Annotated in this window: 91 protein-coding genes and 2 tRNA genes (2 of these 93 only partly in view); 58 read left to right on the forward strand and 35 right to left on the reverse strand. The window is 59.3% G+C overall.

Translation table 11 applies throughout. The annotated features are described in order from the left end of the window. From ACA074_RS02550 to ACA074_RS02575, 6 genes are all read left to right on the forward strand, one after another. On the forward strand, window position 1 holds a 1-nt sliver of the coding sequence (locus tag ACA074_RS02550; protein WP_489880364.1) for a YqiA/YcfP family alpha/beta fold hydrolase. It extends 608 nt beyond the left edge of the window; just 1 of its 609 coding nucleotides falls inside the window; its start codon lies beyond the left edge, outside the window; its stop codon straddles the left edge of the window (only 1 of its three bases is visible, at window position 1). A gap of 41 nt (window positions 2-42) precedes the next feature. Then, window positions 43-1950 carry a DNA topoisomerase IV subunit B gene (gene parE, locus ACA074_RS02555; RefSeq protein ID WP_034151667.1) on the forward strand — a complete coding sequence of 636 codons (1908 nt, stop codon included), beginning with the start codon at window positions 43-45 and terminating at the stop codon, window positions 1948-1950. Next, window positions 1950-2939 carry an esterase-like activity of phytase family protein gene (locus tag ACA074_RS02560; protein ID WP_497678384.1) on the forward strand — a complete coding sequence of 330 codons (990 nt, stop codon included), beginning with the start codon at window positions 1950-1952 and terminating at the stop codon, window positions 2937-2939. The genes parE and ACA074_RS02560 overlap by 1 nt, the downstream gene beginning before the upstream one ends. Next, window positions 2936-3460: a retropepsin-like aspartic protease family protein gene (locus ACA074_RS02565; RefSeq protein WP_497678385.1), complete on the forward strand. Its 525-nt coding sequence runs from the start codon at window positions 2936-2938 to the stop codon at window positions 3458-3460. The genes ACA074_RS02560 and ACA074_RS02565 overlap by 4 nt, the downstream gene beginning before the upstream one ends. Before the next feature lie 7 nt (window positions 3461-3467). Continuing rightward, window positions 3468-5732, forward strand: a complete 2265-nt coding sequence (gene parC / locus ACA074_RS02570; RefSeq protein ID WP_187677902.1) for a DNA topoisomerase IV subunit A — start codon at window positions 3468-3470, stop codon at window positions 5730-5732. A 186-nt stretch (window positions 5733-5918) separates the two neighbouring features. Beyond that, window positions 5919-6629 carry a PqiC family protein gene (locus ACA074_RS02575; RefSeq protein ID WP_187677901.1) on the forward strand — a complete coding sequence of 237 codons (711 nt, stop codon included), beginning with the start codon at window positions 5919-5921 and terminating at the stop codon, window positions 6627-6629. A gap of 250 nt (window positions 6630-6879) precedes the next feature. Here the strand turns inward: ACA074_RS02575 and ACA074_RS02580 are convergent, their stop codons facing one another. Continuing rightward, window positions 6880-8385, reverse strand: a complete 1506-nt coding sequence (locus ACA074_RS02580; protein ID WP_497678386.1) for an AhpA/YtjB family protein — start codon at window positions 8383-8385, stop codon at window positions 6880-6882. Window positions 8386-8519: 134 nt separating this feature from the next. On the opposite strand from ACA074_RS02580, the gene serB reads away from it, so the two are divergent. Next, window positions 8520-9734 (forward strand): phosphoserine phosphatase SerB, encoded by a 1215-nt coding sequence (serB, locus tag ACA074_RS02585; RefSeq protein ID WP_007967407.1) that lies wholly within the window; start codon window positions 8520-8522, stop codon window positions 9732-9734. A 104-nt stretch (window positions 9735-9838) separates the two neighbouring features. Here serB and ACA074_RS02590 read toward each other — a convergent pair whose 3' ends face one another. The 4 genes from ACA074_RS02590 to ACA074_RS02605 form a co-directional block, all read right to left on the reverse strand. After that, on the reverse strand, window positions 9839-11593 hold the full coding sequence (locus tag ACA074_RS02590; protein ID WP_497678387.1) for a cyclic-di-GMP receptor FimW-related protein: 1755 nt from the start codon (window positions 11591-11593) through the stop codon (window positions 9839-9841). 65 nt (window positions 11594-11658) lie between these two features. After that, a complete protein-coding gene (gene asd, locus ACA074_RS02595; protein WP_401271247.1) occupies window positions 11659-12519 on the reverse strand; it encodes an archaetidylserine decarboxylase in 861 nt (286 codons plus the stop codon). An 18-nt stretch (window positions 12520-12537) separates the two neighbouring features. Continuing rightward, window positions 12538-13353, reverse strand: coding sequence for a thiosulfate sulfurtransferase (rhdA, locus tag ACA074_RS02600; protein WP_497678388.1), 816 nt, complete (start codon window positions 13351-13353; stop codon window positions 12538-12540). Window positions 13354-13395: 42 nt separating this feature from the next. Continuing rightward, window positions 13396-14934: an HDOD domain-containing protein gene (locus ACA074_RS02605; protein WP_497678389.1), complete on the reverse strand. Its 1539-nt coding sequence runs from the start codon at window positions 14932-14934 to the stop codon at window positions 13396-13398. Window positions 14935-15100: 166 nt separating this feature from the next. On the opposite strand from ACA074_RS02605, the gene motA reads away from it, so the two are divergent. The 3 genes from motA (at window position 15101) to ACA074_RS02620 (ending at window position 18271) form a co-directional block, all read left to right on the forward strand. Then, the gene (gene motA, locus ACA074_RS02610) at window positions 15101-15952 is read left to right on the forward strand and encodes a flagellar motor stator protein MotA (RefSeq protein WP_187677895.1); all 852 of its coding nucleotides are present in this window, start codon (window positions 15101-15103) and stop codon (window positions 15950-15952) included. 3 nt (window positions 15953-15955) lie between these two features. Beyond that, the gene (gene motB / locus ACA074_RS02615; RefSeq protein ID WP_497678390.1) at window positions 15956-17047 is read left to right on the forward strand and encodes a flagellar motor protein MotB; all 1092 of its coding nucleotides are present in this window, start codon (window positions 15956-15958) and stop codon (window positions 17045-17047) included. A 90-nt stretch (window positions 17048-17137) separates the two neighbouring features. Next, window positions 17138-18271 (forward strand): sterol desaturase family protein, encoded by a 1134-nt coding sequence (locus ACA074_RS02620; protein WP_187677893.1) that lies wholly within the window; start codon window positions 17138-17140, stop codon window positions 18269-18271. A gap of 65 nt (window positions 18272-18336) precedes the next feature. Here the strand turns inward: ACA074_RS02620 and rsgA are convergent, their stop codons facing one another. Then, window positions 18337-19368: a small ribosomal subunit biogenesis GTPase RsgA gene (gene rsgA, locus ACA074_RS02625; RefSeq protein ID WP_187677885.1), complete on the reverse strand. Its 1032-nt coding sequence runs from the start codon at window positions 19366-19368 to the stop codon at window positions 18337-18339. A gap of 107 nt (window positions 19369-19475) precedes the next feature. Here rsgA and orn point away from each other — a divergent pair, with 107 nt between their 5' ends. From orn to ACA074_RS02655, 6 genes are all read left to right on the forward strand, one after another. Continuing rightward, complete coding sequence (orn, locus tag ACA074_RS02630; RefSeq protein ID WP_187677884.1) at window positions 19476-20018, forward strand: oligoribonuclease; 543 nt, start codon at window positions 19476-19478, stop codon at window positions 20016-20018. A 96-nt stretch (window positions 20019-20114) separates the two neighbouring features. Beyond that, window positions 20115-20726, forward strand: coding sequence for a trimeric intracellular cation channel family protein (locus tag ACA074_RS02635; protein ID WP_137217697.1), 612 nt, complete (start codon window positions 20115-20117; stop codon window positions 20724-20726). Window positions 20727-20906: 180 nt separating this feature from the next. Next, the gene (locus ACA074_RS02640; protein ID WP_497678391.1) at window positions 20907-21935 is read left to right on the forward strand and encodes a hypothetical protein; all 1029 of its coding nucleotides are present in this window, start codon (window positions 20907-20909) and stop codon (window positions 21933-21935) included. 195 nt (window positions 21936-22130) lie between these two features. Then, window positions 22131-24662, forward strand: coding sequence for a leucine-rich repeat domain-containing protein (locus ACA074_RS02645; RefSeq protein ID WP_497678392.1), 2532 nt, complete (start codon window positions 22131-22133; stop codon window positions 24660-24662). 356 nt (window positions 24663-25018) lie between these two features. Continuing rightward, window positions 25019-26005 (forward strand): hypothetical protein, encoded by a 987-nt coding sequence (locus tag ACA074_RS02650; protein ID WP_401271262.1) that lies wholly within the window; start codon window positions 25019-25021, stop codon window positions 26003-26005. A gap of 7 nt (window positions 26006-26012) precedes the next feature. Then, window positions 26013-30806 (forward strand): RHS repeat domain-containing protein, encoded by a 4794-nt coding sequence (locus ACA074_RS02655; protein WP_497678393.1) that lies wholly within the window; start codon window positions 26013-26015, stop codon window positions 30804-30806. 60 nt (window positions 30807-30866) lie between these two features. Here the strand turns inward: ACA074_RS02655 and queG are convergent, their stop codons facing one another. Beyond that, window positions 30867-31967 carry a tRNA epoxyqueuosine(34) reductase QueG gene (queG, locus tag ACA074_RS02660; RefSeq protein ID WP_489880354.1) on the reverse strand — a complete coding sequence of 367 codons (1101 nt, stop codon included), beginning with the start codon at window positions 31965-31967 and terminating at the stop codon, window positions 30867-30869. 63 nt (window positions 31968-32030) lie between these two features. Here queG and ACA074_RS02665 point away from each other — a divergent pair, with 63 nt between their 5' ends. The 12 genes from ACA074_RS02665 (at window position 32031) to ACA074_RS02720 (ending at window position 47031) form a co-directional block, all read left to right on the forward strand. Further along, window positions 32031-33530, forward strand: coding sequence for an NAD(P)H-hydrate dehydratase (locus ACA074_RS02665; RefSeq protein ID WP_497678394.1), 1500 nt, complete (start codon window positions 32031-32033; stop codon window positions 33528-33530). Next, on the forward strand, window positions 33518-33988 hold the full coding sequence (gene tsaE, locus ACA074_RS02670) for a tRNA (adenosine(37)-N6)-threonylcarbamoyltransferase complex ATPase subunit type 1 TsaE (protein WP_016985707.1): 471 nt from the start codon (window positions 33518-33520) through the stop codon (window positions 33986-33988). The genes ACA074_RS02665 and tsaE overlap by 13 nt, the downstream gene beginning before the upstream one ends. Then, window positions 33989-35419 (forward strand): N-acetylmuramoyl-L-alanine amidase, encoded by a 1431-nt coding sequence (locus tag ACA074_RS02675; protein ID WP_497678395.1) that lies wholly within the window; start codon window positions 33989-33991, stop codon window positions 35417-35419. 5 nt (window positions 35420-35424) lie between these two features. Next, the gene (mutL, locus tag ACA074_RS02680; RefSeq protein WP_187677953.1) at window positions 35425-37326 is read left to right on the forward strand and encodes a DNA mismatch repair endonuclease MutL; all 1902 of its coding nucleotides are present in this window, start codon (window positions 35425-35427) and stop codon (window positions 37324-37326) included. After that, the gene (gene miaA, locus ACA074_RS02685) at window positions 37326-38297 is read left to right on the forward strand and encodes a tRNA (adenosine(37)-N6)-dimethylallyltransferase MiaA (RefSeq protein ID WP_497678396.1); all 972 of its coding nucleotides are present in this window, start codon (window positions 37326-37328) and stop codon (window positions 38295-38297) included. The genes mutL and miaA overlap by 1 nt, the downstream gene beginning before the upstream one ends. Before the next feature lie 95 nt (window positions 38298-38392). Beyond that, entirely contained in the window at window positions 38393-38659 is a 267-nt protein-coding gene (hfq, locus tag ACA074_RS02690) for an RNA chaperone Hfq (RefSeq protein ID WP_095109354.1), read from the forward strand. A gap of 12 nt (window positions 38660-38671) precedes the next feature. Then, window positions 38672-39973: a ribosome rescue GTPase HflX gene (gene hflX / locus ACA074_RS02695; protein ID WP_095187332.1), complete on the forward strand. Its 1302-nt coding sequence runs from the start codon at window positions 38672-38674 to the stop codon at window positions 39971-39973. Between the two features lie 96 nt (window positions 39974-40069). Continuing rightward, window positions 40070-41242 carry an FtsH protease activity modulator HflK gene (hflK, locus tag ACA074_RS02700; RefSeq protein WP_401271280.1) on the forward strand — a complete coding sequence of 391 codons (1173 nt, stop codon included), beginning with the start codon at window positions 40070-40072 and terminating at the stop codon, window positions 41240-41242. Next, window positions 41242-42111 (forward strand): protease modulator HflC, encoded by an 870-nt coding sequence (gene hflC, locus ACA074_RS02705; protein WP_123448397.1) that lies wholly within the window; start codon window positions 41242-41244, stop codon window positions 42109-42111. The genes hflK and hflC overlap by 1 nt, the downstream gene beginning before the upstream one ends. A gap of 314 nt (window positions 42112-42425) precedes the next feature. Next, the gene (locus ACA074_RS02710) at window positions 42426-43613 is read left to right on the forward strand and encodes an ATP phosphoribosyltransferase regulatory subunit (RefSeq protein WP_187677878.1); all 1188 of its coding nucleotides are present in this window, start codon (window positions 42426-42428) and stop codon (window positions 43611-43613) included. A 54-nt stretch (window positions 43614-43667) separates the two neighbouring features. Beyond that, the gene (locus ACA074_RS02715) at window positions 43668-44957 is read left to right on the forward strand and encodes an adenylosuccinate synthase (RefSeq protein WP_489880351.1); all 1290 of its coding nucleotides are present in this window, start codon (window positions 43668-43670) and stop codon (window positions 44955-44957) included. A 139-nt stretch (window positions 44958-45096) separates the two neighbouring features. After that, window positions 45097-47031, forward strand: a complete 1935-nt coding sequence (locus ACA074_RS02720) for a methyl-accepting chemotaxis protein (protein ID WP_187677876.1) — start codon at window positions 45097-45099, stop codon at window positions 47029-47031. Between the two features lie 88 nt (window positions 47032-47119). Here the strand turns inward: ACA074_RS02720 and ACA074_RS02725 are convergent, their stop codons facing one another. From ACA074_RS02725 to ACA074_RS02740, 4 genes are all read right to left on the reverse strand, one after another. Beyond that, entirely contained in the window at window positions 47120-48685 is a 1566-nt protein-coding gene (locus ACA074_RS02725) for an ABC transporter permease (protein WP_497678397.1), read from the reverse strand. Beyond that, entirely contained in the window at window positions 48685-49695 is a 1011-nt protein-coding gene (locus ACA074_RS02730) for an iron ABC transporter substrate-binding protein (protein WP_401272077.1), read from the reverse strand. Before ACA074_RS02730 ends, ACA074_RS02725 begins: the two co-directional genes overlap by 1 nt. 194 nt (window positions 49696-49889) lie before the next feature. Beyond that, a tRNA-Leu gene (locus ACA074_RS02735) sits at window positions 49890-49976 on the reverse strand. 181 nt (window positions 49977-50157) lie between these two features. Beyond that, window positions 50158-50244, reverse strand: a tRNA-Leu gene (locus ACA074_RS02740). Between the two features lie 225 nt (window positions 50245-50469). Between ACA074_RS02740 and rnr the strand changes: the two genes are divergently transcribed. From rnr to dnaB, 7 genes are all read left to right on the forward strand, one after another. Next, window positions 50470-53100 carry a ribonuclease R gene (gene rnr / locus ACA074_RS02745; RefSeq protein WP_497678398.1) on the forward strand — a complete coding sequence of 877 codons (2631 nt, stop codon included), beginning with the start codon at window positions 50470-50472 and terminating at the stop codon, window positions 53098-53100. Continuing rightward, entirely contained in the window at window positions 53097-53864 is a 768-nt protein-coding gene (rlmB, locus tag ACA074_RS02750) for a 23S rRNA (guanosine(2251)-2'-O)-methyltransferase RlmB (RefSeq protein ID WP_042557396.1), read from the forward strand. The genes rnr and rlmB overlap by 4 nt, the downstream gene beginning before the upstream one ends. Window positions 53865-54171: 307 nt before the next feature. After that, a complete protein-coding gene (gene rpsF / locus ACA074_RS02755; protein WP_095187325.1) occupies window positions 54172-54594 on the forward strand; it encodes a 30S ribosomal protein S6 in 423 nt (140 codons plus the stop codon). 28 nt (window positions 54595-54622) lie between these two features. Further along, the gene (gene rpsR / locus ACA074_RS02760) at window positions 54623-54853 is read left to right on the forward strand and encodes a 30S ribosomal protein S18 (protein WP_002551829.1); all 231 of its coding nucleotides are present in this window, start codon (window positions 54623-54625) and stop codon (window positions 54851-54853) included. A gap of 36 nt (window positions 54854-54889) precedes the next feature. Beyond that, on the forward strand, window positions 54890-55783 hold the full coding sequence (locus tag ACA074_RS02765) for a hypothetical protein (RefSeq protein WP_187677872.1): 894 nt from the start codon (window positions 54890-54892) through the stop codon (window positions 55781-55783). A gap of 19 nt (window positions 55784-55802) precedes the next feature. Next, window positions 55803-56249 (forward strand): 50S ribosomal protein L9, encoded by a 447-nt coding sequence (gene rplI / locus ACA074_RS02770; RefSeq protein ID WP_187677871.1) that lies wholly within the window; start codon window positions 55803-55805, stop codon window positions 56247-56249. 121 nt (window positions 56250-56370) lie between these two features. Next, window positions 56371-57768 (forward strand): replicative DNA helicase, encoded by a 1398-nt coding sequence (dnaB, locus tag ACA074_RS02775; RefSeq protein ID WP_187677870.1) that lies wholly within the window; start codon window positions 56371-56373, stop codon window positions 57766-57768. Between the two features lie 34 nt (window positions 57769-57802). On the opposite strand, the gene ACA074_RS02780 is transcribed toward dnaB, so the two are convergent. From ACA074_RS02780 to ACA074_RS02790, 3 genes are read right to left on the reverse strand one after another with little or no spacing between them, the layout of a single operon-like run. Further along, window positions 57803-62272, reverse strand: a complete 4470-nt coding sequence (locus ACA074_RS02780) for an NEL-type E3 ubiquitin ligase domain-containing protein (RefSeq protein ID WP_497678399.1) — start codon at window positions 62270-62272, stop codon at window positions 57803-57805. A gap of 17 nt (window positions 62273-62289) precedes the next feature. Continuing rightward, window positions 62290-64872: a hypothetical protein gene (locus tag ACA074_RS02785; protein WP_497678400.1), complete on the reverse strand. Its 2583-nt coding sequence runs from the start codon at window positions 64870-64872 to the stop codon at window positions 62290-62292. A gap of 35 nt (window positions 64873-64907) precedes the next feature. Continuing rightward, on the reverse strand, window positions 64908-67163 hold the full coding sequence (locus ACA074_RS02790; protein WP_497678401.1) for a hypothetical protein: 2256 nt from the start codon (window positions 67161-67163) through the stop codon (window positions 64908-64910). A gap of 233 nt (window positions 67164-67396) precedes the next feature. Between ACA074_RS02790 and ACA074_RS02795 the strand changes: the two genes are divergently transcribed. From ACA074_RS02795 to ACA074_RS02810, 4 genes are all read left to right on the forward strand, one after another. Next, on the forward strand, window positions 67397-69709 hold the full coding sequence (locus ACA074_RS02795; protein ID WP_187677868.1) for a YgiQ family radical SAM protein: 2313 nt from the start codon (window positions 67397-67399) through the stop codon (window positions 69707-69709). Window positions 69710-70033: 324 nt separating this feature from the next. Continuing rightward, complete coding sequence (locus tag ACA074_RS02800) at window positions 70034-73309, forward strand: transglutaminase family protein (RefSeq protein WP_497678402.1); 3276 nt, start codon at window positions 70034-70036, stop codon at window positions 73307-73309. 88 nt (window positions 73310-73397) lie between these two features. Beyond that, window positions 73398-75884 carry a circularly permuted type 2 ATP-grasp protein gene (locus ACA074_RS02805; protein ID WP_497616232.1) on the forward strand — a complete coding sequence of 829 codons (2487 nt, stop codon included), beginning with the start codon at window positions 73398-73400 and terminating at the stop codon, window positions 75882-75884. Beyond that, a complete protein-coding gene (locus ACA074_RS02810; protein ID WP_187677865.1) occupies window positions 75884-76774 on the forward strand; it encodes a transglutaminase family protein in 891 nt (296 codons plus the stop codon). Before ACA074_RS02805 ends, ACA074_RS02810 begins: the two co-directional genes overlap by 1 nt. 177 nt (window positions 76775-76951) lie before the next feature. Here ACA074_RS02810 and ACA074_RS02815 read toward each other — a convergent pair whose 3' ends face one another. Both ACA074_RS02815 and ACA074_RS02820 read right to left on the reverse strand, forming a co-directional pair. Next, window positions 76952-77143 carry a hypothetical protein gene (locus tag ACA074_RS02815; protein WP_187677864.1) on the reverse strand — a complete coding sequence of 64 codons (192 nt, stop codon included), beginning with the start codon at window positions 77141-77143 and terminating at the stop codon, window positions 76952-76954. A gap of 68 nt (window positions 77144-77211) precedes the next feature. Next, window positions 77212-77799, reverse strand: a complete 588-nt coding sequence (locus ACA074_RS02820) for a cytokinin riboside 5'-monophosphate phosphoribohydrolase (protein ID WP_187677863.1) — start codon at window positions 77797-77799, stop codon at window positions 77212-77214. A 340-nt stretch (window positions 77800-78139) separates the two neighbouring features. On the opposite strand from ACA074_RS02820, the gene azu reads away from it, so the two are divergent. Beyond that, on the forward strand, window positions 78140-78586 hold the full coding sequence (gene azu, locus ACA074_RS02825) for an azurin (RefSeq protein ID WP_401265884.1): 447 nt from the start codon (window positions 78140-78142) through the stop codon (window positions 78584-78586). A 69-nt stretch (window positions 78587-78655) separates the two neighbouring features. On the opposite strand, the gene nadE is transcribed toward azu, so the two are convergent. The 3 genes from nadE to ACA074_RS02840 form a co-directional block, all read right to left on the reverse strand. Further along, the gene (gene nadE, locus ACA074_RS02830; RefSeq protein WP_401265886.1) at window positions 78656-79483 is read right to left on the reverse strand and encodes an NAD(+) synthase; all 828 of its coding nucleotides are present in this window, start codon (window positions 79481-79483) and stop codon (window positions 78656-78658) included. A 4-nt stretch (window positions 79484-79487) separates the two neighbouring features. Continuing rightward, a complete protein-coding gene (pncB, locus tag ACA074_RS02835; RefSeq protein WP_401265889.1) occupies window positions 79488-80711 on the reverse strand; it encodes a nicotinate phosphoribosyltransferase in 1224 nt (407 codons plus the stop codon). Between the two features lie 221 nt (window positions 80712-80932). Beyond that, entirely contained in the window at window positions 80933-81832 is a 900-nt protein-coding gene (locus ACA074_RS02840; RefSeq protein WP_401265890.1) for a LysR family transcriptional regulator, read from the reverse strand. Between the two features lie 163 nt (window positions 81833-81995). Between ACA074_RS02840 and amaB the strand changes: the two genes are divergently transcribed. The 9 genes from amaB (at window position 81996) to ACA074_RS02885 (ending at window position 93157) form a co-directional block, all read left to right on the forward strand. Further along, entirely contained in the window at window positions 81996-83486 is a 1491-nt protein-coding gene (amaB, locus tag ACA074_RS02845) for an L-piperidine-6-carboxylate dehydrogenase (protein WP_401265892.1), read from the forward strand. A 155-nt stretch (window positions 83487-83641) separates the two neighbouring features. Next, the gene (gene amaA / locus ACA074_RS02850; RefSeq protein WP_497678403.1) at window positions 83642-84925 is read left to right on the forward strand and encodes an L-pipecolate oxidase; all 1284 of its coding nucleotides are present in this window, start codon (window positions 83642-83644) and stop codon (window positions 84923-84925) included. 369 nt (window positions 84926-85294) lie between these two features. Beyond that, complete coding sequence (locus tag ACA074_RS02855; RefSeq protein WP_007915892.1) at window positions 85295-86428, forward strand: ABC transporter substrate-binding protein; 1134 nt, start codon at window positions 85295-85297, stop codon at window positions 86426-86428. Between the two features lie 242 nt (window positions 86429-86670). Further along, window positions 86671-87585, forward strand: coding sequence for an ABC transporter permease subunit (locus tag ACA074_RS02860; RefSeq protein WP_187681241.1), 915 nt, complete (start codon window positions 86671-86673; stop codon window positions 87583-87585). A 3-nt stretch (window positions 87586-87588) separates the two neighbouring features. Continuing rightward, entirely contained in the window at window positions 87589-88890 is a 1302-nt protein-coding gene (gene livM, locus ACA074_RS02865) for a high-affinity branched-chain amino acid ABC transporter permease LivM (protein ID WP_497678404.1), read from the forward strand. Further along, a complete protein-coding gene (locus ACA074_RS02870; protein ID WP_007967487.1) occupies window positions 88887-89759 on the forward strand; it encodes an ABC transporter ATP-binding protein in 873 nt (290 codons plus the stop codon). The genes livM and ACA074_RS02870 overlap by 4 nt, the downstream gene beginning before the upstream one ends. Further along, on the forward strand, window positions 89756-90472 hold the full coding sequence (locus tag ACA074_RS02875) for an ABC transporter ATP-binding protein (RefSeq protein ID WP_187681243.1): 717 nt from the start codon (window positions 89756-89758) through the stop codon (window positions 90470-90472). Before ACA074_RS02870 ends, ACA074_RS02875 begins: the two co-directional genes overlap by 4 nt. Window positions 90473-91311: 839 nt before the next feature. Next, complete coding sequence (locus tag ACA074_RS02880) at window positions 91312-92076, forward strand: SDR family oxidoreductase (RefSeq protein ID WP_100846416.1); 765 nt, start codon at window positions 91312-91314, stop codon at window positions 92074-92076. Window positions 92077-92251: 175 nt separating this feature from the next. Continuing rightward, window positions 92252-93157 (forward strand): cation diffusion facilitator family transporter, encoded by a 906-nt coding sequence (locus ACA074_RS02885; protein WP_489881501.1) that lies wholly within the window; start codon window positions 92252-92254, stop codon window positions 93155-93157. Window positions 93158-93305: 148 nt separating this feature from the next. Here the strand turns inward: ACA074_RS02885 and ACA074_RS02890 are convergent, their stop codons facing one another. From ACA074_RS02890 to ACA074_RS02920, 7 genes are all read right to left on the reverse strand, one after another. Beyond that, window positions 93306-94439, reverse strand: a complete 1134-nt coding sequence (locus ACA074_RS02890) for an AGE family epimerase/isomerase (RefSeq protein ID WP_489881502.1) — start codon at window positions 94437-94439, stop codon at window positions 93306-93308. Window positions 94440-94607: 168 nt separating this feature from the next. Beyond that, window positions 94608-95180, reverse strand: a complete 573-nt coding sequence (locus tag ACA074_RS02895; RefSeq protein ID WP_187678572.1) for a HupE/UreJ family protein — start codon at window positions 95178-95180, stop codon at window positions 94608-94610. Window positions 95181-95207: 27 nt separating this feature from the next. Beyond that, on the reverse strand, window positions 95208-95822 hold the full coding sequence (gene ureG, locus ACA074_RS02900) for an urease accessory protein UreG (RefSeq protein ID WP_187678571.1): 615 nt from the start codon (window positions 95820-95822) through the stop codon (window positions 95208-95210). A 23-nt stretch (window positions 95823-95845) separates the two neighbouring features. Then, the gene (locus tag ACA074_RS02905; RefSeq protein WP_187678570.1) at window positions 95846-96520 is read right to left on the reverse strand and encodes an urease accessory protein UreF; all 675 of its coding nucleotides are present in this window, start codon (window positions 96518-96520) and stop codon (window positions 95846-95848) included. Next, window positions 96517-97017 carry an urease accessory protein UreE gene (ureE, locus tag ACA074_RS02910; protein WP_187678569.1) on the reverse strand — a complete coding sequence of 167 codons (501 nt, stop codon included), beginning with the start codon at window positions 97015-97017 and terminating at the stop codon, window positions 96517-96519. The genes ACA074_RS02905 and ureE overlap by 4 nt, the downstream gene beginning before the upstream one ends. 242 nt (window positions 97018-97259) lie before the next feature. Further along, entirely contained in the window at window positions 97260-97892 is a 633-nt protein-coding gene (locus ACA074_RS02915) for a TetR family transcriptional regulator (protein ID WP_123530830.1), read from the reverse strand. A 172-nt stretch (window positions 97893-98064) separates the two neighbouring features. After that, window positions 98065-98487, reverse strand: a complete 423-nt coding sequence (locus tag ACA074_RS02920; RefSeq protein ID WP_401265913.1) for a hypothetical protein — start codon at window positions 98485-98487, stop codon at window positions 98065-98067. Between the two features lie 384 nt (window positions 98488-98871). Here ACA074_RS02920 and ACA074_RS02925 point away from each other — a divergent pair, with 384 nt between their 5' ends. Next, window positions 98872-100947: an AsmA family protein gene (locus tag ACA074_RS02925; protein ID WP_497658580.1), complete on the forward strand. Its 2076-nt coding sequence runs from the start codon at window positions 98872-98874 to the stop codon at window positions 100945-100947. A gap of 88 nt (window positions 100948-101035) precedes the next feature. Here ACA074_RS02925 and ACA074_RS02930 read toward each other — a convergent pair whose 3' ends face one another. Both ACA074_RS02930 and ACA074_RS02935 read right to left on the reverse strand, forming a co-directional pair. Continuing rightward, on the reverse strand, window positions 101036-101566 hold the full coding sequence (locus tag ACA074_RS02930) for a ferritin-like domain-containing protein (protein ID WP_401265918.1): 531 nt from the start codon (window positions 101564-101566) through the stop codon (window positions 101036-101038). A 91-nt stretch (window positions 101567-101657) separates the two neighbouring features. Next, window positions 101658-102575 (reverse strand): LysR substrate-binding domain-containing protein, encoded by a 918-nt coding sequence (locus ACA074_RS02935; RefSeq protein WP_497616253.1) that lies wholly within the window; start codon window positions 102573-102575, stop codon window positions 101658-101660. 121 nt (window positions 102576-102696) lie between these two features. Between ACA074_RS02935 and ACA074_RS02940 the strand changes: the two genes are divergently transcribed. The 3 genes from ACA074_RS02940 to ACA074_RS02950 all read left to right on the forward strand — a co-directional run bounded on the left by ACA074_RS02940 (window position 102697) and on the right by ACA074_RS02950 (window position 104623). Beyond that, window positions 102697-103335, forward strand: a complete 639-nt coding sequence (locus ACA074_RS02940) for an FMN-dependent NADH-azoreductase (RefSeq protein WP_401265923.1) — start codon at window positions 102697-102699, stop codon at window positions 103333-103335. Then, window positions 103336-103641, forward strand: a complete 306-nt coding sequence (locus ACA074_RS02945; RefSeq protein WP_401265926.1) for a DMT family transporter — start codon at window positions 103336-103338, stop codon at window positions 103639-103641. A 91-nt stretch (window positions 103642-103732) separates the two neighbouring features. Beyond that, window positions 103733-104623, forward strand: coding sequence for an esterase/lipase family protein (locus ACA074_RS02950; protein WP_187678561.1), 891 nt, complete (start codon window positions 103733-103735; stop codon window positions 104621-104623). A 120-nt stretch (window positions 104624-104743) separates the two neighbouring features. Here ACA074_RS02950 and ACA074_RS02955 read toward each other — a convergent pair whose 3' ends face one another. Further along, window positions 104744-105631, reverse strand: a complete 888-nt coding sequence (locus ACA074_RS02955) for a DMT family transporter (protein WP_187678560.1) — start codon at window positions 105629-105631, stop codon at window positions 104744-104746. Window positions 105632-105727: 96 nt separating this feature from the next. Here ACA074_RS02955 and ACA074_RS02960 point away from each other — a divergent pair, with 96 nt between their 5' ends. From ACA074_RS02960 to ACA074_RS02970, 3 genes are all read left to right on the forward strand, one after another. Further along, the gene (locus ACA074_RS02960; protein WP_497658584.1) at window positions 105728-106522 is read left to right on the forward strand and encodes an AraC family transcriptional regulator; all 795 of its coding nucleotides are present in this window, start codon (window positions 105728-105730) and stop codon (window positions 106520-106522) included. Window positions 106523-106585: 63 nt separating this feature from the next. Beyond that, the gene (locus ACA074_RS02965) at window positions 106586-106891 is read left to right on the forward strand and encodes a PsiF family protein (protein WP_187678558.1); all 306 of its coding nucleotides are present in this window, start codon (window positions 106586-106588) and stop codon (window positions 106889-106891) included. Between the two features lie 169 nt (window positions 106892-107060). Beyond that, complete coding sequence (locus tag ACA074_RS02970; RefSeq protein ID WP_489880675.1) at window positions 107061-108074, forward strand: AI-2E family transporter; 1014 nt, start codon at window positions 107061-107063, stop codon at window positions 108072-108074. 70 nt (window positions 108075-108144) lie between these two features. Here ACA074_RS02970 and ACA074_RS02975 read toward each other — a convergent pair whose 3' ends face one another. Then, complete coding sequence (locus ACA074_RS02975) at window positions 108145-109419, reverse strand: Hsp70 family protein (protein WP_187678557.1); 1275 nt, start codon at window positions 109417-109419, stop codon at window positions 108145-108147. A gap of 292 nt (window positions 109420-109711) precedes the next feature. Here ACA074_RS02975 and ACA074_RS02980 point away from each other — a divergent pair, with 292 nt between their 5' ends. Together ACA074_RS02980 and ACA074_RS02985 are read left to right on the forward strand one after the other, a co-directional pair. Continuing rightward, window positions 109712-110662 (forward strand): DnaJ C-terminal domain-containing protein, encoded by a 951-nt coding sequence (locus ACA074_RS02980; protein WP_187678556.1) that lies wholly within the window; start codon window positions 109712-109714, stop codon window positions 110660-110662. A 23-nt stretch (window positions 110663-110685) separates the two neighbouring features. Next, window positions 110686-110991: a chaperone modulator CbpM gene (locus tag ACA074_RS02985; protein WP_401265935.1), complete on the forward strand. Its 306-nt coding sequence runs from the start codon at window positions 110686-110688 to the stop codon at window positions 110989-110991. 148 nt (window positions 110992-111139) lie between these two features. Here the strand turns inward: ACA074_RS02985 and ACA074_RS02990 are convergent, their stop codons facing one another. From ACA074_RS02990 to ACA074_RS03010, 5 genes are all read right to left on the reverse strand, one after another. Beyond that, window positions 111140-112267, reverse strand: coding sequence for an ATP-binding protein (locus tag ACA074_RS02990; protein WP_497616265.1), 1128 nt, complete (start codon window positions 112265-112267; stop codon window positions 111140-111142). Between the two features lie 153 nt (window positions 112268-112420). Continuing rightward, window positions 112421-114121: an urease subunit alpha gene (gene ureC / locus ACA074_RS02995; RefSeq protein ID WP_401265940.1), complete on the reverse strand. Its 1701-nt coding sequence runs from the start codon at window positions 114119-114121 to the stop codon at window positions 112421-112423. Window positions 114122-114277: 156 nt separating this feature from the next. After that, window positions 114278-114583 carry an urease subunit beta gene (locus tag ACA074_RS03000; protein ID WP_007915947.1) on the reverse strand — a complete coding sequence of 102 codons (306 nt, stop codon included), beginning with the start codon at window positions 114581-114583 and terminating at the stop codon, window positions 114278-114280. Continuing rightward, window positions 114583-115116: a GNAT family N-acetyltransferase gene (locus ACA074_RS03005; protein ID WP_187678551.1), complete on the reverse strand. Its 534-nt coding sequence runs from the start codon at window positions 115114-115116 to the stop codon at window positions 114583-114585. The genes ACA074_RS03000 and ACA074_RS03005 overlap by 1 nt, the downstream gene beginning before the upstream one ends. A gap of 5 nt (window positions 115117-115121) precedes the next feature. Beyond that, window positions 115122-115343, reverse strand: the final stretch of a protein-coding gene (locus tag ACA074_RS03010; protein WP_401265945.1) for a GNAT family N-acetyltransferase. The gene runs 312 nt beyond the window's last position; 222 of the gene's 534 nt are visible here — the last part of the coding sequence; its start codon lies beyond the right edge, outside the window; its stop codon occupies window positions 115122-115124.

The following is a 115343-nucleotide window of genomic DNA, read 5'->3' on the forward strand; positions in this document are numbered from 1 at the left end:
ATGTCTTGCCCCTATTTCATGAATGACTGACGACGAGACCCTATGGCCACTCCCAGCGCTAGCTCTTATAACGCCGACGCCATCGAAGTCCTCTCGGGCCTCGACCCGGTGCGCAAACGCCCCGGCATGTACACCGACACCAGTCGGCCAAACCACCTCGCCCAGGAAGTCATCGACAACAGCGTCGACGAAGCCCTGGCCGGCCACGCCAGATCGGTGCAGGTCATCCTGCACGCCGACCACTCGCTGGAAGTCAGCGACGACGGCCGTGGCATGCCGGTCGACATCCACCCGGAAGAGGGCGTGTCGGGCGTCGAACTGATCCTCACCAAGCTCCATGCGGGTGGCAAGTTTTCCAACAAGAACTACCAGTTCTCCGGCGGTCTGCACGGGGTAGGTATTTCCGTGGTCAACGCCTTGTCGACCGAAGTCCGGGTGCGTGTAAAACGTGACGGCAACGAATACCAGATGACCTTCAACGACGGCTTCAAGGCCTCGGAGCTGGAAATCGTCGGCACGGTCGGCAAGCGCAACACTGGCACCAGCGTGTACTTCGCGCCGGATCCGAAGTATTTCGATTCACCGAAATTCTCCATCAGCCGCCTCAAGCACGTGCTCAAGGCCAAGGCTGTGCTGTGCCCGGGGCTGCTGGTCAGCTTCGAAGACAAAGGCACTGGCGAGAAAGTCGAGTGGCATTACGAAGACGGCTTGCGTTCCTATCTGGTCGACGCAGTCAGTGAGTTCGAACGTCTGCCAGATGAACCGTTCTGCGGCGCTTTCGCCGGCAATAAAGAAGCGGTCGACTGGGCGCTGCTGTGGCTGCCGGAAGGTGGCGACGCGGTGCAGGAAAGCTACGTCAACCTGATTCCGACGGCTCAGGGTGGTACCCACGTCAACGGCTTGCGTCAGGGTTTGCTGGATGCGATGCGCGAGTTCTGCGAATTCCGCAGCCTGCTGCCGCGCGGCGTGAAGCTGGCGCCGGAAGACGTCTGGGAGCGCATCGCCTTCGTCCTGTCGATGAAGATGCAGGAGCCGCAATTCTCCGGCCAGACCAAAGAGCGCTTGTCGTCCCGCGAAGCGGCGGCGTTCGTTTCCGGCGTGGTCAAGGACGCGTTCAGCCTGTGGCTCAACGCCAACCCGGAAACCGGTCTGGCGCTGGCGGAACTGGCGATCAACAACGCCGGCCGTCGTCTCAAGGCGAGCAAGAAAGTCGAGCGCAAGCGTGTCACCCAGGGGCCGGCACTGCCGGGCAAACTGGCCGACTGCGCCGGGCAGGACCCGATGCGCTCCGAGCTGTTCCTGGTCGAAGGTGATTCCGCCGGCGGTTCCGCCAAGCAAGCGCGGGACAAAGAGTTCCAGGCGATCCTGCCGTTGCGCGGCAAGATCCTCAATACCTGGGAAGTCGACGGCAGCGAAGTGCTCGCCAGCCAGGAAGTGCACAACATTGCCGTAGCCATTGGTGTCGATCCGGGCGCGGCAGACATGAGCCAACTGCGCTACGGCAAGATCTGCATCCTCGCCGACGCCGACTCCGACGGTCTGCACATCGCCACGCTGCTCTGCGCTTTGTTCGTCCAGCATTTCCGCCCGCTGGTGGATGCCGGCCACGTTTATGTCGCAATGCCGCCGCTGTACCGCATCGACCTTGGCAAAGAGATTTACTACGCCCTCGACGAAGCCGAACGCGACGGGATTCTTGACCGTCTGGTGGCCGAGAAGAAGCGCGGCAAGCCGCAGGTCACCCGATTCAAAGGCCTGGGTGAAATGAACCCACCGCAGTTGCGTGAAACCACCATGGACCCGAACACCCGGCGTCTGGTGCAACTGACGCTGGGTGAAGATTTCGCCGAAACCTCGGAAATGATGGACATGCTGCTGGCGAAGAAACGCGCCGGTGACCGCAAGACCTGGCTCGAATCCAAAGGCAACCTCGCCGAGGTGCTGGCCTGATGCGGTTTGGCTGGGCCTTGGCGGGTGTGTTGCTGCTGAGTTCGATGACCGTGTTGGCAGAGCCTGCGCCGGAACTGCGGGTGCTGTCCGAGCATCCGGTCGACGGCATGCGCGGCGGCAACCTGTCGGGGCTGGCCTTGTGCGGCACCGAACTGTGGACGGTGTCGGATCGCGATGACGATCAGATCTACCGGCTCAACACTGCTGATCAGGTCTGGCAGGCCGAAACCGTGCACATTGATGTGCCGAAAGTACCCGACAGCGGCTTGCCCTGGGGCCTGAGTTCGCGCACATGGGCGGCATCGTTCATCCGTGGCGGCGATCTGGATTTCGAAGGCATCAGCTGCGACAGCGCTGGCAATCGCTATATCGTCAGCGAAGCCCATGCAGCCGTTTTGCAGGTGCCGGTCAGCGGCCCGGCCAACTGGCTGAAGATCTCGCCGATGTTGGTTCGCGAAGCGCGGGCCAGCGGCATGCTCCTGCATTTCAACGCGATTTTGGAAGGCCTGGCGATCAACCCGGCAGGCGATCAGATGTGGCTGGCCGCCGAACGGCAAAGCCGTGGCCTGCTGAAGATCAAGCGCCAGCAGACGGTGTGGGATTGCGACGGTCGCTGCGTGCTGCTCAGTGAGGGCGGCAAGGAGATGCAGCCGTCGCAGTTCCCCAGGGCCAAAGCGGTTCATCGGGACTTTTCCGACCTTTCGTTGTTCAACGGAAAACTGTTTACCCTGGAACGCAACGCTTTCCAGATTTGTCGCCGTGATACGCAGACAGCCAAGGTCGAGCGTTGCTGGTCGTATGCCGCCGAACTGTTGCAGGCAAATCGCCGTTACGCACAGAACTACGGATTGGAAGAGGCGCTGATCGTTGACGCTGAAGGTGCGTGGATCGGCGTCGACAACAATTTTGGTCCGCGTGCCGACGGTGAAGTCCGGCCGGTCATCTGGCGCTTCGCTGCCCCTGAAGGTGGCTGGAGCGCCAAGCCATGAGCCAGCAACCACCGGGTAAACGCACCGGTCGGGTGCTGATGATTCTGGCGTGGTGTGCTGCACTTTTTCTGGCCACACGGTTTTTCGGCCAGTGGGAACAACGCCAGCAGAATCCGAACGTCGTCGTGAGTTCGGAGCAGGGCGAAGGCTTTATTGAAGTGAAGCTGGCGAGCAATGCCCAAGGGCATTTTGTCGCCAGCGGCCAGATCAACGGTGAGCCGGTGGAGTTCATGCTCGACACCGGCGCGACCGATGTGGCGATCCCGGCGGATCTGGCCAAACGCTTGAAGCTGGAAGAAGGTTTCGGTGTGACCCTGAGCACGGCCAATGGCCTGAGCCAGGGCTATCGGACAAAAATTGCCCGCCTGCAACTGGGCGACATCGTGCTGCGGGATGTTCGCGCACTGGTGGCGCCGGGGCTGCATGGTGATCAGGTGCTGCTCGGCATGAGCGCCCTGAACAAACTTGAATTTACTCAGCGCGGTGGCACCATGCTGCTGCGCCAGACAACGAACCGATGAGGCCTGCATGAGCAACCCCCTTGATCTCAGCCTGGACGGTGTAGAACGCCGATCGTTGGCCGACTTCACCGAAAGTGCCTACCTCAACTACTCCATGTACGTGATCATGGACCGTGCTCTGCCGCATATCGGCGACGGCCTGAAACCGGTACAGCGGCGTATCGTCTACGCCATGAGCGAGCTGGGGCTGGACGCTGATTCCAAGCACAAGAAATCGGCGCGTACCGTCGGTGACGTGCTCGGCAAGTTCCACCCGCACGGCGACTCGGCGTGCTACGAAGCGATGGTGCTGATGGCCCAGCCATTCAGCTACCGCTACACGCTGGTCGACGGCCAGGGTAACTGGGGTGCGCCGGATGATCCCAAGTCCTTCGCCGCCATGCGTTACACCGAAGCGCGGCTGTCGCGTTATTCCGAAGTGCTGCTCAGTGAACTGGGCCAGGGCACTGCAGATTGGGGCCCTAACTTCGACGGCACCCTGCAGGAGCCGCTGGTATTGCCGGCGCGCTTGCCGAACATCCTGCTCAACGGCACTACCGGTATCGCCGTGGGCATGGCCACCGACGTACCGCCGCACAACCTGCGCGAAGTCGCGACTGCGTGCGTGCGCCTGCTCGATGAGCCGAAAGCCACGGTCGAGCAACTCTGCGAACACATTCAGGGCCCGGACTACCCGACCGAAGCGGAAATCATCACGCCGCGCGCCGACCTGCTGAAAATGTACGAAACCGGCAAGGGCTCGGTGCGCATGCGCGCCGTTTACCACGTCGAGGACGGCGACATCATCGTCACCGCGCTGCCGCATCAGGTCTCCGGAGCCAAAGTGCTGGAGCAGATTGCCGCGCTGATGCAGGCAAAACCCTCGAAAGCCCCGCAGATCGCTGACCTGCGTGACGAATCCGACCACGAAAACCCGTGCCGCATCGTTATCATCCCGGTCAACAGCCGCGTCGATCACGAAGCGCTGATGCAGCACCTGTTCGCCAGTACCGAGCTGGAGTCGACCTACCGGGTCAACGTCAACATCATCGGGCTGGACGGCAAACCACAGCTGAAAAACCTGCGCGCGTTGCTCGTCGAATGGCTGGAATTCCGGGTGCTGACCGTGCGTCGCCGCCTGCAATTCCGCCTCGACAAGGTTGAGCGTCGCCTGCACCTGTTGGACGGTTTGTTGATCGCCTACCTCAACCTGGATGAAGTGATCCACATCATCCGTACCGAGGAACACCCGAAAGCCAAACTGATCGAGCGTTTCGCTCTCAGCGAGATCCAGGCCGACTACATTCTCGACACCCGTCTGCGTCAATTGGCGCGACTGGAAGAAATGAAGCTGCGCGACGAGCAGGACGAACTGCTCAAGGAACAAGCCAAGCTGCAAGCCCTGCTGGGCAGCGAAGCCAAGCTGAAGAAACTGGTGCGCACCGAGTTGATCAAGGACGCCGAAACCTATGGCGACGACCGTCGCTCGCCAATCGTCGAGCGCGCCGAAGCCAAAGCGTTGACCGAGCACGATCTGCTGCCAAACGAGAAAGTGACTGTCGTACTGTCGGAAAAAGGCTGGATCCGTTCGGCCAAGGGCCACGATATCGACGCCACCGGCCTGTCGTACAAGGCCGGCGACGGCTTCAAGACCTCGGCAGCGGGGCGCTCGAACCAGTTTGCGGTGTTTATCGACTCCACCGGCCGCAGTTATTCGGTGGCCGCGCACACCTTGCCATCGGCCCGTGGCCAGGGTGAGCCGTTGACTGGCCGTCTGACGCCGCCACCGGGCGCATCCTTCGAATGCGTGCTGATGCCGGAAGACGACGCGCTTTACGTGATCGCCTCTGACGCCGGTTACGGTTTTGTGGTCAAGGGTGAGGACCTGCAAGCCAAGAACAAGGCCGGTAAAGCCCTGTTGAGCCTGCCAAACAACGCCAAGGTGATCGCGCCGCGTCCGGTGGCCGATCGTGAGCAGAACTGGCTGGCCTCGGTCACGACCGAAGGTCGCCTGCTGATCTTCAAAATCAGCGATCTGCCACAATTAGGTAAGGGCAAAGGCAACAAGATCATCGGTATTTCCGGTGAACGTGTGGCCAGTCGCGAAGAATATGTCACGGACATCGCTGTGCTTCCGGAAGGCGCGACCTTGGTGTTGCAGGCCGGAAAACGGACTCTGTCGCTGAAAGCCGACGACCTCGAACACTACAAAGGTGAGCGTGGACGTCGCGGCAATAAACTGCCAAGGGGCTTCCAGCGAGTGGATGCGCTGCTCGTCGAAAACCTCAATTAGGTGATAACACGCCCCCTAGAGCGCTCGATCTACGATTTAACGCGTAGATCGACGCTTTGGCGCTGGAGTCGGAACGCATATTCACGGATGATATGGCCTTTCAAGCGCCGGCGTGGCTGAGCGTTCTTCATATTTATTGAGTATTTTCACTGTGGTCAGCCTTGTGGCGGCCACCTGGACGGGATGATGACTGCTCTGCGCCCCCTTATTTTCCTGCTCGCCGGCGTTTTGGGCCTGGCGGGTTGCAGCGTTCACCAGCCGGTGTCGCTGTATCAACTGGACAGCGGAAGTCCGGTTCAGCCTGCGCAAAGCGCCGGCATGGCGGTTTTGTTGGGCCCGGTTGTGCTGGCCGATTACCTGCAACGTGAAACTCTGCTGCAACGTCAACCGGATGGCAGCCTGCAGGCGGCGACCGATGGTCGTTGGGCTGGCAGCCTTTCGTCGGATATCGATCAGTTGTTGCTGCGTCAGGTTGCCGGTCATCTGGATAGCCAGCGTGTCGTGCTGGCACCGGCGACTCAGGGCTTCACCCCGGACGTGCAGGTATTGATGACCATCACGCGTCTGGACTCCGGCGAGAAGCAACCGGCGATTCTCGATGCGCAATGGCGCCTGATCGACCGTCGTGGCCAGGTGCGCGATAACCGCATCATCCACCTGCAAGAGCTGCACGCCGGCAGTACGGCATCGCAGGTGCAGGCGCAGGGGATATTGTTGCAGCGTCTGTCCGAGCAGCTGTCGGTGGCGCTCAAGCCGTTGGCTAATCAGCCACCAGTGGCTGAAGCTCCGCGCAAAGCAGCGCCGAAACCGGCAGCGCCGGCGGCGGAAGCCGAGAAGCAGCCGAAGATTCCGATGGCATCGCCGATTCGGACTGATATGGAAGTGTTCCGCTTCTGAGTCTGTTTGAGTCAGGACAGAGCCCGCCTTGTGCGGGCTTTGTTGTGTCTGGGGGCTGGAAATCCTTACCGTCAGTGCGGGCCTCTTCGCGAGCAAGCTCGCTACCACAGGTATTGCAGGTGTTCACAAGATCTGTGGCAGCCACCGTCCACTGTGGGAGCGAGCTTGCTCGCCAAAGGGCCGTTACAGGCAACAAAAAAGCCCGCAGACAATCGCTTGTCTGCGGGCTTCTGTGCATCTGGGCTAAGGCTTACGCCCGACGCTCATGCATCCGCGCCAGTTGCCGTTCCAGCATCGACGGATAAGGCTCCATCAACCGCTCCACGCAGCACGCCCCCTCAGGGCTGGCAATCGGCCGGATACGCGCACGCTGACGGATCAGCGCATCATCGCTGATCTTGCGCTCCACCAGCAGCAGGTTGCGACTGTGCTGCGACAGGGCCAGCGCATCCTGGGCTGAATCGGTCAGCAGCAGATCAATCTGGCTCAGACCGAACAACTCATCGCCAAGGGTCAGGCCCAGCTGCAATTGCAGGGTGATGCCGCTGTCGGCGACTTCGATCTGCAACTGATGGCCCAGCGCCCGCAACAACTCGCCGCAGCAAATCGCGTTGGTCAGGTAGTCGTCGCCAATGTCTTCGGTGTGGAACAGCATCAGCGTGCTGCCGTCGTTCAGGGTTTCGATTTCGCCCTGATACAGCGAGGCGGCCTGATCGAGGCAGTCGCGATAGCGCTCCTGCAACTCTTCCAGACGCGCACGTGGCAGACGACGCAGTTGCTCCTGAGAACCCAGTTGAACCGCCAGCACCGCCGTGTGTTGCGGCACGCTCGGGGTGGCTTTGCGAATCTGCGGTTGTGCGGCACCGTTCAAGGACTCGTCGCGCAGATCGGCGAACGCGTCATCGTCATCATCGTCTTCGACGGTGCTGACCAAGTGGCGTGGTGCAGGCTTCTGCGCGCCCATCGGACGGGTTTCGTCAAAGCTCGGGTCACGCAGATTGCGCACCTCGAACTCGGTCTCGTTTTCCTCGTCTTCGAACTCGGGTTCCGGCTCAGGCGCGGGCTCCGGCGCATAGTTGGCGTGCAACTGACGGGCGAGATCGCCGATTTCGTCCTGGCGCTCCATGCCCGGCGTGTGCTCGTCAATCCGGCGCAGCCATACACGCAATTGCAGCAGCGGGGTCGACAGGTAGCGGCCCATGCGCAAGCTCAAGGCCAGCGACAGCGCCAACAGAATCGCACTCAAAATGCCCATGCTTTGCAGGCTGATGGTCATCGGCTGCTGGAACTGATCCATGTCCAGACTGATGCGCAGTTGCCCGGCGGTCACGTCCTGGAAAGTGATCTTGCTCTCGTACATGCCCTCGGCTTCGCCCAACAGGCTGTGCTTGGGGCGCTGACCGGATTCGGCGAGGATGCGGTTATCCACGCTATAGATTGCCGCGTGGGCCACCAGTTTGTTCTTGGTCAGGTTATTGAGCAGCACGTTGAGGCTGAGGATGTCGTTGGACACCAACAGCTCCGTGGCGGAAGTGGCCGTTTGCGTGGTCAGGCTTTCGCCCAGCGCATCGGCCTGCTCGTGCATGGCCTGCTTGAACTGCAAGCCCATCACGCAGGCATAAATCACCAGCGCCAGAGCGACGAGGATCACGTTATGGCTGGCAATGCGCAATGCAATCGGTACACGGCGGTGGCGCAGTGCACGGAAGATCAGCAGGAAGAAGTTATCGGTTTTAACTGGCGTGGGCCGGTTCACTGAGCTCGGCTCTTTTGTCCGTGAAGTTGACGCGCAGTATAGCGACAGGCCCTAGACCGGCAAAGCGCTCGCGGTGCCCGATGGTCACTGAAAGTGGGTAGAATGCGGTTTTTTTCCAGTTGCGGGGGTGCGCGTTGCGCGAAATCGTCCTGATTAACATCACGGGAGTCGACCGTCCGGGTCTGACTGCGGCCATTACCGGCGTTCTGGCACAAGGTGGTGTGAACATTCTCGACATCGGGCAAGCGGTGATCCACGACACCCTGTCGTTCGGCATCCTTGTTGAAATTCCCGATTCCGAGCAAGGCAAAGCCGTGCTCAAGGACATCCTGTTCAAGGGCTACGAGCTCGACCAACAGGTGCGCTTCACCCCGGTCTCCGAAGAGGATTACCAGCAATGGGTGGGCAATCAGGGCAAGAAGCGCCATATCGTCACCCTGCTGACCCGCAAAGTGACCGCCGGGCAATTGCAGGCTGTCAGTTCGATTACTGCCAAATATGGTCTGAACATCGACCATATCGACCGTCTGTCGGGTCGTATGCCGCTGGACACCCCGGCGGACAAGGGCAAGGGCTGTATCGAGTTCTCCGTGCGTGGCGAAGCGGCTGATCCGCAGGCGCTGCGTGCAGAATTCCTGAGCGTGGCGCAGGAGCTGAACGTCGACATCGCCTTCCAGGAAGATTCACTTTTCCGCCGCAACCGTCGTCTGGCGGTGTTTGACATGGACTCCACGCTGATCGAAGCCGAAGTCATCGACGAACTGGCGAAGGCTGCCGGTGTTGGCGAGCAAGTGTCGGCGATCACCGAGCGGGCGATGGCCGGCGAACTGGATTTTCGCGCCAGCTTCAAAGAGCGCCTGGCGTTGCTTAAAGGCCTGGACGTCAGCGTGCTGGACTCGATAGGCGCTTCGCTGCGCCTGACGGAGGGTGCAGAAACCCTGTTCGCCGAACTCAAGCGTCTGGGCTACAAGACCGCGATCCTGTCCGGCGGCTTCACCTATTTCGCCAAGCAATTGCAGGCCAAACTCGGCATTGACTACGTGTTCGCCAACGAGCTGGAAGTCGTCGACGGCAAGTGCACCGGCGTGGCGATCGAGCCGATCGTCGATGCGCAGCGCAAGGCTGACCTGTTGAAAGAGTTGGCACACAAGGAAGGTTTGCGTCTGGAGCAGACCATCGCGGTCGGCGACGGTGCGAATGACCTGCCGATGCTGGCGATTGCCGGTTTGGGTGTGGCGTTCCGCGCCAAGCCATTGGTCAAGCAGTCGGCGAAGCAGGCGATCTCGACTTTGGGTCTGGATGGCGTGCTGTATCTGCTGGGTTTCCGCGATCGCGACGGGCAGCTCTAAGATCTCGATAAGCTGATCTGGCCTCTGCGCGAGCAAGCTCGCTCCCACATTTGAAATGCATTCCAATGTGGGAGCGAGCTTGCTCGCGAAGGGCGCAACTGGGTCTAAAGCGACTTCCACAACGAATCAAAATCCTCCTCGCTCCCGCCATTCTGCGCGGCCTCCAGCGAGCGATAGGCAAACTGATTGAAACTATGCGTACTCGCCACCCGCCGATCCAGTCCGGCGCGGTGCTCGTCTCCATGGGTATTGATCAGCACTTTACTGCCTTCCTGAAAAGGCAATCGTGGCGCCAGCAAGGTTGCCGGCAAGTCGATCGCGCTGATCTGCGGCAACAGCAATCCGCGCAGATAGTGACTGTGATCATCCCGCGAGCGCACCAGCTGCAGGCCGCACGGCTGCGCATGCGGTGCCACCAGCTCAATGCCCATCTGTGTGCCACCGCCACGCACCTGACGAATCCAGCGAATCACCGCAATGCTCCAGCCCAGACTTTCGCTGTCCTGAATCCCGAGCATTTCCCCGGCCTGTAATTCGGCGGGCACCTCTGCAGGCCAGCCCAGGCAATAACCGCCGGGGCTGTGATTGATCACCGGCAGCGCGTAAGTGGGGTAGTGCGGTGTGTTGTCGGTGCTGCTTTCGTCTTCGATCAGATGGTCGTACTGGATTTCTTCGTATGGCAGAAACTCATCCGCCTTGCTCTGCGGCGCGGCGTCGAATGCCTGGCTCCAACTGTCTTTTTCGCCCTTGGCGACGACGCTGCTGAAGTTCGCCGCGGGGGCGCCGGGGTGCTTGAGCAGTTCGCTGAAACTGCGTTCGCCGCCGAGGTAAAAGTGCAGGGCGCTCATGCCCACGCACACGGTCAGGGTGCCTTGGCCAACGGTGCGCTGAAAGCTGCGTTCGGCGGCCTGACCCCAGGTCGCGTGCAAGTGTTGCAGAGTGTCGAAGCTGAGCCCCGCCGGGACAGGCAGCGGCGTCGAAGTGTCCTGACGCTGCAGATGCGCTTCGATGGCATTGACCAGTGGCTGCGGATCGAATCCGAGCAATCCGGCTTTTTGCTCGCTGCGGAACATGTTGCGATAACGCGGGCCGGCGTCGATTTCGGCGCTGATCGCAAACAAGCCATCGTCCGGACTGCCGGGATGCAGTTTGAGCAAGGTACTCCACGGTTCAAGGACTTCCGCGAGTCGAGCGATCTGGTTCTGCCGCAGTTGATTGCAACGTGCGCAGCCCAATAACAGGGTGGCGATGTACGTCTGTTCCAGGCTCAGCTCGGTAGTCAGGCTGGCGAGATCGTCACGTACCCGACGTTGTTGCAGCTGCAATTCACAGCCGATGCGATACAGCTGATGCAGTTCGAACCACAGGTGTTCCGGCGGTGAACTGTACAACTGCGTGGCGCGCAACAACTGGCCCTTGAGTGCGTGTGCCGTTCGTTGCAGGGCCTGGCTGACCAGCGCCGCGCGATCCTTGCTGTACTTGGGTGCGATACGCAACACGATCTGTTTGTAGCCGATGGCCAGATGACTTTGCAGCGCCTGGCACAGGTTGCTGACCTTGCGCGAACGCTCGTCGAGCATGATCGCCTGATGCAGAAAGTGCCGCTCCAGATGCTGGCAGACGAAATACACCTCTGGCCGCATCAGCTCCAAGAGTTGCAGGCGATTATCGCTGGGGGTGAGCAACTGGTTGAGTTCACCCAGGCCTTGGTACAACTGGCGGGCGGTTTCGCCGATGTTCGCCTTGGGCAGGCCGGCGATCCAGCGTTTGAGGTCACGCGGGGTGGCTTCGCAGAACGACAGACGCGTTTGCGTTGGAGTGGGAGCGCGTAGCTGCGGAGGGGCGATGGTCTGGCTCATGCCAAAAACCATAGCAGCAAATGCTGCAATCTGCGGGAGCCGAACTGGCTCCCGCAGCACGGACATCAGGCTTTTGGCAGTGCCAGACCCTGGCCCATCTGCACTGGCGAACCCGCCACCAGTTCTTCAGCCCACTTCACTTGATCCGGGCCAAACAGCACGATCGCGGTGGAACCCAGCTTGAAACGGCCCAGTTCGGCGCCTTTTTCCAGATGGATCGGCGCGCGAGCGGCTTCGTCGTAGCGGAAGGTTTTCAGCTCACGCTTCGGCGGCGTGACCAGACCGGCCCACACGGTTTCGATCGAAGCGACGATCATTGCGCCCACGAGAACAACAGCCATCGGCCCACGCTCGGTGTCGAAGATGCATGCCACACGCTCGTTGCGGGCGAACAGCTCCGGGACGTTTTCGGCAGTGGTCTGGTTGACCGAGAAGATCCGGCCCGGGATGTAGACCATTTCACGCAGGGTGCCGGCCAGTGGCATGTGTACGCGGTGGTAGTCCTTCGGCGACAGGTAAATAGTCGCAAAGTCGCCGCCCATGAACGGCGCAGCATTGGCTGCATCACCGCCAAGCAGTTCCAGCACGCTGAAGCTGTGACCCTTGGCCTGGAACACGCGACCGTGTTCGATCGGGCCGAGTTGGCTGACCGCGCCGTCAGCCGGGCTGAGGATCGCGCCCGGGGTCTCGTCCAGCGGGCGCGCGCCATCTTTCAGGGCGCGGGTGAAGAAGGCGTTGAAGTGCTCGTAAGCGGTCACGTCTTCAACCAGCGCTTGCGACATGTCGACTTGATAGCGCTTGGCGAACCAGGTGGTGAAGGCATTCTTGAACCAGCGCACGCGGCACTCGGCAATGCAGCCGGCCAGGCGCGACAGCAGGTGGTGAGGCAGCAGGTACTGGCTGAGGATAAACAGACGCTCTTTCATGGGTTGTCCTTAAAAACCTTAAATCTCGACGGGCGTGTCAGGGTGGTTGCCCCATTCGCCCCAGGAACCGGCGTAGCCCTTGACCCGCAGATAACCGAGGGATTTGGCCACCAGATAAGTGAAGCCCGACCGGTGATGGGTCTGGCAGTGGGTAATGATTTCTTTGTCCTTGGTGATCCCCAGGTCTTCGAGGATCTGTGGCATGTCCGTGCGGATGCGCAGGTTACGCGCCTTGTCCATGCCCGCGGTCCATTCGAAATTGACCGCGCCGGGAATATGGCCGCCCTTGGCCGCCAGCACTTTCTCGCCGGAATACTCCAGCGGCCCGCGCGCATCCCAGATCGCCAGATCGGCGGCGCCGAGACGGCTTTGCAGGTATTCGCGCGTAGCGGTCGGTTCATCATGCAGGGTCAGCGATACCGGGCCACCAACAGCCCGTGGCACCTGGATCGACATCGGCATGCCATCCGCCAGCCACGCCGGAAGACCGCCATCGACGTAGTGATACTTGTCGTGACCGATCACGTCGAGCAACCAGATAAACCGCCCGGCCCAGCCGCCGCCCTCGTCGTCGTAAACCACGTAGACCGCGTCTTTGCGATGGCCGAGTTCACCGAACAACGCTTCCAGATCGGCTTTGGCCGGCAGCAGTCCCGGTGCCGGCGGTTGGCCGAGCTGGGTGCGTTTGGGGTCGACAAACCGCGCGCCGGGAAGATGACCTTCGGCATAGCGGGCGGGGCTGGTCAGGTCCACCAGAATCAGTTCGCTGGACTCGAGCCGAGGGAGCAGGTCGCTCGGTTCGATAACGAGCGGCAAGCCAGAGAAGTCAGACATGTGAGGTCTCCAGAGCACAAAGGGGGGGATTGTAGCGCAGCCTCATCGGCCACGGCTGCTAAAGCTGTGCAGGGCTTTTTCGATGCACTGCGCGGTTTTACCGAAGGCTTGCACGGTGATGTCGGCGAATGGCCCGCCGCCCTGATCAGCCACAACGATCATGATCACCCGGCCATTGTTGACCAGTGATCGCAGGAACAGATGCTCGCCACGGAACAGCGTGCGCAGGCTCGGCGGCAGCAGCGCGGAGAATTGCGTGTTGTTCTCCGGGTTGATCCGCACCTGAGCTTGTTGTGCGAGCAGCCGTTGCAGAACTTTGCTCTGGCTGACAACAAAGTTCAGCGCAGAGGCTTCTTTGGGCAGGCCGAAAATTTGATTCACGCGCAGATTGGATTGCGTGCGATCGGCCATCAGGATCATCACCCGGCGCATGCCACTGGCGACCAGCGCGTCGCGGGCGGCGACGGTCAGGCTCATGGCATTGGTGAAACGGCTCGGCTCGGCCAGCAATTCGGCGCACTGCCGGCGCCATTGAGTCAGATCTTCGGCATTCGGTGCGGCAGCAGGCAACATCCCGGCCGGCAGGCGAAGGGTGCCCCACGGCCACAGCAGCGAAACCGCCGGGTGCCACAAGTCACGCATCGCATGCTGGCGCGCACTGTTGGCGGCTTGCTGGTGCAACTGTTGCTGCACCTCGTCCATCGAAATCTGTAGATAAAGGCTGGTCAGATACTGCCAGCGCTCACTGTGCGGACTGTCCCATGCCTGTTGGGCCGACAGCGCCAGACCGTTGGCCAGCAGTACGGTATTGGCGGGTTGATTGAGCCAGCGCCGCAGTGTTGGGTCGTCATCGAGACGATTTTGCTGACGCAACGGATGTTCGCTGTCACGGGCAATGCGCAATACTTTCACCAATTCGCGTTGCTCGCTGAGCAGCAACTTATAGCCCTGCTGCACCCAGATCGGCAGGTGCCAGGCTTGCACCAGCGCCTCGGCGATTTTAAGCAGGCGCACGCCAAACAATTGCTGCTCGACGGTGCGCGCCGATTCGCCCTTGTGGATAACCCGCAGTTCCCACTCTTCAAGCAATTGTGGATAGGTCAGTGCCAGCGGCCACAGCGGCGACAGAAACAGCAGGCTGCCCCAATGAATGTCCTGCCACAGCCGCGCCAGGCGACTGGCAAAAAAACCGTTGGCCTGTTGCGTGGCGTGCTGGCTGATCATTTGCAGTTGGCGCAAGGCCTTGGGGATTTGCATCTGCGGTTGAGCAGGCAGGCGCGCCAGCAGTTCTTCGGTGCGGGCCAGACCCAGACGGTTGATCGCAACTTCAAGATTTTCGGCCGGTGTGGCCATGGTGCCGTGGGTGTGACGATTCGCCTCACGGATGATGCTCAAGGCCAGCGCAGGGCTGTCCTGCATCAGGTCGGCGATGTCGCGCAGCGAGCTGCGATTGTCACGGATCGCCCGGCAAACCTTGTCGTGAGCCTCTTGCGGCACGGGCAGGCGCACGCTATCGAGCAGCTTGACCCAGCCGTCGAGGGTGGTCGGTTTTGCGTGTGGGACGTTCGTTTCATTAGCCATGTCTGGACGAGATCTTCACTGACTGTAGACGCGCCCGGCATGGGCTAAATTGGCTTTTCGCCTGAACTGGCTATAGTCTGGCGCAGTTTTGCCGATAAGTAGAAGAAGAGATTTTTTAACTTCCGAATATGACCTTGAACCCGACTTAAATAAGTACTTTCTACCTATGGCTAAAATTATCGGCATCATCGTCGTATTCGCGAGCGTGCTCGGCGGATACGTGCTCTCCCACGGCAAGATTGCCGCCCTGGTCCAGCCCTTCGAGGTGTTGATCATCGGTGGTGCGGCGCTGGGTGCATTCCTCCAGGCCAACCCCAGCTACATGACGATGCACGTGCTCAAGAAATCCCTGAGCATGTTCAGTTCGCGTTTCAGCCACACTTTTTATCTGGAAGTGTTGGGCCTGATCTACGAGATCCTCAACAAGAGCCGCCGCGAAGGCATGATGGCCATCGAAGGCGACATCGAAGACGCCGCCGCGAGTCCGATCTTCGCCAAGTACCCGGCAGTGCTCAAAGACGAACGCATGACCGCGTTCATCTGCGATTACCTGCGCATCATGTCCTCCGGCAACATGGCTCCGCACGAGCTGGAAGGCCTGTTCGACATGGAGCTTTACAGCCTTAAAGAAGACCTTGAGCACCCATCCCACGCAGTGAACGGCATTGCCGACGCCATGCCGGGTTTCGGTATCGTCGCGGCGGTACTGGGTATCGTGGTGACCATGGCGTCCTTGGGCGAAGGCGATCAGAAGTCGATTGGTCTGCACGTGGGTGCGGCACTGGTGGGTACCTTCTTCGGTATTCTCGCGGCCTACGGTTTCTTCGGCCCGTTGGCGCACTCGTTGGCTCACGATGCCAAGGAAGAACTGAATGTCTACGAAGCCATCAAAGCCTCGCTCGTGGCTTCGGCATCCGGCATGCCGCCATCGCTGGCGGTGGAGTTCGGTCGCAAGGTTCTGTACCCGGCTCACCGTCCAAGCTTTGCCGAGCTGGAACAAGCCGTTCGCGGTCGCTAAGTCATGGAAAATAATCAGCCGATTATCATCAAGCGCGTCAAGCGCATAGCCGGCGGGCATCACGGCGGGGCGTGGAAAATCGCCTTCGCCGACTTCGCCACGGCGATGATGGCGTTCTTCCTGGTGTTGTGGCTGCTGTCCACCGCAACGCCTGAGCAGAAGATCGCCATCGCCGGCTATTTCAAAGACCCGGTCGGCTTCTCCGAAAGCGGCACGCCGTACATCATCGATCTGGGCGGTACGCCGACCCTGGCGCCGGAAAACACTCTTAACCCTGAAGTGAAATCCCAGCCGCAACCGGACAAAGTCACGGTCGATGCCGAGCAAGTCGAAGGCATGGCCGAGATGGTCGAGAAGGAACGCCTGGAACTGCTCCTGCAAGAATTGCAGAACAAGGTCGACGAGAACCCGCAACTGCAGAAGTTCAAGGACCAGATCCTCTTCGAGATTACGCCGAACGGCTTGCGCATCCAGATCATGGACGCTGAGAACCGGCCGATGTTCGACTCGGGTTCTGCACGTTTGAAGCCGTACTTCGAAGACATCCTGCTGGCCATGGCCGACACCATCAAAGCGGTGCCGAACAAGATCAGCATCAGCGGTCACACCGATGCCAAGCCTTATATCGGCAGCGGCGATTACGGCAACTGGGAGCTTTCGGCCAACCGTGCCAACGCCGCCCGCCGTGCATTGATTGCCGGTAGCTATCCGGATGCGCAAGTGGCGCGGGTTGTGGGTTACGCCTCGTCGGCACTGTTCGACCGGGAAAACCCGTTCAACCCGGTCAACCGTCGCATCGACATCGTGGTGCTGACCAAGAAGGCCCAGGCCGCCATCGAAGGCGCGCAGGGCGCCGATCCGGCGAAACCGGCTGAGCAAGGACCGAGCGGTGCTGCTCCGGCAACACCGGTCGATCCGAACGCGCTGCCGGCAGATCAGCAACCGGTGCCTGCGCACGAGTTGCGCGAGCGCCTGAACCTGTTCGACGACGCGGCACCCAAACCGGCCCAGCCGGGAAGTGCGCCGCCAGCGCCACCGGCCACTGCACCGGCCACTGCACCGGCCACTGCACCGGCCACCGCGCCGAAGCAGTGACCTACAAAAAGCCACGGTTACCGTGGCTTTTTTGTATCTGCCTGCGTCGCATTGACCAGTCGCAGTTTTCGCAATCACGGAAGATCAGTTATGGAAAGACTCAAAGCCTATTTTCAGCGGCACGGCAACGCACCTTTCAAGTTTGGTGAAGGGCGGGTCAGTGGCTATATCTCGGCCACGCTCGGGCTGTTGAGCCTGCTGGCGGTGTTCTGCTTCCTGTTCCCTGAATGGCTGACCACCGCTGAACTGCGCAAGGTCTACGACGAGCAATTCGCCCGCACCACACTGTTGCTCGGGCTGGTGCTGTCGTTCAGCCTCGGCACCCTGAATATCCTGCTCAACAAACGCAAACGTCTGGGGATCACCGGGCTGGTCGCTTCAGGCCTGGCGGTATTTCTCGGTGGCACCAATGTGCAAGTCAGCGAAATCGGGCAGACCCCATACTCGCTGGGGTTGGACTGGTTTGTCCTGGCGCTGCTGGTGTCGGCCATCGTGTTTATTCCGCTGGAAAAGCTCTACTCCAAAGACCCCGAGCAAAACATCCTGCGGCCTCACTGGCGCACCGACCTGACCTACTTTTTCGTCAGCCACATGCTGGTGCAGTTCATCCTGATCTTCATCACCGCCTCGTCGAGTTACATCGCCGGTTGGGCCGTGTCGCCGGGCTTTCAGGCCAGCGTACAAAGCCTGCCGCTGGTGGTGCAGTTCCTGCTCGCGGTGCTGGTGGCGGATCTCGGTCAGTATTGGCTGCATCGGCTGTACCACGTGGTGCCTTTTCTCTGGCGCCTTCACGCCGTGCATCACTCCAGCACACACATGGACTGGCTCGCCGGTTCGCGCGTGCACTTCATCGAAATCCTGCTGACCCGCACCGGCGTACTGGTACCGCTGATGCTGCTGGGCTTCGCGCCGCAGGCGTTGAATGCCTATGTGATTCTGGTCGGTGTCCAGGCCGTACTGGCTCACGCCAACGTGCGAATCAATGGCGGCTGGCTGAATTACCTGATCGTCCTGCCGCGTTACCACCATTGGCACCACGCGCGGCACAAGGACTACATCTACAAGAACTACGCGATTCACACGCCGTTGGTGGACATGCTGTTCGGCACCTTCAAGCTGCCGCCGAAAGAGTGGCCGGTGCGTTATGGCGTGTTTGGCAAGGAATTGCCGGGCGGGATTGTGCAGCAGCATCTTTATGCGTTTAAGAAGCCTGAGCCGAAGTAAGGCCTGGCGGATATGAAAAGCCCCGAATCGTCGGGGCTTTTTTTCGTCTTTGGTTTGCCGGGTGGTCAGTAACCGTTTTCCGGCAAGCTGGCGATGATCGAGCGGTAGCTGTTCATTCGTTGCTGCTGCACGCGGCCATCTTCAAGGGCCTTGAGCAGTGCGCAACCCGGTTCGCGATCATGCTTGCAGTCGCGGAAGCGGCAGGTGCCCAGCAGGTCGTTGAACTCGATGAAACCGGCTTCGACGTCGGCGCGGCTGACGTGGCCGAGGCCGAACTCGCGGATGCCCGGGGAGTCGATCAGTTCGCCGCCGCCCGGGAAGTGGAACAGCCGTGCGGTGGTCGTCGTGTGCGTGCCCTGACCGGACAGTTCGGACAACGGCCCGACGCGGGTTTCCACCTCAGGCAACAAGCTGTTGACCAGCGACGACTTGCCGACACCGGACTGGCCAACGAACACGCTGATGCGTCCGTCGAGCTGCTGTTGCAGCTGTTCCATGCCATTGCCGTGGTGCGCCGAGACCTCCAGCACCGGATAGCCCAGCGTGCGGTAAACGGCCAGCAGGGCGTTGAGTGCCGGGGCGTTCTGCTCGTCGATCAGATCGAATTTGTTCAGCAGCAACAGCGGACGGATGCCGGCGTGTTCGGCGGCTACGAGGTAGCGGTCGATCAGGTTGGCGTGCGGCTCTGGCAGCGGGGCGAAGACGATGACGATCATGTCGACGTTTGCGGCCACTGGCTTGAGCTGACCACGACTGTCCGGGCGGCACAGTTCGGTGGTGCGCGGCAATTGCGCGACGATCACACCGATACCCTGGTTGCCGGCACGCCAGACCACCTGGTCGCCGGTCACCAGCGCTGGCAGGTTGGCACGCAAGTGGCAACGGAACACTTGGCCGGCGAGTTCGCCGTCCTTGGCCTCGACCTCGACCTGCACACCGAAGTGGGCGATCACCAGGCCGTGTTGCTCAGGGCCAAGGTCGCCGCCCTCCAATGCTTCGACAGCAGAGGACTCGCGTTTGGCGGCGCGTGCGGCGCGCTCGCCTTGAATCTTTTCGATGCGCCAGTTTTGACGACGATTGAGTTGGCGTTTGGCCATGGGTGTTCCGTCTGAAGAATGCAGCGATTAGGTAAAACGGCCGCGAGTTTAGCACGCCCGGCCACCGGCCTAGGCTAAACTGCGCAGCATTGCCTAGGAGCCGAAATATGCAAAACCCGCAGAACTTGATCTGGATCGACCTGGAAATGACCGGTCTTGATCCGGATAACGACGTCATCATCGAAATGGCCACCATTGTCACCGACAGTGATCTCAATACCCTGGCCGAAGGCCCGGTGATCGCCATTCATCACAGCGACGAAGTGCTTGCGCGCATGGATGAGTGGAACACTCGCACCCACGGCAACTCCGGCCTGACCCAACGCGTGCGCGACAGCCGCATCACAATGGCCGAAGCCGAAGCCGAAACCATCGCGTTTCTGGAAAAGTGGGTGCCGAAGGGCAAGTCGCCGATCTGTGGCAACAGCATCTGCCAGGATCGCCGCTTCCTCTATACCCATATGAAGGCGCTGGAAAGCTACTTCCACTACCGCAACCTCGATGTGTCGACGCTCAAAGAGTTGGCCGCGCGCTGGGCACCGGACGTACGCGACAGCTTCAAGAAGGGCAGCACGCATCTGGCACTGGACGACATTCGCGAATCGATTGCCGAACTGCAGCACTACCGTAAGCACTTCATCAAGTTCTGATTTCGCTTGGCGGGTTTTTGTAGCGCGTTTTCTCGCCCTCTTTTGGTGCCGTACCGAAATGGCTAGACTGCGCGCCTTCCTGCCAGGATCGCCACCATGCTGCTGATGCTCTATCTGATCGCCATTACCGCTGAAGCCATGACTGGCGCACTGTCCGCAGGCCGGCGCGGCATGGACTGGTTCGGGGTGGTGCTGATTGCCTGCGTCACGGCACTGGGCGGCGGTTCGGTGCGTGACGTGCTGCTCGGGCATTACCCGCTGACCTGGGTCAAACACCCGGAATACCTGGTGCTGACTTCCGTCGCGGCGATGTTCACGGTATTCACCGCACGCTGGATGCGGCATCTGCGCTCGCTGTTCCTGGTGCTCGACGCCGTAGGTCTGGTGGCGTTTACCCTGATCGGCTGCATGACTGCCCTGGAAATGGGCCACGGCATGTTGGTGGCGTCTGTCAGTGGCGTGATCACCGGGGTGTTTGGCGGCATCCTTCGCGACATCTTCTGCAACGACATCCCGCTGATCTTCCGTCGTGAACTGTACGCGAGCGTTTCGTTCGCCGCCGCATGGTGCTACATGCTGTGCCTGTATCTGAACGTGCCGGGCGAACAGGCGATTCTGATCACGCTGTTTGGCGGCTTCTTGTTACGTTTATTGGCAATCCGTTTCCATTGGGAAATGCCCAAGTTTGTTTATAACGACGAGCATTGAAATTTAATTCGCACAGTATGTTCGCTGTGCGAAGTTGGCTTGCGTGTCGCCAGCGACTTATATGTGCATGTTTCTTACATTTTTCGCTTTGCTGCTGATTTGATTGGCGTGTTATTTATTTTTCGGCATTTGGTTTAATGCTGGTCTTCTGAATTATCACGAAATCAAAGGAGTTGATTCATGAGTGAAAACATGGGCGATGCACAGGGTCAGTCTAATCATTCGCAAACATTCGATAGTGTGACCCGTTTCAATGTGAAGTTTGATGCTGGCGACACCTCACGAAGTAAAGTGCTATACGGCAATGGCCGGATGCAGGTCAAGGTCCAAGTGCTGGTCTCCGGGGCGGATATAAATGGTAATGCCGTGCACGTGCCGTCTGAAGTAATGAACAGTATTGAGCTTATTCATTACGGTACTGGCAAGCGCCTGCGCGATGGTTGGAGCGCAAATACTGAACAAGGGCGATTTACGCTTGAGGCGCAAACGTCATTCGCCCCGATGGTGGCCTCCGACGATGACTTAGACGAGGATGCCGTTCATCCTCAGGTGCGTTCCTTCTGGGTTTCGTCGGCCACCCCAGGAACTACTCAGATCGCTGCACGCCTTACGCTGGGCGGAATTACGATTCGCAGCAACGGGAGCAGTCTTTCCAGTGTTCATGACAGCAGCGTGACCCTGGAAGCGCAGCAGCCACTGGCTTACTCCATTGAGCAATTCCGATGGATCCCGGTCAGGCGAGGCAATGAAGAGCCGGGGAATCGCATTTGGAACCATTACTTGGGCTTGTATCCGCAAGGGCAGCAAACCAGGCTGGTCGACTGGATTGCCGATGGTGTTGCAGATGACGGTTACTTTGTCTCAGGCAACAAGCTCCGAGAAAAACAAACCAATTATCTTGAAGGTATTTTGATTCGCCCCGAAAAAAGCGAGGTCGCCGTGTCTTTGCCATACAACGGCAGCGTTCTTGCTTATCGCCATTATGCTGATGCGATAACATCCGACTCAAAGTATTACAAGGTAAGGGTCAATGATCGGGACGGAGAACTGACCGTGGTGCAAGCGATGTCTGAGTATTCGACTCTTTCGCCAGCTTCAAGGCAGGGCGGTGTTTTTCATTTTCGCGCCATTGATCAATATGGCACTGAACATAAGCTGGCTATTCACACGGATTTTTCCAGGCTTACCCTTACCGTGGAGCGAGGTTGAATGCGCGGTCTCTCTGCGTGTGCGCAATGTAATGTGGTAGCTATATATATCCTCATGTAAAACACAGCGCTGTAAGCTGTAACTTCATCAAGCGATGATGTTATCGCTGTTCCTGCCGTTACACCTGTTTAACACGTTGGCTGGCCCTTGGGTGCTGCGGGGCCAGCATCAGCTCACACTCAAGGATGAGAATATATGGCTGGCAAGCCGCCAAAGGTCAAACCTGCTCCTGCCCCAAACAAAACCCCCGATTTCAGCGCGGATGGCTCACATCGGCCACTGTCCTCTTTTCCAGAAATGCCGCATCTACTGCCACTGCAACGCCTGGAATCGTTGCCCTCTTCCTACCGGCCAGATTTGGTCGCAGAGAGGCCGCCGGTCAGTGTGAACGCGAGCCCGATGTCTTCCGCGAGCGATAAACTTGCGATGCTTGCCGCGGCCTCCTCGCTGGAAGATTACTGGATACCCACACCCAAAAGCCTCGGCGAGGCTGATGCGCAGGGCATCCAGATGTTCAAGCACCGTCAGTATGTGGCCGTATCCGACGAGCATTTCGTGCAAGTGGTCCTGGACGCCGAGAGTGGTCTGTTTCGCGCCACGCTGGCCAGAGAGCTGAAGCCTTCTGGCCCGCTACTGAAGCAGGACATCGGGAGCGAGTTCTGGCTCCCGCTGCACAGCAACTATTCACGTGATCACCTTGCAATATTCAGTTCGCTACGGGGACGAACGGCAGAACTGTTTCACCGCATGGGGCATTCGGTGGACGTTTTTCCCGAAGTAACGATTACCCGCATTCTTGCGGTGAGTGGCATGGATGAAATGCTGGCGAGCGATTCCCCTATTAGCTCGCGATCCCTCGCCTTGCTGCAGGACGCCCTCAGGCGCTTCAGCCTCGATCAGAAAATCCAGACGTCCATCACACAACTGCAACATCCCGACCCGTTGGTGCGCGCCCAGGTCGATCCCCATTTGCAGGCTCTGCTGCAGGTGCGCGAAGGCGATCCTGCGGGACGCCGTGTTCAACGGGCTCGCACCGTGCTCTTTCAGAATCATGAGCGCGCGTTCGAACTCGACTGTGATGCATACACGTTGCAGATGCGGCGGATCTTTCCTGACCTGCCCAAAATGGTGGCCCAGGCGTTGTGGCGCGATGCAAGCGCCGCTGATCGTCTGCATATGCACAATCAACCGGGAATGCCACGGCGAATGGCAGAAGAGGCGCTGCTGTCTCTGCGCGATGTTCGTCTGGCGAGAGCTTGCGAAGGGATATATCTGGATTCGATCTCCAGCCCGGACAGTGACCGACTGGCGTTGCATATGATCGGGCGCCTTGCAGGGTGGTCGCCAAAAGTTCATATCGAGATTCGTCAGGGCGGGGCGGACGGGGAAGCCTTGACCGCCATAGGCGATGTTCGGACTCCGTTCCATCACATACTGGTACGGCAGGACGCAGGCTACGTCATCAACAGCCCCGAAGGTTCATCGTATAAAGGTGTGAGCGATCTGTATTCGGCGGTCTGGTTCCTGTTGCTGCCCGTACAGCGTCAGGCGCTCGGTATATCGGAGGGAGGAGGGCAAGCACTCCAGCAATTGATTCGTGCACAGCCGTTACCGTCGCGCCAGGTCGTGAGCGAAATGCTGGGGTTGGTGCCGCTTCCGGTTACTGTCGATCCTGTCGCCGCTCAATACAGCCAAGCGGGACAGTTGCGAGGCGGAGCCGATAACAACCCGACATCGGCCAAGTCCGTTGTTGACCGCGTAGGTGATCTTTATCCGCAGCTTTCGGGTGAGGAGGTATCGACGTTTATCAACGAGCGTTTGAAAGGTGATCCATCCGGTGTAATGACTCGCTTGGAAAAAGAGTTCGCGACGTTGCGTAATGAATTGGCGATATGGAGTGCCGATGAACCGTCATCTCGTTCGGAATCGTCGGGACAGGGCAGTGCGCCAACACCCGCCGAGCGACGCCAGGCTCGCGAGCAATTCAGCGCAAAGCTGCAAGATATCTGGCAGCGCAAGTCGGTGTCGAGATGGGGGTACGGTGACTATCATTTTTCTTACGACGTCGATTTTTCTGGTGAGTTACCAAGGCTATCCGCCAGATTCGAGTATGTGACAGAGTTAATACTAACCGCACAGAAACCGGGCACACGGATAGGCGCGTTCCTTGACAGTTTTCCCAATGTTCAATATTTGATGGTGACCGGTTTAAAAATGGAGGAGTTCCCGTTAGGGGTCTTTCAAATGCGCGAGTTGCGTCAACTCACGCTGGATAAGTGCTCGCTCAGACTTTCTGAGATAACGGCTGAAGGGCTGTCAAGAATGGAAACCCTTACATTGTTGAACCTGGCACACAATCCTCTGACAGTTTCTCCGCATGTAGGCTTCATGCCGGATTTAACGGAATTGATGCTCTATGACGCCAATCTGTCCAGCGTTCCTTCAGGAATAGATATGCTGAAAGAGCTACAGGTGTTGGCGTTACAGAACAATGATATTAAAGATGTGGGGGATGAGTTGTTCGATATCCCGGATACACAGGATCTGTTCGTTGGTCTGGTGAATAATCCCTTGAGTAACGCGTCGAGGCAGCGGATTACCGAGTATCTGGAGTATTCCAGCATGGATCGGAAAATAGAAATTCAAATGGATGAGCCAGTTTCAGACGTAGAGTACGAGAGTGAATCCTCGGAAAGCGGTTTCTCCACAGGTTCAGACAGTGACTGAATGTTGATGGACGTAACGGGTTTATTGTTTGTCTAACATAAATTGATAAGTATAAATAACGCGGCGGCTCCCCTTCTGCTTTCCGCTCCATGGCGATCAGGGGGGGAGGAGCATCATGTGATGCCGGAATCAAAGGCCCAAAGCGAGCGGTTTTGCGTTTTGTAACATGAATTCAGCAGTTTTTGATTGTTTGATGATTTGTGTAGGTTGTCGGTTTTGATGTTCAAGTATTTCCTCGGCTTTGCCTCTTAATAATTTGTCGAATGTCCCGGCTTTTATTGTTTTTTTAGTCGTGCGTCAATACTTCGACGTGCCCTGAGAGGGGCGAGAATTATTAATTGGTCAGGGGTTATTTTATGTTTGATGAGCAGCTTAGTGTGTCCCGTATCGAGGTTAAACTCGACTCTGCAAGGTCTGGTCAACATAAGGTTCTTTACGCCAACGGTAGAATGCAAGTGCGCGTGTTGGTGCTTTTGCACGGAGTCGATAACAGTGGAGACGGCGCGTCACTGTATGGACATCCCGCCTTGCAGTCACTGCGGTTGATTGCCTATAACGGCGCTCGGCCTCTGGAAGGAGACTGGGGTGTATCGGTGCATGAAAATCGGTATGCCCACGAAATGTCGGGTGGGGCGCCGCGGGTTACAGAAATATCGCGTGTTAAGGACAATCGGATAAGTGACGATGCTGATCCGGTGCAGGTTTTTGAGTTTTGGGTTTCCGCCTCCAGGCCTGGAGTCATGGAAGTGGCTGCCGAAATCATCATGGCCGAGGAGGTATTGCGAAGTAACGGAGTTGGCTTTGACAGCAGTGTTACGCTAGAAGCGATTCCACCGAGAGAGTATCCGCTGAGCAGTTTCTCGTTGAGCAAGTACGATGAGAAACAGCAGAGAGCCACGTATGACTGGGTCCAGCATTATCATATTGGTCTACACGCAGAGGGCCGGCAGATTCACCTCCTCGACTGGTACAGCAGTGAAGTAAAACTTGACCCTTATGATTCGGAAAATTCGGTGCAGGTGTATGTGTCCGGAAATATCCCTGGCACACGGGATGGTCGCAGAAATTTTTATGGGTATATGGCGCCGATTTATGGGCTGAAAACAACCTTTCGCAGCCCTCTCGGCTACATAACTGTACCTATTAATAAAGTGCCTGGGCAGTTGACACTTGTGCAGTATATTTCCGCTGATCTGCAAGTGGCGCCGGCCAATGAAAGCGCATTCGAGTTTGCAGTGATTGATGAATTCGGTTCGGAGCACAGGCTTTGTATCGATGGTGATAAAGAACAGCGCACGTTTATTCTGGATGAATCCAGGCGATCAATGAAAAAACTTATCTGATTTTGACATGTGGTTAGCGGTTTTTTTTGCTCGCCAGCCTGATCTGCCAATATCTGAATTTGGAAATAAAGGACGCTTTTCAATGGTAAGTAATTCATCTTCCGCTGTTCATTCAAATGCTTTCAACTTCGGTGAGTTCGTTTCCGGAGGCGTTGATCCTCGCACGGGCATATATACATGTGCCTTTTCGTTGGGGAAGTTGTACTCGGCGGATCTCAATGGTCCTGAATTTGCACTCTCAATGGGGTTTAATCCGCTCAATCAGGTGGATGCCGGTTTCGGCCTTGGATGGTCTTTGACCATGACGCATTACAACTTGCGCAGCAAAGTCATGACGCTGTCCAACGGTGAGCGATACAAGGCTGTCGAGACGTCTACCGGCCTGAAGTTCAAGGAAATGAAACTGCAAACCGCCAAGGTATTGGTGATCGGGACAGGCCGCTATGAGGTCCAATACAAGGATGGGCGCCGTGAGTTACTGAAAGTTCAGGCGGGCACTCAGATTGCCGTAGCGGAAACAATTTTCGCGGCGAACGGTGTGAGCATCACGCTGAAGCATAAATTGTTCAATCAGTTTCCCATGTTGACGGAAGTCTCTGACGCCAAGAGCTGCCTGTTGAAAATTACACGCAATGCAGGTCAAGTGACATTGACCCGGCATCCCGATACGCCGTCCAGTTCCGACTACAAGTTGATCTTGAAAAACAGTCGGGTGACGGCAATCGAGCTTCCGCTCGGCAAGGGCTGGGAGCTGGAATATGAAGTCATTGATGAGGCCAGCTATTTGCGCCGCGTCGTCAACCCCTTGCGCGGCGTAGAAATCATTCGCTACAAGCGGCAAGGTCACCGCTTCGTAAACGGCGTGGAACAGACGCTGCCGTTTGTCATCGCTCACGATGTTTACCCGGGGCGTCGCCAGGCCAGGCTCTGCAAGATATACACGTATTCCGACCATAACTTTCTCGGGCAGGGTCTCATCCCGGCCAAGGACGAAGACGGAGATCCTCTTTACCTGGCGCCCAGTCACTACGTCTATACCTCGGACGAGAAATTGGTGGTCAACGGTAAGGTTCACACCCGGATTAATCGCACCTACAACAAATTCCATTTGCTGGTCGCAGAAGTTACAACATGCGGCGATGCCCAGACCACAACCACCACCGAATATCATTGTTCCGTCGTAAGGCCATTCAATGAACAGCCGGCTCAGTTCCGCATGCCCAAGGTTCAGAAGGTGACGTATCTCGATCGGGGCACCCAAAAGTCGCGCGAGGAAACCACCGTCACTGAGTTCGACGGCGAAGGCAACTTGCTCAAGTATGTCGAGCCGAGTGGGGTGACGACCGTGTCGGAATTTTATCCGGCAAGCGGTGGGGACAACTGCCCAAAGGATCCGCTGGGTTTTATCAGGTTCCAGAAAAAGAGGACCGTTACCGCTGCTGCAGCAGGTGGAAACTCGACTGTCACGTATTACGACTATGCGCTGCATCCCGCGTTGAAAGGTGCGGAACTGGCATCCGTGTTACCGGTTGAGGAGCGTTATTTCGAGCTCGTGGAGGGGGTTGAGGTCCTGCGCTCGAGAACCGCAAGGCATTACTTGAATACGCCAATGGACCCGCTCAAGCACGGGGCCATGAAAGAGCAAAGCATCACCCGTAACGATAAAAAGACTTGTACGGAATTTTCCTATGAGCTTGAGGACGCCGGGCTGCGAGTGAAGTCCAGCACACGTGGGTTTGATGGCTCGTTGCAGGCCAGCGAGAAAGTGCTCTCGACGCTGAGCGGATTACCGTTGTCAGAAGTCGATGTCGATGGCGAGCAGATCGAATATGAATACGACGCGATCGGCCGGGCAGTGTGCAAAACGGTTGCCCGCGGTACTCCTTACGCAGCCTCTACCAGGTGGGCCTATATCGCAGCCACCATTCAGCAGCCGGCCACGATGGTGACCATTGACCCCGCCGGCTGTGAACAAAGAGTGACCTATGACGGCCTGGAACGGGTGGTTACCGTTCAGGAACAGGACTGTGACTATCCGGATGAGGATGGGCTCATTCAGTTTCGCACCCTCTATTCCGCCATTCATGATTCGGCGGGTCACAAGGTAAACGTAACGCTGACCGATTGGCGCGATGGCAAGCCTTATCCGGTCATCACTCGCTACGAATTCGATAACTGGGGGCAGGTCAGCAAGACGCTCCATGCCGATGGGCGTATCGAACACAGCGAGGCCGATCCGGTCGCTCGCCAGCAAACGAGTTGGCTTCAGGGAATGGGCAAAACAGTTACCCTCGCCAACGAATTTGGTAAACCACTGAGTGTCGAGAGCTTCAATCTGAAGAATAAGAGTCTCGGCAAAACCGTTTACACCTATGACGGATTGGGGCGCACAACCAGCCAGACCGATCCGGTCGGCAATACCACTCGATATGGGTACGACGTTTTTGACCGGATGATCCGTAGTGTCCTGCCCGGCGCCAGCGAAGTGGTAACCGACTACGCCGATCACAGTGATGAAGCGCTGCCGGTCTGCACCCGGGTTAATGGCAGAGTGTTGGGCCGGCAGGTGTATGACGGTTTGAATCGCCTGACGAAAAGTACCGTGGGTGGACGCGAGTCCGAGGCCGGATATGAAGCGGGGTTCAGTCAGCCGCAGTGGTACAAGAGCGCCGATGGCAAGAAAACCGAATTTACTTATGTACGAGCTCTGGGCGGTTTACTGACTGAACGCAAGGTGGGGGCATTGCTCACGACCATGACTTACGACCCCGTCAACGGGCATCCCTTGACCTGCACCGAAAACAGCAGAGAGCGTCGTTTTACGTATTACCCTTCCGGGCGCATCAAATCCGAAACGACTACCTACGGCGATGTCAGCAAAGCAACTTCTTTTACCTATTCTTTAGAGGGGCGACCGCTCATCTATGTCGATGTACTCGGATCCGAGCATAGATCCGAATACGATGACCACGGCCGCTTGTTATCGACTTTGCAGGGTTCGCTGAAAACCGAATTCCACTACAACATCCAAACAGGGATGCTGGAATGGACGAAGACCGAAGAGACTTCGATCAAGCGTCAAATGATCACTCGGTTTGCCTATGATGATATCGGTCGTGAAACCCTCCGTACTTTCGAGGTCAAGGGCCAGCCCGACCAGACGCTGGCGTCGACTTATACGCTCGCTGGCAAACTGTCGCGCAAAGTGTCCATGCGCGGCACACAAGTGTTGCGCGATGAACAATTTGTTTACGACGTGCGTGGGCGTCTGATCCAGTACGACTGTGCCGGACCCCAAAAACCCTTGGATCCTTACGGCAAAGAGATAGTCCAGCAGACGTTTACATTCGATGCACTGGACAACCTTCTCACCGTACAAACCCGGTTCCCGCTGGGTGTGAATCTGACCACCTTCAGTTATGAAAATCCGGACCCCGCGCAGCTCAGCGCAGTCAAGCATTCCCATGTCGACTATCCACCGGCAGTGACCCTGGAATACGACGCCAACGGCAGGATGATCAAGGATGACCAGGCGCGAACCCTGACCTATGACGCGTTCGGACGTCTCGAGCAACTGGCTGGCGCAGGAGGTTCAGTCATCCGCGGCTATCATTACGACGGTTTCGATCACCTGGTTGAACTGTCGCAACCGGATACGGCAACGGCGCAGCGTTATTACTACGAAGGCCGGGTCACCAATGAGGTTCGTGGTAAAGATTCATCCAGCATCGTGCGGCACGGTGGATTGCTTGTGGGGCAGCAGCAGCTCGGATTGAACGCCGGCGCGCAACTGTTCGGCACCGATCAGCAGCAAAGTGTATTGGCAGAGCTGGGTGAGGGGCAGCTGACCGATTGCGCTTACAGCCCTTACGGGCATCGTCCTGCCGAGGGTGGTTTGTTCAGTCTGGCGGGGTTCAACGGCGAGCAACTGGACCGGGCGACCGGCCTTTATCTGCTGGGCAACGGTTACCGAGCCTATAGCCCGACACTGATGCGTTTTCTCAGCCCCGATAGCATGAGTCCATTTGGTGGGGGCGGATTGAATGCCTACGCTTATTGCCTGGGCGATCCTGTCAATCGTGTTGACCCTACGGGGCATATATCCTGGCAATTGATCCTGGGAGTCGGACTCAGTGTCCTGGGGATTGTTGCCAGCGTGCTCTCGGCGGGCGCCACAACGCCATGGGCGGTGGCGGCGTTGGGCCTGACCGTTGCTTCAGGTTTGACGGGAATCGCCAGCGAATTGGTCAGTCACTATGCACCGGATTCTTCAGCAGGAGAGCTATTGGGGTGGATCAGTGTCGGTCTTGGCCTGGCTTCGCTCGGTACAGGTCTGGCGGCCGGCGCCAAAGCTGCTGTGAATGGAGCCAGAAAGCTGGCTTCAGCCTTTCAACCAGGGCTCAGTGGACGGGGGGCGGGCAAAGCTTTTGCCAAAGGACGAGGAGCCAAGGCTGCGGCCAAAAAAGCCAGCGCGCCGGTTCAGGAGCAGATCGATACGAAATGGACACTCGTCAAGACCTACGAAAAAAATGGTCGGAACTACATCGAGGTAGCGGGTAAAGAAGACTTGAAGAAAAAAGCTGAGTTCTTCATGAAGGAAATTTCAGAGGGAAAACCTCCGAGCATGGCCGCCCAGCTAGCGGAAGGCCGTTACGAGCCAATGCACGGTTCATCCAGCTCGACGATGAAGGGAATGCATTTTTACTTGGGCGGGGGAGATCGCGTGTATCTGGTGGAGAACTCCAAGGACAGGATTGCAGACATCATCCAGTTGGGCGGCCACCTTAAAAAATCCAAGTGACAGGTATAAACACACGACCAGGCAGCACCAAGCCAGAACCAAGAGTACTCAAGGGCAAGATCATGATTTGAGCTCTTTGCTGGCCAGTTTCGCGTGCGCAGGTCGGGAGTGCTGTTCCAGTGCCCACTCCACATGCTCTCTAACCAACGCTGACGGATAATCCCGTCGCGCCTTCAACGCTTCCAGCACCGGGATCGTTGAAGGCGCATTGCCCAGCCCCACCGCCAGATTCCTCAACCAGCGCTCATACCCCGCTCGCCGCAACGGTGAACCTTCGGTGCTGCTCAAGAATTTCTCTTCATCCCACAAAAACAGCTCGGCCAGTTCGGCGTTGTCGAGGTTGTGCCGTGGCTTGAAGTCGGTTTCGCCAGACGGCCGCGCGAAGCGGTTCCACGGGCAGACTATCTGGCAGTCATCGCAGCCGAAGACTCGATTACCGATCAGCGGACGCAGGTCTTCAGGGATGGCATTTTTGAGCTCGATGGTCAGATAGGAAATGCAGCGCCGGGCGTCGAGCACATAAGGACCGACGAAGGCGTTGGTCGGGCAGATATCCAGGCACGCCGTGCAGCGACCGCAATGTTCGGTGCTGTGCGGTTCATCCACCGGCAGCGGCAGGTCGACGAACAGTTCGCTCAGAAAGAAGTAACTGCCGGCTTTGCGGTTCAACACCAGGGTGTTTTTGCCGATCCAGCCCAGCCCGGCCTGCTCGGCGATGGCTTTTTCCAGCACCGGAGCGCTGTCGACGAAGGCGCGGAAGCCAAACGGGCCAATCTCGGCTTGAATCTTGTCCGCTAATTGTTGAACGCGTTTACGGATCAATTTGTGGTAATCGCGGCCCAAGGCATAACGCGACACGTACGCTTTTTCCGGTTGGGCCAGACGTTTGGCCATCTCGGTGTCGCCCGGCAGGTAGTCCATGCGCAGGGAAACCACGCGCAAAGTACCGGGCACCAGCTCTTCCGGATGCGAACGTTTGCTGCCGTGGGCACCCATGTAGTCCATTTCGCCGTGGTAGCCAGCTTCGAGCCAGCGCGCCAAGTGCTGCTCATGCTCTGCCAAATCCAGGCCACTGATGCCGACTTGCTGAAAGCCCAGCTCGCGGCCCCAATCCTTGATCGATTGGGCGAGGGCGGGCAGGTCTGTAGTGATGGCGGACATGAGGCGAGAGAAACCGGAGCTGAGGTGCGTATAATTCTGCCAGACATCGGAGCCCGAATACGCATGCCGCACACGAAAGATGAATTACCCGACGCGCTGTACTGCGCCGCTCAGGTGCGCGAACTCGACGCACGGCTGATTGCTGCCGGCACGCCGGGCTTCGAATTGATGCAGCGCGCCGCACATGCGACCTGGCGGGCGCTGGTCCGACAATGGCCTTCAGCGACCGAACTGACGGTGCTCGCCGGCCATGGCAACAATGCCGGTGACGGTTATCTGGTAGCGGTTCTCGCTCAACGCGCGGGCTGGCAAGTTCAGGTGTTGGCTGTCGGTGATCCGCAGCGCTTGCAGGGCGACGCAGCATTGGCCCATGCCGAGGCGGTGACCGAAGGCGTGGCAATACAGGGCTGGAACCCCCTGAGCCCATTACGCGGGATCATCGTCGATGCCTTGCTTGGCACCGGCCTCACCGGTGAGGTTCGCGAGCCATATGCCAGTGCCATCAGGGCGATCAATGCCAGCGGTTTGCCGGTAACGGCGGTGGATATTCCTTCCGGACTGTCCGCTGATACCGGGCATGTGCTCGGTGCCGCAGTTCGCGCCGACCTCACCGTCACCTTCATTGGGCTGAAAATCGGTCTGTTCACCGGCGATGCTGCGGATCACATCGGCTATCTGGCATTTAATGATTTGCAGGCCACGACCGAAATCTATCGTGACATTCCTGTCAGCGCTCGACGCCTCAATGCGGCTAATCTGCCGCGTCTGGCCGCACGTGCGCAGGCCGCGCACAAAGGGCGATTCGGGCATTTGTTGTTGATCGGTGGCGATCACGGTTTCGGCGGGGCGATTCTGCTCAGCACCGAAAGCGCACTGCGCAGCGGGGCGGGCATGGTTTCGCTGGCAACGCGACCGGAGCACGTGTCGGCGGCGCTGACGCGGGTTCCGGAAGTGATGGCGCTAGGGGTTTCATCGGCCAATCAATTGATGAGTCTGCTCGAAAAAGTGTCACTGCTGGTCGTCGGGCCGGGGCTTGGACAGGCGAGTTGGGGGCGGGCGCTGTTGTCTGCCGCCGTCAACGCGCCGTTGCCACAAGTGTGGGACGCCGATGCATTGAATCTGCTGGCCAGCGGATTCGTCAGCCTGCCCAAGGATTGCGTGATCACTCCGCATCCGGGCGAAGCGGCGCGTTTGCTGGGGATCAGTACTGCTGAAGTACAGGCGGATCGCCCGGCGGCCGCTTTGGCTTTGAGCAAAAAACATACAGCAGTGGTAGTGCTGAAAGGCGCCGGCAGTTTGATTGCGCATCCCGATGGGCGTCTGGCGTTGTGTCACCAGGGCCATCCGGCCATGGCCACCGCTGGGCTCGGCGATGTACTGGCAGGCTTGACCGGCGCACTGTTGGCGCAAGGCATGGACGGTTTCGATGCCGCCTGTCTGGCGGTCTGGCTGCACGCCAATGCCGGGATGCAACAAGGGAAATTCGGCCGTGGGCTGGCGGCCAGTGATTTGATTCCAGTCATTCGTCAGTTGTTGGAGGAGCATGCACCGTGTCTGAAGTAACCCTGTACCTGGCCGATGAACAGGCCATGAGCGACTTTGGCGCACGGATCGCCCGGGTGACCCAGGGCCACGGCCTTATTTTCCTCGAGGGCAACCTGGGGATGGGCAAAACCACGCTGTCCCGAGGGATCATTCGTGGGTTGGGGCACGTCGGGGCGGTGAAAAGTCCGACCTTCACCTTGGTCGAACCCTACGAGATTGGCGATATCCGCGCCTTCCACTTTGACCTGTATCGCCTGGTCGATCCGGAAGAGCTGGAGTTTCTCGGCATCCGCGACTATTTCGAAGACGACGCACTGTGCCTGATCGAATGGCCCGATAAAGGTGCAGGCTTTTTGCCAAAGCCGGACCTGACCATTACCATTAGCCCGCAAGACAGCGGGCGTTCGCTGAAAATTTTATCCCAGGGCTCGCGTGGCGAGGCCTGGTGTGCCGCTTTGGCGTTGGAATCCAATTAGATGATGGGGTTAGGTATGCGCTTTCGCGCGTTGGTGGCTGCCGCTGGACTGATATTGATGGCAGTAACCGTCAACGCTGTGGCCGACTCAAAGGTCAACAGCGTGCGCCTGTGGCGGGCACCGGACAACACGCGACTGGTCTTCGACCTGAGCGGCCCGGTGCAACACAGTGTTTTCACCCTGACCTCACCGGATCGGCTGGTGATCGACATCAACGGCGCCACCCTTGGCGCGCCGCTGAATGTGCAGACCGCCAACACGCCGATCACCGCGATGCGCTCGGCCCAGCGCACGCCGACCGACCTGCGGGTGGTCATCGATCTGAAAAAAGCCGTCACCCCGAAAAGCTTCTCGCTGGCGCCTAACGCACAGTATGGCAACCGTCTGGTGGTCGATCTGTTCGACAACGCGGCCGACGCGGCGCCGCCGCCTGCTCCAACGCCGCGGGTTGCGACTGTACCGGCCGTGCCGGTCACCCCGACCGAGCCAGCAATCAAGCTGCCGCCAGCCCCTGCCGGCAAGCGCGACATTATTGTGGTGATTGACGCCGGCCACGGTGGCGAAGACCCGGGTGCGTCCGGTTCGCGTGGTCAGCGTGAAAAAGACGTGGTGCTGCAGATCGCTCGCGAACTGCAACGTCAGGTCAACGGCATGAAAGGCTTCCGCGCCGAATTGACTCGCACCGGCGACTACTTCATTCCGTTGCGCGGGCGTACCGAAATTGCCCGCAAAAAGGGCGCCGACCTGTTCGTGTCGATCCACGCCGACGCCGCGCCTTCTGCGGCGGCCTTTGGTGCGTCGGTGTTTGCCCTGTCTGATCGCGGCGCCACATCTGAAACTGCGCGTTGGCTGGCCGACAGCGAAAACCGTTCCGACTTGATCGGTGGTGCCGGCAACGTCAGCCTCGATGACAAGGACCGCATGCTCGCCGGCGTGTTGCTCGACCTGTCGATGACGGCTTCGCTCACCTCCAGCCTCAACGTCGGTCAGAAAGTTCTGACCAACATCGGTCGCGTCACACCGCTGCACAAACAGCGCGTTGAACAGGCCGGGTTCATGGTGTTGAAGTCGCCGGATATTCCGTCGATCCTGGTTGAAACCGGCTTCATCTCCAATGCCAACGAAGCGAACAAACTCTCGGCGTCGAGCCATCAGCAAGCGCTGGCACGTTCGATCAGCAGCGGCGTGCGCCAGTTCTTCCAGCAGAATCCGCCACCGGGCACCTACATTGCCTGGCTGCGTGATTCCGGCAAGATCGCCCAGGGCCCGCGTGACCACCGTGTCGGCCCGGGTGAAACGCTGGCAATGATCGGCGTGCGCTATCAGGTATCGCCGGCCACATTGCGCAGCGCGAACAACCTGAAAAGCGATGAGCTGAAAGTCGGCCAACACCTGACCATTCCTGGCAACGAACTGGCGTCCAAAGAATGAACGAAGTGCTGAACGCAGCCCGCATCGAACTGCTCAGCCCCCGGCTGGCGAACCAGATCGCCGCCGGTGAGGTGGTCGAGCGCCCCGCGTCGGTGATTAAGGAGCTGCTGGAAAACAGCCTCGACTCCGGCGCCAAGCGCATTGATGTCGATGTCGAGCAGGGCGGCGTCAAGCTGTTGCGAGTCCGCGACGACGGCAGCGGCATCTCCGCCGACGACCTGCCGCTGGCGCTGGCCCGTCACGCCACCAGCAAGATTCGTAATCTGGAAGACCTCGAACAGGTGATGAGCCTGGGCTTTCGCGGTGAGGCACTGGCGTCGATCAGTTCCGTCGCGCGTCTGACCCTGACCTCGCGCACCCGTGACGCCGATCAGGCCTGGCAGGTCGAAACCGAAGGTCGCGACATGGCGCCGCGCGTGCAACCGGCCGCGCACCCGGTCGGCACCTCGGTTGAAGTCCGCGACCTGTTCTTCAACACCCCGGCGCGGCGCAAATTCCTCAAGACCGAAAAAACCGAATTCGATCACTTGCAAGAAGTGATCAAGCGTCTTGCACTGGCGCGTTTCGACGTGGCGTTTCATCTGCGCCACAACGGCAAGACCATTCTCAGCCTGCACGAAGCCCACGATGACGCGGCGCGTGCGCGGCGTGTGGCGGCGATCTGTGGTTCGGGTTTCCTGGAGCAAGCCTTGCCGATCGAGATCGAGCGTAACGGCTTGCACCTGTGGGGCTGGGTCGGTTTGCCGACCTTCAACCGCAGCCAGGCGGACTTGCAGTACTTCTTTGTCAATGGCCGGGCGGTGCGCGACAAGCTCGTGGCCCATGCGGTGCGTCAGGCCTATCGCGACGTATTGTTCAACGGTCGGCACCCGACGTTTGCGCTGTTTTTCGAGGTCGACCCGGCGGCGGTGGACGTCAACGTGCACCCGACCAAGCACGAAGTGCGCTTTCGCGATGGGCGCATGGTGCATGACTTCCTTTACGGCACGCTGCACCGCGCGCTGGGCGATGTGCGTCCGGAAGATCAGCTTGCCGGTTCAGTCACCACCGCCGTTGTCCGGCCAACCGGCCTTGATGCCGGTGAATTCGGCCCGCAGGGTGAAATGCGTCTGGCGGCCAATGCGTTGCTTGAGCAACCGCAGGCGCAACCGGCGTTCAATACGTCGGCGGGCGCCAGCGCTGGTGGCGCTTATCAGTATCAATACACGCCGCGTCCGCAATCGGCGATGCCGCCTGCCGCTGAGGCTCAGGCTGCGTATCGCGAGTTTTTCGCGCCGTTGCCTGAAGCCAACGCCAATGCGCTGCCGGCCGGTCAGGAAGATATTCCACCACTCGGGTACGCGCTGGCGCAGCTCAAGGGCATCTACATTCTGTCCGAGAATGCCCAAGGGCTGGTTTTGGTGGACATGCACGCTGCACACGAGCGGATCATGTACGAGCGCCTGAAGATTGCCATGGCCAGCGAAGGCCTTAGCGGCCAGCCGTTGCTGGTGCCTGAGTCTCTGGCGGTGAGTCAGCGCGAGGCCGATTGCGCCGAAGAGCATGCGGCGTGGTTTCAGCGTCTTGGCTTCGAGTTGCAACGCCTTGGCCCGGAAACATTGGCTATTCGACAGATTCCGGCTTTGCTTAAGCAGGCTGAGGCTAATCGTCTGGTGGGTGATGTGCTGTCGGATTTGATGGAATACGGCACCAGCGACCGGATTCAGGCGCACCTCAACGAACTGCTGGGCACCATGGCCTGCCACGGCGCGATCCGCGCCAACCGGCGCCTGGCCCTGCCGGAAATGAACGGCCTGCTGCGTGACATGGAAAACACCGAGCGCAGCGGTCAATGCAATCATGGCCGACCGACCTGGACCCAACTGGGCCTGGACGATCTGGACAAACTGTTCTTGCGCGGTCGTTGATGAGCCAGCTCCCTCCAGCGATTTTTCTTATGGGCCCGACCGCTGCGGGCAAGACCGACCTGGCCATCGAGCTGTCCAAGGTATTGCCTTGCGAGTTGATCAGCGTCGATTCTGCGCTGGTTTATCGCGGCATGGACATCGGCACCGCCAAGCCTTCAAAAGAGCTGTTGGCTGAGCATCCGCACCGTTTGATCGACATTCTTGATCCGGCTGAAGCGTATTCGGCTGCTGATTTTCGGCGTGATGCCCTGCAAGCGATGGCCGAAATCACTTCGCGCGGAAAAATCCCGCTGCTGGTCGGCGGCACGATGCTCTATTACAAGGCTTTGGTCGACGGCCTGGCAGACATGCCGGCAGCCGACCCCGGGGTGCGCGCGCAGATCGAAGAAGAGGCTGCACGCCATGGCTGGCAAGCCTTGCACGAGCAATTGGCAGCCATCGACCCGGAGTCAGCGGCGCGGATACATCCGAACGATCCACAGCGCCTGAGTCGGGCGCTGGAGGTTTATCGGGTCAGCGGTCAGAGCATGACTGCCCTGCGCCAGCAACAATCTGCGCAAAGTACTGAAGCAGCCGCTTCGGGACTGCAACAATTGCCCTATACTGTCGCGAACTTGGCCATTGCCCCGGCGAATCGTCAGGTATTGCACGAGCGTATTAAACAAAGATTCACAAATATGTTGGAACAGGGATTCATCGACGAGGTCGTAGCCCTGCGTAAAAGAAGTGACCTGCATGCCGGGTTGCCGTCTATACGTGCAGTAGGTTACCGCCAAGTCTGGGATTACCTGGATGGCAAACTGAGCTTGGCCGAAATGCAGGAGCGCGGAATCATCGCCACGCGCCAATTGGCCAAACGCCAGTTCACCTGGCTGCGCAGCTGGGAAGATTTACACTGGCTGGACAGTCTTGATTGCGACAATCTGCCACGCGCCTTGAAATACCTTGGGACCATCTCCATATTGAGCTGAGTCCTTGCAATTGCCGTCTATCCTTGGGGGTGTGGCGGCCAAAGCCATCTGAATTACCTATTTTTTATTATTGAATCCTTAAAGGAGTGCGGCACATGTCAAAAGGGCATTCGCTACAAGACCCTTACTTGAATACTTTACGTAAAGAGAAAGTTGGGGTTTCCATCTACCTGGTCAACGGTATCAAACTGCAAGGCACGATCGAGTCCTTCGACCAGTTCGTGATCCTGCTGAAAAACACCGTCAGCCAGATGGTTTACAAACACGCTATCTCTACCGTCGTGCCAGTTCGTCCAATTCGTCTGCCTAGCGCAACCGAAAATGAACAGGGCGACGCAGATCCAGCTCCGGGTAACGCCTGATAGGAGTCTCCTTTGTTCTTTGAGCGCCACGGTGGTGGTGAACGGGTCATCCTCGTTCACTTGGATGGACAGGACCCTGAGGCGCGCGAAGATCCGCAGGAGTTTCAGGAACTGGCTAATTCGGCGGGCGCCGAGACCGTTGCGTTTTTTAACGTGCCGCGTCATCGGCCAACCGCCAAATTCCTGATTGGCAGTGGCAAGGTCGAGGAACTACGCGACCTGGTTCATGCCGAAAAGGCCGATCTGGTTATCTTCAATCACATCCTCACGCCCAGTCAGGAACGTAACCTCGAACGTGTTTTCGAGTGTCGCGTGATCGACCGCACCGGTCTGATTCTCGATATTTTCGCCCAGCGCGCCCGCACCCATGAAGGCAAGCTCCAGGTCGAACTGGCCCAGCTTGACCACATGAGTACCCGTCTGGTTCGTGGCTGGACTCACCTTGAGCGTCAAGGTGGTGGCATCGGCATGCGTGGTCCGGGTGAAACCCAGCTGGAAACCGACCGTCGTCTGTTGCGGGTTCGCCTGCGTCAGATCAAGGGCCGGCTGGAAAAAGTGCGCAGCCAGCGCGAACAGTCGCGACGCGGCCGCTCGCGTGCGGATATTCCTACCGTGTCTCTGGTGGGGTATACCAACGCCGGTAAATCCACACTCTTCAATAACGTGACGAAATCCGACGTGTACGCGGCGGATCAGTTGTTCGCCACGCTGGACCCGACCCTGCGCCGTCTCGAACTGGACGACCTCGGGCCGATTGTTTTGGCCGACACCGTGGGGTTCATCCGTCACTTGCCCCACAAGCTGGTCGAAGCATTTCGGTCTACGCTCGAAGAGTCGAGCAACTCCGATCTGCTGTTGCACGTGATCGATGCGGCCGAGCCGGATCGCATGTTGCAGATCGAGCAGGTGATGGTGGTGCTGGGTGAGATTGGAGCCCAGGACTTGCCGATCCTCGAGGTATACAACAAACTCGATTTGCTTGAAGGCGTTGAGCCACAAATCCAGCGCGATGCCGATGGCAAGCCGCAACGGGTCTGGCTGTCCGCGCGTGATGGCAGTGGTCTGGAATTGCTTGAGCAAGCCATTGCCGAGTTGCTGGGCAGCGATTTGTTTGTGGGCACATTGCGTTTGCCGCAACGATTCGCTCGACTGCGTGCGCAGTTCTTCGAACTCGGTGCGGTGCAGAAAGAAGAACACGACGAAGAAGGCATCAGCTTGCTGGCCGTTCGTTTGCCCCGGGTCGAGTTGAATCGACTGGTAAGCCGCGAAGGATTGCAGCCGATGGAATTCATCGAGCAACACACTTTGCAATAAAAGCCTGACAAAGCGGTTGTGCCGCAACGGCAGGCATTCTGTAGCATTGGTCGGCGCGCCGTGGGTGCGTCTTTGCTTTATCAGATGGAGAGCGCTATGGCTTGGAATGAGCCGGGTGGCAACTCGAACAATCAGGATCCTTGGGGTGGCAAGCGCCGCAATAACGGCGACCGCAAGGGGCCACCGGATCTCGACGAGGCCTTCCGAAAGCTGCAGGAAAGCCTGAACGGGTTGTTCGGTGGTGGTAAGAAACGCGGTGGTGATGACGGCGGTGGTTCGGGCAGGAGTAGTGGCGGCTTCGGCGCTCTGCTCGGTATCGGCCTCGTTGTGCTGGCGGCCGTCTGGCTGTACAGCGCGGTCTATGTGGTCGACGAGCAGGAGCAAGCCGTGGTGCTGCGCTTCGGCAAGTACTATGAAACCGTCGGCCCCGGCCTGAACATCTACTTCCCGCCGATCGATAAAAAGTACATGGAAAACGTCACGCGTGAGCGTGCCTACACCAAGCAGGGCCAGATGCTGACCGAAGACGAGAACATCGTCGAAGTGCCGCTGACCGTGCAGTACAAGATCAGCAACCTGCAGGATTTCGTGCTGAACGTCGATCAGCCGGAAATCAGCCTGCAGCATGCGACCGACAGCGCCTTGCGCCACGTGGTGGGTTCGACCGCCATGGATCAGGTGCTGACCGAAGGTCGTGAATTGATGGCCAGCGAAATCAAGGAGCGTCTGCAACGCTTCCTCGATACCTATCGCACCGGTATCACCGTTACTCAGGTGAACGTACAGAGCGCAGCGGCACCGCGTGAAGTGCAGGAAGCCTTTGATGACGTGATCCGCGCCCGTGAAGACGAGCAGCGTTCGCGCAACCAGGCTGAAACCTACGCCAACGGCGTGGTGCCGGAAGCCCGTGGTCAGGCCCAGCGCATCCTTGAAGATGCCAACGGTTACCGCGACGAAACGGTTTCGCGCGCCAAGGGTGAGGCCGATCGCTTTACCAAACTGGTCGCCGAGTATCGCAAGGCCCCTGAAGTCACCCGCCAGCGTCTGTATCTGGACACCATGCAGGAAGTCTTCAGCAATACCAGCAAGGTACTCGTGACCGGTAATAAAGACGGCCAGAGCAACCTGCTTTACCTGCCGTTGGACAAAATGATTCAGAACAGTTCGGGCAGCAATGCACCGGTCACCGGTTCGGCTGCCTCCAGCAACACGGATGTCACGCCGCATGTCACTGACGTGCCGCAGTCGCGTACAAGGGAGACCCGCTGATGAGCAATAAATCGCTGATCGCCCTGATCGTTGGCGTTGTCGTGGTACTGGTTGGCTGGAACTGCTTCTACATCGTCGCTCAGACCGAGCGCGCGGTGTTGCTGCAATTCGGTCGTGTGGTGCAGGCGGATGTTCAGCCGGGTCTGCATGTGAAAGTGCCTTACGTTAACCAGGTGCGTAAATTCGACGCACGTCTGATGACGCTGGATGCACCGACGCAGCGTTTCCTGACTCTGGAAAAGAAAGCCGTGATGGTTGATGCCTACGCCAAGTGGCGCGTGAAAGATGCCGAGCGCTTCTACACCGCAACTTCCGGCCTCAAGCAAATCGCCGACGAGCGTCTGTCCCGTCGTCTGGAATCCGGTCTGCGTGACCAGTTCGGTAAGCGCACCCTGCACGAAGTTGTGTCTGGTGAGCGTGATGCGCTGATGGCTGACATCACTGCTTCACTGAACAAGATGGCGGAAAAGGAGCTGGGTATCGAAGTTGTCGATGTCCGGGTCAAGACCATCGATCTGCCGAAAGAAGTGAACCGCAGTGTGTTCGAACGTATGAGCACCGAGCGTGAGCGTGAAGCTCGCGAGCACCGCGCCAAGGGTAACGAGCTGGCAGAAGGCATCCGTGCCGACGCCGATCGCCAACGCCGTGTGCTGCTGGCTGAAGCCTATCGTGAATCCGAAGAGATTCGCGGTGACGGTGACGCCCAGGCCGCTGCGATCTACTCCAAGGCCTACGGCCAGGATCAGGAGTTCTACGGTTTCTACCGTAGCCTGCGCGCCTACCGTGAAAGCTTCGCGAACAAATCCGACGTCCTGGTCCTCGACCCAAGCAGCGACTTCTTCCGCTATCTGGAAAAGTCCAAGCCTTGATACGACGTTGACCTGAATCGTTCCGCCCGGCGGCTAAAACCTCGGGCGGGGTGATCCTTTGGGAAAACGTGTGTATGATGCGGCAGCCGGGAAATTCCCGGCTTTTTTGCGTCTGCACGTTTGATTGCTGTTTTTGCTGCAGAACATCGGGTTGAACAGCCCGAACAGTTTTTCGAGGAAAGTGATGGGCGAGGCCGGTATCAGGCCTTTCGCTGCGTCGTTCATGCGCGTGCGTTTTGAACGGACCGGTCATTTTCTGCTTCACTCAAGGCTCGCCCTAGTGCTGGCCGCCCGGATCAAAGGGGAATGGCGTAATGGCAACGGTAGACCGCTGGCTGCTGCCAGATGGCATCGAAGAAGTACTGCCACCGGAAGCGGCGCGCATTGAAGTTGCGCGTCGTCAGGTGTTGGATCTGTTCCAGAGCTGGGGTTACGAGTTTGTCGTGACCCCTCATATCGAGTACCTGGAATCCCTGCTGACCGGCGCGGGCCAGGACCTGGATCTGCGTACCTTCAAGGTCATCGACCCGCAGTCGGGCCGGCAGATGGGTTTCCGCGCTGACATCACGCCGCAAGTGGCACGCATCGATGCGCACACCCTGCGTCGTGAAGGACCGAGCCGTCTGTGCTACGCCGGCAGCGTACTGCACGCCCAACCGCGTGCACTGTCGTCCTCGCGCAGCCCGATTCAATTGGGCGCCGAGTTGTACGGCGATGCCAGCCCGAGCAGCGACGTCGAAGTCATCAGCCTGATGCTGGCCATGCTGCAACTGGCCGATGTGCCGGATGTGCACATGGATCTCGGTCACGTCGGCATCTACCGTGGTCTGGCGCGCGCTGCCGGTCTGTCCGGTGAAGTCGAGCAGCAGTTGTTCGATGCGTTGCAACGCAAGGCCATCGACGAGGTCATTACCTTGACCGAAGGCCTGCCGGCCGATCTGTCCGGCATGCTGCGCGCGCTGGTCGATCTGTGTGGTGGCCGTGAAGTGCTGGCTGCTGCCCGCGAGCGTCTGGCCGATGCGCCGGCGCCGGTGCTGGCAGCACTGGAAGATTTGCTGGCGATCGCCGAGCGTCTGTCGGCGCGCTTCCCGGAGCTGCCGCTGTATTTTGATCTGGGCGAGCTGCGCGGCTACCACTACCACACCGGTGTGGTGTTCGCGGTGTTCGTGCCGGGCGTTGGCCAGTCCATCGCTCAGGGCGGTCGCTACGACGACATCGGCGCCGACTTCGGTCGCGCCCGTCCGGCAACCGGCTTCTCCACCGATTTGAAAACCCTGGTGACCCTGGGGCGTGCTGAGATCGAGTTACCGTCTGGCGGTATCTGGATGCCTGACAGTACGGATGCGGCACTCTGGCAGCAGGTTTGCCAGTTGCGCAGTGAGGGTCAGCGTGTCGTTCAGGCATTGCCTGGACAACCTTTGGCCGCCGCCCGTGATGCGGACTGCGACCGGCAATTGATTCAGCAGAACGGGCTTTGGCAAGTATCGCCACTGGCTTCTTGAGTTTTCCTGCCGGCCATCGCCGGCACCAAGTTTGCGCGAATGAGGACAAGTGTTATGGGTAAGAATGTCGTAGTCCTGGGCACCCAGTGGGGTGATGAGGGCAAAGGCAAGATCGTTGATCTGCTGACCGAACATGCTGCCGCCGTAGTGCGCTACCAAGGTGGCCACAACGCTGGTCACACCCTGGTGATCGACGGCGAGAAAACCGTCTTGCACCTGATTCCGTCGGGCGTGCTGCGCGAAGGCGTGCAGTGCCTGATCGGCAACGGCGTGGTGGTTGCACCTGACGCCCTGCTGCGCGAGATCACCAAGCTGGAAGAGAAAGGCGTACCGGTGCGCGAGCGTCTGCGTATCAGCCCGTCCTGCCCGCTGATCCTGTCCTTCCACGTGGCGCTGGACCAGGCCCGTGAAAAGGCCCGTGGCGAGCTGAAGATCGGTACTACCGGTCGCGGCATTGGCCCGGCTTATGAAGACAAGGTTGCACGTCGTGGCTTGCGTGTTGGCGATCTGCTCAACATGCCGCGCTTTGAAGACAAGCTGCGTGAACTGGTGGACTACCACAACTTCATGCTGGTGGGTTACTACAAAGAGCCTGCCATCGACTACGACAAGACCCTTGCCGAGTGCAAAGAGTACGCTGAGCTGCTCAAGCCGCTGATGCTGGACGTGACGGCCGAGCTGCACGACCTGCGTCGTGCCGGCAAAGACATCATGTTCGAAGGCGCCCAGGGTTCGTTGCTCGACATCGACCACGGTACCTACCCGTACGTGACCAGCTCCAACACTACCGCGGGTGGCGTAGCGACCGGTTCGGGTGTTGGCCCGATGTTCCTGGACTACATCCTGGGCATCACCAAGGCTTACACCACTCGCGTGGGCTCGGGTCCATTCCCGACTGAGCTGTTCGACGAAGTGGGTGCGCACCTGGCCAAACAAGGTCACGAGTTCGGCGCAACCACCGGCCGTGCCCGTCGTTGCGGCTGGTTCGACGCCGTTATCCTGCGTCGCGCTATCGACGTGAACAGCATCTCGGGCATCTGCCTGACCAAGCTGGACGTCCTCGATGGCCTGGAAACCATCAACATCTGCACCGGCTACAAAGACGCGCAAGGCAATGCCGTTGCGCCGACCGACGCCGACAGCTACGTGGGCCTTCAGCCTGTGTACGAAGAAGTGCCGGGCTGGACTGAATCGACCGTGGGCGCCAAGACCCTGGAAGAGCTGCCAGCTAACGCTCGTGCCTACATCAAACGCGTTGAAGAGTTGATCGGCGCGCCGATCGACATTATTTCGACGGGCCCGGATCGCAACGAAACCATCGTTCTGCGTCACCCGTTTGCTTGATAAGTCGTTGATGTAAAAAACAAAAGCCCCTTAATCGGGGCCTTTGTCGTTTATGCCTGTTGGACGGCATGACCTTTGCTGTGAATCTGTCTACAAGAGTGCCATCAAATTAATGGCGTCAGAAGTAGAGGGATTCATAGTGTCAGCCGTTCTCTCACTGTTACAAAGCCGTTTGTTGCGGCCCGTGTTCGTTACCCTTGGTATCGCCCTTTTGGTGCAGGTGCTGGTGGCCGTTGCCCTGACGCGGAGCACGGTCACGGCGCTGGAAGCCGATCTGGCGGTGCGCCTCGGTGCCGATAGCCAGAAGCTCTCCGGTGAACTGGAGCAGGCCGGGCGTGAAGTCACGTCGAGCCTCGACGCCTTGTCCGCCAGTACCCGCCAGCGCCTGACGGCCGGTTTGTCCACGCGACTGAAGGACGAACAGGCACAGTTGCGCGCGACATTGGAAAAGGATCTGAAGGACTCGGCCAACGACATGGCCCAGTTGCTCGCCTCCGTTGCGCCCCGCGCCATGTGGGACAGCGATGTGCCAACCCTGTCGGAATTTGCCCGTCGCGCCCAGCGCAATCCCAACGTGTTGTTCGTGGTCTACGACGACGCCACCGGCCAGCACCTGACCCGCTACCTCAACCGCGAAAACCCGATTAACAAGGCCTTGCTGGAAAAGGGCCAGGGCGAGCGTGCGCTGGATAAAGTGCTGGATGCGGCGAAGAACGATCCGTCGGTCTACTACCTCGAGGCTTCGATCAATCCGAATGGCGTGGAAATCGGCAAGGTGCTGATGGGGGTTTCCACGGCTTCGGTGGAAACCGATCTGGCCGCCCTCGACAAGCGTTTCACCGCGCTGATTGCCAGCAGCGATCAATTGGTCGGCGACAGCCTAAAAGGTGCCGCAGCCGACAGCGCGACGGCGATGCGCGCGCGATTGCAATCAGCGCAATCCACCGCCACCGAGATGAAAGCTAACACCGCCAGCACCGTGCAGGACGCCGCAGCGACTTTGCGCTGGCGGATCGGCATGGGCCTGGCGCTGGTCGGCTGCGGCGTGCTGCTGTTGCTGGCCGTGGTGCTCGGCCATCGCGTGGTCAATCGCTTGAAGATGCTCAATGCCGCCATGGACGATCTGGCGGCGGGCGAAGGCGACCTGACCAAGCGGGTGCAGATCAACAGCAAGGACGAGATCGGCGACATGGCCTCGGCGGTCAATCGCTTTGTCGATAAGTTGCAGCCGATCGTGCGCGAGGCGGGCGATGTGGCGCAGCGTACCGGCGTGGAAATCGGTGCCATGACCCTGCGCAATGCCGGCGCCGATGCGGCGGCCGGGATGCAGCGTGACGAAGTGGCGGAAAGTCTGCGGGCACTGTCGCAAATGGCCGACGAGGCGCAGTCGGAAAGCCATGCCATGCAGGCTGCGTTGAAGCAGGTTGTGGATATTCGTCAGGCGACTGATGAGAACACTCGCACCTCGGCCAAGGTCGGCAGCTTGATCGAGGCGCTGGCCGGGCAGGTCGATACCGGGGCGAAAGTTATTGAGCGTCTGGCGCAGCAGAGTGAACAGATTGAAGTTGTTTTGACGGTGATTCACGGCATTGCTGAGCAGACCAACCTGCTGGCATTGAACGCGGCGATTGAAGCGGCGCGGGCCGGCGAGACCGGGCGCGGGTTCGCCGTAGTGGCGGATGAGGTCCGGGCGTTGGCGAGCAAGACGCAAAGCTCGACCGGTGACATTCAGGCGCATATCGTCGCCTTGCAGCAGGGCGCGCGTGAGGCGGTGGAGGCAATTGGTCAGGCCGGGCGTCAGGCCAGCGAAGGTTTGCTGGTGCTGCGTGACAGTGCGCGGTTGCAGCAGTCGGTGCAGGCTTCGGTTGAGCAGGTGCATGCGGCGATTGGCCTGGCGACTCAGGCGGCGGCGCATCAGGCGCAAGGTGCGCAGGCGGTGCGTGGGCGGGTCGAGACGATACATGCTCAGGCCGAGAAAGCAGCGCAGGCGGTGGTGGAAACCACGGCCAGTGGCAAGGTGCTGGATGGTCTGGCGGCGCAGTTGAAGGCAAGCCTGGGGCAGTTCCGGGCTTAAGATTAAAAGATCGCAGCCTGCGGCAGCTCCTACAGGGAAACGCAAATTCCTCTGTGGGAGCCGCCGCAGGCTGCGATCTTTTGCTTTGTCAGCGGCTCAAATACATCCGCGTCGTCAGCAGATACACAGGCAATCCAGAAACCAGAATCAACAACGCCGCATAAGGCGCCGCCGCCGCAAACTCGACATTCGCGGTATGCGCCCAGACCTCGGTCGCCAAGGTGTTGAGCCCAGTCGGACTCAGCAGCAAAGTCGCCGTCAGCTCCTTCATCGCATCCAGGAACACCAGTGTAAACGCTGCGCCCAATGCCGGGAAGATGATTGGCAGCGTCACCCGGCAAAACGCCGTGAACGACGATGCACCCAGCGTGCGTGCCGCCTCTTCCAGCTGCGGTGCCGCCTTGTTCAGTGCGGTGCGAATCGGCGCCTGAGCCAGCGGCAGAAACAGCAACGCATAAGCGATCAGCAACAGCGCAGACGTCTGATACAGCACTGGTACGTAATGCAGGGCGAAATACACCAGCGTCAACGCAATCACCAGTCCTGGCAACGCATGCAGCAGATACGGCAGGCGCTCGGCCCAGATCGCCAGTTGGCCTTTGTAACGAACGACCAACAGGCCGACCGGTATCGCCAGCAGTAGGCACAGCGCGGCGCCACCCAGCGAGAGTGCCAGCGACGACAGCAGTGCTTCGGTAATCGCCGCGACCGGGAAGGCTGCCGAAGAGCCCACCGCCAGCCAGTACGCCAGCATGCCCAGTGGAATTCCGCTGCCGATGATCGCCAGCATCAGGCAATACAACTGACCGACAGTGGCCCACGGTCCGAGCCGAACCTGTTCAGCCTGACGCGCCGCACCTTGCCCGGTGCGCACATGACGGCCTTTGCCGCGCACTCGCAGTTCCAGCCACAACAGCACCAGACACAGCGCCAGCAACACCGCAGATAGCATCGCCGCATTCGCGTTACTGAATTCCAGTTCGAACTGTTGATAGATCGCAGTGGTGAAGGTTTGCAGGCCGATGATCGACAGCGCGCCGAACTCCACCAGCATATGCAGGGCAATCAGCAGCGAGCCGGCCAGCAGCGACGGCCAGAGTAGCGGCAGCGTGACGCGAAAGAACACGCCCCAGCGGTTCTGGCCGAGGGTGCGCGCAGATTCTTCAAGGGAGGGATCGAGGTTGCGCAAAGTGGCTGCAACCGGCAGAAAGATCAGCGGGTATTTCGACAGGCTCATCACCAGAATCGCCCCGCCGAGGCCTTCGAACTGTGCGCTCAGCGACACCCAGGTGAAGCTGCTGACAAATGCCGGCACCGCGAAGGGCAGGCACAAAATCACGCCCCATAGACGTCGCCCGGGCAGATTGGTGCGCTCTAGCAGCCAGGCCAGCGACAAACCAATCACGCCGCAGGTGATGGTCACGCCGACCATCAGCGCCAGCGTATTGCGCAGCAGGCCGAACACATAAGGGCGCCACAACAAATGCAGCGCCTCGGCCCAGCCGGCCTGCCAGGCCTTCAGCCCGACATAGGCCAGCGGCAACAGGCTCATGACCACCAACAGCAATACCGGCAGCACCAGCCAGATCGACGGCCGCTTGCGCCGTGGCACGTAACCCCCGCGCGTGGCGGGTGCGGTTAACGATGCGGCCATCAGTTCAAGCCAACTTCGCGTTCCAGATCCAGCGCTTCTTCAGCATTGCCCAGATCGGCCGGGGTGACGTTCGGCGCTTCCAGCTCGCTGAACGGCTTGAGGCCGCGATCCGATTCCATACCTTTGTGCAGCGGGTATTCGGCGGTTGTCTGGGTGATCACGCGCTGACCTTCTTCGCTGGCCATGTAGGCGAGGAATTGCTGGGCTTCTTTTGGGTGCTTGCTGGATTTCAGCACGGCCGCGCTGGATACGGTGATCAAGCCACCAGCGTCGCCGCCGGTGAAGTAGTGCAGTTTCGAATCCAGTTTGCCTTTCTCGCGTTGCAGGGCGAACCAGTAGTAGTTGTTCACCAGGACGGTGGCGACTTCGCCGTTTTCAACCGCTTTGAGTGCGACCATGTTGTTGCTGTAGGTCTTGCCGAACGCGCGCAGGCCGGTCAGCCATTCTTCGGCGGCGTCACGACCGTGCATCTTGATGATGGCCACGGCCTGTTCCTGGAAGGCGCCGCTGGTTGGAACGAAACCGACTTTGCCTTGCCATTGCGGGTCGGAAAATTCCATCACCGATTTCGGCAGGTCTTTTTCATCGATCAGCTTCGGGTTGAACGCAACCACGCGAACGCGAGCGGTGACGCCGATCCAAGTGCCGTTGCCGGCGACATATTTTTCTGGGAGTACAGCCAAAGTGGCGTCGTCGGCCTTGGCCAGCAGGCCTTGCTCGCCGAGATTGTTCAGTGGTGGAGATTCTTCGGTGTAGATCACGTCGGCGGGGGAGCGGTCGCCTTCCTCGATGATCTGGCTGGCGAGCTGGTTACTGCTGCCCTTGCGAACATTGACGTGAATGCCGGTCTTGGCTTCGAAGGCTTTGGCGATCGCATCGCCGACTTCCTTGTGCTGGCCGTTGTAGAGAGTCAGGGAAACCGCATCGGCAGCCTGGGCGAGGGGAGTGGCGAGTGCCAGGCCGAGAAGGGTGAAGGTAAAGCCTCGGCGCAGGGTATTTCGAAACGTCATTCGCAGGGTTCCTCACTGTCGCATTGCAAAAACTTGAAACAATGATAAACGATATTGTTTCTCAAGTGCGCCTTGCGGGGATCTGGAGGGTTTGCTAGGGAGGAGGGGGGCAGAGGTTTTTCAAATCCCGGAAACGCAAAAACCCGCTTTCGCGGGTTTTTGTGAAATCCAAGGTTACTACCTTGGATTTGAATTGGTGCCCAGAAGAAGACTCGAACTTCCACGACCGTAAGGTCACCAGCACCTGAAGCTGGCGTGTCTACCAATTTCACCATCTGGGCAATCATCGCGAGCGTTGCCGCTGTTGATGTGGCGCACTATACGGAGCGCTTTTTGATCTGTAAACCCCTGATTTAATTTTAATAAATCGGTTTTAACAAATGCGTTCCTTAGAATGCAAAAAACCCGCTTTCGCGGGTTTTTGTGTGAGCCTTGAAACTGATCTAGTCTCAATCTCGAAATTGGTGCCCAGAAGAAGACTCGAACTTCCACGACCGTAAGGTCACCAGCACCTGAAGCTGGCGTGTCTACCAATTTCACCATCTGGGCAGTATCGGAAACGCTTGTGCGTCGTCGATGGCGCGCACTATACGGAGCGTCTTTTTAACTGTAAACCCCTGCTTCGATTTTTTTTGATTTTTTTTACCGACGGTGTTTAAAACGACTTCAAAGCGTCGATACAGGGCTTTAGAAGGGCCTTTATAGTCTGAAATTTCCCGTTTGATGACGCCTATGCCAAACTAACCCGTATATAGACAAGGTGAAAACTCTCTAATGGCCGATTGGCAGTCCCTCGATCCCGAGGCCGCTCGTGAAGCGGAAAAATATGAAAACCCTATTCCTAGCCGCGAACTGATCCTGGCGCATCTCGCCGATCGGGGTTCGCCTGCTGCCCGCGAGCAACTGGTCGAAGAGTTTGGTCTGACCACAGAAGACCAGATCGAAGCCCTGCGCCGCCGCCTGCGCGCCATGGAGCGCGACGCTCAGCTGATATACACCCGTCGGGGCACGTATGCGCCAGTGGATAAGCTCGACCTGATCCTCGGCCGCATCAGCGGTCACCGTGACGGTTTCGGCTTCCTGGTGCCGGACGACGGCAGCGATGACCTGTTCATGAGCCCGGCGCAAATGCGTCTGGTGTTCGACGGTGACCGCGCGCTTGCCCGTGTTTCCGGACTCGACCGTCGCGGTCGCCGCGAAGGCGTGATCGTTGAAGTGGTGTCCCGCGCTCACGAAAGCATCGTCGGTCGCTACTTTGAAGAAGGCGGTATCGGCTTCGTCGTTGCGGATAATCCGAAGATCCAGCAAGAAGTGCTGGTCACTCCGGGCCGCAATGCCAGCGCCCAGATCGGTCAGTTCGTCGAGGTGAAAATCACCCACTGGCCAACGCCGCGTTTCCAGCCGCAAGGCGATGTGGTCGAAGTGGTCGGCAACTACATGGCGCCGGGCATGGAAATCGATGTCGCGCTGCGTACCTACGACATCCCGCACGTCTGGCCTGAAGCGGTTCTGAAAGAAGCGGCCAAGCTCAAGCCGGAAGTCGAAGATAAAGACAAAGAGAAGCGCGTCGACCTGCGCCATTTGCCGTTCGTCACCATCGACGGCGAAGATGCCCGGGACTTCGACGATGCGGTCTACTGCGAAGCCAAACCGGGCAAGCTGCGCTTGTTCTCCGGCGGCTGGAAGTTGTACGTGGCGATTGCCGACGTTTCCAGTTACGTGAAAATCGGCTCGGCGCTGGACAACGAAGCCCAAGTGCGTGGCAACTCGGTGTACTTCCCCGAGCGCGTGGTGCCGATGCTGCCTGAGCAGCTGTCCAACGGCCTGTGCTCGCTGAATCCGCAGGTCGATCGTCTGGCCATGGTTTGCGAGATGACCATCTCCAAGTCTGGCGAAATGACCGACTACTGCTTCTATGAAGCGGTGATCCACTCCCACGCTCGTCTGACCTACAACAAGGTCAGCGCGATGCTGGAAACGCCGAAAGCGACCGAAGCGCGCAAACTGCGTGGCGAATACACCGACGTCGTGCCACACCTTAAACAGCTTTATGCGCTGTACAAGGTGTTGCTGGCAGCCCGTCACGTGCGTGGCGCGATCGATTTCGAAACGCAGGAAACCCGGATCATCTTCGGTACCGAGCGCAAGATTGCCGAAATCCGTCCGACCATCCGTAACGATGCGCACAAGCTGATCGAGGAATGCATGCTGGCGGCCAACGTGGCTACCGCCGAATTCCTGAAAAAGCACGAAATTCCTGCGCTTTACCGCGTTCACGCGGGGCCTCCACCGGAGCGTCTGGAAAAACTGCGCGCCTTCCTCGGCGAGCTAGGTCTGTCCCTGCATAAAGGCAAGGATGGTCCATCGCCGAAGGACTATCAGGCTTTGCTGGCGAGCATCAAGGATCGTCCGGATTTCCATCTGATCCAGACCGTGATGCTGCGTTCGTTGAGTCAGGCGGTGTACAGCGCTGAAAACGACGGTCACTTTGGCCTGAATTACGAAGCCTATACCCACTTCACTTCGCCGATCCGTCGTTACCCGGACCTGCTCACGCACCGCGCGATCCGCAGCGTGATCCATTCGAAGCAGGACACCCCGCACGTTCGCCGTGCCGGTGCGATGACCATTCCGAAGGCACGCATCTATCCGTACGACGAAGCGGCACTTGAGCAGCTCGGCGAGCAGTGCTCGATGAGCGAGCGCCGTGCTGACGAAGCGACTCGCGACGTGGTGAACTGGCTCAAGTGCGAGTTCATGAAGGATCGCGTGGGCGAATCGTTCCCGGGCGTGATCACCGCCGTGACCGGTTTTGGCCTGTTCGTCGAGCTGACCGATATCTACGTCGAAGGCCTGGTGCACGTCACCGCGCTGCCGGGCGATTACTACCACTTCGATCCTGTGCATCACCGCCTCGCGGGTGAGCGCACCGGTCGTAGCTTCCGTCTCGGCGACACCGTTGAAGTGCGTGTCATGCGCGTCGACCTCGACGAGCGCAAGATCGACTTCGAGATGGCGGAAAAAACCATCAGCGCGCCGATCGGTCGCAAAAAACGTGGCGTCGAAACCGCTGCTCCAGCGTCCAAGGCTCCGGAAGAAAAGGCTCCGGCAAAAAACGCCGGTCGTCGTCCGGCCAAAGAGAAGGCTGCCGAAGCCTATCGCCCGAGCGACGCCGTGGCGAAAAACGCCGAGCTGCGCAAAAGCCGTGAAATGAAGAAAGCGCTGCTTTCCGATGCCAAAAACGGTGGTAAAGCGGCGTCCGGGGGAAAGACCGGACGGTCGGCGCCTGAGAATGCGACCGGCGGCAAGCCAGCCAAACCGAGCAAACACCGTAAAGGCCCGCCGAAAGCGGGTTCTGCTCCAGCCAAAAGTGGCGGGGCACGTAAACCGAAGGCGAAGTCATGAGTCAGTTGGAAAAAATCTACGGCGTTCACGCGGTAGAAGCGTTGCTGCGTCATCACCCTAAGCGCGTCAAACAGATCTGGCTGGCCGAAAGCCGAAACGATCCGCGCGTGCAGACCCTGATCGAACTGGCCAACGAGAATCGTGTTCAGGTCGGTCAGGCCGAGCGTCGTGAAATGGACGCCTGGGTTGAGGGCGTGCATCAGGGCGTGGTCGCGGACGTGAGTCCGAGCCAGGTCTGGGGCGAGGCGATGCTCGACGAACTGCTCGACCGTACCGACGGCGCGCCGCTGCTGCTGGTGCTCGACGGCGTGACCGATCCGCACAACCTCGGCGCTTGCCTGCGTTCGGCGGATGCTGCCGGTGCGCTGGCGGTGATCGTGCCGAAAGACAAGTCGGCGACCCTGACACCAGTGGTCCGTAAAGTGGCTTGCGGCGCGGCGGAAGTGATTCCGTTGGTGGCAGTGACCAACCTTGCGCGCACCCTGGAAAAGCTCCAGCAGCGCGGTCTGTGGGTTGTCGGCACGGCGGGCGAGGCCGAGGTCAGCATTTATGACCAGGACCTGACCGGCCCGACCATCCTGATCATGGGTGCTGAAGGCAAAGGCATGCGTCGCCTGACCCGCGAGCACTGCGACTATCTGGTGAACCTGCCGATGGCCGGTAGCGTCAGCAGCCTGAACGTCTCCGTTGCGACAGGCGTGTGCCTTTTCGAAGCGCAGCGTCAGCGCGGTGCAAAAGCCAAGGCTTCCGCGAAGAAGTCCTGAGTCGAACACGGTACAAATGTGGGAGCGAGCCTGCTCGCGAAAGGGGAGTGTCAGTCGACGTAAATGTTGCCTGACAGACCGCATTCGCGAGCAGGCTCGCTCCCACAGTGTTTTGTGGTGTGGCATGAATCGGTGATTGTTCAAATAATCACCAATTGCCTTGCACCTCTTCAGTCCCTTCTCTACAATTGCGCCCCTTGCTGTGACGGCAGGCACGCATGTGCCCCGCGCCGGCAAGTCCATAAGTGTCATTCACTCCTTGTCTGACCGTTTTTGAGCGGCAGGCTACAACCCGTAAGGAGCATTCATGCGTCATTACGAAATCATCTTTTTGGTCCACCCGGATCAAAGCGAGCAAGTCGGCGGCATGGTTGAGCGTTACACCAAGCTGATCGAAGAAGACGGCGGCAAAATCCACCGTCTGGAAGATTGGGGCCGTCGTCAACTGGCCTACGCAATCAACAATGTTCACAAGGCTCACTACGTGATGCTGAACGTTGAGTGCACTGGCAAGGCTCTGGCCGAGCTGGAAGACAACTTCCGCTACAACGATGCAGTGATCCGTAACCTGGTCATCCGTCGCGAAGAAGCCGTTACCGGCCAATCCGAGATGCTCAAGGCTGAAGAAAACCGCAGTGAGCGCCGTGAGCGTCGCGACCGTCCTGAGCACGAAGGCGCTGAAGGCGCTGATAGTGATGACAGCGACAACAGCGATAACGCTGACGAGTAATCCACGGACCTTTTAAGGAGCCTATCAAATGGCACGTTTCTTCCGTCGTCGTAAATTCTGCCGCTTCACCGCTGAAGACGTGAAGGAGATCGATTACAAAGATCTCAACACTCTGAAAGCCTACGTATCCGAGACCGGCAAAATCGTTCCCAGCCGCATCACCGGTACCAAAGCTCGTTATCAGCGTCAGCTGGCCACCGCTATCAAGCGCGCCCGCTTCCTGGCCCTGCTGGCCTACACCGACAGCCACGGCCGCTGAGACCGGGCAGTCGACAAGTAGCAAAGGATTGAATGCATGCGTGCCTTAGCTGAGTTCATCATGCGAGGCCGTATGCAGGCCACTCTCGTGGTGGCCGGATGTGCAACATTGCCGTTGTTGTATTGGTTGGGTGCTGCCGCCGGGAGCCTTGTGCTTCTGCGGCGCGGATTGACGGACGCCCTTGGCGTTCTGTCCCTGGGGTTGCTGCCGGCATTGATCTGGTGGCTGTATGCCGATGATCCACGGGCACTTCTGGTGCTACTGGGATCTTCGGGGCTTGCGTTGGTTTTGCGCGCAAGTGAATCCTGGGTTCGCACGCTGCTGGTCAGCGTAGTGGTTGGAGTGGTGTTTTCAGTGGTGCTCGGGGCAGCGTTTGCGGCCCAGATCGAGATGCTCGCGCAGGCCTTGATAAAGGTCATGCCGGCGCTTCTCGGTGAGACCTACAAGCAATTGTCGGTCGATGAGCAAGCGCGTTTCGCGTCCCTGATTGCACCAGTCCTGACCGGACTGATTGCGGCTCTGTTGCAGATCGTCAGCGTGCTGAGCCTGATTGTCGGGCGTCATTGGCAGGCGTTGTTGTACAACCCGGGTGGTTTTGGTCGCGAGTTTCGCGCCATCCGGATCCCGCTGGGGCCGGCGATGTTACTGCTGGCGTTGATGCTTCTGGGCCCGAATCTCGGTGCACAGATGGCCATGTTGACGCCGTTGTGCAGTGTACCGCTGGTGTTCGCCGGACTGGCCCTGATTCATGGGCTGGTCGGGCAGAAGCGACTGGCCGGTTTCTGGCTGGTGGGGTTGTACGTAACGCTGTTGCTGTTCATGCAGCTGATCTATCCGTTGCTCGTGGTTTTGGCCATTGTCGACAGCCTGATTGATTTTCGCGGTCGTCACGTGTCGAAAGACATCGATAGCGCGAACGGTGAAGGTTAAAAGTTAAGAGGATTTTCACATGCAACTGATCCTTCTGGAAAAAGTCACCAATCTGGGCAACCTGGGTGACAAAGTGAACGTTAAGGCCGGTTACGGTCGTAACTATCTGCTGCCTTACGGCAAAGCTACCGCTGCGACCCCGGCCAACCTGGCTGCGTTCGAAGAGCGTCGTGCTGAGCTGGAAAAAGCTGCTGAAGACCGTAAAGCATCGGCTGAAAGCCGTGCTGCCCAACTGGCCGAGCTGGAAGTGACCATCACTGCCACCGCTGGCGACGAAGGCAAGCTGTTCGGTTCGATCGGTACTCACGACATCGCTGACGCACTGACCGCCTCCGGCGTTGAAGTGCAGAAGAGCGAAGTTCGTCTGCCGAACGGCACCATCCGCAACGTAGGCGAATTCGACGTAGCCGTGCACCTGCACGCCGAAGTTGAAGCCACCGTACGCGTTGTCGTGGTAGCAGCTTAAGCAACACCTGATCGGCTGGCGGCTTGTCCGTCAGACGGTTAACATCGGGCACGATCCTGTTCACAGGTCGTGCCCTTTGTCTTTCTGGTACTCCCGTTTTCAACCCTGACTCCAAGTGGCCATGAACGAAATCTCCGCACCCGAGCAATATGATCTGCAAACCGCCGCCCTGAAGGTGCCGCCGCATTCCATCGAAGCCGAACAGGCTGTACTCGGTGGTCTGATGCTGGACAACAACGCCTGGGAACGCGTGCTCGATCAAGTCTCCGACGGCGACTTCTATCGTCATGACCACCGCCTGATCTTCCGTGCGATCGCCAAACTGGCCGATCAGAACTCCCCGATCGACGTTGTGACCCTTGCCGAGCAATTGGACAAGGAAGGTCAGACTTCGCAAGTCGGTGGCCTCGGTTACCTCGGCGAACTGGCGAAAAACACGCCGTCCGTCGCCAACATCAAGGCCTATGCGCAGATCGTCCGCCAGCGAGCGACGTTGCGCCAACTGATCGGTATCAGTAGTGAGATCGCCGACAGCGCTTTCAACCCGGAAGGGCGTACCGCCGAGGAAATCCTCGACGAAGCCGAGCGCCAGATCTTCGCGATTGCCGAGGCCCGCCCGAAAACCGGCGGCCCGGTAGGTGTGAACGATCTGCTGACCAAGGCCATCGACCGCATCGACACCTTGTTCAACACCGACAACGCCATTACCGGCCTGTCCACCGGTTACACCGACCTCGACGAGAAAACCAGCGGGCTGCAACCGGCCGACCTGATCATCGTCGCTGGCCGTCCATCGATGGGTAAAACCACCTTCGCCATGAACCTGGTGGAGAACGCCGTACTGCGCAGCGACAAAGCGGTGCTGGTGTATTCCCTCGAGATGCCAGGTGAGTCGCTGGTCATGCGTATGCTTTCCTCGTTGGGCCGCATCGACCAGACCAAGGTGCGTTCTGGCCAATTGGAAGATGATGACTGGCCTCGCCTGACCTCAGCGGTCAACCTGCTCAACGATCGCAAACTGTTCATCGACGATACCGCCGGCATCAGCCCGTCGGAAATGCGTGCGCGTACCCGACGTCTGGCGCGGGAACACGGTGACATCGGCCTGATCATGATCGACTACCTGCAATTGATGCAGATACCAGGATCGGGCGGCGACAACCGGACGAATGAGATCTCCGAAATCTCGCGTTCCTTGAAAGCCCTGGCCAAGGAATTCAACTGCCCGGTGGTGGCGCTGTCCCAGCTCAACCGCTCCCTGGAGCAACGACCGAACAAACGACCAATCAACTCCGACCTCCGGGAATCCGGAGCGATCGAGCAGGACGCCGACGTCATCATGTTCGTGTACCGGGACGAGGTGTATCACCCGGAAACCGAACACAAAGGCATCGCCGAAATCATCATCGGCAAGCAGCGGAACGGCCCGATCGGCTTTATCCGCCTTGCGTTCATCGGCAAGTACACCCGTTTTGAGAACCTCGCCCCGGGCAGCTATAACTTCGACGACGACGAGTAAGAATTGGCCGAAATCATTCGGCCAGCTCTCCTCTTCAATCGTGTTGTTCGCGCTGGCCCGCTACCTCCTCGGCTGTTCGGCGGGTTGAGTGCTCGGCCAGTTCTTGCCGGGTCAAGGTTTCGATCAATACGGCTTCTTCGATCGCAAGCGATGCTTGCAATGCTTTGGACTGCGCGTCGTAATCGTCAAACGAAAGCGTCCCGGCGGTGTGCGTATCGTCGAGTGTGGCCTGTCGATCCTGAAACGGCTGGCGCTGGGATTCGAACTGTGTTCGGTACTTGTGAGTGACGAATTCCTGCCAGAACTCCCTCGACACCAGCGCCTGAAATTCTTCAGGGGAGTTATCCAGAGCGATGACTTTTTTGTACGCGGCGTCCAGTTGCGCCTGTGACACGCTGATCAGGAGATCAAACACCATACGATCAGGCTGGCCCGGCAGTTGCAGCCGATCTTTGAGGCGGTGGCGATAGAAAAGTCTGATCTCGACTTCCTCCTGCACATGAGGCGCGGGAGCCGGAAGGTCTTCTGGTCGCTGAGGCCCTCTGGATCCGATGATTCTTGCCTCACGCTGCGCAATGTCCGCCGAAGCAATTTTGTCTACCTCGTGCAAGCGGAACAATCCTCTGGACAGCGCCGACAACTGCGGGCCTTCTGCCTGGCTGCGAGCCTGGGCGCGAGCGTTGTGCATCATTGTCCTGACCTCCAGATTGGCGAATGTGAAGGCTGCACGATCGCAGCAGGTTGCTTCGCCCGCCCGATCAAACAGTTCCCTGCGCAGGCGTTCGGACTCAGGGCTGTTTTCGGTAATGCTGTCGATCACCTTCCAGACCCTTCGCTGGGTTTCGTTGCCACCAGCGGCATCCGGCAACAAGAGGTTAAGGGTATTGAACAGGCCCTCCGAGCCTTGCTGATCACGCAGTGTTTGCCATTGCGCCGTTCTGGTCGATACCTGAGCGCTTGTCATTCCGGCTGTCCAGCGTGCCATCGGGTCATACGCCGCAGGTCGGATGATGACAGGCGCGTGATCGCGCGCGGTGTCGACCAGGTTGTACTGGCCGGTCAACGGTGTTTCGGCTTCTATCAGGCGGTCGTTGTAAAGGGACAGTCGGGTGCGGGTGGCCGGGGAGAGCGGATTGTTGGTGATGTTGGTCACGTTGTTGACGCGAACCGTGTGCGCAAGTCGTTCAGGCGTTGGCGCAATGACCGCATCGGGGATTTCCTCGATCCGGTTGTTGCTCAGATCCAGGGTGTCCAGCAGTGGCTGATCGGCAATACCGGTCGGGAAAGTGTCGATACCCGTGTTGGCCAGATTGACCGAGCGCATGTCGATTATCTGGCTGAAATCCGGTGTGATACCCAGTTGCGGATTCTCATGCAGCCACAGTGCCCGCAATGTGGTGCGCTCTGATAGAACGCGGGCGGTTTCGGCTGTCAGGGAGATCTGGTTTTTCTGCAGAAACAGTCGGGTCAGACCGTTCATTTCGCCAATGGCGGGTGGTAGCTCGCGCAGTTGATTGTGCGAAGTATCCAGCCAGCGTACGTGGCGGAATCGGGTCAGAAACCCCTCTGGTGAAGTGCTCAGATCCATATTGCTCAGTTTCAATGAGCCGACGTGACTGAAATCCACGTCGATGTCCGGCAGGCTTGGCAGTTTCAGGCCGCTGAGGTCCAACTCCAGGCCGATGGGGGTCCTGTCATTGGCCAGTTTTTGCGGTGTTTCATGCCTCCAGCAACTGATGATCCGGTTGCTTGCCGTGGCACGGTCGAAACGGTCGGCAGCGTTGATCTGCAACTGATTCGCGCGAATATAACCCTGACGGTTGCCGCCTCCAGAAAAAGTCCAGGCCTCCAGTTGGGTTTTCAACGTGTTGAATTCCAGTTCAAGGCTGGCGAGCCTTGTGCCGGCAGTGCCTTGCTCAAGGTTCCAGAGGTACTCCCTGCACACCTTGATATCTTTGCTCGGATAAAGACGCCGGTATCGCTGTGCTCTTGAGTTTTCGCTATCAAATGCAGCGGGATGTTCCGGGGTCATCAGTTCAGGATGCGCTGCGTGCAGGCGCCGCCAGTAGCCATCGAACGTTCTCCAATAGTCGGAAGGAAAATCGTTGCCCTCCAATAAAGTGGCGCCGTTGATTCTGGCGATCGAGGCCAGTTGCTCGGGCTCGGGGTTGATGATTGCCTGCGGTACTTCAGTCAATTGGTTGTTACGCAAGTCGAGCCCCGTCAAGGCCGCTTTACCCACCAGTCCGGTCGGCCACTGATCAATCCCTGTGCTGTTCAAGTCCAGGTTTGTCAGCTCGGACATGGCACTGAAGTCGGGCACTGTTTTCAGTGGGTTTTCTGACAGATTGACGAACTTCAGCCGGCTCAACCCGCTCAGTCTTGCCGCACTTTGCTCATCCAGTTCAAGGCTGTTCGAACTCAGGTCCAGTCTGATCAGTTTGTCCATATCACCGACGCAGGCCGGCAATTTGCGCAGGCTGGAATGATTGATGGATAGACTTTCCAGGTGGGTAAAGTTGCTGAGGAATGTGTTGCCAGTATCCGACCAATTGATTGCCTGGAGTTCAAGCAGGCGCACATGGTTGAAATCCGCCGTCAGGGCGGGTAGCGGCCCACTTCCGGTCGGTAGCCTTAATATCTCTCCCGATTCCTGAAGCCAGCAGGTTTTGATTATTCTGGCGACACGTTGCGGCGCCCAGAGCCTGACGGTGGCGGCATCAACGGAAGCATCGTATTGCTTGCCGGCCACATAATCTTCCAGCTGTGCTTCAAGCGAGTCGAAATCCCGCAGGCGTCGGGCCAGCTCTGCATCACCCAGTTGCAACACGAAGTCCCTGACCGCTTGTGCGTCCTTGTCCGGGTACATTCGCTGCACCTTGGCCAGCTCTGGAATATCTACGGTCAGTCTCAGTCCTTGCGGGTGGGCCGAGCTGGACAACTCTGGATGATCCGCAGCCAGGCGGCGCCAATACAATTCCAGGGTTTTCCAATAGCCGGGAGCAAAGGCATTGCCTTCGATGAGGGTGACACCGTTGGTTCTGACGCTGGCCTCAAGCCGCTCGGCGGGAGGATTGAGTAGCGTCTGTGGTACTTCTTGCAGGCTGTTATTACGCAAATCGACGATTTGCAGGCCGGTCTGGTTTTGCAAGCCAGTTGGCCAATGACCCAGATGCGCATTGCTCAGGTTCAGCACTTTCAACCCGGTCATCGTACTGAAGTCGGGGGACATGTTCAGTGGATTGTCTGAGAGGTTGAGGTTTTCGAGTTTGCCGAGAGTACCGAGTATCACCGCTGCTGGTGTGTCCAGCCGAATCCGGTTTGCACTCAGATCCAGACGGGTCAGGTCATGCATCCGCGCGACGGAGGCTGGCAGTTTATCCAGCGTGGAGCGGGTGACGGTCAACTGTTCCAGGTGTGAAAAACTGCTGAGGAACGTATCGGCTTCGGGCGACCAGGTAACGGATTCCAGAGACAGCTCCCGGACATGGCTGAAGTCTGCTTTCAGTGCCGGCAGGGTGCCGCTGCCGGCTTCGAGTTTCAGCGATGGGCCGGTCTCCTGGCGATAGCAGCGCTTTATTTCGTTGGCGATCTGTTCTGCCCAGCCTTTTGCTGTTCCGGGCGTCGAAGACGACGCATTGCTCCAGAGCGTCAATTGCTGCTTGAGGGTTTGGTATTCGGCTTCGCGGCGGCGCAACCCGCCTTCGACGTCGCTGCCCAGTGAACGAAGGTATGCGGCGATCTGTTCCTCAGACATGGACCGGAACAGCCTCTTCGCGCGGGTTTGCGGACTGCGCAGTCGATTGACGATGGCGGCAATCTGCTCGCGCAATCGTCGATGAGCAGGGCGCACTTGCCCACCATCGGGCCGGAGTAATCCACCATTGCCGGGGTCGGTCGTCGTAGAGGTGGGGGGGAGGCTTTCCTGTGGACGCCAGAGCCCGCTTTCTGTGTCGCGCAGCAGCACCGGGCCGAGGGCATCCCGCTCGGTCGATAACCTGGCCCGATACTGTCCGGTATCCGGATCGACCCCGACCAGCACGGTACCGCCATCGGGAACATCGACGTAACGCCGCCGCCCGCGCACCCGGAACCCATCGGCGTTGGGAGCCGGCAGATCAGGCGGTACGGTGATCCAGTAATGCGCCAGGGGGCGCTGTTCACGATTAAACACGGCCACTGTGGCAGGTAACTCATGAATCGTTATCGCCGGTACCGGCGTGATTGCATCCGGGTCGGCGTTACCCGCGACCCTGCCAAACCTCTCCGGGCCAAGTACTCCCGGGGCGGTCGTCGGGCCGAAATCGACACGCTGTGGCGTTTCGTGCCTTACGGTTTCCGGCCCTTGTTGCGTAGGTCGTGTATGGATTTCTACGGTGCCTTTGAGAGGCAGTCTGGGTGACATTTTTTCATCCTTGAAAGGTTGCCCGTCAGTGCCCGCGACGGGCACTGCAAAGCGTTCGGCGTCATTGCCGGTTTGTCGTCGTATGGCCGCCAGGCCCATGGCTTGGGCGCAGGTATTTACTCGGCTCGCACAGAAGGGGTCTGCGCCAGTGCGAATATTTTGTTCGCGGTCTTGCCGTCGAAGGTTTCGCGCCAGATCGCGGTATGGGGCAAACCAGCCTGTTCATCGCGCCGCTGAGACTCTGCGCCCCGTCTGCTCTGTTCAAGCGTTTTGAGATGACCACCCTTGATCGAGAAGTTCAGGGGATGGCTGTCTTGTCTTTCATAGTGAAAGTGGGCTTCCCAAAGCGGTGCATCGTCGGCGCGATCACTGATCGAATACACGTCAAGAAATGACTTGTCCTTGCCTTTGCCCAACTGCTTGCGATTAACCGTTTTATTGACATTGAGCTCGTCCCGATCCAACAGGTAATTCAGGCGCATGATGTCCAGCACGTCTTTGTTTTTGTACATCCGCACCAGGATCTTCTGGCCTTGGGTTGTCATGGAATCAGCTGCGGCTCGCAATCGCCTGGCCAGATTGATGATCAGGCGGTCCTCGACATCTGTTTCGTGGTTTTCCAGTTGTCTTGCCTGTTCGTTAAGCAAATGGGTTTCCCTGCCCAGATCTTCGACAATTTTTGTCGGGTTGATTTTTTTTGCTTCCTGCATCTTCGCGTAGGCACTGTGCTCTTCGACCTTGGCCAGTAACCGGTTTGCCTCGCTGATAAGTTGTGGGCGCGGTGTTCTGGTAATCGGAGGAAGTACAGGTAGCCATTCATCGTCTAATTTTTTGTAGCGTCTGGGCGGCGAGTCGGGGCGCAATGGGTCGGGAACCTTGATGGTAATGCTCCCGTCCGCCCCGGCTTCGGTTTCACCGACCAGTACTCTGTAGGTGCCGTGCTGACGGGTTCGAAACATTTTTTTGGCGGGCGCGGGACGGGTCGTCTCGGCGTTGATGGGCTGTGACGGGATGAAGTCGAAATCGATGTCCTGATCAAGGCTCGGCAGATCGGTTCGGCGCTCGGATACGTCGAGGATTTCGGTCAGTTTGCTGTCGATTTTCTTCTCGATGGGATCGATCAGGGCAATGATCTCCTCGAGGTATTCGGCTCTGGGGCTTTGCTCGGCCAGCAGCGTTTCAAAGCGGGTTCGGTCTCCCCTGAGCTGATCAAGGGCCAACAGCAATGCCATGGGCTGCTCTCGTTCCGGGACGTTTCTCAGGTCGCCGGTGATCAGGTCGATGGCCGATAGCGAGGGCATGGTCGCGTCCGGCGCATGTTCGGGCGTGTCCGCAAACAGGTGGACATAAAGGGCCAGTTTGTTGAAGTTGATGCGATCCGCTGAAGCCACCTTCTGGCTCAGTTCAGTGAGTTGCGGGATCGCTGCGGGGGACGCTTTTCTGATTTGCTCCATGACCACCTGGCGCTCCTCGAGGATCTTCAGCTTCTTGTTCAGGTGGGTGATGCATTTCTTGCAGCTCTCGGCGCTCACGTCCGTCACCGCAGGCCTGGCCCGGAGGTCCATGACGGCCATGAGCCTGTTGAGGTATTCCACCCGTTCAATCCGGAAGGTATGCAGTTCCCCCCTGAATAGCCCGCCTGCCTTGAGGGTGGTCAGCCAGTCTCTGTTGTCGACGAGCGACTGCACAAAGGCTGTTTGCTTTCTGATGTGCTTGAGCAGATGGACTTCAACGGCCACGAGTGCCGCTGTCCTGCCGGCGCCATCGGCCTGTTCTCTGGCCTGACTCCACAGGGTGTCGTACTGCGTGGCTGATTCGATCAGGGCGGTGTGAGCATTCTGGAAAGGTTCATAACGCTGCATCAAGAGGGCTATGTTGGCTTGCGCTGAGTCATGGCGACGCATGCCACCCCTCAGTCCCGTGAGAATGGAAACCCAGGTGTTCTCCTCGTTTCGTGTGATGGCCCGGGTCTCGCCGCTGCGACTGGCGCGATAGATATTCGCGCCGTCGGTGGCGACGGGATCCTTGGGGTTAACGATGCGCCACACTTTGTGCGCTGGCGTAGACGCGTCAAGATCGCTCATCACCTGATAGGCGTGTTCGTGGATGATCACGTAGAGCTTGCCGTCGTGGCGAAACAAGCCGTCGCTGCCGGGTTCGACAGTGCTGAAATCCAGCCCCGTGCGAAAGGCTTGCAGGCTTGCGTTGGTCAACGGGAGTGGGCTGGAGGCGACATCATTGAGGGGATGCCATAGGCCGCTGTCGATGTCGCGTAACAAGGCCGGTCCGGAGGGAAGTAATTCACTCGCCAGTCTTGCCCGGTAAAGTCCAGTGTCCGGATCCATCGCGACCAATGTGATGTGGTCGTCGGGCAAGTCGACATACCGTCGCCCCTTATGAATTCTGAAACCCTCGGTGTCGGCATTCGGTAACGCCGCATTGGAACTGATCCAGTAATGCTCCAGCAGGGGCTGTGCTGACACCGGGGGATCAACACTGTTGACCGTTACAGCGGGTGCTGGCAGGATCGCATCAAGTTCGACGCCCGCCGGTTTGTTGTCCTGCCCTGCTAGAAGGTGTGTCGACGGATCTGTGCTGATACGGTGCAGCGTGTCGGAAGGGTCCTCGTTCTTCGGTCGCCTGATGGGCATGTGAACATCGACCGAAGCGTTGATCCGAGGCGGTAATTTGACTGCCATGGGTTTTTTCATCCTTGAAAAACGGGTTGTCTGGCTTAAGCGACCAGCTCGAATATTTTCTGCGCGGTTTTGCCGTCAATGGTTGCTCGCCAGATGGGGACATGTTCCCGTCCGGCCTGCGCGTCCCGACGCTGGGCAGTTATGCCCAGCCGGCTTTGCTCAAGGGTCTTGAGGTGGCCGCCCTTGACCATGAAGTTCAGCGCGGCGCTGTCCTTTTTTTCGTATTTGAAATGGACATGCCACAGAGGCACGGTGGTGTGTTTGTCGTTCAGCGAATAGACATCGAGAAAATATTTGTCTTGGCCCTTGCCCCGTTCCAGCCGCGCAGGTTTCTCCTTGCTGACACTCAGGTGGCCCTGGCTGAGTAGATACGCCACACGGTCGACGCTTAAGAAAGTGGGGTCCTTGTAGAGTGCGATGCGAATTTTTTCGCCTTCGTTGCGCAGGCGCTCGCTGTCATGTTTGAGCTGCTGGACGAGGGGCGCGATATCGAGGGTGGCCGGATTCGGCGCCCGTTCCATCTGTTGACGAAGATCATCGAGGTCTTCGGCCTTGCCCTGCAGAAACTCGACGATGTTGGTGGCGTTGCGTTTTGCGCTTTCGTCTTGCCGGGCCTTGGTCAGATGTGATTCCGATAGTTCCAGAAGTCGTTGGGCCTGGGCGGTCAGCGTCGACAACTGCCTTTCTTGCAGTGCACCCCGCCGCTGCCATTCACCTTCGCGGCGCTCATAGGTTTGCAAGACTTGCGTGGGGTTGTGCGGATCCATGACGTCAATCACTTCTTCGCCCTGGGGAGTTCGACGTGACTGCCCGATCCGGATCTTGTAAACGCCATGGTGTTTGCTGCGAAACATCTTTCTTGAGGGGTGTGCAGACGGACTCGTGACCTGGGCCGGAATGAAGTCGAAGTCAATCGGCTCATCCAGTGAGGGAAGGGTTAAGGTTCGCTCCAGTTCCTGGTGATAAAGCTCTATGCGCTGTTCGAGGGTGTTTTCGAAAGCCTGAATGGCTTCGGTTATTTCTCGCCGGGAGCTGTCCAGGAGAGTCTCGGCTGGCAATGACATCTCTTCGTACGACGCTCTGATTGCTGCGCATTGGTCGATCAGACAGCTCATTACCGGAATGCGCGCGCCTTCCGGGATGCTTTCGATATTGCGGAAGGTGCGCGTTGCTTCTGAAAACGAACTCGACAACACAACGTATTGCGCGGCGTCGGGCACCGGTTCGCTGGCCAGCAAGTGGCTTTTGGAATGAATCCAGTTGGCCGTGTTTGTATGGATTTTTACCGGGTCGTAGCCAAGCTCGATCAATTCGACTTTCAGGTGGGGGGATCGGGTCAGGATGTCGTCAACTATGAGTTGGCATTTGCGCAAGTTGGCCAATTTGCCTTTCAAATACCCTGCCATCGAGCGATGAGCCTCCAGGGGACGGTCATAGTAGGACGATACGTCGATTGATTTACGCAGATCACCGGCCTCCAGGACATCGAAATAGACTTCGACTTGCCGCTTCTGAACGCCCACCAGCTCTGTCTCGTAGGAAAAGCGCCCTTTGTACAGGAGAAGCGAGGCCTGGTTCCTGATGTAGAAGTTCACGGCCTTTTCCAGAGTCGCCAGTTGTCTTTGACACTGGATTTCGAATTTGACCAAGGCGTTTTTTTCCCCTTCTTTCCTGGCCTGTGCATGCCAGGCGGCCCTTAGTTCTTCCGTGAGCTTCACCGCCTGCGTGATCGTGGTGATGTGGGCGTCCAGTTCCTGATTGAGCGCATCGATTGGACGCAGTGGCAGTGAACCCGGTGAATCCTCAAGCGGGTGCCAGAGCTTGCTGTCATGGTCGCGTACCAACACTGGGCCGAATGCTCTTTCGGTCATCAATTTGGCTCGATACAAGCCCATGTCCGGGTCGATCACGACCTGAACGTTGCGGCCGCCCGGCACATCGACGTAGCGGCGTCCGTGCAGGGTTCTGAATCCCAGTGCATCGACATCGGGAAGGCTGACTTCGACAGGTATCCAATAGTGCTCGAGTGACCGCTTTCCTGACGAGGGAGCGCCGGCGGAGGTCGACGCTATCGGATGAGTCGTGGCCCGAGTGGTTGAAACTCCCTCGCGGGGAGGCTCACTTGAGCGGGGGCTCGACCCCGGAGCATTCCGTATCGCAGAAGGGGTTGATGGGCCGCTATCCATGGGCGGAGAAATAACGGGTCGCGGCGTATCGGTATCCACCTGCGGCGCCGGGCGTGTATGAGCACCGCTGGTGACGGAGCCCTTGATGGGTAGTTTTGGTGACATTTCTTCATCCTTGAAGGGTTGTCATATCAGCAATCGCAAATCGTTGGCTGATGGTGAATTGGATTTGGGTAGCGGTTTTTGCATCCATGTGGGGGTAATGACAGCACACGAATGCACTGCGTGATGCCGAGGGCAGGGTCACAAAGAGAAACCGACCATTGCCGTCGGAATTGGTCAAATTTTGTGCTATATTCCTCGCCCGCGATTTTTCATCTCAACACCGGTCGACCGACATGCAAGCAGCCAAGCCGTTATTTGACTATCCAAAATATTGGGCCGAATGTTTCGGGCCAGCGCCATTCCTGCCGATGAGCAGGGAGGAGATGGATCAGCTTGGCTGGGACTCCTGTGACATCATCATTGTTACGGGAGATGCCTACGTCGATCACCCGTCGTTCGGCATGGCGATCATCGGCCGGCTGCTGGAGTCCCAGGGCTTCCGCGTCGGGATCATTGCGCAGCCGAACTGGCAGTCCAAAGACGACTTCATGAAGCTTGGCGAGCCGAACCTGTTTTTCGGCGTCGCGGCCGGCAACATGGACTCGATGATCAACCGCTACACCGCGGACAAGAAAATTCGTTCCGACGACGCCTATACCCCGGGCGGCATGGCCGGCAAGCGTCCGGATCGTGCGAGCCTGGTCTACAGCCAGCGCTGCAAGGAAGCCTACAAGCACGTGCCGATCGTGCTCGGCGGCATCGAAGCCTCCCTGCGTCGCATCGCCCACTACGACTATTGGCAGGATCGCGTGCGTAACTCGATCCTGATCGACGCCAGCGCCGACATCCTCCTGTACGGCAACGCCGAGCGGGCCATCGTCGAAGTTGCCCAGCGTCTGTCTTACGGTCACAAGATCGAAGACATCACCGACGTGCGCGGCACCGCGTTCATTCGCCGTGACACGCCGGCGGGCTGGTACGAAGTCGATTCCACCCGTATCGACCGTCCGGGCAAGGTCGACAAGATCATCAACCCGTACGTGAATACCCAGGACACCCAGGCCTGCGCCATCGAGCAGGAAAAGGGCCCAGTGGATGATCCGGAAGAAGCCAAGGTCGTGCAGATCCTGGCCAGCCCGCGCATGACTCGCGACAAAACCGTGATCCGCCTGCCGTCGGTTGAAAAGGTCCGTGGCGATGCCGTTCTGTATGCCCACGCCAACCGCGTGCTGCACCTGGAAACCAACCCGGGCAACGCCCGTGCGCTGGTACAGAAGCATGGCGAAGTCGACGTCTGGTTCAACCCGCCGCCGATTCCGATGACCACTGAAGAAATGGACTACGTGTTCGGTATGCCTTACGCACGTGTTCCGCATCCTGCGTACGGCAAGGAAAAGATCCCGGCCTACGACATGATCCGTTTCTCGGTGAACATCATGCGTGGCTGCTTCGGTGGCTGCACCTTCTGCTCGATCACCGAGCACGAAGGCCGGATCATCCAGAACCGATCCGAAGAGTCGATCATTCGCGAAATCGAAGAAATCCGCGACAAGGTGCCGGGCTTCACCGGCGTCATTTCTGACCTCGGCGGGCCAACCGCGAACATGTACCGCATCGCCTGCAAAACGCCGGAAATCGAATCCGCGTGCCGCAAGCCGTCCTGCGTGTTCCCGGGCATCTGCCCGAACCTGAACACCGACCACTCGTCGCTGATTCAGCTGTATCGCAGTGCCCGTGCCTTGCCGGGCGTGAAGAAAATCCTGATTGCCTCCGGCCTGCGTTACGACCTCGCGGTCGAGTCGCCGGAGTACGTCAAAGAGCTGGTGACCCACCACGTCGGCGGTTACCTGAAGATCGCCCCGGAACACACCGAGGAAGGTCCGCTTAACCAGATGATGAAACCGGGCATTGGCAGCTATGACAAGTTCAAGCGCATGTTCGAGAAGTACACCAAGGAAGCAGGCAAAGAGCAGTACCTGATTCCGTACTTCATCGCCGCGCACCCGGGCACCACCGACGAAGACATGATGAACCTGGCCCTGTGGCTCAAGGGCAATGGCTTCCGCGCCGACCAGGTGCAGGCGTTCTACCCGTCGCCGATGGCCACCGCCACCGCCATGTACCACTCGGGCAAGAACCCGCTGCGCAAGGTCACTTACAAGAGTGACGGCGTGACCATCGTCAAGAGCGAAGAGCAGCGTCGTCTGCACAAGGCGTTCCTGCGTTATCACGACCCTAAAGGCTGGCCGATGCTGCGTGAAGCGCTGCAGCGCATGGGTCGCGCTGATTTGATCGGGCCGGGCAAGGATCAACTGATTCCGCTGCATCAGCCGTCCACCGACAGCTACCAGAGCGCCCGTCGCAAGAACTCGACGCCGGCTGGCAGCCATAAAGTGGCGAAAGAAGGCAAAGAGAAAACCACCAAGATCCTCACCCAGCACACCGGTCTGCCACCGCGTGCCAGTGATGGTGGTAATCCGTGGGACAAGCGTGAACAGGCCAAGGCTGCGGCGTTCGCCCGCAACCAGCAGGCTGCCAAGGAGCGCAAGGACGCGGCCAAGGGCAAAGGGCCGAAGCCGGCTCGCAAGCCGGTCGTCCCACGCTAAAACAGAACGCCAACCTTCGGGTTGGCGTTCTGCATTTCAGGTCTCCCGACATGTGGTGGCGCGGCCGACCCCTTCGCGAGCAGGCTCGCTCCCACAGGTGACCGCATTCCAAATGTGGGAGCGAGCCTGCTCGCGAAAGCGCCCGATCAAACACTGCATGAACCAATGTCGCCACATTTAGGCGCAACTTTGCCAAAGCATTTCCCCGCATCGCCCGATTTTGGTGCTGTACTGCCTTGAGCATTCCGGGAAAGCGCCCAAGCCTGTGCATGGCATAACTCTTGCGCGCTTTCGAATACGCTTAAGGCTCGCAGGAGGCACGCCGTGTCGATTCATGTCGCATTGCATCACGTCACGCATTACCGCTACGACCGCGCTGTCGAACTCGGCCCGCAGATCGTTCGCCTGCGCCCGGCCGCCCACAGCCGCACGCGGATTCTGTCCTATGCGCTGAAAGTCTCGCCCGAGCAGCACTTCATCAACTGGCAGCAAGACCCGCAGGGCAACTACCTCGCGCGGCTGGTTTTTCCCGAGAAAACCAATGAACTGCGCATCGAAGTCGATCTGCTGGCCGAAATGGCGGTGTTCAATCCGTTCGACTTCTTCCTCGAGCCTTACGCCGAGAAAATCCCCTTCGCCTATGCCGCCGATGAGCGCAAAGAGCTGGCGCCGTACCTCGAAACATTGCCGCTGACGCCGAAGTTCCAGGCCTATCTGGACGGCATCGACCGCACGCCGCTGCCGGCCGTGGACTTTCTGGTGGCACTCAATCAGCGCCTGAGCGAAGACATTGGTTACCTGATCCGCATGGAACCGGGCGTGCAAACCCCGGAACACACCCTCGAACACGCCTCCGGTTCCTGCCGCGACTCGGCGTGGCTGCTGGTGCAACTGCTGCGCAATCTGGGGCTGGCTGCACGGTTTGTCTCTGGTTACCTGATTCAACTGACCGCGGATGTGAAAAGCCTCGACGGCCCCTCCGGCACTGAAGTGGACTTCACCGACCTGCACGCCTGGTGCGAAGTGTATTTGCCGGGTGCCGGCTGGATCGGCCTCGACGCCACTTCCGGGCTGTTCGCCGGTGAAGGGCATATTCCCTTGGCCTGTAGTCCTGATCCGTCGTCGGCGGCACCGATCAGCGGGATGGTCGAACCTTGCGAGACACAGTTCAGCCACGAAATGTCGGTGGAGCGAATCTGGGAAGCGCCGCGGGTTACCAAGCCGTACACCGATGAGCAATGGCTGGCGATTCAGGCACTGGGGCGGCAGATCGACGCCGACCTGCTTGAGGGCGATGTACGCCTGACCATGGGCGGTGAGCCGACCTTCGTCTCCATCGACGACCCGGATGGCGCCGAGTGGAACACCGCGGCCCTGGGCGAGGACAAGCGCCGGCTATCCGCCGAGCTGTTCCAGCGCATGCGCAAGCATTACGCCCCGAAGGGGCTGGTGCATTTCGGCCAGGGCAAGTGGTATCCGGGCGAGCAATTGCCGCGCTGGTCGCTCAATTGTTATTGGCGCCGCGACGGCGTGCCGATCTGGCAAAACGACGCGCTGATCGCCGACGAACAACAGGATTACGGCGCCAATGGCGAACTCGCCGGGCGTTTTCTCGCCAGTGTCGCCGAGCGGTTGAAGTTGCCTGCGCGCTTTGTGTTTCAGGCCTACGAGGACAATTTCTATTACCTCTGGCGCGAGGGTTCGTTGCCGAGCAACGTCAGCGCTGAGGATTCGCGTCTGGAGGAGCCGTTGGAGCGCGCACGACTGCGCAAAGTCTTCAGTCAGGGGCTCGATAAGGTAATCGGTCAGGTGCTGCCGCTGGCGCGTACCGCCAAGGGCGATCAATGGCAGAGCGGGCGCTGGTATCTGCGTGACGAGCATTGTCGGTTGGTGCCGGGGGATTCGCCGCTGGGTTACCGCTTGCCGCTCGGTTCGCAGCCGTGGGTGAAAGCGGCCGAATATCCGTTTGTTCATCCGCAGGACCCGAATCAGGACTTCCCGGAGCTACCGGATACCGCGCAACTCAACAGTCACGGCGATCCGGCCAACGCTGACGAGCGCCTGCCGAAAATCGACGAATCCGCCGATTGGCTGACGCGCACCGCGTTTTGCGCCGAGGCCCGCGAAGGGCGCTTGTACCTGTTCATGCCGCCGCTGGAACGGGTCGAGGATTATCTGGAGCTGGTGGCGGCGATCGAGGCCACCGCCGAAGAGCTGCATTGCCCGGTGTTGCTGGAAGGTTACGAGCCGCCGAGTGACCCGCGTCTGAGCAATTTCCGCATCACCCCGGATCCTGGCGTGATCGAGGTGAACGTGCAGCCGTCTGCAAGCTGGGACGAGTTGGTCGAACGCACCGAGTTTCTCTATGAAGAGGCACGCCAGACTCGCCTGACCACCGAGAAATTCATGATCGACGGCCGCCACACCGGCACGGGCGGCGGCAACCATTTCGTCCTCGGTGGCGCAACGCCGGCGGACTCACCGTTCCTGCGCCGACCGGATCTGCTGCGCAGCTTGATCAGTTACTGGCACAACCACCCGTCGTTGTCGTATCTGTTTTCCGGGTTGTTCATCGGCCCGACCTCTCAGGCACCACGGGTCGACGAAGCGCGCAACGATGCGTTGTATGAGCTGGAAATCGCCTTTGCACAGATGCCTGAACCGGGCGAGGAGTGCGCGCCGTGGCTGGTGGATCGACTGCTGCGCAACTTGCTGATCGACGTCACCGGCAACACCCATCGCGCCGAGTTCTGCATCGACAAACTGTATTCGCCGGATGGCGCTACCGGTCGCCTCGGGCTGCTGGAACTGCGCGCCTTTGAAATGCCGCCGCACGCGCGCATGAGCCTGGCTCAGCAATTGTTGCTGCGGGCGCTGGTTGCGCGCTTCTGGCGCGAGCCGTATGCGCCGCCGAAACTGGCGCGCTGGGGCACCGAGTTGCACGATCGGTTCATGTTGCCGCACTTTATCGAACAGGATTTCGCCGACGTCATCGTTGAGCTAAACAGCGCCGGTTATCCGTTGCGCGCCGAGTGGTTTGCAGCACATCTGGAGTTTCGCTTTCCCAAGGTCGGCGATTACGCGGTGAACGGCATCGAGCTTGAGCTACGGCAGTCGCTCGAGCCATGGCATGTGCTGGGCGAGGAGGGCGTGGTGGGTGGCACGGTGCGTTACGTCGATTCGTCGCTGGAGCGTTTGCAGGTCAAACTCAAGGGTTTGCCGCCGCAGCGTTATCTGCTGACCTGCAACGGCATCCCCGTGCCGCTGCATCCGACCGGGCGGGTCGGTGAGTTCGTTGCTGGCGTGCGTTACCGCGCCTGGCAACCGGCCAACTGTCTGCAACCGACAATCCCGGTGCACGCGCCGCTGGTGTTCGACCTGCTCGACACCTGGATGGCGCGTTCGCTGGGCGGTTGTCAGTACCACGTCGCGCATCCCGGTGGCCGTAACTACGAGACGTTGCCGGTCAACGCCAATGAAGCGGAGAGTCGGCGCATGGCGCGTTTCTTCCGCATCGGCCACACGCCAGGGAAACTTCCGATACCGAACCTGACATTGTCTGACGAGCTACCGATGACTCTCGATTTACGACGCTTTTAAGTCCTACGCGACGCCCGGATTTTTCGTCTATCCGGGCGTCATGTGCCTGCGTTAGTCTGACCGTTCCCTGCTGTCTGCCGAGCTTTCCATGCCTGACCTGCTAGACCGCTACCCGCTGACGGCGGGCACTTATCATGAACTGCTGGATGACAGTGGTGCGGTGCGTCCGCACTGGCAGCGGCTGTTCGACCAGTTGCAGCGCAACACCCCTGCGCAATTGCTGCAGCGTCAGGCTTTGCTGGCCCGGCAGATTCAGGAAAACGGTGTCACCTACAACGTCTACGCCGATCCCAAGGGTGCAGATCGCCCGTGGGAACTGGATCTGCTGCCGCACGTGATCGCAGCGGACGAGTGGCAGCAATTGTCAGCGGGTATTGCTCAGCGAGCGCGATTGCTCAATGCCGTGCTGGCCGACTTGTACGGCCCGCAACGGTTGATCAGCGAAGGTCTGTTGCCGGCGGAACTGGTATTCGGGCACAACAATTTTCTCTGGCCGTGTCAGGGGATTCTTCCGCCGGACGATGCCTTTCTGCATCTGTACGCCGTGGATCTGGCGCGCACGCCGGACGGGCGCTGGTGGGTGACGGCGGATCGCACTCAGGCGCCATCCGGGGCCGGTTATGCACTGGAAAACCGCACCATCGTGTCGCGCGCCTTCCCCGAGTTGTACCGGGATCTGAAGGTGCAACATCTGGCCGGTTTCTTCCGTACGCTGCAGGAAACCCTGGCCCGTCAGGCGCCCAGCGATGACGACGCGCCACTGGTGGTGTTGCTGACGCCGGGGCGCTTCAACGAAAGCTATTTCGAACATTTGTATCTCGCCCGACAGCTCGGTTATCCGCTGGTGGAGGGCGGCGACCTCACGGTGCGTGATGCCACGGTCTACCTGAAAACCCTCAGTGGCCTGCGCCGGGTGCACGCGATCATGCGGCGGCTCGACGACGACTTCTGCGATCCCTTGGAGCTGCGCACGGATTCCGCGCTGGGTGTTCCCGGTTTGCTGGAAGCGGCGCGACAGGGGCGTGTGTTGGTCGCCAATGCGCTCGGCAGCGGTGTGCTGGAGTCTCCGGGTTTGTTGGGTTTTTTGCCGAAGATCAACCAATTCCTCTTCGGCGAAGAACTGATCCTGCCGTCCATCGCTACATGGTGGTGTGGTGAGGCACCGGTGTTGGCCCAAGCCCTGGAAAAGCTGCCGGAACTGTTGATCAAACCGGCATTCCCCTCGCAAAGCTTCACGCCGGTATTTGGCCGTGATCTGAGTGAAAAACAGCGTCAATCCCTCGCCGAGCGCATGCAGGCACGGCCTTATGCCTATGTTGCGCAAGAGCTGGCCCAACTGTCCCAAGCGCCGATCTGGCAAGCCGAGGATGGTCAACTGCAACCCCGGGCCATCGGCATGCGTATGTACGCGGTGGCCAGTCATGACGGCTATCGTGTGCTGCCCGGTGGTCTGACCCGGGTGGCCGCCGAAGCCGATGCCGAAGTGGTCTCGATGCAGCGCGGCGGCGCGAGCAAGGACACGTGGGTGTTGGGCGACCGGCCGCCGAGCGGCGAACAATGGAAGGCGCAACGCAACGTCGGTGTACACGATCTTGTGCGGCGCGACCCTTACCTGCCTTCGCGGGTGGTGGAAAACCTGTTCTGGTTCGGCCGTTACTGCGAGCGTTGTGATGACAGCGCACGTCTGCTGCGAATCATGCTGACGCGCTATGTGGACGGTGATGATCCACAAGCGCTGCTGGCGGCTGTCGATCTCGGCGAGCGGCTGGCGCTGTTGCCGGACGAGGGTGAGCTGCCGGAGCGCCTGTTGGCAGCGCTGCTCGGCGAAGACTGGTCGTTCAGCCTGCGGGCCAACCTGCAACGCTTGCAGTGGGCGGCTTCGCAGGTGCGCGGCAAGCTCTCCCGGGAGAACTGGCAGGCGTTGGTGGAGTTGCAACGTGAAGCGACGGAACTGGACACCGACGAGCCGGATTTCGGCGAGTTGCTGGATTTTCTCAATCGTCTGGTGATGTCGCTCGCTGCGCTGTCCGGGTTTGCACTGGACGACATGACCCGCGACGAAGGCTGGCGTTTCCTGATGATTGGCCGGCGCATTGAGCGTCTGCAATTTCTCAGCAGCAGCCTGGCGGCGTTTCTGCGCGGCGCGGGGGCGTTCGATCAGGCCGGACTTGAGTGGTTGCTGGAGCTGGGCAACAGCAGCATCACTTACCGCTCACGCTATCTGGCGGTGGCGCAGTTGATTCCGGTACTCGACCTGTTACTGCTCGATGAGCAAAACCCCCACGCCGTGTTGTTCCAGTTGAAACTGGTCACCCGCACGCTGAAACGTTTGAATGACGATTTCGGTGTGCCAAGGGAGGCTGGGTTGCCGCAACTGGTCGAGCGTCTGGCGCGGTTTGATCTGGGGTGTCTGGAGAACCCGTTGTTCGGCGAGTCCAGCGTGCGCGCGGCGCTCGATGGTTTGGCGGATTTGCTGCAAGAGATCGCCGATGCCAGCGGGCAGGTATCCGATCGCCTGGCCCTGCGCCATTTCGCCCATGTCGATGATGTCAGCCAGCGTACGGTGTCCGTCTGATGAACGCGCATTACCAGATCTTCCATGACACCTGTTATCACTACGACAGCCCGGTTTCCCTGGCGCAGCAATTGGCGCACCTGTGGCCGCGTGAATGCAGTTGGCAGCGCTGCACCGAGCAGCAGTTGCTGATCAGTCCGGAACCAACGGCGCGCCGTGATGAGCTGGATGTGTTCGGCAATCCGCTGACCCGACTGGCCTTCGAGCGACCGCATGATGAATTGCAGGTCAACGCGCGGCTGACCGTTGAGGTGCTGGCGCGACCGGCGCTGGATTTCAACCAGTCCCCTGCGTGGGAGCTGACGCGCAATGCGTTGACGTACAGCAGTCAGCCGTTGTCTGCCGAATTGCTTGAAGCTTGCCGCTATCGATTCCAGTCACCGTACGTGCACTTGAAGCGTAGCTTCGTCGAGTTTTCGCAAAGCTGTTTCCCTCCCGGTCGTCCTTTGCTGCTGGGTGTGCAGGCCTTGATGCAGAAGATTTTCAGTGAATTCACCTTTGATGCCGAGGCAACCCAGGTGGCGACGCCGCTGGTGGAAGTGCTGGAACGTCGGCGTGGGGTTTGTCAGGACTTCGCCCACTTGATGCTGGCCTGCGTGCGCTCTCGAGGGCTGGCGGCACGTTACATCAGTGGTTATCTGCTGACCCAGCCACCACCGGGGCAGCCACGGCTGATCGGCGCCGATGCGTCGCATGCCTGGGTTTCGGTGTTTTGTCCGGTGCTGGGCTGGGTGGATTTTGATCCGACCAACAATGTGCAGCCGGCGCTGGAACACATCACGTTGGCATGGGGCAGGGATTTTTCCGATGTGTCGCCGTTGCGGGGGGTGATTCTGGGGGGCGGCAGTCATGATCCTGAAGTCAGGGTCACGGTGATGCCTTTGGAATAAGCACAATCGTATGGGGAGCTTTGTGGCGAGGGGATTTATCCCCGATCGGCTGCGAAGCAGTCGCTCAGTCCAGACAACTCATTCGGGTTGGCCGGACGCAGGGGCCGCTTCGCGACCCATCGGGGATAAATCCCCTCGCCACAGATCGCTCCCTCAGGGAGCGAACCAACAATCAGCTCAGGCGTCAGGCGCCTGATCTTTCGGTGCATCTACATCGGTATCAACATCGTTGTCAGTCGCCACTTCACCATCAGGGTTCAGTGCCGCGTCTTCAGCTGATTGTTTCTTGCGCTGAAGCTTTTCCTCTTTCTTCTTTTCCTTTTCCAGGTCTCGTTGACGTTTGGCGAAGGAGTAATTGGGTTTGGCCATGGGCGATCCTCTTGGGTCGAAGGTGAGGTTGAGCGGCGCGTATTCTGCCCTGTATCGGTGCCCGGCGGTTAACCGGGTTTTTGGTCGACCCACTTGGGCGTGACGGTCGGCTTCCAGTTATCGAGGGACTCGAGCAGTGTTTGCGGCGATTCGCTCACTTGCAGCATGTCACGGTGTGGCGCGCGAACGAAGCCTTCGCCGACGATATGGTCAAGAAAAGCGGTGAGTTTGCTGTAGAAACCGTTCACTTCCATCAGACCCAGCGGTTTGCCGTGGTAGCCAAGCTGGCCCCAGGTCCAGACTTCGAACAACTCTTCCAGCGTGCCAAGGCCGCCGGGCAGCGCAATAAACGCATCGCTGAGTTCAGCCATCCGCGCCTTGCGCGCATGCATGCCATCGACCACTTCCAGACGTGTCAGGCTCTTGTGACCGATTTCCTTGTCCATCAGGCTTTGCGGGATGATGCCGATCACCTCACCACCGGCAGCCAGCGCGGCATCGGCGACGATACCCATCAAACCGACGGCGCCACCGCCGTAGACCAGGGTCAACTTGCGCTCGGCCATTGCCCGGCCAAGGGCGACGGCGGCTTCGGTGTAAGCCGGGTCGGTGCCGGCGTTGGCACCGCAGAATACACAAACGGATTTCAGAGACATGCCTTCCTCCTGGGTCAATCCGTCACAGGGTAATGGCTGGCAGGCCTCGATCCAAGGTCTAAACTTCGGGTTCCGGTGATTCAAAGGTACCGCTGGCGCCACAGGCGTAGGCGGCGAGCAAACTGCACAACAGACCGTTAAAGAACATGACAGGCACTCCGTCTCAAGGGATGGGCCGATCATAGGGCGGGCCAGATGGTTTAGCCGTTAGATTGTGTCGATGAGTGTCATAGCCTGAAAGTTGTATACAATTTTTGACGCAAGTCATAGGAACTTGCGAAGATTTCAGGCAGTCTTCCAACCATTCGTGATTTTGTTAACCCTGCCTTGGAGATTCACCATGTTTTCCAAAGTTGTTGCGGTATCCCTGCTGGCGCTAGCCAGCAGCCAATTGATGGCTGCCGAGTGCAAAACCACCGTTGACTCCACCGATCAGATGTCCTTCAACACCAAGGAAATCGTGATCGACAAGAGCTGCAAGACCTTCACCGTCGAGTTGACCCACTCCGGCAGCCTGCCGAAGAATGTCATGGGCCATAACCTGGTGATCAGTAAAGAAGCTGACATGCAGCCGATCGCTACCGATGGCCTGGCTGCCGGCATCGACAAGAACTACCTGAAGGACGGTGACGCACGCGTCATCGCCCACACCAAAATCATCGGCGCCAAAGAAACCGATTCGGTGACCTTCGACGTATCCAAGCTTAATGCCAGCGAAAAATACGGCTTCTTCTGCTCGTTCCCTGGCCACATCTCGATGATGAAAGGCACTGTGACCCTGAAGTAATTTATTCAGGCACAAAAAAAGCGTCCTGCTCGGGACGCTTTTTTCGTTTCTGAAGTGGCGCGGTATGGCTTACGGTGCAAACGGCATCACTCGTTTGTGATGGGTTTTGTTGTACGTATCAACAATGATCTTGAACGCTTCCTCTCGCAGTGGCTCACCGTGCAGGAATGCATCGATCTCTGTATAGGTCACGCCGTGCGACGCTTCGTCCGGTTTACCCGGCGACAGGTCTTCCAGATCCGCAGTCGGAATCTTTTCAACCAACGACTCAGGCGCCCCAAAACTGCGGGCAATCGCCCTCACCTGATTTTTCACCAGACCGCTGAGCGGGGCGAGGTCGCAGGCGCCGTCGCCGAACTTGGTGAAAAACCCCATCACCGCTTCCGCTGCATGGTCGGTGCCGATCACCAGACCGCCCGCCGCGCCAGCAATCGTGTATTGCGCAACCATGCGCATCCGCGCCTTGGTGTTGCCTAGCACGAAATCAACTGACACCGCGTGCTTGCCTTCGAACGCCGCCACTTCACTGGCCAGCGCCTTCACCGCCGGACCGATGTTGACGGTGTGGCGTTCGTCCGGGGCGATGAAATCCACCGAGGCCTGAGCGTCGTGTTCGTCGAACTGGGTTTCATACGGCAGGCGCACGGCGATGAACTTGTAGCTCTGGTCGCCCGTTTGATCGCGCAGTTCACGCATGGCGCGCTGGGCCAGCAGGCCGGCGGTCAGCGAGTCGACGCCGCCGCTGATGCCTAGCACCAGCGTCTTGAGCCCGGAATTGACCAGGCAGTCCTGAATGAAGGTAATGCGCCTGGCGACTTCGGCTTGCAGGGCCTTGTAGTCAGCGAACGGCGGTTGCACCTTGAGCTGTTCAGCAATCTCACGCTGTACGGCTTGCATGAATTCACTCCTTGCTAGATAGACTGGAATCGGCAGGAACCTGGAAAACGTGTCGCAAATAGGCAACAAAATTCGGGTCTTTGCAGTGGGTCTTGCCTGGCTCGTCGGAGATCTTCGCCACCGGTTGGCCGTTGCAGGCGGTCATTTTAAGCACGATGCTCATCGGTTCGACACCCGGAATGTCACAGGTGAGGTTGGTGCCGATGCCAAAGCTCACGTTGATCCGCCCGTGCAGCGCGCGGAATATTTCCAGCGACTTGGGCAGGGTCAGGCTGTCGGAGAACACCAGGGTCTTGCTCATCGGGTCGATGCCGAGCTTGTGATAGTGGGCGATGCATTTTTCGCCCCAGGTCACAGGATCCCCGGAATCGTGGCGCAGGCCATCGAACAGCTTGGCGAAAAACAGATCAAAATCGCCGAGGAAGGCATCCGTGGTGATGCAGTCGGTGAGGGCGATCCCCAGCAAGCCACGGTATTCGCGCACCCAGCAGTCGAGCGCGGCGATCTGACTGTCGATCAGGCGTGGGCCGAGTTGTTGGTGCGCCATGATCCATTCGTGGGCCATGGTGCCCAGCGGTTTCATATCCAGTTCGCGCGACAGGTGCACATTGCTGGTGCCGACGAATCGACCCGGGAAGTCGTGCTTGAGCACGTTGACCACTTCTTCCTGCACTCGGTAGGAAAACCTGCGACGGGTGCCGAAATCGGCGACCTGCAATTGCGATAACTCATCAGCCGAGGCGTTGGCCGTCAGCCAGTCGAACTTGCGGTAAAGCTGCTCACGCGCCTGCTCAAGCACGGTTTCGCGGTAGCGGTAACGGTTGCGAACTTCGCTGACGATGGCCAGCAGCGGCACTTCGTAGAGGATCACATGGAGCCACGGCCCGCGCAGGCGGATGAACAGTTCGCCGTTCTCGATGCCGGTGTGCAGGTAGCGCAGGTTGAAACGGAACAGGCCGAGGAAACGCAGGAAGTCCGGTTTCAGAAAGCTGATGCGCTCGAGAAAACTCAGTTGATCGGCACTCAGGCTCAACTCGGCAAGGCGCTCGATCTGATAGCGGATCTCGGCCAGATACGGGCGCAAGTCTTCGCTGTTACGGCAACGGAACTCCCATTCGACTTCGACGTTGGGATAGTTGTGCAGCACCGCCTGCATCATCGTCAGTTTGTAAAAGTCGGTGTCGAGCAGGTTCTGCACGATGCGATCGGCAAACACACTCTCGCTCATAACGGGGTCTCCAGGTGCGCCGCGCCGTTGCGCGGTCTCAATCAGTGGCGCTAGTGGCGCATATCAATGGTGGGGATTGCCAGCGATTTCTATTCTGAGTGAGGTCAATTGTGGCGAGGGGATTTATCCCCGACCGGCTGCGAAGCAGTCGTCGCTCTTGAAATTTTGGGGCCGCTGCGCGACCCATCGGGGATAAATCCCCTCGCCACAGGGGCCAGGTTTCAGCCTGGATTGTCGATCTGTTCGAGCATCCACTTCACAAAATCTCGGACCTTGGGCACTTCCGCCGAATGTTCCGGGTACGCCAGGTAATAGGAGTCGGTGCTGGGCATTGCATGCTGCCAGGGAATGACCAGTTTGCCGTCGGCCAATTCCTCTTCCACCAGAAACCTCGGCAACAGCGCCACGCCGCAGCCGACTTGTGCGGCGCGGATGCACATGTAAAAGGTTTCGAAACGCGGCCCGTGATAGCTGTGCTCTGTCTGGTAGCCCTGACTGTCGAACCAGTCGTGCCAGGCCTGTGGGCGCGAGGCATTCTGCAGCAATACCAGATCGGTGAGTTGCGTCGGATCCGTGAACGGCGTTTCAGGCAGGCTGCCCGGCGCGCACACCGGCACCAGCTCTTCGCCGAACAGCTTCAGGCATTCGGTACCTGGGCGCGAACCCTGACCGTAATAGAACGCCAAATCACTGCGACCCTGCAGCAAATCATCCGCTTCTTGCTCGTTGCATAAATCCAGATGGATCGATGGATGGCGCAAGCGCCAGCCTTTCAGGCGCGGCACCAGCCAGCGGGCGCCGAAAGTTGAGGGGGTAGAAACACGCAGGACTTCGGTCTCACCGCCGTAGGAACGCAGGTAATGCGTCGACATCTCAACCTGGGTAAGGATTTTTCTGACCTCCACCAAGTACAAATCCCCGGCCGGGGTCATCTGCAAGCGGCGGCGTACCCGACGGAACAACAAGTGCTGCAACAATTCCTCAAGCTGCGCGACCTGTTTGCTGACCGCACTCTGGGTCAGGTTCAGTTCCTCGGCGGCCCGGGTAAAACTCAGGTGCCGGGTCACGGCCTCGAAGCACTGCAGCGCGGTGATCGATGGCAAGTGGCGTTTGTTCAGCATGGCGGATCCTTTTCTTGTCTTTCTATGCGCAGCATGAATAAACGGAATGATATCTCGCGTAAAGGTCGTTTGTTGCCTTGCCGTACTGACGCTACAACTAAAGGCCTGCCCGGTCGTGAAATGGCGACCGCACACATTCAGTTTTTTGCTTGAGGAGTGACCCATGGTTGCCGCATTGCTTGATCGTCTTGGTGTGAACCCGGCCCTTTATCAGAACGGCAAAGTGCCGGTGCATTCGCCGATCGACGGCAGCCGCATCGCCGCCGTGAACTGGGAAGGCCCGGCCGAAGTCGAGCAGCACATCAGTCGCGCAGATCATGCGTTCGAGGCGTGGCGCAAGGTTCCGGCACCGCGTCGCGGTGAACTGGTGCGTCAATTCGGTGAAGTGCTGCGCGAGTACAAGGCTGATCTCGGCGAACTGGTTTCCTGGGAAGCGGGCAAGATTACTCAGGAAGGCCTGGGTGAAGTGCAGGAGATGATCGACATTTGCGACTTCGCCGTCGGCCTGTCCCGCCAGTTGTACGGTTTGACCATCGCCTCCGAGCGCCCGGGCCACCACATGCGTGAAACCTGGCACCCGCTGGGCGTGGTCGGCGTGATCAGTGCGTTCAACTTCCCGGTCGCGGTGTGGGCGTGGAACACCACGCTGGCGCTGGTCTGCGGCAACCCGGTGGTGTGGAAACCGTCGGAGAAAACCCCGTTGACGGCGCTGGCCTGTCAGGCGCTGTTTGACCGCGTGGTGAAGAATTTCACCGATGCGCCGGCCAGTCTCTGCCAAGTGATTATCGGTGGCCGTGACGCGGGCGAAGCGTTGGTCGATGACCCACGTGTCGCGCTGATCAGCGCCACCGGCAGCACCCGTATGGGCCGAGAAGTGGCGCCGAAAGTCGCCGCGCGATTTGCCCGCAGCATCCTTGAACTGGGCGGCAACAACGCGATGATCCTCGGCCCAAGCGCCGATCTGGACATGGCCGTGCGCGCGATTCTGTTCAGCGCTGTCGGCACCGCCGGCCAGCGTTGCACCACGCTGCGTCGCCTGATCGCCCATGAATCGGTGAAAGAAGAAATCGTCACCCGCCTCAAAGCCGCGTACGCGAAAGTGCGCATCGGCCATCCGCTGGAAGGCAATCTGGTCGGCCCGCTGATCGACAAACACAGCTTCGAAAACATGCAAGATGCCCTGGAACAGGCGCTGAGCGAGGGCGGCCGGGTGTTTGGCGGCAAGCGTCAATTGCAAGATCAATTCCCCAACGCTTACTACGTCTCGCCGGCGATTGTTGAAATGCCAGAGCAGAGCGACGTGGTTTGCAGCGAAACCTTCGCACCGATTCTGTATGTGGTCGGCTACAGCGACTTCCAAGAGGCGCTGCGCCTGAACAACGCAGTGCCGCAAGGTCTGTCGTCGTGCATCTTCACCACTGACGTGCGCGAGGCCGAGCAGTTCATGTCGGCGGTCGGCAGTGACTGCGGCATCGCCAACGTCAACATCGGCCCGAGCGGTGCGGAAATCGGTGGTGCGTTTGGCGGTGAGAAAGAGACCGGCGGCGGTCGTGAGTCGGGCTCGGATGCATGGCGCGCGTACATGCGTCGGCAGACCAATACCGTGAACTATTCGCTGGAGCTGCCGCTGGCGCAGGGCATTACCTTCGACTGATGTCGGGGCGACCCCCCATACCCTGTGGGAGCGAGCCTGCTCGCGAAGGCGGTGAGTTAGTCGACATCAATGTTGTCTGATATGCCGCTTTCGCGAGCAGGCTCGCTCCCACAATGTGAACAATGTGTTTGGCAGGTTTCTGTTGGAGTCTGGCAATGCCGTTACGCGAAGAATGTCTGTGGGAAAAACTCACGCCGCAAAGGCCCGATAACACGGCGCTCAAGGGTGAAGTCAAAGTCGATGTGTGCGTGATTGGCGCCGGGTTTACCGGCTTGTCGGCGGCGCTGCATCTGTTGGAAAAAGGCAAAAGCGTCTGCGTGCTGGAAGCCCATCGCGCCGGCCACGGCGGTTCCGGGCGCAACGTCGGGCTGGTCAACGCCGGCATGTGGATCCCGCCGGACGAGATCGAAGCGGGGTTCGGCGAAGCCGTTGGCAGCCAGCTCAACCGCATGCTCGGTGCGGCGCCGGCGCTGGTGTTCAGCCTTGTGGACAAGTACGGCATCGATTGCCAGTTACGCCGCGAAGGCACGCTGCACATGGCACACAACGCCAAGGGCGGGGCGGATCTGCGTAGTCGTGAGCAGCAATGGAAACGCCGTGGTGCACCGGTCGAATTGCTGACCGGCAAGGCATGCGAGCAAGCCACCGGCACGCAAAAGATTGCTGCTGCATTGCTCGATCGACGCGCCGGGACGCTCAATCCGATGGCTTATGTCACCGGGCTCGCCAATGCGGTGATCGGTCTGGGCGGGCAGATGTTTGATCATTCCCCGGTCACCCGTCTCGAACGCGTGGGTCAAAAATGGTCGGTGCAGACCGAGCAGGGTTCAGTGTTGGCCGAGCAGGTTGTCATCGCCTCCAACGCCTACACCGAAGGTGACTGGACCGAACTCAAACGCAACTTTTTCCCCGGTTACTACTACCAGGTCGCTTCGGTGCCGCTGACTGAAGATGCCGCCCAGGAAATCCTCCCGGGCGGGCAGGGCTCATGGGACACCCGTCAGGTATTGAGCAGCATCCGCCGCGACAAAGAAGGGCGGCTATTGCTCGGCAGCCTCGGTAACGGCAATCAGAAGCCGACCTGGTTTCTCAAGGCTTGGGCCGACCGCGTGCAGCAGCATTACTTCCCCAATCTGAAACCCGTCGAGTGGGAATGCACCTGGACCGGGCGCATCGCTTTCACGCCCGATCACTTGATGCGGCTGTTCGAACCGGCACCGGGACTGGTGGCCGTTACCGGCTATAACGGCCGTGGCGTGACCACCGGCACCGTAGTCGGCAAGGCTTTCGCTGATTACCTGTGCAACGGAAACCCTCAAGCCCTGCCGATTCCTTTTGCACCGATGCAGCCCCTGGCGGGCGTGGGTTTGCGCAGTTGCCTTTATGAGGCTGGTTTCTCGCTGTATCACGCAGGCCAGTGCCTGCGCATCGTCATTTGAGTGTTGAAATATGTTGCTGGAAGCGGCGCTTTTCGACGTAACGACTAGCCTGTAATGGTGCGGGTTGTAGCAGTCCCGCACCAGCAGTGTGCAGTTCGGTGACGCGGGCTGTTACAGGCTGGTTGCACGTCGTTTGGCGCCGCGGTTGCAATGATGGCGCGTGCGGGTTGCGCCTGAAAAAATAAATGGTTTCACCTTCCGCGGTTTAGACGGTTGCACGCCCAATGAAAATGGGAACGAAACAGTCGAAATAACAAGAAAGCAGCGACTTTTTGAAGAATAAAAAACCGATGGCACGGCCCTTGCTCTGAGCATTCAGTGAAGTGAAGTCGCAGTGCCAACTAAAAAAAAACCTTGGAGCACCACCTCATGTCCCAGACGTTTTACAAGAAAGGCTTTCTGGCCCTCGCAGTGGCTACTGCGTTGGGTGTTTCTGCGTTTGCTCAAGCTGATGTGAAAATCGGTGTAGCGGGTCCAATGACGGGCGCCAACGCGGCATTTGGCGAGCAGTACATGAAGGGTGCACAGGCGGCGGCCGATGCGGTCAACGCGGCTGGCGGCGTCAATGGGGAAAAAATCGTACTGGTCAAGGGCGATGACGCCTGCGAACCGAAGCAGGCCGTGACGGTCGCCAAGGACCTCACCAACCAGAAAGTCGCCGGCGTGGTCGGTCACTTCTGCTCCTCTTCGACCATTCCTGCGTCGGAGATCTACGACGAAGCCGGCATCATCGCCATCACCCCGGGCTCCACCAACCCGCAAGTGACCGAGCGCGGCCTGAGCGCCATGTTCCGCATGTGCGGGCGTGACGACCAGCAAGGCATCGTCGCCGGCGACTACATCGTCGACGTGCTCAAGGGTAAAAAGGTTGTCGTACTGCACGACAAGGACACCTACGGCCAGGGTCTGGCTGATGCCACCAAGGCCCAACTGGTCAAGCGCGGCGTGACTCCGGTGCTGTACGAAGGCCTGACCCGTGGCGAAAAAGACTTCAGCACCATCGTTACCAAAATCCGTGGTGCCGGCGCCGATGTCGTGTACTTCGGCGGTCTGCACCCGGAAGCCGGTCCGCTGGTTCGCCAACTGCGTGAGCAAGGCCTGAAGGACGTCAAGTTCATGTCCGACGACGGCATTGTGACCGACGAACTGGTCACCACCGCCGGTGGCCCGCAATTCGTTGATGGCGTGCTGATGACTTTCGGCGCCGACCCACGCCTGCTGCCAGACAGCAAGACCGTGGTAGACGCCTTCCGCAAGGCCGGCACCGAACCTGAAGGCTACACCCTGTACGCCTACGCCTCGGTACAGACCCTGGCCGCCGCCTTCAATGGCGCCAAGTCCAACAAGGGCGAAGAAGCGGCTGCCTGGCTGAAGAAAAACCCGGTCAAGACCGTTATGGGCGAGAAGACCTGGGACTCCAAGGGCGACCTGAAAGTCTCCGACTACGTGGTTTACCAGTGGGACAAGGATGGCAAATATCACCAGCTGGAAAAACAGAAGTAAGGGCTGACGCGATCAGCTGATCCCCACCAATCCAATGTGGGAGCGAGCCTGCTCGCGAAGACGGAATGACTGCCAACACATGTGTTGAATGATCGACCGCATTCGCGAGCAGGCTCGCTCCCACAGGAACGGTGTGGGACGGGCGGATCGCGCTCTGACATTACTCCGACGTAAATCTGTATTTTCCTTAGAAGAACCGCACACCTCTGGGTGTGCAGGTTCTCACTGCGTGAGATTGCGTTATGGATGGTATTTTCCTGCAGCAACTGGTCAACGGCCTGACCCTCGGGTCGGTCTATGGCCTGATCGCCATCGGCTACACAATGGTCTACGGCATCATCGGCATGATCAACTTCGCCCACGGCGAGGTTTACATGATTTCCGCTTACCTGGCGGCAATCAGTCTGGCTCTGCTGGCGTACTTCGGTATCGAATCCTTCCCGCTGCTGATGCTTGGCACGCTGATCTTCACCATCGTCGTCACGGCGGTGTATGGCTGGGTCATCGAGCGTGTTGCCTACAAACCCCTGCGTAACTCCACCCGACTCGCACCGCTGATCAGCGCCATCGGTATCTCGCTGATCCTGCAAAACTATGCACAGATTGCCCAAGGCGCGAAGCAACAAGGGGTTCCGACGTTGCTCACCGGTGCCTGGCGTGTCGAGATCGGCACTGGCTTCGTGCAACTGACCTACACCAAGGTGTTCATTCTGATCGCGGCGTTTGTGGGCATGGGCCTGCTGACCTACGTGATCAAGTACACCAAGCTCGGCCGCATGTGCCGCGCCACTCAGCAAGACCGCAAGATGGCCTCGATCCTGGGGATCAACACCGACCGGGTGATTTCCTACGTGTTCATCATCGGTGCGGCCATGGCGGCGCTGGCCGGTGTGCTGATCACCATGAACTACGGCACGTTCGACTTCTATGCCGGGTTCATCATCGGCATCAAGGCGTTCACCGCAGCGGTGCTTGGCGGGATCGGTTCATTGCCCGGCGCGATGCTCGGCGGGATCATCCTCGGGATCTCCGAGTCGCTGTTCTCCGGTCTGGTCAACTCCGACTACAAAGACGTGTTCAGCTTCTCGCTGCTCGTACTTGTTCTGGTCTTCCGGCCGCAGGGCCTGTTGGGCCGTCCTCTTGTGTCGAAGGTGTAAGCGATGTCTTCAACCACCCAAAAACCCATCGATATCAAAAAAAGTCTGGTTGAGGCGATTCTTGCCGGCCTTATTGCCTTGATCGTGTTCGGCCCGATTGTCGGTGTCGTGCTCGAAGGCTACAGCTTCAATCTTGAGCCGACCCGCGTGGCGTGGATTATCGGCATTGTCATGATCGGTCGCTTTGTCCTCAGCCTGTTTCTGCAAACGCCCAAGGGCCTGAAAATTCTCGACGGATTCGAGAGCACCGGTTCCGGTGTGCATGTGCTGCCGAGCGATCACAAATCCAGTCTGCGCTGGATCATCCCGCTGTTGATTGTGATTGCTGTGGCGGTGCCGTTTGTCTCCAACTCCTACCTGCTGGGCGTGGTCATCCTCGGCTTGATCTACGTGCTGCTGGGCCTGGGGCTGAACATCGTGGTCGGTCTGGCCGGTCTGCTTGACCTAGGCTACGTGGCGTTCTACGCCATCGGTGCTTATGGTCTGGCGCTCGGTTATCAGTACCTCGGCCTGGGCTTCTGGACGGTGCTGCCGTTGGCGGCGATCACCGCTGGTCTTGCCGGCTGCATCCTCGGTTTTCCGGTACTGAGGCTGCACGGTGACTACCTGGCGATCGTGACCCTGGGCTTTGGTGAAATCATTCGCCTGGTCCTCAACAACTGGCTGTCCCTGACCGGCGGCCCGAACGGCATGCCGGCGCCGCTGCCGACGTTCTTCGGTCTGGAGTTCGGCAAACGAGCGAAGGATGGCGGGGTGCCGTTTCACGAGTTCTTTGGCATCGCCTACAACCCGGACGTGAAGTACTACTTCATCTACGCAGTGTTGTTCCTCGTGGTATTGGCCGTGCTGTACATCAAGCATCGTCTGGTGAAGATGCCCGTGGGCCGTGCCTGGGAAGCGTTGCGTGAAGACGAGATCGCTTGCCGTTCGATGGGCCTGAACCACGTACTGGTCAAACTCTCGGCGTTCACCATCGGTGCCTCGACTGCCGGTCTGGCCGGGGTGTTCTTCGCCACTTATCAAGGCTTCGTCAACCCGACCTCGTTCACCTTCTTCGAATCGGCGCTGATCCTCGCCATCGTCGTGCTCGGCGGCATGGGCTCGACCATCGGTGTGGTAATCGCAGCCTTCGTGCTGACCGTCGCCCCGGAACTGCTGCGTGGCTTCGCTGAATATCGCGTGCTGCTGTTCGGCATCCTGATGGTGTTGATGATGATCTGGCGACCACGCGGGCTGATTCGCATCAGCCGTACCGGGGTCAAACCACGCAAAGGTGCCATTCACTATGAGAGGACTGCGCCATGAGTGAAGTCGTACTCTCTGTTGAAAAACTGATGATGCATTTCGGTGGCATCAAGGCGTTGAGCGATGTCAGCCTGAAGGTCAAACGCAACTCGATCTTCGCCCTGATCGGCCCCAACGGCGCCGGCAAGACCACGGTGTTCAACTGCCTGACCGGGTTCTACAAGGCGTCCGGCGGCAAGATCGAACTCAACGTGCGCGGCCAGCAGACCAACGTCATCCAGTTGCTGGGCGAGTCGTTCAAACCGACCGATTTCGTTTCGCCGAAAAGCTTCCTCAGTCGCCTGTACTACAAGATGTTCGGCGGTACTCACTTGGTGAACCGTGCAGGCCTGGCCCGGACTTTCCAGAACATTCGCCTGTTCAAGGAAATGTCCGTGCTGGAAAACCTGCTGGTGGCCCAGCACATGTGGGTCAACCGCAACATGCTCGCCGGCATCCTCAACACCAAGGGCTACCGCAAGGCTGAAAGCGACGCGCTGGATTGCGCGTTCTACTGGCTGGAAGTGGTCGATCTGGTGGACTGCGCCAACCGTCTGGCCGGTGAACTCTCCTACGGCCAGCAACGCCGTCTGGAGATTGCCCGGGCCATGTGCACGCGGCCGCAGATCATCTGCCTCGACGAACCGGCCGCCGGCCTTAACCCTCAGGAAACCGAAGCGCTGAGCGCGATGATCCGGCTGCTGCGCGATGAGCATGATCTGACCGTGGTGCTGATCGAACACGACATGGGCATGGTAATGAGCATTTCCGACCACATCGTGGTGCTGGACCACGGCATCGTTATCGCCGAAGGAGGCCCTGAAGCCATCCGTAACGATCCGAAAGTGATCGCCGCCTACCTGGGCGCTGACGAAGAGGAGCTGGTATGAGCCAACCGATCCTCGAACTCAAAAACCTGGACGTGTTCTACGGCCCGATCCAGGCCCTCAAGGGTGTTTCGCTGGAGATCAACGAAGGCGAAACCGTCAGCCTGATCGGCTCCAACGGTGCCGGCAAGTCGACGTTGCTGATGTCGATCTTCGGCCAGCCACGGGCGGCGAGTGGGCAGATCCTTTATCAAGGCGTCGACATTACCCACAAGTCATCGCACTACATCGCGTCCAACGGCATCGCCCAGTCGCCGGAAGGCCGGCGGGTGTTCCCCGACATGACCGTCGAGGAAAACCTGCTGATGGGCACCATTCCGATTGGCGACAAGTACGCCAAAGAGGATATGCAGCGGATGTTCGCGCTGTTCCCGCGGCTGGAGGAGCGGCGTAACCAGCGGGCGATGACCATGTCCGGCGGCGAGCAGCAAATGCTCGCCATCGCCCGGGCGTTGATGAGCCGGCCGAAGCTGTTGCTGCTCGATGAACCGAGCCTGGGTTTGGCGCCGATCGTGGTGAAGCAGATTTTCGCCACCCTGCGTGAGCTGGCGAAAACCGGCATGACCATTTTCCTCGTCGAGCAGAACGCCAACCATGCGCTGAAGCTGTCGGATCGGGCGTATGTGATGGTCAACGGCGAGATTCGTTTGACCGGCACCGGGAAAGAGTTGTTGGTGAATGAAGAGGTGCGTAACGCCTATCTGGGCGGGCACTGAGTTATCCCCAGATACACACAGCCCCGGCGACGCGAGTCCCGGGGCTTTTTTATATCTCCAAAACACCGAAAAACCCTGTAGGAGCTGCCGAAGGCTGCGATCTTTTGACTTTGGAAAACAAGATCAAAAGATCGCAGCCTTCGGCAGCTCCTACCGTGAATCCATCTTCCATATCAAGTCGATTGTGAAATTGTGGAAAACAAATTCCCCAACCTGCCAAAGCGCGACATATAGACGCTGCAAATGGCTGTTTTTCCACAGTTTTGACTTGTCCCCGTTTGCTGTGGAGCTGGCTGTGAATAACGTGGGAGTAGCTGGCTGAAGGCCTTGCAGGCCGTGGCTTGCAGGCTTGTGGTTGTTTTTTGATCAGGCGTTTTGGCGATAGCGTAAGGCGCCTTTGTCAACCTTTTTGTGGTCACCCCGGAACAGACATTTCCCTATGCGCAGTCCTGTGGATAAGTCTGTGATTAAACTCTGGAAAGACCGCGCTAAGGGCCGTAATTACTGGCCCCGCGCAATCACCCCGGTAACTGCTCGGTCGTGCAAAATGCCATGTCCCGCACATCTGTCAGTTCAGGGTCAAGCAAAAAACTTTCTATTTCCCTCGCAAAGCCTTGTGTGGCGCGGCTTTGCGCGTTTCCACTTGCCCCCGGAAACTGTGGAAGGGGTTGTGGATAACGTGCGTGCACATGGCTACAAGCCACGTTGGTTAAGGCGTTGCTCGTGTTGGTTGTTTTTTGTACAGCTTAGAGGAGTTGCCCGTGAATGCGGGGCCGGGCATGCTGCGTGCTGATTTTCTATTCAAGGGCTGCTCCGGCAGCCGAAGCGAGGAGAACACGATGTCCAACACCCTGTTTATCACCGGCGCGACGTCCGGTTTTGGTGAAGCCTGTGCCCGTCGTTTTGCCGAGGCTGGCTGGAAACTGGTGCTGACCGGCCGTCGTGAAGAACGTCTCAATGCCCTGTGCGCCGAACTGTCGAAGCAGACCGAAGTGCATGGCCTGGTGCTCGATGTGCGTGATCGCAAGGCGATGGAGGAGGCGATTGCCAACCTGCCGCCGTCGTTCGCCAAGTTGCGTGGCCTGATCAACAACGCCGGGCTGGCACTGGGTGTGGACCCTGCGCCGAAATGCGATCTGGATGACTGGGACACCATGGTCGACACCAACGTCAAAGGCCTGATGTACGCGACCCGTTTGCTGTTGCCGCGCCTGATCGCCCATGGCCGTGGCGCTGGCATCATCAACCTCGGCTCCATTGCCGGTAACTACCCGTACCCGGGCAGCCACGTGTACGGCGCGACCAAGGCATTCGTTAAACAGTTCTCGCTGAACCTGCGCTGCGACTTGCAGGGCACCGGCGTGCGGGTCAGCAACATTGAGCCGGGTCTGTGCGAGAGCGAGTTCTCGCTGGTACGTTTCGCTGGCGACCAGGAACGCTACAACGCCACCTACGCCGGTGCCGAGCCGATCCAGCCGCAGGACATCGCCGAGACGATTTTCTGGGTGATGAATACGCCAGCGCACATCAACATCAACAGCCTTGAGTTGATGCCGGTGAGCCAGACCTGGGCGGGTTTTGCTATCGAGCGTAACAAGGCTTAAGACCCCAGTGAGCCCATTCACGAGCAAGCTCGCTTCCACATAAGATCGCGTTCGAATGTGGGAGCGAGCCTGCTGGCGAAGAGGCCAAATCGGCCAAAACATGGCGATAAGGTAAACTCCTCTCGTAACAACCCCACCGCACCCTGCGGTTTTCAAGGTTTTTCGAGGAGTTAAAGTGAGTAACCGAGGTGAGCAGTCGCTGCTCAAACAATCGACCATCCTGATGTTCGCCGTGGCGATCGCCGGGATCGTCACCGGTTTTGTATCTGGTTCCCAATCCATCCTGTTCGATGGTTTTTTCTCGCTGATTGCAACGTTCATCAAAGTCCTGATGCTGATCACCGCCAAGCTGATCGCCAAACAAAGCAATCACCGCTTCCAGTTCGGTTTCTGGCATCTGGAGCCAATGGTGCTGCTGATCGAAGGCAGTTTCCTGCTGTTGATCGCCATCTACGCGTTTCTCAACGGCGTGTTCGGCATCATCAACGGCGGTCGCGAGATCGAGTTGGGTTTGGTGATCATCTATGCGGCAGTGTTTACCGTTGTTGAATTCGCCTACTTCTTCTATGTGCGTCGGCGCAATCGCAAGCTCAAATCCAGCCTGATCCAGTTCGACAACATCAGTTGGCTGGTGGACGCGATGCTGTCGGTCGGCCTGTTGATCAGTTTCCTTGCAGCGCTGCTGCTCAAGTCCCAGGGCTATGGCGAGTGGGCGAAGTTTGTCGATCCGCTGATCCTGATCGTGCTGGCGCTGACCATGCTGACTCCGGCGTTCAAGATTCTTCGCCCGGCGTTGCGCGATGTGCTCGGTATCGCCCCGGATACTCTGGATGAACAGGTTCGTCAGGTGATGGAAGCGGCGAAGGTCGAACATGGTTTCGACGATTACGTGTCCTACGTGCAGAAACACGGGCGGGCGCGGTTTATCGAGATTCATGTGGTGTTGCCGGCGGATTATGCGCTGAGCAGTGTCGGTCAGCTGGATGCATTGCGCGAGGGGATTTCGGCGAAGCTGGGCACGCCGGATGCGGCGCGCTGGTTGACCATCAGCTTTACCGGTGACAAGAAGTGGATTGCCTGAGGTAACCCGGCTCTCTACTGAGAACACAGTTTGTGGCGAGGGGATTTATCCCCGATGGGGCGCGAAGCGGCCCTGCAAAGAGCGGGGCCGCTGCGCAGCCCATCGGGGATAAATCCCCTCGCCACGATAAATCTCAATTGCCATGAAATCAGCGAAGATATTCAGCCAGGCCGCTATAGCAAGTCGCCAAGTGATACGGCGTCGTCGACGGCATGTCCTTGCGGCTGATCTCACCCTGCTCATCGCGGCACTCATACCAGCCACCGGCATGCAGAAAACGCTGTTGCAGCGCCTGCAACTGATGCAGCACCACGGCTTCGCTGTCCGGGCGCAACGTTAGCGCGCGCAGGTATTCAGCCTGAGCCCAGATCCGCTGGGTCGAATCTCTCGGGCGTCCGTCCATCTCCAGATCAAGCATCGCCCGCACCGCGCCGGACGGCTGTACCACGCCGAACTGCTCGGTAAACGCGAAGGCCTTGTCCAGCGCCGTATGCAGTTTCGACCCGCGCAATAGTGGTGACGATTCCAGCAGGAAATACCACTCGAACTGATGCCCCGGCTCGTACCAGTTATCCACAGCCCCCAACGGTTTCTCCATCAACACGCCATGTTGCGGGTCGACGAAGCGCTTGTGCATCGCTGTGCATAACTCGTTGAGGGCCTGTTGCGTTGCCGCGTCTTTGCGTACGGCAAGGGTGGCGAGGAAGGCTTCGGCCAGATGCATCAACGGATTTTGCAACGGGCCGGTTTCCAGCGTGTTCCAGTCTCGATTCAGGCAGGCCTCGTACAGGCCATCACCGGTGGCAAAGCGTCGGCCGATGACTTCCAGCGCGGCGTTCAGCGTCGATTCCACCAGCGGCTCGCGGGACTTTTCCCAGTAATGCGCGCAGGCAAACAGGATGAAAGCGTGGGTGTAGAGATCCTTGCGCTGATCCAGCGGTTTGCCCTGCGCATCGATGCTGTAGAACCAGCCGCCATGCTCGGCATCATGGAAATGCCGTTGCAGGGAGCGGAACAGCGCCGCCGCGCGGACTTCGGCGTTATCCACAACGCCGATCAGGCTGGAAAACAGATAGAGCTGCCGCGCGCAGGCCATCGCCCGATAGCGTTGCGGTGGCAATGGTTGATGCGTGGCGTCCAGCGCCTCGTAAGGCAGCGCCATGTCGGCGTTCCAGCCCGGGCCTTGCCATAGCGGCACGATCACGTTCAAAAAGTGCTGTTGCACCTCACTGAACAGGGCGGTCAATTCAGGCAGGGATTTGGAGCGAGAAGCGTGGGGCATGGGCGGACGTCGTCACGGCTGGGGCGATTGCGCGACATGGTAGCAGAGAGACCGGTTAGAGAGAGGTTGTGTCTGTCAGTCCGCCTTCGCGAGCAGGCTCCCACAGGAGAATGCATTCCAATGTGGGCGCGAGCCTGCGCGCGAAGGGGCCGTATCAGGCGACAGAAATCAACCGGCCAGCAGCCATGCGCCAGTCACTGCCGAAGCCGCACCCGCCAGTCGCACCAGCGGCGCAGCAGCCTGAGGCAGGAAACGTACCACCGCATAACCTGCAGCATGCAGCGCAGCGGTCGCGGCTACAAATCCTGCGGCATACGCCCAAGGGCTGGACATGTCCGGCAACTCCAGGCCATGCGCGACACCATGGAACAATGCAAACAACGCCGTGGCCGCCACCGCCATCACCAGTGGCGGACGCACCGCCAACGCAACGGCCAGGCCGAGCGCCAGCACCGACGCGGCAATCCCGCTTTCCAGCGCCGGCAATTCCAGCCCTTCAAAACCGAGCATGCCGCCCATCAACATGGTGCCGACGAAGGTGCACGGCAGCGCCCAGCGCGCCGCACCTTGCTGCTGCGCTGCCCACAAACCGACGGCAATCATCGCCAGCAAATGATCAAGGCCACCGATCGGGTGGCTGATCCCGGCGATCAAACCGCTGTCGCCATGCCCGGGGTGAGCGAAGGCCAGTGCCGGGGTCAGCAACAGTGCGACTGCGCCAAGAATGCGTTTGAGTGTCATGGATAAGCTTCCTTGTTGATAATTGAATCAGGCTGCGGTCAGCAGGCCCTGTCGTTCGATGAAGGCGATGATGTCTTCCAGGCCCTGGCCGGTTTTCTGGTTGCTGAACACGAACGGCTTGCCGTTGCGCATGCGTTTTGTGTCGCTGTCCATCATCTCCAGCGAGGCACCGACCAGCGGCGCCAGGTCGATCTTGTTGATCACCAGCAGGTCAGACTTGCAAATACCCGGCCCGCCCTTGCGCGGCAGCTTGTCGCCGGCAGAAACGTCGATCACGTAGATGGTCAGGTCGGACAATTCCGGGCTGAAGGTCGCCGACAGGTTGTCACCGCCGGACTCCACCAGAATCAGATCCAGCCCCGGAAAGCGCCGGTTCAATTGATCCACCGCTTCGAGGTTGATCGAGGCGTCTTCGCGGATTGCCGTGTGCGGACAGCCACCGGTTTCCACGCCGATGATGCGTTCCGGTGCCAGCGCTTCGTTGCGCACCAGAAAGTCCGCGTCCTCACGGGTGTAGATGTCGTTGGTCACCACGGCGAGGTTGTAGCGCTCGCGCAGCGCCAGACACAGGGCCAGGGTCAACGCGGTTTTGCCGGAACCGACCGGGCCGCCGATGCCGACGCGCAGAGGTTGTGTGTTCATATGCTTCTCCAAAATAACAGGCCCTAGGAACGGAACAGGCGGCTGTACTGGCGCTCATGGGCCATGCACGCCAGGGACAGACCGAACGCGGCACTGCCGATGTGTTCGGGATTGATTCGGGTGGCGTCCTGCTGGGCTTGTTGCAGCAGCGGCAGCAGTTCGCTGGTCAGGCGCTGGGCGGCTTGCTGGCCCAGTGGCAGGGTTTTCATCAGGACGGCGAGCTGGTTTTCCAGCCAGCTCCACAGCCACGCGGCGAGGGCGTCCTGCGGAGTGATGCCCCAGGCGCGGGCCGCCAGTGCCCAACCAAGTGCCAGGTGCGGTTCGGCGCATTGATCGAGAAAGTGGCGTGCTGGTGCGTCGAGTTCGGGCAAGCCGTTGAGCAGTTGCTGCAACGAATAGCCCATCTGCCGACTCTCCAGATGCAGCTCGCGGGTTTCGCGGCTGGCGCGGTGGGTTTCGCAGATGCGCAGCAAGTCGTCCCAGTTTTCCTCGGCAGCGGCTTGGCAATGGGCAAGCAGCAGCGGCGCTTCGAAGCGGGCGAGGTTGAGCAGCAATTGATCGCTGATCCAGCGGCGGGCGCTGTCCGGGTTGTTCACGCGACCGTTATCCACCGCCATTTCCAGACCTTGGGAATAGCTGTAGCCGCCAATCGGCAATTGCGGACTGGCCAGGCGCAGCAGCGCCCAGGCCGGATTCACAGGCGTACGCCGAACTGATGGAGTTTGGGCGCGTAGTTGAAGTCTTCGTCGCCGTGACGTGAATGGTGATGGCCGCCGCCGTAGGCACCGTGTTCCGGCTGGAACGGTGCTTCAATGGCTTCGACCTGCGCGCCAAGCTGTTCAAGCATGGCTTTGAGCACGTAATCGTCGAGCAACCGCAGCCAGCCATCGCCGACTTGCAGGGCGACGTGGCGATTGCCCAAGTGATACGCGGCGCGGGTCAATTCGAAAGCGTTGGCGCAAGTGACGTGCAGCAGTTGCTCGGGGCGGGCGCAGACACGGACGATTCGGCCGTCCTCAGCCTGTAGGCATTCGCCGTCATACAACGGCGGCTGACCGCGCTCCAAAAACAACCCGACGTCTTCATTCTCGGCACTGAAACAGCGCAAACGGCTTTTGCTCCGTGCTTCGAAGGTCAGGTGCAACTCGGCGGCCCAGACAGGTTGAGGGTCGATTCTGCGATGAATCACCAGCATCGGAAAGCTTCCAGCAGTGGACAATACTCAGGCTAGAGCAAGGGGCTTGCCAATCGGACGAGATGTAGGAAATCCCTGTCGGATCGTAGTAGATGTTTCGGAATGTTGCGGGGATTTGAGAGGTTTTGGTGCGTTAAGAATTTTTCATGCACCAATTTGCGGCGCACAAAAAAGATCGCAGCCTTCGGCAGCTCCTACCTTGATCTCTGTAGGCGCTGCCGAAGGCTGCGATCTTTTGATCTTTATTCGGTACTACCGAGCCCTTGCCAATGCTTGAGCCCGATAAAGATGAAGCGCAATTGCTGGGTGATCTTTGCTTGCGGGGTCAAATGCTCAGGCAAGGCTTCGGCCGGCGGGTCGATGATGTCCGGCAGGGTGGCAAACACCGATTTGACGATCAGATCCGCCACCACGCTCAACCCGGCCGCGTCCAGATGCTGAAGCTTGGGCATCATTGTCAGGTCGGCCGCAAGGTCGGAGCTGATGTTCTCACGCAAACGGCCAATCGCCTGGCGCACCGGCAGCGAGCCGCCGTATTGCTCGCGAGCGAGAAATAAAAACTGCGAACGGTTGGCGCTGACCACATCGAGAAAGATCCGCACCGACGCATCAATGATGCCGCCCATGACGAATTCGTTGTGGCGTACCAGGCGGATGGTTTCGCGGAAGGTCTGGCCGACTTCGCTGACCAGCACCAGACCGAGTTCATCCATATCGGCAAAATGCCGATAGAAACCGGTGGGCACGATGCCGGCGGTTTTCGTCACTTCGCGCAGGCTGAGGCTGCCGAATCCTCGGCCGCTTTCCATCAAGTGGCGGGCAGCATCCATCAGGGCGTTGCGGGTCTGTTGTTTCTGTTCGGCGCGGGGCAGCATCGCAAGGTGTTTTCTTCGGCAGGACAAGCGCAGCACTCTAGCAAATCGGCTTTAACGGCGTCGAACGGCAGCGGGGGGATGCAGCGGGGAAATAGCGACTTATTAATAGCAGCGGCTGAAAAGTCAAAAGCCCAATCCGGGGATTGGGCTTTTTTTCAGGGCCGCCATGGGCTTAGCTCAAAGCGCTGTTGCGTTCGATGACACGGTCACCACCACCTTCGGCAACAGCTTGGCCTTGTGGGGTTTTATCGTAGCCGTCTTCGACCAGACCTTTTTCTTCCAAGCGGTTACGACCGTTTTCGGCGACAGCCTGACCTTGTGGAGTTTTGTCGTAGCCGTCTTCGACCAGACCTTTTTCTTCCAGACGATTACGGCCGTTTTCTGCTAACGACTGACCTTGTGGGGTTTTGTCGTAGCCATCTTCAGCCAGGGTCTGACCTTGTGGGGTTTTGTCATACCCGTCTTCGGCGAGGGTTTGGCTGAACACCGAGTGGCTGTCTTTTACTTGCGGAGTAGCCTGGTCGGCAGCGGGCAGGGCAAAAGCAGTGCTGGCAAGCATCGACAGGGTAAGGCTGAGCAGTAATTGGCGTTTCATGATGGGTTGCTCCTTGGGAGGGCGATAAAGTGGGTACGAGGGCAATGCTACTCTCGATAAGTCGATATAAAAGTTCATAAACGCAATGGTAATAATCAACAGAATTGATTGTTCTGCGGAGAGGCTCTAGAACGGGCCTTTCAGAGGGATGCTTTTGCACCGTAGTGGGTATTTTCGACCCACTCGCGCTTCGCAAAAGTGCGGGGGCGGTAACGCTGTTCGACCGATTGGTCAGATTGCGCGCGGTTTTTTGCGTCTTAATCTGCCTTTTGATTAAACCTGCGGGCCTTTCGCCAGTCACAGATTTCATATGGGCCGCTTTGGCTCGCCGTTTCAGCTGTGCGCCGCGTTTTCGGCGCGCGGTCGTGATCAGGAGCTTTGTGCATGACGCGCACTGGAAAAATCTTCAGCTGGACCTTCGCCATCCTCTTATTGCTACTGGCCGTACTGGTGCTGATCATCGTGTTCTTCGACTGGAACCGGATCAAACCCCCGCTCAACGCCAAAGTCTCGGAAGAACTGCACCGACCCTTTGCCATCAACGGCAACCTCGCAGTGATCTGGCAGCGCGAGCCGGAGGAGGGCGGTTGGCGCGCCTGGGTGCCGTGGCCGCACGTGGTCGCCGAGGATTTGAGCCTGGGTAATCCGGATTGGTCTAAGAAACCGCAGATGGTCACGCTCAAGCGCGTTGAGCTGCGCATTTCACCGCTGGCATTGCTGGCGCAACGGGTGGTGATCCCGCGTATTGACCTGACCGAACCCAACGCCGAATTGCAGCGTCTGGCCGATGGCCGGGCCAACTGGACGTTCAAGTTTGATCCGAAAGATCCGAATGCCGAGCCGTCGAACTGGGTTGTCGACATCGGCGCCATCAAGTTCGACAAGGGCCACGTTACCCTCGATGACCAGACGCTCAAAACCAATCTCGATGTGCTGATCGATCCGCTGGGCAAACCGATTCCGTTCAGCGAAATCGTCGGTGACAAAGCAGCGAAAACTGCGCAGGACAAGGGCGGCGCACCGCAGGACTATGCCTTCGCATTAAAGGTTAAAGGTCAGTATCACGGCCAGAATCTGACCGGCCAAGGCAAGATCGGCGGCCTGTTGGCCTTGCAGGATGCGAGCAAACCGTTCCCGCTGCAGGCTCAAGCGAAAATCGGTGACACCCGCATTGAACTGGCCGGCACCCTCACCGATCCGCGTAACCTCGGCGCCCTCGACCTGCGACTGAAGCTGGCCGGTGCCAGCCTTGGCAATCTCTACCCGCTGACCGGCGTGACCCTGCCGGACACGCCACCGTACTCCACCGATGGCCACCTGATCGCCAAGCTGCATGACGAGGCTGGCGCGAAATTCACCTATGAAAAATTCAACGGCAAGATCGGCGGCAGCGACATCCATGGTGACCTGACCTACGTCGCCAGCCAGCCACGGCCAAAACTCAGCGGCGCGCTGTTGTCCAATCAACTGCTGTTCGCCGACCTCGCACCATTGATCGGTGCTGATTCGAACGACAAACAAAAGGCCCGTGGCGGTGAGAGCAAGCAACCGGCTGACAAAGTGCTGCCGGTAGAAGAGTTCAAGACTGACCGCTGGCGCGCAATGGACGCCGATGTCGAATTCACCGGCAAGCGCATCGTCCACAGTGAAAAGCTGCCATTCACCGACCTTTATACCCACCTGAAACTCAACGACGGCGAGCTCAGCCTGGAGCCGCTGCGCTTTGGCGTGGCTGGCGGCAATCTGGACGCGCAGATCCGCCTCAACGGTCGCACCGAACCGCTGGAAGGCCGGGCCAAACTGACGGCGCGCAGATTCAAGCTCAAGGAGCTGTTCCCGACTTTCGAACCGATGAAAACCAGTTTCGGCGAGCTGAACGGCGATGCGGATATCACCGGTCGCGGTAACTCGGTGGCCAAGCTGCTGGGCGGTGCGAATGGCAATCTGAAGATGCTGATCAACGACGGTGCGATCAGCCGTGAGCTGATGGAGCTGGCGGGGCTTAACGTCGGTAACTATGTGATCGGCAAGATCTTTGGCGACAAGGAAGTGAAGATCAATTGCGCGGCGGCGGACTTCGACATCAAGACGGGTTTGGCGACCACGCGGCTGTTTGTCTTCGATACCGAGAATGCGATCATCTACATCGACGGCACGGCGAACATGGCCACCGAGCAATTGGACCTGACGGTGACGCCGGAATCCAAAGGCTGGCGTTTGATATCCCTGCGTTCGCCACTGTACGTGCGCGGCAAGTTCATCAAGCCGGACGCGGGCGTGAAAGCCGTGCCGTTGTTGCTGCGCGGGGCGGGGATGGTAGCGCTGGGTGTGATTGCCGCACCGGCGGCCGGGCTGCTGGCGCTGGTGGCACCGAGTGGTGGGGAACCCAATCAGTGTGCGCCGCTGCTGGAGCAGATGAAGGCGGGCAAGGCGCCGGTGACCGTCAAGCCAAGCAAGTAACAGCAGATCAAAAGATCGCAGCCTGCGGCAGCTCCTACAGAGATCAGTGTAGGAGCTGCCGCAGGCTGCGATCTTTTGCGTTTAAGGTTTAGAGGTCGTTGAGGATGTCGGCCATGTCATCGGCATGCTCTTCTTCCTGCGCCAGGATGTCTTCGAAGATGCGTCGAGTGGTCGGGTCTTTCTCGCCGATGTACTGAATGATCTCGCGGTAGCTGTCGATGGCGATCCGCTCGGCCACGAGGTCTTCGTAGACCATCTCTTTCAAAGTGTTCCCCGCGACATATTGTGCGTGGGACATTTTCGACAGCAAGTCGGGGTTGAACTCTGGTTCGCCGCCCAGTTGCACAATGCGCTCGGCCAGGCGGTCGGCGTGCTCGGCTTCCTGGGTGGCGTGTTCGAGAAACTCTTCAGCGGCCACGTGAGCTTTCAGGCCGTTGGCCATGAAATAGTGGCGCTTGTAGCGCAATACGCAGACCAGTTCAGTGGCCAGCGATTCATTGAGCAAGCGCAGCACCTCTTCACGGTTGGCGCTGTAACCCTCGGTCACCGCGCCGTTTTCCACGTTTTGTCGTGCGCGCTCGCGCAGGGTTTGAACATCAGATAAATGCAGGTCGCTCATTTCAGTCTCCTGGAGGCTAATCCGATTGGCGTCACGCTCTACTGACGTGATCGCCTACCCAGGTTGTGAGTCTTGAGCGATGCAAAAAGTTTTACGGGATTTTCGGCAACCTCGGCGCCAACCCTGAAAGCTGCGCTTCGTCGCGCAACCACGCAAAAAATGCGCGCACCGGCGGATGCCGCTCGCGCCCCGGCACACACAACGCACTGTAGCCGGCCCCATCGACCTGAACCTCGCCCTTGTACGGCACCAGCAAACCGCTGGCGACGCTCTCCGAGACCAGAATATTGCTCGCCAGTACCAGCCCTTGCCCGGCAATCGCGGCTTGCAGGGCGTAATGCTCTTCGTCGTATTCGCGGATCGCCGGATGTTGATTCAGCCAGTTCTCGCCGGACTTGGCGCACCAGGCTTCCCAGCCGTGGGCATACAGCTTGGAGTTGTGCCAGTGCACGCTGATCAAGGTCGGTGTGCGGCGTGCGGCCAGTGCCACTTGCTCCGGCGAGCCGTACACGCCGAACGATTCATCGAACAGGCAGAGGCCATACAGATTCGGGTAGTCATCGAGGCTGTAGCGCAGCACCAGATCGACACTGGCGTCCTGATGCAGATCGATCACTTCACAATGGGTGTCGAGACGCACGTTGATGTTGGGGTGTTTCGCATAAAACCGCCCCAGTCGCGGCACCAGCCACAGCGCAGCGAACGCGGCGGTGGTCGACAGCGTCAGGCTGCTGCCGCTGCGTTGCGGGCGCAGGGTGTCGACGCTTTGCGCCACTTCCAGCAAGGCGCCGTGCAGACTGCGGAACAACCGTTCACCGCCCTCGGTCAGGCGTACCTGTCGCGGCAGGCGTTCGAACAACGCGACGCCCAGCCAGTCCTCCAGCGCTCGGATCTGATGGGAAATCGCTGTGGGTGTCACCGACAGTTCTTCAGCGGCAGCCTTGAAACTCAGCAAGCGCGAGGCGGATTCGAAGGCGCGCAGGGCGGTTAGCGGCAGCGAGGCGAACATTTGTTACTCCATGGATGAAACAAACTCATCCAGACTGATTTCTGTTCATTTGAAGAGATGCCGTGACGCGCCTCAAGCTGCAAGCCACAAGCAGTTTGATTCTAGTCCGGAGGATTTATAGATGAACAGGATTCTTGCACTTCATGCCAGCCCACGTGGCGACCGTTCCCATTCGCGGCGTTTGGCGGAAGGTTTTCTCAGTGCCTGGCAAGTGCGCCATCCGCAGGCTCAGGTAACTCGGCGTGAAGTTGGTCGGGCGCTGATTCCAGCGGTCAACGAGGCCTTCGTCGCGGCGGCGTTTTACCCGGAACCCGAGGCGCGTCCATTGTCGATGCAGGCCGATCTGGCGCTCAGCGATCAACTGGTCGGCGAGTTGTTCGACCACGACCTGCTGCTGATTTCCACGCCGATGTACAACTTCAGCGTGCCCAGTGGCCTCAAGGCCTGGGTCGATCAGATCGTGCGGCTGGGCCTGACGTTTGACCACACGCTGGACAACGGCATTGCCCAGTACACGCCGCTGTTGCAGGGCAAGAAAGCCTTGATCGTCACCAGTCGCGGCGGTTTCGGCTTCGGTCCCGGCGGTGAGCTGGAGGCTTTGAACCACGCCGATCCATGGCTGCGCACGGCGCTGGGATTTATCGGCATCAACGACGTCACGGTAGTCGCGGCCGAGGGCGAGGAGTCTGCCGAACGCACCTTCGCGGTGTCGCTGGCCGAGGCCGAGCAGCGTTTGCTCGACCTCGCCCGGGCGTTCTAAGTGGCCTGGCTGTTCCTGCTGATCGCCGCGGGGTTTGAAGTGACCTTCGCCATGGGCATGAAGTACGCGGAAGGGTTCACCCGGCTCTGGCCGTCGATGATCACCGTGGTCGCTGCGGTCGGCGGGATCTACTTCCTGACATTGGCCATGCGTGAATTGCCGGTGAGTATCGCCTATCCGATCTGGACCGCCATCGGTTCGCTGGGCACAGTGTTTCTCGGCTTTGCCTTGCTCGGCGAGAGCCTGACGCTGGTCAAGCTGCTGTCGGTAGGCCTGATTGTGGCGGGGGTGGTGGGGCTGAAGTAGGCTGCTCATCGAGTTGTCATGTTCAGGGAGGATGCTTGGCGGGCGTTTTGCACGCCTTGCATCCATTCACCGACCACAAGGATGTTTGCCCATGTCGCACGCCTCGCGTACGCGTTATCCACTGGTGCTGGTGCCGGGAATGCTCGGGTTTATCCGGCTCGTTCTCTATCCATATTGGTACGGGATCATCAAAGCGTTGCGCCGTGGTGGTGCGACGGTGATTGCCGTGCAGGTGTCGCCGTTGAATTCGACCGAGGTGCGTGGCGAGCAATTGCTGACACGGATCGAGGAGATCCTGCGCGAAACCGGCGCGGCCAAGGTCAATCTGTTCGGTCATAGCCAAGGCTCGCTGACGGCGCGTTATGCCGCGGCGAAACGCCCGGATCTGGTGGCTTCGGTGACGTCGGTCGCCGGGCCTAATCACGGTTCCGAACTGGCCGACTATCTGCAAAAGCACTACCCGGCGGACAGCGCCAAGGGCCGAATACTTGAGGCATTGCTGCGCTTCGTCGGCTGGTTGATGGCGCTGTTGGAGACCGGCTATCACGGGCCAAAACTGCCGGTGGATATCCACGCCTCGCACCAATCGCTGACCTTTGAAGGTGTGGCGCTGTTCAATCAGCGTTATCCACAGGGCCTGCCCGAAACCTGGGGCGGGCATGGGCCGGAAGAGGTCAACGGCGTGAGGTATTACTCGTGGTCGGGGACGTTGCAGCCGGGCAAGACGGATCGTGGCGGCAATCTGTTTGACGGGACCAATCGCAGTTGCCGGTTGTTCGCCAAGACATTCGTGCGTGAACCTGGGCAGTGCGATGGCATGGTCGGGCGTTACAGTTCGCACTTGGGCACGGTGATTGGCGATGACTATCCGCTGGATCATTTCGACATCGTCAACCAGTCGCTGGGGCTGGTGGGCAAGGGCGCCGATCCGGTGCGGCTGTTTGTCGAGCATGCGGCGCGGCTTAAAGCAGCCGGGGTCTGACTGTGCTTTTGTGGCGAGGGGATTTATCCCCGATGGGCTGCGCAGCAGCCCCAATTATTGGATGAAGAGAGGGGCCGCTTCGCGACCCATCGGGGATAAATCCCCTCACCACAGGCCGGATCAGGCAACGCTCACTCTGCGGCTCAGCACCGTCGTCCAGCGCTCAGACAAAATCACCCCACCCAAGGTCAACAAGCCGCCGACCAGGTGATACATCGCCAGTTGTTCTTTCAACACCACCGCCGCAATCAGCGCCGTAATCAACGGCAGCAGATTGAAGAACAATGTCGTCCGGCTCGGCCCCAGGCGCTGCACAGCCTGCATCCACGCCAATGGCGCGAGCATCGAAGCCAGCAGACACGCGTACAGCACCAGCGGAATATTCTGCAGGGTCAGCCCGGTTTTCGGCGAAGTGGCATACAGCGGAAACAACACCACAATCGCCACCAGCACCTGCAAGTACAGCAACACCAGCGGCGGCAAACGCAGCTGCCATTTTTTCAGCAATGTGCTGTAAATCGCGTAGGCCAGCGTGGCAATCAGCATCATCGCGTCACCCAGGTTCACCCCGTGTTGCAACAGCGCGCCGAGGCTGCCGGACGACACCACCACCAGCACGCCGGCGAACGAGAACACCGCACCCACCAGCGCACCGGCTGTCAGGCGCTGGCCGAGGCTGATGATCGCCATGGCCAGCGACATCAATGGCATCAGCGACAGGATGATGCCCATATTGGTGGCGGTGGTCAGGGTCGCGGCGAAGTAGGCGAGGCTCTGATAGACCGCCATGCCGAGCACGCCGAGGACGAAAATCTTGCCCAGGTTCGGGCGAATTTGCGGCCAGTGCGCGATCACTTGTTTGAGCATGAACGGCGTGAACAACAGACCCGCCAGCAGCCAGCGGTAAAAACCGATCTCGGCGGGGAAGATCGCACCGACCGCGAGTTTGTTGATCACGGTGTTGCCGGCCCAGATAAAAATCGCCAGCAGAGGAAAAGCGTATTGCATGCGTTGAAACCATTACGTTGATGAAGCGCGATTATCCCTTGTCTGGATGCAGGCCTATACTTCGAACCGGACAACCTGCCTCTGAAACCGGACAGCATGAACAGTAAACACATCGATCTGCTGGATTTCAGCGAACTGCCGTCGGCGGTGTACTTCCGCTACGCCGACTTCAACGCCCACGAATTCGCCGCGCCCCACCGTCATCCGTGGGGCACGCTGGAATACGCGGCCCATGGCGTGCTGCACATGGACGTCGACGGCAGTCGTTTCATGTCGCCGCCGCAATACGCAGTCTGGGTGCCGCCGCAGGTCGAGCACAGTTTCTACAGCCATCAACCGGTCAATTATCGTGCGGTGTGTCTCGATCCCAAGGTCTGTGCCGAATTGCCGGCGCGCGCCTGCACGTTGGCGATCAGCGACATCCTCAAGGCGATTCTCAAAGACTTCGCCGCCCGCGACGTGAAGATCCCCGAACTCGATGCCGACCAGCGTCTTGCCCAAGTGTTGGTCGATCAACTGCAACAGGCACCGGTGCATGAGTGTTATCTGCCCTATGCGAGCCATCCCGGGTTACTGGCGATCCTCGAAGCGTTGCAGGCTGAGCCTGGCAACAATCAACCGCTGGCGCACTGGGCGGCGCAGGTGCATGTCAGCGAGCGCACGCTGGCGCGGCAATTCGTGCGCGAGCTGGGGATGAGTTTTGGCGAGTGGCGACAGCGCCTGCGCTATCTCGCCGCGATCGAAGCGCTGGAAACTTCGCGCAGTGTGCAGGAGATCGCTTTCGACCTGGGTTACAGCAGCGGCTCGGCTTTTATCGCCATGTTTGCCCGTCAGGCGGGCTGCACGCCGGAGCAGTACCGCCGCAGCCACCTGGAAGGCAGGAAGGTGTAACAAGATTTGGCTACACTGCCGAAGAGGCCGCCTCCATCGAAGCGGCGACAAGGAGAAAACTCCATGAAGATGTTGCGTGTCCCTTTGTTGATGATTGGTTTGCTCCTGTGTTCCCAAGGTTTCGCCGCCACGGCGCAACAGAACAAAATGACCACCTGCAATGCCGATGCGACCGCCAAGAGTCTGAAAGGCGATGAGCGCAAAACCTTCATGAGCACCTGCCTCAAGGCTGCGCCGGCGGCCAACGACGCCAAGGCTCTGACCCCGCAGCAGGAAAAGATGAAAACGTGTAATGCCGATGCGAAAACCAAGGCGCTGGCCGGTGATGCGCGCAAGACGTTCATGAGTGAATGCCTGAAGAAAAAATAACATCAAAAGATCGCAGCCTGCGGCAGCTCCTACATGAGACCGAGCCCCTGTAGGAGCTGCCGCAGGCTGCGATCTTTTCGGCGCGACGACAACCCGGGGTCTGCGCTCGCTTCGGCGCGGGATCGCTGGCAGACTGCCAATCCTTTTACGCCGTTCGTTTTGAGGCTGTATGCCAACGTTTTCTGAGCGTCATGTTGTGTTCTGGGTCAGTTGCATCATTATTTTCGGCGGTTTGCTGCTGGTGCTCCCGCTGCGCTTGTTGCCCAGCCTGCTGGCGGGGTTGCTGGTGTTCGAGCTGGTCAACATGCTCACTCCGCAACTGCAACGGCTGATCGAAGGCCGGCGCGCGCGCTGGCTGGCGGTGGCGCTGTTGGGCACGCTGGTGGTCAGTGTGCTGGCGCTGATCTTCGCCGGCGCCATCAGTTTCCTCCTGCACGAAGCGGAAAATCCCGGGGCTTCCCTCGACAAATTCATGGGAGTGGTCGACCGCGCGCGCGGTCAGTTGCCGCCGTTCATCGACGCTTATCTGCCGGCCAGTGCCGCGGAATTTCGCGTAGCGATTGGCGAATGGGCGAGCAAGCACCTGGCCGACCTGCAACTGGTGGGCAAGGACGCGGCGCACATGTTCGTGACGCTGTTGATCGGCATGGTGCTCGGCGCAATCATTGCCCTGCAGCGCATACCGGATGTCACCAAACGCAAGCCGCTGGCCGCCGCTTTGTTCGATCGCCTGCACCTGCTGGTACAGGCGTTTCGTAACATCGTTTTCGCGCAGATCAAGATTTCCCTGCTCAACACCTTCTTCACCGGGATCTTTCTGGCGTTGATCCTGCCGATGTTCGGCATCCATCTGCCGCTGACCAAGACCCTGATCGTCCTGACCTTCCTGCTCGGCCTGTTGCCGGTGATCGGCAACCTGATATCGAACACGCTGATCACCATCGTCGGCCTGTCGCTGTCGATCTGGGTGGCGTTGGCGGCGTTGGGGTATCTGATTTTTATCCACAAGCTCGAATACTTTCTCAATGCGCGCATTGTTGGTGGGCAGATCAGTGCGAAGTCGTGGGAGTTGCTGCTGGCGATGCTGGTGTTCGAGGCCGCATTCGGCCTGCCGGGAGTAGTGGCGGGGCCGATTTACTATGCGTATCTGAAGAGTGAGTTGAAGCTGGGCGGGATGGTTTGATTCAGAATTTGTAGTGTTTGGCTGGCCTCTTCGCGAGCAGGCTCGCGAAGGGCGCGCCGCCGATTCTGGGTCAGGCCATTGCGCCGTAACGCTTCATCGCCTCAATCGCCAGACCGCTGCCAATGCTGCCGAAGATATTCCCTTCGACATGCCGCGCATTCGGCAACATCGCCGAAACGCTGTTGCGCAGGGCCGGGATGCCGCTGGAACCGCCGGTGAAGAACACCGTATCGACCTGAGCCACTGACACATTCGCGTCGTTCAACAACTGCGTGACGCTGCCGCGCACGCGCTCCAGCAATGCATCAATCGCCGACTCGAACAAAGCCCGCGTCAGTTCCACGCTCAACCCGGGTTCGATCCGATCCAGCGGCACATGGCGGCTGTCGGCGTGGGTCAGCTGGATCTTGGTTTCTTCCACTTCCATCGCCAGCCAGTGGCCGGCGCGTTGTTCGATCAACTTGAACAGCCGATCGATGCCGCCGGTGTCTTCGATGTCGTAGCGCATGCTGCCCAGCGCCAGGCTGGATTTCTGCGAGTACACCGAGTTGATCGTGTGCCAGGTCGCCAGGTTCATGTGGTGGCTGGTTGGCATGTAGGCGCCGCTTTTCATGCGACTGCCGTAGCCGAACAGCGGCATCAGGCCTTGCAGGCTCAGTTGTTTGTCGAAGTCGGTCCCGCCGATGTGTACGCCGCCCGTGGCGAGGATGTCGTCGTGGCGGTTTTCCACACCGCGACGCTCGGGCGAAAGGCGCACCAGCGAGAAGTCGGATGTACCACCGCCGATGTCGACGATCAGTACCAGCTCTTCCTTTTCGATGGTCGACTCGTAGTCGAATGCTGCGGCAATCGGTTCGTACTGGAACGACACGTCCTTGAAACCGATCTTGCGTGCCACTTCCACCAAGGTGTCTTCGGCTTCCTGGTCGGCCAGCGGATCGTCATCGACGAAGAACACCGGACGCCCCAGCACCACTTGTTCGAATTCCCGACCGGCGGCAGTTTCGGCGCGGCTCTTGAGCTGGCCGATAAACAGGCCGAGCAAGTCCTTGAACGGCATTGCCGTGCCGAGAACGCTGGTGTCGTGCTTGATCAGCTTGGAGCCGAGCAGGCTCTTGAGCGAGCGCATCAGCCGGCCTTCGTAGCCTTCCAGGTATTCGTGCAGCGCCAGGCGACCGTAGACCGGGCGGCGCTCCTCGATGTTGAAAAAGACCACCGACGGCAGGGTGATCTTGTCGTCTTCCAGCGCGATCATCGTTTCCATGCCGGGGCGCAGCCAGCCGACGGTGGAGTTGGAGGTGCCGAAGTCGATGCCGCAGGCACGGGCTGGAGAGGCGTTATTCATGTCTTTCGGGTTCCGGTCAAAAAACGGCCGCGCAGTGTATGTCAGTGCGCGGCAGATTCGAAGGCCGGTCATCAGCTATTTCGCGACTAGACTGGGTTGAAACTCGCAGCTTCGCCCCAAACTTGCTGGCATGGGCCGGCAGACATACCGGCGGTCGCAAGAACCGTCGCCCACTGCCGATAAACTTCTGCTGCGCCACCCGGTCACAAGTTTGAGATCGGTCAACCCGGCATGCGCGAATCGGCGCATGCTGGCATCGGCGCGAAATCGATAACGGACGGTGATTCCTTCAATGGACTTCAAAGACTATTACAAGATACTCGGCGTGGAGCCGACAGCAGACGACAAGGCAATCAAGGCTGCCTATCGCAAGCTGGCGCGCAAATACCACCCCGATGTCAGCAAGGAAAAGGACGCCGAGGCCAAGTTCAAGGACGCCTCGGAAGCCTATGAAGCGCTGAAAAGCGCCGACAAACGTGCCGAATACGACGAGCTGCGCCGCTATGGCCAGCACGGTCAGCCGTTCCAGGGGCCACCGGGCTGGCAGAGCCGTGGCGGTTTTGGCGGCGGCGGTGGCGACACCGGCGACTTCTCGGACTTCTTCAGTTCGATCTTCGGCAATCGCGGCCCCGGTTTCGGTGGCGGTGAAGGTCGGCAACAACGCAGTGCAGGGCGCCGAGGGCAAGACGTGGAAATGGAACTGCCGATCTTCCTCGAGGAAACGCTCTCGAACGAATCGAAGAAGGTCACCTTTCAGGTGCCGCAATACAACGCCAACGGCCAGCACGTCAGCAACACCAGCAAGAGCCTGAACGTGAAGATCCCGGCGGGCGTGACCGATGGCGAGCGCATCCGCCTCAAAGGTCAGGGCGCACCCGGCGCAGGTGGCGGGGCGAATGGCGATCTGTACCTGACCATTCGTTTCGCGCCGCATCCGAAGTTCGATGTCGAAGGCGAAAACCTGATCATTACGTTGCCGCTGGCACCTTGGGAGTTGGCGTTGGGCGCTGAAGTGGCCGTGCCGACCCTGACCGGCAAGATCAACCTCAAGGTTCCGGCCGGCAGCCAGAACGGTCAGCGCATGCGCGCCAAGGGCCATGGTCTGAAAAACAAGGCCGGCGAGCGCGGTTATCTGTTCGTGCAGCTCAAGGCCGTGATGCCGAAAGCAGCGGACGATGACGTCAAGGCGTTGTGGCAGGAACTGGCGAAAAAAGCCGCCTTCAATCCGCGAGAGAACTTCTGAACCCAGCGACGGAGTAGCCCATCATGAGCAGCCCCCTGATCGTTCAACTGGACATGGCAGAATTCTGTGAGGCGGCCGATTTGTCGGACGTCTACGTGATCGAAATCGTCGAACACGGCATCCTCGAACCTCAGGGCGCGCAGCCCCGGGAATGGCGTTTCACCGATTACGAGCTGACTCTGGCCAAACGCGCCGCCAAGCTGCGGCGCGACCTGGATCTGGAGTGGGAAGGCGTCGCCCTGGCGTTGAATCTGCTGGAAGAAGTGAAGGAACTGCGGGCCGAGAACCGTATGTTGCGCCAGCGATTGGGGCGGCTGGTGGTCGAGTAGTTTTACCGTTGTTTACAGTTTGCACTGAAGGGCCTCTTCGCTGGCAAGCCAGCTCCCACAAGTATCGCGTCGAATGCATATTTTGCGACCGACGCAGAACCCTGTGGGGGCTGGCTTGCCAGCGATGAATTCCCCTCGGTTTATCTGCTTAAACCTTTCTGGGCAACACCACACTGAACAGCGTCCCGTCAGCCGCGTTCGAGCTGACTTCGATTGTCCCGCCATGGGCGATGACTACTTCCTTGACGATAAACAACCCCAAACCGAGGCTGGTAGAAGGCTGCCCGAGCTGTTCGTCGGCGCTGCGCACCAGCGGGTCGAAGATCGTACCGACTGCTTCTTCGGGAATCGGTGTGCCGAAGTTATGCACCGTAAGGCACACGCTATCGCCTTCTGCGCTGAGGCTCACGGTCACGTCGTGCTGGTTTGAACCGTGCTGCAAGGCATTGCCAATCAGGTTTTGCAGCAGTTGATCGATGCGCCCGGCATCCCATGTTCCCCTGGTATCGCCTTCTACAGTCAGCGTCGGATCGCATTCCGGATTGCCCGCGCAAGCCTCGGCAATCGCTGCCCGCACCGCGTCGGCCATGTCCATCGGCGCCGGCTCGATCGGCAGGCTTCTGCCCAGACGACTGCGCACCAGTTCCAGCAAGTCGCTGACCATGGCCGCCATGTGTCGTGCGCCACGTTTGATATTGAGGGCGCACGTCAGGGCATCGCCTTCCAGACGGGTTTTGCGCAGCAGCAATTCGGTGGACATGCTCACCGCTTGCAGCGGCGCGCGCAGGTCATGGCCAAGGATGGCAAGGAAGATGTCGCGCGAACGGTTGACCTGTTCGGCATAGGCTGCGGTCGATTCGGCCAGGGCTTCGTCGATGGCTTCGTTGAAGCGGATCATGTCCTGGAAATAGGCGACGTCAGGGGATTGCAGGCTGTTGACCCACAGGCGAATCACACAGGCCCGCAGATGGCGGAATTCACTGGTCATCTGCACCAGATCAAAACCCACGGTGTGGCGCAACTCGCCATGGCTGGCGCCGGCCTCGTCCAGGCTTGGGGTTTTCTCCGGGCCTTCGCCCTTGGCTTTGGCAGCCTGTTCGGCGGGGCTCTGTGGTTTGTTCATGTCGCGAGCGGCGGCCCGCAGAATTTCGCTGGCGTGATCGCGCAGCGCGGTGGAGTCCAGATGGTCGGCGGCCGGGGTAATGGTAGCGGCAAATTGTTCCCACTCATCGACGATAGGGTCGATGTTGGCCACGATGAACTCGGAAAGACGCATGGGCGGTCCCTGAAAATAGTGAAGCGAATCGAATATTAGTCCCTTTGGCGGGAAATACACGACCGTTTGTGCGGTGGTTTTCTACCGCCATCAAAAAGGCCCCGAGACCGTGCTGCAGGGCACGGTATCGGGGCCTGTTTTATTGCGTTGAGGTCAGAACAGGAAATAGCGCTGAGCCATCGGCAGGGTGTCTGCCGGTTCGCACCACAGCAACACGCCGTCGGCCTTGACCTGGTAAGTCTGCGGATCGACATCGATGTTCGGCAGGTAATCGTTGTGGATCAAATCGGTTTTCTGCACCTCGCGGCAACCTTTGACCACCGCGATTTTCTTCTTCAGCCCCAGCGTTTCCGGCAACCCGGCTTCCTGCGCGGCCTGACTGATAAAGGTCAGGCTGGTAGCGTGCAGCGAACCGCCATAACTGGCAAACATCGGGCGGTAGTGCACCGGTTGCGGTGTCGGAATCGATGCGTTGGCATCGCCCATCAAGCTGGCGGCAATGGCGCCACCCTTGAGGATCAGCGTCGGCTTCACGCCAAAAAACGCCGGGCGCCACAGCACCAGGTCCGCCCATTTCCCTACTTCGATCGAGCCCACCTCATGGCTGATGCCATGAGTGATCGCCGGGTTGATCGTGTATTTGGCGATGTAGCGTTTGGCGCGGAAGTTGTCGTTGCCTTCACCGTCCTGGGGCAGGGGGCCGCGCTGCTTTTTCATCTTGTCGGCGGTCTGCCAGGTGCGCGTGATGACTTCGCCGACGCGGCCCATGGCCTGGCTGTCGGAACTGATCATCGAGAACGCGCCGAGGTCGTGAAGGATGTCTTCGGCGGCAATCGTCTCGCGGCGGATGCGGCTCTCGGCGAACGCCACGTCTTCGGCAATGCTCGGGTCGAGGTGGTGGCAGACCATCAGCATGTCGAGGTGTTCGTCGATGGTGTTGCGGGTGAACGGCCGGGTCGGGTTGGTCGAACTCGGCAGCACGTTGGCAAACCCGCAGGCCTTTATGATGTCCGGCGCATGACCGCCACCGGCACCTTCGGTGTGATAGGTGTGGATGGTGCGGCCCTTGAAGGCGCCGAGGGTGGTTTCCACAAACCCCGATTCATTGAGGGTGTCGGTGTGGATCGCCACCTGTACGTCATATTGATCGGCGACATTCAGGCAGTTGTCGATGCTCGCCGGGGTGGTGCCCCAGTCTTCGTGCAACTTAAGGCCGATGGCGCCGGCCTTGACCTGTTCGATCAGCGGCTCCGGCAGGCTGGCGTTGCCCTTGCCGGTGAGGCCGATGTTCATCGGGAAGGCATCGGCGGCCTGGAGCATGCGCGCCAGGTGCCATGGGCCCGAAGTGCAGGTGGTGGCGTTGGTGCCGGTGGCAGGTCCCGTGCCGCCACCGATCATGGTGGTGACGCCACTCATCAGCGCTTCTTCGATCTGCTGCGGGCAGATGAAGTGGATGTGCGTGTCGATGCCGCCGGCGGTGAGGATCATGCCTTCGCCGGCGATCACTTCGGTGCTGGCGCCGATGGCGATGTTCACGTTGGGCTGCACGTCCGGGTTGCCGGCCTTGCCGATCGCGGCGATGCGGCCGTCCTTAAGGCCGACGTCGGCTTTGACGATGCCCCAGTGGTCGATGATCAGCGCATTGGTGATCAGTGTGTCGACCACTTCGGCGGCGAGCAGTTGACTCTGGCCCTGGCCGTCGCGGATGACTTTACCACCGCCGAATTTCACTTCTTCGCCGTAGGTGGTGAAGTCTTTTTCGACTTCGATCCACAGCTCGGTATCGGCCAGGCGCACCTTGTCGCCGACGGTGGGGCCGAACATGTCGGCGTAGGCTTGTCTGGAGATTTTCATGCTGCGTCCTTCAGGAAAATAGTGGTGAGCCGTCGACCCTCACCCTAGCCCTCTCCCGGAGGGAGAGGGGACTGATCGCGGTGTGGCGGCTATCGGTGCTCGGCTCCCTCTCCCTCGGGAGAGGGCTGGGGTGAGGGGCAGCGGTGCGCACGCAATTCAGAGATCACCCATGACCCGCCCGGCAAAACCGAACACCCGTCGATGCCCGGCGTAATCCACCAGCTCAACCTCGCGACTTTGCCCCGGCTCGAAGCGTACCGCCGTGCCGGCCGGAATATTCAGACGCATGCCACGGCTGGCCGCGCGATCAAAGGTCAGCGCGTCGTTGGTTTCGAAAAAATGATAGTGCGAACCCACCTGGATCGGCCGGTCGCCGCTGTTGGCGACTTTCAGGCTGACGGTGCGGCGGCCGACGTTGAGTTCGATGTCGCCGGGCTGGATCTGGTATTCACCGGGAATCATCACTGGGCTCCTTGCAGAATCTTGTAGTAGAGGGCGGTCGGTCGATACGTGCCGTTCGGGTCGCAGGCGTAGTCGGGTATTTCGCCGGCGCGGGTGTAACCCAGGGCTTTATAGAAATCTTCAGCGGGGGAGCCGGCCTCGGTGTCGAGGAAGAGCATGCCGCGCTTGTGCTTGGGCGCTTCCAGTTCCAGCGCATGCATCAATTGTTGGCCGAGGCCGCGACGACGGGCGTGTTCACGCACCAGCAGTTTCTGCACCTCGGCGCGATTGAGACCGTTGGCCTTTTGGCACAGCCCCAGTTGCACGCTGGCCAGCACCTGCTCGTCCTTGACCACCACCCAGAGCAATACGCTGCCCTTGTTGACGTGGTCCTGAACGTCATCGAAGTAGGCGCGGGCCTGGGCGGCGTCGAGGTCGGCCATGAAGCCGACACTCGCGCCATAGCCCACCGCATCGAGCAACAGATCGATCAGGCCCTGACGATAGTGCGCAAAACTTTCAGCGTTGACGCGGCGCAGTTGGGCGGCGTTCATCAGTGTCACTCCTTGTTGGCTTCGGGCGGCTCCGCGCCAGGGTTGAGGGTCAGTTGCATGAAGGTCAGATCGAGCCAGCGGCCGAACTTGGTGCCGACTTGCGGCATCTGTCCGGTGATGATGAAACCGGCACGTTCATGCAGACGAATAGAGGCGGCGTTGCCGCTTTCGATGGCGGCCACCATCACGTGCTTGCCGCAGGTTTTTGCCCGCGCGATCAGCGCCGT

The organism is Pseudomonas sp. LBUM1655, from assembly GCF_059716085.1.

Excerpts from the sequence above, each read along its gene's own strand:
- rpsF (WP_095187325.1), top strand. The coding sequence starts at position 54,172 with ATGCGTCATTACGAAATCATCTTTTTGGTCCACCCGGATCAAAGCGAG.
- ACA074_RS02780 (WP_497678399.1), bottom strand. The coding sequence starts at position 62,272 with ATGGGCCTGGCGGCCATACGACGACAAACCGGCAATGACGCCGAACGC.
- ACA074_RS02880 (WP_100846416.1), top strand. The coding sequence starts at position 91,312 with ATGTCCAACACCCTGTTTATCACCGGCGCGACGTCCGGTTTTGGTGAA.
- ACA074_RS02940 (WP_401265923.1), top strand. The coding sequence starts at position 102,697 with ATGAACAGGATTCTTGCACTTCATGCCAGCCCACGTGGCGACCGTTCC.
- pncB (WP_401265889.1), bottom strand. The coding sequence starts at position 80,711 with ATGAGCGAGAGTGTGTTTGCCGATCGCATCGTGCAGAACCTGCTCGAC.
- rnr (WP_497678398.1), top strand. The coding sequence starts at position 50,470 with ATGGCCGATTGGCAGTCCCTCGATCCCGAGGCCGCTCGTGAAGCGGAA.
- ACA074_RS02790 (WP_497678401.1), bottom strand. The coding sequence starts at position 67,163 with ATGTCACCAAAACTACCCATCAAGGGCTCCGTCACCAGCGGTGCTCAT.
- hflK (WP_401271280.1), top strand. The coding sequence starts at position 40,070 with ATGGCTTGGAATGAGCCGGGTGGCAACTCGAACAATCAGGATCCTTGG.
- ACA074_RS02665 (WP_497678394.1), top strand. The coding sequence starts at position 32,031 with ATGCCGCACACGAAAGATGAATTACCCGACGCGCTGTACTGCGCCGCT.
- ACA074_RS02870 (WP_007967487.1), top strand. The coding sequence starts at position 88,887 with ATGAGTGAAGTCGTACTCTCTGTTGAAAAACTGATGATGCATTTCGGT.
- nadE (WP_401265886.1), bottom strand. The coding sequence starts at position 79,483 with ATGCAAGCCGTACAGCGTGAGATTGCTGAACAGCTCAAGGTGCAACCG.
- ACA074_RS02655 (WP_497678393.1), top strand. The coding sequence starts at position 26,013 with ATGTGGTTAGCGGTTTTTTTTGCTCGCCAGCCTGATCTGCCAATATCT.
- ACA074_RS02640 (WP_497678391.1), top strand. The coding sequence starts at position 20,907 with ATGAGTGAAAACATGGGCGATGCACAGGGTCAGTCTAATCATTCGCAA.
- ACA074_RS02920 (WP_401265913.1), bottom strand. The coding sequence starts at position 98,487 with ATGAAACGCCAATTACTGCTCAGCCTTACCCTGTCGATGCTTGCCAGC.
- parC (WP_187677902.1), top strand. The coding sequence starts at position 3,468 with ATGAGCAACCCCCTTGATCTCAGCCTGGACGGTGTAGAACGCCGATCG.
- ACA074_RS02645 (WP_497678392.1), top strand. The coding sequence starts at position 22,131 with ATGGCTGGCAAGCCGCCAAAGGTCAAACCTGCTCCTGCCCCAAACAAA.
- ACA074_RS02925 (WP_497658580.1), top strand. The coding sequence starts at position 98,872 with ATGACGCGCACTGGAAAAATCTTCAGCTGGACCTTCGCCATCCTCTTA.
- ACA074_RS02590 (WP_497678387.1), bottom strand. The coding sequence starts at position 11,593 with ATGAGCCAGACCATCGCCCCTCCGCAGCTACGCGCTCCCACTCCAACG.
- rhdA (WP_497678388.1), bottom strand. The coding sequence starts at position 13,353 with ATGTCTGACTTCTCTGGCTTGCCGCTCGTTATCGAACCGAGCGACCTG.
- ACA074_RS02620 (WP_187677893.1), top strand. The coding sequence starts at position 17,138 with ATGGAAAGACTCAAAGCCTATTTTCAGCGGCACGGCAACGCACCTTTC.
- parE (WP_034151667.1), top strand. The coding sequence starts at position 43 with ATGGCCACTCCCAGCGCTAGCTCTTATAACGCCGACGCCATCGAAGTC.
- ACA074_RS02765 (WP_187677872.1), top strand. The coding sequence starts at position 54,890 with ATGCGTGCCTTAGCTGAGTTCATCATGCGAGGCCGTATGCAGGCCACT.
- ACA074_RS02710 (WP_187677878.1), top strand. The coding sequence starts at position 42,426 with ATGGCAACGGTAGACCGCTGGCTGCTGCCAGATGGCATCGAAGAAGTA.
- asd (WP_401271247.1), bottom strand. The coding sequence starts at position 12,519 with ATGAAAGAGCGTCTGTTTATCCTCAGCCAGTACCTGCTGCCTCACCAC.
- queG (WP_489880354.1), bottom strand. The coding sequence starts at position 31,967 with ATGTCCGCCATCACTACAGACCTGCCCGCCCTCGCCCAATCGATCAAG.
- hfq (WP_095109354.1), top strand. The coding sequence starts at position 38,393 with ATGTCAAAAGGGCATTCGCTACAAGACCCTTACTTGAATACTTTACGT.
- ACA074_RS02565 (WP_497678385.1), top strand. The coding sequence starts at position 2,936 with ATGAGCCAGCAACCACCGGGTAAACGCACCGGTCGGGTGCTGATGATT.
- ACA074_RS02650 (WP_401271262.1), top strand. The coding sequence starts at position 25,019 with ATGTTTGATGAGCAGCTTAGTGTGTCCCGTATCGAGGTTAAACTCGAC.
- ACA074_RS02785 (WP_497678400.1), bottom strand. The coding sequence starts at position 64,872 with ATGGCAGTCAAATTACCGCCTCGGATCAACGCTTCGGTCGATGTTCAC.
- ACA074_RS02795 (WP_187677868.1), top strand. The coding sequence starts at position 67,397 with ATGCAAGCAGCCAAGCCGTTATTTGACTATCCAAAATATTGGGCCGAA.
- amaB (WP_401265892.1), top strand. The coding sequence starts at position 81,996 with ATGGTTGCCGCATTGCTTGATCGTCTTGGTGTGAACCCGGCCCTTTAT.
- ACA074_RS02840 (WP_401265890.1), bottom strand. The coding sequence starts at position 81,832 with ATGCTGAACAAACGCCACTTGCCATCGATCACCGCGCTGCAGTGCTTC.
- ACA074_RS02675 (WP_497678395.1), top strand. The coding sequence starts at position 33,989 with ATGATGGGGTTAGGTATGCGCTTTCGCGCGTTGGTGGCTGCCGCTGGA.
- rpsR (WP_002551829.1), top strand. The coding sequence starts at position 54,623 with ATGGCACGTTTCTTCCGTCGTCGTAAATTCTGCCGCTTCACCGCTGAA.
- ACA074_RS02960 (WP_497658584.1), top strand. The coding sequence starts at position 105,728 with ATGAACAGTAAACACATCGATCTGCTGGATTTCAGCGAACTGCCGTCG.
- dnaB (WP_187677870.1), top strand. The coding sequence starts at position 56,371 with ATGAACGAAATCTCCGCACCCGAGCAATATGATCTGCAAACCGCCGCC.
- ACA074_RS02560 (WP_497678384.1), top strand. The coding sequence starts at position 1,950 with ATGCGGTTTGGCTGGGCCTTGGCGGGTGTGTTGCTGCTGAGTTCGATG.
- ACA074_RS02730 (WP_401272077.1), bottom strand. The coding sequence starts at position 49,695 with ATGACGTTTCGAAATACCCTGCGCCGAGGCTTTACCTTCACCCTTCTC.
- ACA074_RS02575 (WP_187677901.1), top strand. The coding sequence starts at position 5,919 with ATGACTGCTCTGCGCCCCCTTATTTTCCTGCTCGCCGGCGTTTTGGGC.
- motA (WP_187677895.1), top strand. The coding sequence starts at position 15,101 with ATGGCTAAAATTATCGGCATCATCGTCGTATTCGCGAGCGTGCTCGGC.
- orn (WP_187677884.1), top strand. The coding sequence starts at position 19,476 with ATGCAAAACCCGCAGAACTTGATCTGGATCGACCTGGAAATGACCGGT.
- ACA074_RS02725 (WP_497678397.1), bottom strand. The coding sequence starts at position 48,685 with ATGGCCGCATCGTTAACCGCACCCGCCACGCGCGGGGGTTACGTGCCA.
- ACA074_RS02605 (WP_497678389.1), bottom strand. The coding sequence starts at position 14,934 with ATGGCTAATGAAACGAACGTCCCACACGCAAAACCGACCACCCTCGAC.
- amaA (WP_497678403.1), top strand. The coding sequence starts at position 83,642 with ATGCCGTTACGCGAAGAATGTCTGTGGGAAAAACTCACGCCGCAAAGG.
- rlmB (WP_042557396.1), top strand. The coding sequence starts at position 53,097 with ATGAGTCAGTTGGAAAAAATCTACGGCGTTCACGCGGTAGAAGCGTTG.
- ACA074_RS02895 (WP_187678572.1), bottom strand. The coding sequence starts at position 95,180 with ATGACACTCAAACGCATTCTTGGCGCAGTCGCACTGTTGCTGACCCCG.
- ACA074_RS02875 (WP_187681243.1), top strand. The coding sequence starts at position 89,756 with ATGAGCCAACCGATCCTCGAACTCAAAAACCTGGACGTGTTCTACGGC.
- ACA074_RS02810 (WP_187677865.1), top strand. The coding sequence starts at position 75,884 with ATGAACGCGCATTACCAGATCTTCCATGACACCTGTTATCACTACGAC.
- ACA074_RS02950 (WP_187678561.1), top strand. The coding sequence starts at position 103,733 with ATGTCGCACGCCTCGCGTACGCGTTATCCACTGGTGCTGGTGCCGGGA.
- ureE (WP_187678569.1), bottom strand. The coding sequence starts at position 97,017 with ATGCTGGTGATTCATCGCAGAATCGACCCTCAACCTGTCTGGGCCGCC.
- ACA074_RS02955 (WP_187678560.1), bottom strand. The coding sequence starts at position 105,631 with ATGCAATACGCTTTTCCTCTGCTGGCGATTTTTATCTGGGCCGGCAAC.
- ACA074_RS03005 (WP_187678551.1), bottom strand. The coding sequence starts at position 115,116 with ATGAACGCCGCCCAACTGCGCCGCGTCAACGCTGAAAGTTTTGCGCAC.
- ureG (WP_187678571.1), bottom strand. The coding sequence starts at position 95,822 with ATGAACACACAACCTCTGCGCGTCGGCATCGGCGGCCCGGTCGGTTCC.
- miaA (WP_497678396.1), top strand. The coding sequence starts at position 37,326 with ATGAGCCAGCTCCCTCCAGCGATTTTTCTTATGGGCCCGACCGCTGCG.
- ACA074_RS02965 (WP_187678558.1), top strand. The coding sequence starts at position 106,586 with ATGAAGATGTTGCGTGTCCCTTTGTTGATGATTGGTTTGCTCCTGTGT.
- ACA074_RS02855 (WP_007915892.1), top strand. The coding sequence starts at position 85,295 with ATGTCCCAGACGTTTTACAAGAAAGGCTTTCTGGCCCTCGCAGTGGCT.
- ACA074_RS02815 (WP_187677864.1), bottom strand. The coding sequence starts at position 77,143 with ATGGCCAAACCCAATTACTCCTTCGCCAAACGTCAACGAGACCTGGAA.
- azu (WP_401265884.1), top strand. The coding sequence starts at position 78,140 with ATGTTTTCCAAAGTTGTTGCGGTATCCCTGCTGGCGCTAGCCAGCAGC.
- ACA074_RS02860 (WP_187681241.1), top strand. The coding sequence starts at position 86,671 with ATGGATGGTATTTTCCTGCAGCAACTGGTCAACGGCCTGACCCTCGGG.
- ACA074_RS02820 (WP_187677863.1), bottom strand. The coding sequence starts at position 77,799 with ATGTCTCTGAAATCCGTTTGTGTATTCTGCGGTGCCAACGCCGGCACC.
- rplI (WP_187677871.1), top strand. The coding sequence starts at position 55,803 with ATGCAACTGATCCTTCTGGAAAAAGTCACCAATCTGGGCAACCTGGGT.
- ACA074_RS02935 (WP_497616253.1), bottom strand. The coding sequence starts at position 102,575 with ATGTTCGCCTCGCTGCCGCTAACCGCCCTGCGCGCCTTCGAATCCGCC.
- ACA074_RS02915 (WP_123530830.1), bottom strand. The coding sequence starts at position 97,892 with ATGCTGCCCCGCGCCGAACAGAAACAACAGACCCGCAACGCCCTGATG.
- hflC (WP_123448397.1), top strand. The coding sequence starts at position 41,242 with ATGAGCAATAAATCGCTGATCGCCCTGATCGTTGGCGTTGTCGTGGTA.
- ACA074_RS02985 (WP_401265935.1), top strand. The coding sequence starts at position 110,686 with ATGAGCAGCCCCCTGATCGTTCAACTGGACATGGCAGAATTCTGTGAG.
- rsgA (WP_187677885.1), bottom strand. The coding sequence starts at position 19,368 with ATGGCCAAACGCCAACTCAATCGTCGTCAAAACTGGCGCATCGAAAAG.
- ACA074_RS02930 (WP_401265918.1), bottom strand. The coding sequence starts at position 101,566 with ATGAGCGACCTGCATTTATCTGATGTTCAAACCCTGCGCGAGCGCGCA.
- ACA074_RS02715 (WP_489880351.1), top strand. The coding sequence starts at position 43,668 with ATGGGTAAGAATGTCGTAGTCCTGGGCACCCAGTGGGGTGATGAGGGC.
- ACA074_RS02890 (WP_489881502.1), bottom strand. The coding sequence starts at position 94,439 with ATGCCCCACGCTTCTCGCTCCAAATCCCTGCCTGAATTGACCGCCCTG.
- ACA074_RS02805 (WP_497616232.1), top strand. The coding sequence starts at position 73,398 with ATGCCTGACCTGCTAGACCGCTACCCGCTGACGGCGGGCACTTATCAT.
- ureC (WP_401265940.1), bottom strand. The coding sequence starts at position 114,121 with ATGAAAATCTCCAGACAAGCCTACGCCGACATGTTCGGCCCCACCGTC.
- ACA074_RS02970 (WP_489880675.1), top strand. The coding sequence starts at position 107,061 with ATGCCAACGTTTTCTGAGCGTCATGTTGTGTTCTGGGTCAGTTGCATC.
- ACA074_RS02980 (WP_187678556.1), top strand. The coding sequence starts at position 109,712 with ATGGACTTCAAAGACTATTACAAGATACTCGGCGTGGAGCCGACAGCA.
- ACA074_RS03000 (WP_007915947.1), bottom strand. The coding sequence starts at position 114,583 with ATGATTCCCGGTGAATACCAGATCCAGCCCGGCGACATCGAACTCAAC.
- motB (WP_497678390.1), top strand. The coding sequence starts at position 15,956 with ATGGAAAATAATCAGCCGATTATCATCAAGCGCGTCAAGCGCATAGCC.
- ACA074_RS02975 (WP_187678557.1), bottom strand. The coding sequence starts at position 109,419 with ATGAATAACGCCTCTCCAGCCCGTGCCTGCGGCATCGACTTCGGCACC.
- ACA074_RS02990 (WP_497616265.1), bottom strand. The coding sequence starts at position 112,267 with ATGCGTCTTTCCGAGTTCATCGTGGCCAACATCGACCCTATCGTCGAT.
- ACA074_RS02635 (WP_137217697.1), top strand. The coding sequence starts at position 20,115 with ATGCTGCTGATGCTCTATCTGATCGCCATTACCGCTGAAGCCATGACT.
- livM (WP_497678404.1), top strand. The coding sequence starts at position 87,589 with ATGTCTTCAACCACCCAAAAACCCATCGATATCAAAAAAAGTCTGGTT.